Source organism: Laspinema sp. D2d (genome assembly GCF_025370755.1).
Lineage (GTDB): Bacteria > Cyanobacteriota > Cyanobacteriia > Cyanobacteriales > Laspinemataceae > Laspinema.
This window is the reverse complement of record NZ_JAMXFC010000014.1, coordinates 1-115,343: the sequence shown is the minus strand read 5'-3', so window position 1 is coordinate 115,343 and position 115,343 is coordinate 1. Positions and strand designations below refer to the sequence as shown.

The 115,343-nt window shown below is 47.9% G+C and carries 92 protein-coding genes, 1 tRNA gene and 1 pseudogene (1 of these 94 running past the window's edge); 60 read left to right on the top strand and 34 right to left on the bottom strand.

Annotation, left to right across the window (positions count from 1 at the left end; translation table 11 throughout):
* The 5 genes and pseudogenes from NG796_RS11925 to NG796_RS11910 form a co-directional block, all read left to right on the top strand.
* A protein-coding gene (locus tag NG796_RS11925; RefSeq protein ID WP_261206940.1) for a DnaJ C-terminal domain-containing protein crosses the window boundary here: on the top strand, positions 1–343 show its 3' portion. 665 nt of this gene lie to the left of the window's left edge; only the last 343 of its 1,008 coding nucleotides appear in the window; its start codon lies off the left edge, out of view; its stop codon occupies positions 341–343.
* A 474-nt stretch (positions 344–817) separates the two neighbouring features.
* A pseudogene (locus tag NG796_RS26570) lies at positions 818–2,521 on the top strand (PAS domain S-box protein); the annotation flags it as partial.
* A complete protein-coding gene (locus tag NG796_RS26565; protein ID WP_411268804.1) occupies positions 2,501–3,664 on the top strand; it encodes an ATP-binding protein in 1,164 nt (387 codons plus the stop codon). The pseudogene NG796_RS26570 and the gene NG796_RS26565, both read left to right, overlap by 21 nt.
* A 476-nt stretch (positions 3,665–4,140) precedes the next feature.
* Positions 4,141–6,282: a response regulator gene (locus NG796_RS11915; protein ID WP_261206935.1), complete on the top strand. Its 2,142-nt coding sequence runs from the start codon at positions 4,141–4,143 to the stop codon at positions 6,280–6,282.
* Positions 6,283–6,550: 268 nt separating this feature from the next.
* Positions 6,551–7,126: a Uma2 family endonuclease gene (locus tag NG796_RS11910; protein ID WP_261206933.1), complete on the top strand. Its 576-nt coding sequence runs from the start codon at positions 6,551–6,553 to the stop codon at positions 7,124–7,126.
* A gap of 126 nt (positions 7,127–7,252) precedes the next feature.
* On the opposite strand, the gene NG796_RS11905 is transcribed toward NG796_RS11910, so the two are convergent.
* From NG796_RS11905 to NG796_RS11885, 5 genes are all read right to left on the bottom strand, one after another.
* Positions 7,253–8,209 carry an RNA polymerase sigma factor, RpoD/SigA family gene (locus NG796_RS11905; protein WP_261206932.1) on the bottom strand — a complete coding sequence of 319 codons (957 nt, stop codon included), beginning with the start codon at positions 8,207–8,209 and terminating at the stop codon, positions 7,253–7,255.
* A 199-nt stretch (positions 8,210–8,408) separates the two neighbouring features.
* Positions 8,409–8,540 carry a hypothetical protein gene (locus NG796_RS11900; RefSeq protein WP_261206931.1) on the bottom strand — a complete coding sequence of 44 codons (132 nt, stop codon included), beginning with the start codon at positions 8,538–8,540 and terminating at the stop codon, positions 8,409–8,411.
* A 433-nt stretch (positions 8,541–8,973) separates the two neighbouring features.
* Positions 8,974–12,234, bottom strand: coding sequence for a carbamoyl-phosphate synthase large subunit (gene carB, locus NG796_RS11895; protein ID WP_261206930.1), 3,261 nt, complete (start codon positions 12,232–12,234; stop codon positions 8,974–8,976).
* A 373-nt stretch (positions 12,235–12,607) separates the two neighbouring features.
* On the bottom strand, positions 12,608–13,147 hold the full coding sequence (locus tag NG796_RS11890; RefSeq protein WP_261206929.1) for a Fur family transcriptional regulator: 540 nt from the start codon (positions 13,145–13,147) through the stop codon (positions 12,608–12,610).
* Positions 13,148–13,708: 561 nt separating this feature from the next.
* Positions 13,709–14,245, bottom strand: a complete 537-nt coding sequence (locus NG796_RS11885; protein ID WP_261206928.1) for a Dps family protein — start codon at positions 14,243–14,245, stop codon at positions 13,709–13,711.
* Between the two features lie 637 nt (positions 14,246–14,882).
* Between NG796_RS11885 and NG796_RS11880 the strand changes: the two genes are divergently transcribed.
* Both NG796_RS11880 and NG796_RS11875 read left to right on the top strand, forming a co-directional pair.
* Positions 14,883–15,128 carry an Asr1405/Asl0597 family protein gene (locus tag NG796_RS11880; protein WP_261206926.1) on the top strand — a complete coding sequence of 82 codons (246 nt, stop codon included), beginning with the start codon at positions 14,883–14,885 and terminating at the stop codon, positions 15,126–15,128.
* Between the two features lie 117 nt (positions 15,129–15,245).
* Positions 15,246–15,896 (top strand): (2Fe-2S) ferredoxin domain-containing protein, encoded by a 651-nt coding sequence (locus tag NG796_RS11875; protein WP_261206924.1) that lies wholly within the window; start codon positions 15,246–15,248, stop codon positions 15,894–15,896.
* Between the two features lie 102 nt (positions 15,897–15,998).
* Here NG796_RS11875 and NG796_RS11870 read toward each other — a convergent pair whose 3' ends face one another.
* Positions 15,999–17,675 (bottom strand): iron uptake porin, encoded by a 1,677-nt coding sequence (locus NG796_RS11870; protein WP_261206922.1) that lies wholly within the window; start codon positions 17,673–17,675, stop codon positions 15,999–16,001.
* 1,299 nt (positions 17,676–18,974) lie between these two features.
* Here NG796_RS11870 and NG796_RS11865 point away from each other — a divergent pair.
* The 18 genes from NG796_RS11865 to NG796_RS11780 all read left to right on the top strand — a co-directional run bounded on the left by NG796_RS11865 (position 18,975) and on the right by NG796_RS11780 (position 32,845).
* Positions 18,975–20,036, top strand: coding sequence for an iron ABC transporter substrate-binding protein (locus NG796_RS11865; protein WP_261206920.1), 1,062 nt, complete (start codon positions 18,975–18,977; stop codon positions 20,034–20,036).
* A 126-nt stretch (positions 20,037–20,162) separates the two neighbouring features.
* Positions 20,163–21,167 (top strand): iron ABC transporter substrate-binding protein, encoded by a 1,005-nt coding sequence (locus tag NG796_RS11860; protein WP_411268803.1) that lies wholly within the window; start codon positions 20,163–20,165, stop codon positions 21,165–21,167.
* 75 nt (positions 21,168–21,242) lie between these two features.
* Entirely contained in the window at positions 21,243–22,901 is a 1,659-nt protein-coding gene (locus tag NG796_RS11855; RefSeq protein ID WP_261206916.1) for an ABC transporter permease, read from the top strand.
* A gap of 123 nt (positions 22,902–23,024) precedes the next feature.
* Positions 23,025–24,101 carry an ABC transporter ATP-binding protein gene (locus tag NG796_RS11850; RefSeq protein WP_261206915.1) on the top strand — a complete coding sequence of 359 codons (1,077 nt, stop codon included), beginning with the start codon at positions 23,025–23,027 and terminating at the stop codon, positions 24,099–24,101.
* Positions 24,102–24,527: 426 nt separating this feature from the next.
* Positions 24,528–24,983, top strand: coding sequence for an ATP synthase subunit I (locus tag NG796_RS11845; protein ID WP_261206913.1), 456 nt, complete (start codon positions 24,528–24,530; stop codon positions 24,981–24,983).
* Between the two features lie 46 nt (positions 24,984–25,029).
* Positions 25,030–25,785 (top strand): F0F1 ATP synthase subunit A, encoded by a 756-nt coding sequence (gene atpB, locus NG796_RS11840; protein ID WP_261206911.1) that lies wholly within the window; start codon positions 25,030–25,032, stop codon positions 25,783–25,785.
* A gap of 103 nt (positions 25,786–25,888) precedes the next feature.
* Positions 25,889–26,134, top strand: a complete 246-nt coding sequence (gene atpE, locus NG796_RS11835) for an ATP synthase F0 subunit C (protein ID WP_015147562.1) — start codon at positions 25,889–25,891, stop codon at positions 26,132–26,134.
* A gap of 123 nt (positions 26,135–26,257) precedes the next feature.
* Positions 26,258–26,746 (top strand): F0F1 ATP synthase subunit B', encoded by a 489-nt coding sequence (locus NG796_RS11830; RefSeq protein WP_261206909.1) that lies wholly within the window; start codon positions 26,258–26,260, stop codon positions 26,744–26,746.
* A gap of 113 nt (positions 26,747–26,859) precedes the next feature.
* Positions 26,860–27,399, top strand: coding sequence for a F0F1 ATP synthase subunit B (locus tag NG796_RS11825; protein ID WP_044196552.1), 540 nt, complete (start codon positions 26,860–26,862; stop codon positions 27,397–27,399).
* The gene (atpH, locus tag NG796_RS11820; RefSeq protein WP_261206908.1) at positions 27,396–27,947 is read left to right on the top strand and encodes an ATP synthase F1 subunit delta; all 552 of its coding nucleotides are present in this window, start codon (positions 27,396–27,398) and stop codon (positions 27,945–27,947) included. Before NG796_RS11825 ends, atpH begins: the two co-directional genes overlap by 4 nt.
* 106 nt (positions 27,948–28,053) lie before the next feature.
* Positions 28,054–29,571, top strand: a complete 1,518-nt coding sequence (gene atpA / locus NG796_RS11815; protein ID WP_261206906.1) for a F0F1 ATP synthase subunit alpha — start codon at positions 28,054–28,056, stop codon at positions 29,569–29,571.
* Between the two features lie 114 nt (positions 29,572–29,685).
* A complete protein-coding gene (locus NG796_RS11810) occupies positions 29,686–30,642 on the top strand; it encodes a F0F1 ATP synthase subunit gamma (RefSeq protein WP_261206904.1) in 957 nt (318 codons plus the stop codon).
* Between the two features lie 131 nt (positions 30,643–30,773).
* Positions 30,774–30,980 carry a hypothetical protein gene (locus NG796_RS11805; protein WP_261206902.1) on the top strand — a complete coding sequence of 69 codons (207 nt, stop codon included), beginning with the start codon at positions 30,774–30,776 and terminating at the stop codon, positions 30,978–30,980.
* A gap of 5 nt (positions 30,981–30,985) precedes the next feature.
* A complete protein-coding gene (locus tag NG796_RS11800; RefSeq protein ID WP_261206900.1) occupies positions 30,986–31,252 on the top strand; it encodes a type II toxin-antitoxin system YafQ family toxin in 267 nt (88 codons plus the stop codon).
* A gap of 244 nt (positions 31,253–31,496) precedes the next feature.
* Complete coding sequence (locus NG796_RS11795) at positions 31,497–31,829, top strand: BrnT family toxin (RefSeq protein WP_261206898.1); 333 nt, start codon at positions 31,497–31,499, stop codon at positions 31,827–31,829.
* Between the two features lie 28 nt (positions 31,830–31,857).
* Entirely contained in the window at positions 31,858–32,133 is a 276-nt protein-coding gene (locus NG796_RS11790; protein WP_261206897.1) for a BrnA antitoxin family protein, read from the top strand.
* Between the two features lie 140 nt (positions 32,134–32,273).
* The gene (locus tag NG796_RS11785; protein WP_261198402.1) at positions 32,274–32,507 is read left to right on the top strand and encodes a DUF433 domain-containing protein; all 234 of its coding nucleotides are present in this window, start codon (positions 32,274–32,276) and stop codon (positions 32,505–32,507) included.
* A complete protein-coding gene (locus tag NG796_RS11780; RefSeq protein WP_261206896.1) occupies positions 32,504–32,845 on the top strand; it encodes a DUF5615 family PIN-like protein in 342 nt (113 codons plus the stop codon). The genes NG796_RS11785 and NG796_RS11780 overlap by 4 nt, the downstream gene beginning before the upstream one ends.
* Before the next feature lie 243 nt (positions 32,846–33,088).
* Here the strand turns inward: NG796_RS11780 and NG796_RS11775 are convergent, their stop codons facing one another.
* Positions 33,089–34,294 carry a class I SAM-dependent methyltransferase gene (locus NG796_RS11775; RefSeq protein ID WP_261206894.1) on the bottom strand — a complete coding sequence of 402 codons (1,206 nt, stop codon included), beginning with the start codon at positions 34,292–34,294 and terminating at the stop codon, positions 33,089–33,091.
* A gap of 439 nt (positions 34,295–34,733) precedes the next feature.
* Here NG796_RS11775 and NG796_RS11770 point away from each other — a divergent pair, with 439 nt between their 5' ends.
* The 3 genes from NG796_RS11770 (at position 34,734) to NG796_RS11760 (ending at position 39,023) form a co-directional block, all read left to right on the top strand.
* Positions 34,734–37,985, top strand: coding sequence for a phycobilisome rod-core linker polypeptide (locus tag NG796_RS11770; protein WP_261206892.1), 3,252 nt, complete (start codon positions 34,734–34,736; stop codon positions 37,983–37,985).
* Positions 37,986–38,469: 484 nt separating this feature from the next.
* On the top strand, positions 38,470–38,694 hold the full coding sequence (locus NG796_RS11765) for a DUF433 domain-containing protein (protein ID WP_261206890.1): 225 nt from the start codon (positions 38,470–38,472) through the stop codon (positions 38,692–38,694).
* A complete protein-coding gene (locus tag NG796_RS11760) occupies positions 38,691–39,023 on the top strand; it encodes a DUF5615 family PIN-like protein (protein WP_261206888.1) in 333 nt (110 codons plus the stop codon). The genes NG796_RS11765 and NG796_RS11760 overlap by 4 nt, the downstream gene beginning before the upstream one ends.
* A 185-nt stretch (positions 39,024–39,208) precedes the next feature.
* On the opposite strand, the gene NG796_RS11755 is transcribed toward NG796_RS11760, so the two are convergent.
* Together NG796_RS11755 and NG796_RS11750 are read right to left on the bottom strand one after the other, a co-directional pair.
* Complete coding sequence (locus NG796_RS11755) at positions 39,209–42,700, bottom strand: N-6 DNA methylase (protein WP_261206887.1); 3,492 nt, start codon at positions 42,698–42,700, stop codon at positions 39,209–39,211.
* Between the two features lie 351 nt (positions 42,701–43,051).
* A complete protein-coding gene (locus NG796_RS11750; RefSeq protein ID WP_261206885.1) occupies positions 43,052–43,603 on the bottom strand; it encodes a Uma2 family endonuclease in 552 nt (183 codons plus the stop codon).
* Between the two features lie 510 nt (positions 43,604–44,113).
* Between NG796_RS11750 and apcA the strand changes: the two genes are divergently transcribed.
* The 5 genes from apcA (at position 44,114) to NG796_RS11725 (ending at position 47,344) form a co-directional block, all read left to right on the top strand.
* The gene (gene apcA, locus NG796_RS11745) at positions 44,114–44,599 is read left to right on the top strand and encodes an allophycocyanin subunit alpha (protein ID WP_254568361.1); all 486 of its coding nucleotides are present in this window, start codon (positions 44,114–44,116) and stop codon (positions 44,597–44,599) included.
* Between the two features lie 68 nt (positions 44,600–44,667).
* Positions 44,668–45,153 (top strand): allophycocyanin subunit beta, encoded by a 486-nt coding sequence (gene apcB / locus NG796_RS11740; protein WP_261206883.1) that lies wholly within the window; start codon positions 44,668–44,670, stop codon positions 45,151–45,153.
* A gap of 243 nt (positions 45,154–45,396) precedes the next feature.
* Complete coding sequence (locus NG796_RS11735; protein WP_261206881.1) at positions 45,397–45,600, top strand: phycobilisome linker polypeptide; 204 nt, start codon at positions 45,397–45,399, stop codon at positions 45,598–45,600.
* A 194-nt stretch (positions 45,601–45,794) separates the two neighbouring features.
* Positions 45,795–46,019, top strand: coding sequence for a hypothetical protein (locus NG796_RS11730; RefSeq protein WP_261206879.1), 225 nt, complete (start codon positions 45,795–45,797; stop codon positions 46,017–46,019).
* Between the two features lie 137 nt (positions 46,020–46,156).
* Positions 46,157–47,344: an FtsW/RodA/SpoVE family cell cycle protein gene (locus NG796_RS11725; RefSeq protein ID WP_261206877.1), complete on the top strand. Its 1,188-nt coding sequence runs from the start codon at positions 46,157–46,159 to the stop codon at positions 47,342–47,344.
* 188 nt (positions 47,345–47,532) lie between these two features.
* Here the strand turns inward: NG796_RS11725 and NG796_RS11720 are convergent, their stop codons facing one another.
* Positions 47,533–48,288, bottom strand: a complete 756-nt coding sequence (locus NG796_RS11720; RefSeq protein ID WP_261206876.1) for a Uma2 family endonuclease — start codon at positions 48,286–48,288, stop codon at positions 47,533–47,535.
* 399 nt (positions 48,289–48,687) lie between these two features.
* On the opposite strand from NG796_RS11720, the gene NG796_RS11715 reads away from it, so the two are divergent.
* Positions 48,688–49,425, top strand: coding sequence for a cytochrome c biogenesis protein CcdA (locus NG796_RS11715; RefSeq protein ID WP_261206875.1), 738 nt, complete (start codon positions 48,688–48,690; stop codon positions 49,423–49,425).
* 116 nt (positions 49,426–49,541) lie between these two features.
* Entirely contained in the window at positions 49,542–50,942 is a 1,401-nt protein-coding gene (locus NG796_RS11710) for a cytochrome c biogenesis protein (protein WP_261206874.1), read from the top strand.
* A gap of 230 nt (positions 50,943–51,172) precedes the next feature.
* Here the strand turns inward: NG796_RS11710 and queF are convergent, their stop codons facing one another.
* Positions 51,173–51,598, bottom strand: coding sequence for a preQ(1) synthase (queF, locus tag NG796_RS11705; RefSeq protein WP_261207001.1), 426 nt, complete (start codon positions 51,596–51,598; stop codon positions 51,173–51,175).
* A gap of 348 nt (positions 51,599–51,946) precedes the next feature.
* On the opposite strand from queF, the gene NG796_RS11700 reads away from it, so the two are divergent.
* The 6 genes from NG796_RS11700 (at position 51,947) to NG796_RS11675 (ending at position 61,395) form a co-directional block, all read left to right on the top strand.
* Positions 51,947–52,540 carry a bZIP transcription factor gene (locus tag NG796_RS11700; protein WP_261206872.1) on the top strand — a complete coding sequence of 198 codons (594 nt, stop codon included), beginning with the start codon at positions 51,947–51,949 and terminating at the stop codon, positions 52,538–52,540.
* Positions 52,541–53,768: 1,228 nt separating this feature from the next.
* Positions 53,769–55,904 (top strand): ATP-binding protein, encoded by a 2,136-nt coding sequence (locus NG796_RS11695; protein WP_261206871.1) that lies wholly within the window; start codon positions 53,769–53,771, stop codon positions 55,902–55,904.
* 330 nt (positions 55,905–56,234) lie between these two features.
* Complete coding sequence (locus tag NG796_RS11690; RefSeq protein ID WP_261206870.1) at positions 56,235–58,430, top strand: EAL domain-containing protein; 2,196 nt, start codon at positions 56,235–56,237, stop codon at positions 58,428–58,430.
* Between the two features lie 267 nt (positions 58,431–58,697).
* Positions 58,698–59,495: a hypothetical protein gene (locus NG796_RS11685; protein ID WP_261206869.1), complete on the top strand. Its 798-nt coding sequence runs from the start codon at positions 58,698–58,700 to the stop codon at positions 59,493–59,495.
* Between the two features lie 107 nt (positions 59,496–59,602).
* On the top strand, positions 59,603–60,613 hold the full coding sequence (locus NG796_RS11680; protein WP_261206867.1) for a CHAD domain-containing protein: 1,011 nt from the start codon (positions 59,603–59,605) through the stop codon (positions 60,611–60,613).
* A 134-nt stretch (positions 60,614–60,747) separates the two neighbouring features.
* Positions 60,748–61,395: a Crp/Fnr family transcriptional regulator gene (locus NG796_RS11675; protein WP_261206866.1), complete on the top strand. Its 648-nt coding sequence runs from the start codon at positions 60,748–60,750 to the stop codon at positions 61,393–61,395.
* A gap of 36 nt (positions 61,396–61,431) precedes the next feature.
* Here NG796_RS11675 and NG796_RS11670 read toward each other — a convergent pair whose 3' ends face one another.
* The 4 genes from NG796_RS11670 to NG796_RS11655 all read right to left on the bottom strand — a co-directional run bounded on the left by NG796_RS11670 (position 61,432) and on the right by NG796_RS11655 (position 67,172).
* A complete protein-coding gene (locus NG796_RS11670; protein WP_261206864.1) occupies positions 61,432–62,307 on the bottom strand; it encodes a gamma-glutamylcyclotransferase in 876 nt (291 codons plus the stop codon).
* Positions 62,304–62,984, bottom strand: a complete 681-nt coding sequence (locus NG796_RS11665; protein WP_261206863.1) for an SOS response-associated peptidase — start codon at positions 62,982–62,984, stop codon at positions 62,304–62,306. Before NG796_RS11665 ends, NG796_RS11670 begins: the two co-directional genes overlap by 4 nt.
* Before the next feature lie 409 nt (positions 62,985–63,393).
* Positions 63,394–65,214: a WD40 repeat domain-containing serine/threonine-protein kinase gene (locus NG796_RS11660; protein WP_261206862.1), complete on the bottom strand. Its 1,821-nt coding sequence runs from the start codon at positions 65,212–65,214 to the stop codon at positions 63,394–63,396.
* A 32-nt stretch (positions 65,215–65,246) separates the two neighbouring features.
* Positions 65,247–67,172 carry a serine/threonine-protein kinase gene (locus NG796_RS11655; RefSeq protein WP_261206860.1) on the bottom strand — a complete coding sequence of 642 codons (1,926 nt, stop codon included), beginning with the start codon at positions 67,170–67,172 and terminating at the stop codon, positions 65,247–65,249.
* A gap of 939 nt (positions 67,173–68,111) precedes the next feature.
* Between NG796_RS11655 and NG796_RS11650 the strand changes: the two genes are divergently transcribed.
* The gene (locus tag NG796_RS11650; protein WP_261206858.1) at positions 68,112–68,828 is read left to right on the top strand and encodes a general stress protein; all 717 of its coding nucleotides are present in this window, start codon (positions 68,112–68,114) and stop codon (positions 68,826–68,828) included.
* Between the two features lie 230 nt (positions 68,829–69,058).
* Positions 69,059–69,532 carry a BON domain-containing protein gene (locus NG796_RS11645; protein WP_261206857.1) on the top strand — a complete coding sequence of 158 codons (474 nt, stop codon included), beginning with the start codon at positions 69,059–69,061 and terminating at the stop codon, positions 69,530–69,532.
* Positions 69,533–69,656: 124 nt separating this feature from the next.
* Here the strand turns inward: NG796_RS11645 and NG796_RS11640 are convergent, their stop codons facing one another.
* Positions 69,657–71,009 (bottom strand): hypothetical protein, encoded by a 1,353-nt coding sequence (locus NG796_RS11640; RefSeq protein ID WP_261206855.1) that lies wholly within the window; start codon positions 71,007–71,009, stop codon positions 69,657–69,659.
* A gap of 569 nt (positions 71,010–71,578) precedes the next feature.
* Here NG796_RS11640 and NG796_RS11635 point away from each other — a divergent pair.
* From NG796_RS11635 to ilvB, 12 genes are all read left to right on the top strand, one after another.
* Positions 71,579–73,021: an SLC13 family permease gene (locus tag NG796_RS11635; protein WP_261206853.1), complete on the top strand. Its 1,443-nt coding sequence runs from the start codon at positions 71,579–71,581 to the stop codon at positions 73,019–73,021.
* 1 nt (position 73,022) lies between these two features.
* On the top strand, positions 73,023–73,454 hold the full coding sequence (locus NG796_RS11630; RefSeq protein WP_261206851.1) for a hypothetical protein: 432 nt from the start codon (positions 73,023–73,025) through the stop codon (positions 73,452–73,454).
* Between the two features lie 142 nt (positions 73,455–73,596).
* A complete protein-coding gene (cysC, locus tag NG796_RS11625; protein ID WP_261206850.1) occupies positions 73,597–74,133 on the top strand; it encodes an adenylyl-sulfate kinase in 537 nt (178 codons plus the stop codon).
* Between the two features lie 349 nt (positions 74,134–74,482).
* On the top strand, positions 74,483–74,944 hold the full coding sequence (locus NG796_RS11620; RefSeq protein WP_261206849.1) for a chemotaxis protein CheW: 462 nt from the start codon (positions 74,483–74,485) through the stop codon (positions 74,942–74,944).
* 2 nt (positions 74,945–74,946) lie between these two features.
* Positions 74,947–76,275 (top strand): CheR family methyltransferase, encoded by a 1,329-nt coding sequence (locus tag NG796_RS11615; protein ID WP_261206848.1) that lies wholly within the window; start codon positions 74,947–74,949, stop codon positions 76,273–76,275.
* 459 nt (positions 76,276–76,734) lie between these two features.
* Positions 76,735–78,486: a methyl-accepting chemotaxis protein gene (locus tag NG796_RS11610; protein WP_261206847.1), complete on the top strand. Its 1,752-nt coding sequence runs from the start codon at positions 76,735–76,737 to the stop codon at positions 78,484–78,486.
* Positions 78,487–79,067: 581 nt separating this feature from the next.
* Positions 79,068–79,790, top strand: coding sequence for a chemotaxis protein CheW (locus tag NG796_RS11605; protein WP_261206844.1), 723 nt, complete (start codon positions 79,068–79,070; stop codon positions 79,788–79,790).
* A complete protein-coding gene (locus NG796_RS11600) occupies positions 79,787–82,144 on the top strand; it encodes a response regulator (protein WP_261206843.1) in 2,358 nt (785 codons plus the stop codon). Before NG796_RS11605 ends, NG796_RS11600 begins: the two co-directional genes overlap by 4 nt.
* Positions 82,145–82,470: 326 nt before the next feature.
* Positions 82,471–83,481, top strand: a complete 1,011-nt coding sequence (locus NG796_RS11595) for a chemotaxis response regulator protein-glutamate methylesterase (RefSeq protein WP_261206841.1) — start codon at positions 82,471–82,473, stop codon at positions 83,479–83,481.
* An 884-nt stretch (positions 83,482–84,365) separates the two neighbouring features.
* Complete coding sequence (locus tag NG796_RS11590; protein WP_261206840.1) at positions 84,366–84,566, top strand: hypothetical protein; 201 nt, start codon at positions 84,366–84,368, stop codon at positions 84,564–84,566.
* Between the two features lie 224 nt (positions 84,567–84,790).
* Entirely contained in the window at positions 84,791–86,347 is a 1,557-nt protein-coding gene (locus NG796_RS26440) for an ATP-binding protein (RefSeq protein WP_317619297.1), read from the top strand.
* A 493-nt stretch (positions 86,348–86,840) separates the two neighbouring features.
* Positions 86,841–88,703 carry a biosynthetic-type acetolactate synthase large subunit gene (gene ilvB / locus NG796_RS11575; RefSeq protein WP_261206839.1) on the top strand — a complete coding sequence of 621 codons (1,863 nt, stop codon included), beginning with the start codon at positions 86,841–86,843 and terminating at the stop codon, positions 88,701–88,703.
* A 181-nt stretch (positions 88,704–88,884) separates the two neighbouring features.
* On the opposite strand, the gene NG796_RS11570 is transcribed toward ilvB, so the two are convergent.
* The 8 genes from NG796_RS11570 to NG796_RS11535 all read right to left on the bottom strand — a co-directional run bounded on the left by NG796_RS11570 (position 88,885) and on the right by NG796_RS11535 (position 97,868).
* Complete coding sequence (locus NG796_RS11570; RefSeq protein WP_261206838.1) at positions 88,885–90,054, bottom strand: tetratricopeptide repeat protein; 1,170 nt, start codon at positions 90,052–90,054, stop codon at positions 88,885–88,887.
* A 140-nt stretch (positions 90,055–90,194) separates the two neighbouring features.
* Entirely contained in the window at positions 90,195–90,422 is a 228-nt protein-coding gene (locus NG796_RS11565) for an indolepyruvate ferredoxin oxidoreductase subunit alpha (RefSeq protein WP_207089244.1), read from the bottom strand.
* A gap of 106 nt (positions 90,423–90,528) precedes the next feature.
* Positions 90,529–93,666, bottom strand: coding sequence for a PAS domain S-box protein (locus NG796_RS11560; RefSeq protein WP_261206837.1), 3,138 nt, complete (start codon positions 93,664–93,666; stop codon positions 90,529–90,531).
* 79 nt (positions 93,667–93,745) lie between these two features.
* Complete coding sequence (locus tag NG796_RS11555; RefSeq protein WP_261206835.1) at positions 93,746–94,981, bottom strand: ATP phosphoribosyltransferase regulatory subunit; 1,236 nt, start codon at positions 94,979–94,981, stop codon at positions 93,746–93,748.
* Positions 94,978–95,931, bottom strand: coding sequence for a J domain-containing protein (locus NG796_RS11550; RefSeq protein WP_261206834.1), 954 nt, complete (start codon positions 95,929–95,931; stop codon positions 94,978–94,980). Before NG796_RS11550 ends, NG796_RS11555 begins: the two co-directional genes overlap by 4 nt.
* A 147-nt stretch (positions 95,932–96,078) precedes the next feature.
* Positions 96,079–96,906: an inositol monophosphatase family protein gene (locus NG796_RS11545; RefSeq protein WP_261206832.1), complete on the bottom strand. Its 828-nt coding sequence runs from the start codon at positions 96,904–96,906 to the stop codon at positions 96,079–96,081.
* Between the two features lie 53 nt (positions 96,907–96,959).
* Positions 96,960–97,478 (bottom strand): thermonuclease family protein, encoded by a 519-nt coding sequence (locus NG796_RS11540; RefSeq protein ID WP_261206830.1) that lies wholly within the window; start codon positions 97,476–97,478, stop codon positions 96,960–96,962.
* A gap of 21 nt (positions 97,479–97,499) precedes the next feature.
* Positions 97,500–97,868 (bottom strand): 2Fe-2S iron-sulfur cluster-binding protein, encoded by a 369-nt coding sequence (locus tag NG796_RS11535; RefSeq protein WP_261199638.1) that lies wholly within the window; start codon positions 97,866–97,868, stop codon positions 97,500–97,502.
* A gap of 266 nt (positions 97,869–98,134) precedes the next feature.
* On the opposite strand from NG796_RS11535, the gene NG796_RS11530 reads away from it, so the two are divergent.
* Positions 98,135–98,221, top strand: a tRNA-Ser gene (locus tag NG796_RS11530).
* A 105-nt stretch (positions 98,222–98,326) separates the two neighbouring features.
* On the opposite strand, the gene NG796_RS11525 is transcribed toward NG796_RS11530, so the two are convergent.
* From NG796_RS11525 to tig, 6 genes are all read right to left on the bottom strand, one after another.
* The gene (locus NG796_RS11525; protein WP_261206827.1) at positions 98,327–100,162 is read right to left on the bottom strand and encodes a DMT family transporter; all 1,836 of its coding nucleotides are present in this window, start codon (positions 100,160–100,162) and stop codon (positions 98,327–98,329) included.
* A gap of 575 nt (positions 100,163–100,737) precedes the next feature.
* A complete protein-coding gene (locus tag NG796_RS11520; protein ID WP_261206825.1) occupies positions 100,738–102,078 on the bottom strand; it encodes an inorganic phosphate transporter in 1,341 nt (446 codons plus the stop codon).
* 413 nt (positions 102,079–102,491) lie between these two features.
* Positions 102,492–103,352, bottom strand: a complete 861-nt coding sequence (locus NG796_RS11515) for an alpha/beta fold hydrolase (RefSeq protein WP_261206824.1) — start codon at positions 103,350–103,352, stop codon at positions 102,492–102,494.
* A 123-nt stretch (positions 103,353–103,475) separates the two neighbouring features.
* On the bottom strand, positions 103,476–104,816 hold the full coding sequence (clpX, locus tag NG796_RS11510) for an ATP-dependent protease ATP-binding subunit ClpX (protein WP_261206822.1): 1,341 nt from the start codon (positions 104,814–104,816) through the stop codon (positions 103,476–103,478).
* Between the two features lie 10 nt (positions 104,817–104,826).
* Positions 104,827–105,516 (bottom strand): ATP-dependent Clp endopeptidase proteolytic subunit ClpP, encoded by a 690-nt coding sequence (gene clpP, locus NG796_RS11505; protein WP_261206820.1) that lies wholly within the window; start codon positions 105,514–105,516, stop codon positions 104,827–104,829.
* Between the two features lie 267 nt (positions 105,517–105,783).
* Complete coding sequence (gene tig / locus NG796_RS11500) at positions 105,784–107,223, bottom strand: trigger factor (protein WP_261206819.1); 1,440 nt, start codon at positions 107,221–107,223, stop codon at positions 105,784–105,786.
* A 903-nt stretch (positions 107,224–108,126) separates the two neighbouring features.
* Between tig and NG796_RS11495 the strand changes: the two genes are divergently transcribed.
* The 3 genes from NG796_RS11495 to NG796_RS11485 all read left to right on the top strand — a co-directional run bounded on the left by NG796_RS11495 (position 108,127) and on the right by NG796_RS11485 (position 112,441).
* The gene (locus NG796_RS11495) at positions 108,127–109,167 is read left to right on the top strand and encodes an aspartate-semialdehyde dehydrogenase (RefSeq protein WP_261206817.1); all 1,041 of its coding nucleotides are present in this window, start codon (positions 108,127–108,129) and stop codon (positions 109,165–109,167) included.
* A gap of 431 nt (positions 109,168–109,598) precedes the next feature.
* Entirely contained in the window at positions 109,599–110,483 is an 885-nt protein-coding gene (gene dapA / locus NG796_RS11490; protein WP_261206816.1) for a 4-hydroxy-tetrahydrodipicolinate synthase, read from the top strand.
* Positions 110,484–110,602: 119 nt separating this feature from the next.
* The gene (locus NG796_RS11485) at positions 110,603–112,441 is read left to right on the top strand and encodes a ribonuclease J (RefSeq protein WP_261206814.1); all 1,839 of its coding nucleotides are present in this window, start codon (positions 110,603–110,605) and stop codon (positions 112,439–112,441) included.
* 155 nt (positions 112,442–112,596) lie between these two features.
* Here NG796_RS11485 and NG796_RS11480 read toward each other — a convergent pair whose 3' ends face one another.
* From NG796_RS11480 to NG796_RS11465, 4 genes are all read right to left on the bottom strand, one after another.
* Positions 112,597–112,809 carry a type II toxin-antitoxin system HicB family antitoxin gene (locus tag NG796_RS11480; RefSeq protein WP_261206812.1) on the bottom strand — a complete coding sequence of 71 codons (213 nt, stop codon included), beginning with the start codon at positions 112,807–112,809 and terminating at the stop codon, positions 112,597–112,599.
* A gap of 99 nt (positions 112,810–112,908) precedes the next feature.
* Positions 112,909–113,295, bottom strand: a complete 387-nt coding sequence (locus NG796_RS11475; RefSeq protein WP_261206810.1) for a hypothetical protein — start codon at positions 113,293–113,295, stop codon at positions 112,909–112,911.
* A 15-nt stretch (positions 113,296–113,310) separates the two neighbouring features.
* Entirely contained in the window at positions 113,311–113,970 is a 660-nt protein-coding gene (locus NG796_RS11470) for a hypothetical protein (RefSeq protein WP_261206809.1), read from the bottom strand.
* A gap of 56 nt (positions 113,971–114,026) precedes the next feature.
* Entirely contained in the window at positions 114,027–114,782 is a 756-nt protein-coding gene (locus NG796_RS11465; RefSeq protein ID WP_261206808.1) for an IS1 family transposase, read from the bottom strand.
* 237 nt (positions 114,783–115,019) lie between these two features.
* Here NG796_RS11465 and NG796_RS11460 point away from each other — a divergent pair.
* Positions 115,020–115,343, top strand: a 324-nt coding sequence (locus NG796_RS11460; protein WP_261206806.1) for a transposase, incomplete at its 3' end; no start/stop codon positions are given.

Genomic DNA, 115,343 nt, shown 5'->3' with positions numbered 1-115,343 from the left:
GTATTTAAAAATCACCGTTGCCCCCCACGGCTTTTTTAAGGTGGAAGGTACAGATATCTACTGTGTACTCCCCATTTCCCCCTGTGAGGCGGTTCTCGGTGGGCCGGTGGAAGTCCCCACCCTGGACGGGTTAGTGAAAATGACGCTCCCTCCAGGGGTTGGACCGGGTAAACGGTTGCGTCTTGCCAATAAAGGTTATCCCACTAGCGATGGCAAGCGGGGTGATCAACTCGTGGAAATTGTCATTGCCGTTCCCAAACAGGTCACGGATCAGGAACGAGAACTCTACGAAAAATTGCGTCAGATTGAAACGTTTAAACCGCGTCAGGATTTGCTTCTCTAGGGATAAGGGAAGTCCAAAACATAAAATCTTCTATAAAAGATCCCCCGAACCCCCCTTAACAAGGGGGGCTTTAGCAATTCTGCTCAACCTCTAATGCAGAACTTTGTTTAGGGAAATCCCTAAAACTAGATCAGTGCGGAGGTATTTCGATCCGTTGCTCCGCCCAAAATAGTAGCTTTAAATACAATATGAAACCGCTATAATTTTTTATAGCATCGTCGTGAGATTATTTCCCTCAAGTCGCTACAATCCGTTGGGGAAATAGGATAAGCTAATGGGAAGAAAATTTTCAAGCCGCAAACTTTTTGGGTTTGAAAAATGCCCAAGTCTACAATCTCCAGATCTATAGGGGCTAAGAATAGGCAGAAGAGGCACAGATCTGGCTCAGTTGTAGGGGCCTCAGATCCATCAGGTTTTGCGTTCCTGAACTATCTATCGCTGACTTCGGACTAATTGAATAAACATGAGAGTGTGATGCGATCGCCATTGTCACCTTACATTGCTGCTGTCTGTTCGGCGGGCCTGGTTATAACCGGAGTTTGGGCCCTGGGTCAGTCTGAAATGGAACGTAACCGTGAGCAAATTCGCACAGACGTCTTGCTCCAGCTCAGTACCAAGCGAGCTAAACTCGAAAGGGCCTTAAACTCCCGACTGTTTATTACTCGGGGTCTGGTTGCCTACGTTTCCAACCATCCCACCGTGACTCCGGATGAATTTAAGCGCCTTGCGGAGGTCATGGTCTCTGAGCAAAAGGGAATTCTGAATATTCAGTTGGCTAAAAATAATATTCTCACTCATCTTTATCCGTTAGAGGGTCATGAAACCGCCCTGGGTTTAAATCTCCTCGAATATTCCGCCTCGGCCCAAATCGTCCAGAAAACTATCCAGAGTAAAAGTACCATCGTTGCCGGTCCGACCCCCTTAGTTCAGGGGGGTAATGCGTTAATTAGTCGCACTCCGATTTTTATATCTTCCTCGAATAGTCCCGGGGATGGTGCTTACTGGGGTCTGGTGGCGATCGTCATTGACCCAGAGGTGCTGTTCACCGATGCGAAACTCCTCCCAGTCACCCAGGCGATCGCCCCTCCGACCGGACGCACACCTACCCTGCCTCGATCTCGCTTCACAACCCCCATTCCCGTTCAGTTCGCCATTCGTGGACAAGATGGCTTAGGGTCTAAAGGGGCTGTATTTTTTGGAGATCCAAACCTATTTAATCGCAACCCGATTCTCCAAGAGGTCTCGTTACCCAACGGGTCCTGGGAAATGGCCGCCGTCCCCTTGGGCGGATGGCGGGTCAATCAACCCCTGGGTTGGTTATACTCCCTAGGCGGCTTTTTAGCGTTTTCCTGTGGATTATCGACCTTTATTTGGGTCAGAAAACCTTGGGAAATGGAGTTAGCCGTGGAACGGGCGACCTTTGCCCTTCAGAAGAGTCAGGAACGGTATGCGATCGCCGTTGCCGGGGCCAATGATGGAATCTGGGACTGGGATTTGAAGACCCAAGAAATCTATTTTTCTCCCCGGTGGAAGTCGGCGATCGGATGTCATCCCCCGGAAATTGGGTCCAATCCTGATGAATGGTTCAGTCGTATTCACCCCGATGACTTAGAACGAGTCGAAGCCGATATCCAGGCCCACTTAAAAGGACGCAGCCCTCACTTACAAACGGAATATCGCATCTTGCATAAAAATGGGTCCTACCTCTGGATGCTGGTTCGGGGGATGGCGGTGCGGGATGCCAATGGTAACCCCTATCGGTTTGCGGGGTCCCAAACAGATATTACCGATCGCCGACGGGCGCGAGAGGCCCTACGCGTCTCTCAGGAAAAGTTTTCCAAAGCTTTTCGCGCGTCTCCCGATGCGATCGCCATTACCACCCTGGCGGAAGGGCGTTATATTGAAGTCAATGATCGCTTCCTTGAAATGTCCGGTTTTGAGTGGGCTGAAGTCATCGGCAACAACTCGATGGATCTGAATATTTGGGTCTATGAAGCGGAACAAAGGGCCTGTATTGAGGAATTACAAACCTGTGGTCGAGTCATTGATCGCGAAATCCATTTTAAAATGAAGTCTGGGGAAATTCGGGTGGGCTTATTCTGCGCTGAATCCATCGTCCTAGAGGGCGTTCCCTGTGTCGTTTCCATCACCCGGGATATCACCGATCGCAAACAGTATGAAGAGAAATTATATCATACGACTTCGGAACTGCAAGCCATTTTTAAAGCCCTGCCCGATTTATACTTTAAACTGGATAATGACGCTACAATTTTAGATTATCAAGCCGGAAAAATCTCAGACCTTTACCTACCTCCAGAACAATTCCTCGGGCGGAAAATTGATGAAGTTCTCCCCGCCAATATCTGTCAAACTTTTACAGAAGCTCTGAAGGAAGTGAAAGCCAATCGTGATTTGGTTTATCGAGAATACTCCTTACCGATGAACAATGGCGTCAAATACTTTGAAGCCCGACTTCTTCCCCTCCTGGAAAACCAAACTATCGTGATTGTTCGAGATATTACCAGTCGCAAACAAGCGGAAATCATGCTACACCAGGCCAAAGAAGCGGCGGAAACGGCCAATCAAGCCAAAAGTATGTTTTTGGCGAATATGAGCCATGAACTCCGAACTCCCTTGAATGCGATCGTGGGCTATAGTGAAATTCTCGAAGAAGAAGCCGAAGAAGCAGATATCCTCGATTTTATTCCAGACCTTAAAAAGATTCAGTTTGCGGGCAAGCATCTCTTAAGCCTAATTAATGATATTTTGGACCTTTCCAAAATTGAAGCAGGTAAAATGGATATTTACCTCGAAACTTTCGAGGTAGCCCAAGTGATCGAGGCAGCCGTGGCGACGATTCATCCTTTAGTGCAGAAAAACGGGAATCAACTGCAACTCAATGCTCCCTCCCATCTGGGTCAAATGTATTCCGATTTAAACAAAGTTCGGCAAGTGCTGCTAAACTTATTAAGCAACGCTGCTAAATTTACGGAAAATGGGACAATCACCTTAGAAGTGAGACTCATTCCCGACCGGGTATTTCCCCCCAATCCTCCCCCGGACTGGATTGAATTTCGGGTGATTGATACCGGAATTGGTATGACATCAGAGCAGATGGAGCAGATTTTTAATGCCTTTACTCAGGCTGACCCCAGTACCACCCGTAAGTATGGGGGAACCGGCTTGGGACTGGCGATCGGTCAGCGATTCTGTGAAATGATGGGAGGGGCGATCGCTGTTTCTAGCAAACTCGGATCCGGCTCAACTTTTACAGTCCGTCTCCCCTACCGCCTTCAGTTTCCGGCTAACCTAATGGAGTAACAAAACCACCGCAAACCACTCACGAGTTCAGGCATCGTTTTGAAAGGTATCCAGTTGAGGAAGTGAAGGATGATAGGGTTTAAAACTGAGTTCGGGTTACGAACAGAAAGTGGGCATATAGCACTTACCTTTGCTAGTCTTGGCAAGGGACAGCCTGACATGACCCGATCCCGCCTCAACCTTTCCCCTTCTGCCCCGGGTCATCAGGCCAATGCGTCCCCGAATTTACCTATTTTGGTACAGTCTCAGGGGTCTCAGTCGTTATCCGGAATCCGGTTTTCCCAGGTTGATAAAAACCCGCACCCCAAAGGGTCGAGCTATACGGACCAAGCCTGCCTGAACCCGCTCCAGAGTAAAGCAGGTCTTTTACCCGTGGATTGGGTATTAAAAGGTAACCTCGTCCCCCGAGGGGTGGGGTCCTGCTCAGTGGCTTCTGGATCAGTATTTTCTGGGTCAGTATAGGGAGGACCACAAGCGTGCTTTACCCAGAACAGAACCGGCTGACCCTTGATTCGACCTTGGCAGATTTACCTTCCCATAATTTTCAAGTTTCCGCCTCCACCCTCGGACAGGTTGTCAGCCAAGCCTTTCAAACTCACCCCGAATTACCTGGAGTGATGATTATCTCCGATGGACAACCCCTGGGGATTATTTCCCGCCGGAAATTTTTTGAATGGCTGAGTCGTCCCTATGGATTAGAAATTTATCTCAAACGTCCCATGTCCGTTCTGTGGAACACGATCCAAGCGGTAGAAACCCAATCGGGCATCTATTCTCCGCCCCTCCATCTCCCCGGGTCCTGTAAAATCCACGAAGCGGTTGATATTGCCCTAGCCCGTGACCCCCACCAAGCCTACGAACCGATCGCCCTGGTCCTCCCGGATGGACAAGTGCGATTTTTAGACTTGCATATCCTCTTAGTCGCTCACTCTCGCCTATTTCAACTGGCAAATCAAACGATTGAAGATAAAAAAGATGCGGCGATCGCTGCTAACCGCGCTAAAAGTCAATTTTTAGCCAATATGAGCCATGAACTGCGCACCCCGCTCAATGCCATCCTCGGTTACAGTGAAATGTTAAAAGAAGATGCCGAAGACACGGGTCAAGAAGACTTAAGCTTGGATCTGCAAAAAATCCACGGGGCTGGCAAGCATTTACTTGGCATTATCAATGATATCCTCGACCTGTCTAAAATTGAAGCGGGTCGCATGGAACTGTACTTAGAACCCTTCGACATTGAACCCACCCTACAGGAAGTGGTCAGCACCATCGAACCCTTGATCGAAAAAAATAGCAATAAAATGGCTGTCCGATATGCGCCGGAACTGGGTTCAATGTGGGCTGACTTAACCAAAGTTAGACAGAATTTATTTAATCTCCTCTCCAATGCGGCCAAATTTACAGAAAATGGCACAATTTCCCTGGAAGTCACCCGCATTCCCAACCCGCAACCCCAAGATTCTGCCCATGCGGTCCTTTGTGCCGTCCTCGCACAACCGCCGGAGTCTGGCTATTCAAAGCCAGGAGTTCCTCACTCTGAATCGGATTGGATTTGCTTTAAAATTAAGGATACGGGAATTGGAATGACTCCCGAGCAAATCAATCGGTTGTTTGAGGCATTTAATCAAGCGGATGCCTCCACCACTCGCAAGTATGGCGGGACGGGTCTCGGGTTGGCGATCGCCAAGCGGTTCTGTGAGATGATGGGGGGTGATATTACCGTCACGAGTCGCGAAGGAGAAGGGTCTACGTTTACGATGCTCCTTCCCGCACAAGTGAAAACTCTTCCCAACCTAGAACAGGACTCGTCCAAGGCAGACTTAGAGGTATTCCCAGAGACGGGAAAAACGGTTTTGGTGATTGATGATGACCCGACGGTGCATGATCTCATGCATCGGTTTTTGAGCAAAGAAGGTTGGGGAGTAGCTGTTGCCTCCACAGGCGATCGGGGATTAGAACTGGCGAAGGAACTCCACCCCGATGCAATTACCCTTGATGTGATGATGCCGCATCAAGATGGTTGGTCGGTTCTATGCGCCCTCAAAGCAGACCCCGAACTCGCCGATATCCCTACGATTGTCCTCACAATGATGGATAATAAGCCAATGGGGATGGCTCTGGGTGCTTCGGATTACATGACGAAACCCATCGATCGCCATCGATTGATCGCACTTCTACATAAATATCAGCAACGCCAAGAAGAATCCGCCCCAGACAAGGGTCCAGTAGAATCGATTTTGATTGTGGAGGATGATCCAGCCACTCGGGATCTCCTCCATCGGGTCCTGGAGAACCACGGCTGGAAAACCTTTGTGGCGGAAAATGGTCGTCGAGGTTTAGAGGCGATCGCTGCTCATCCCCCAGATTTGATATTACTGGATTTGATGATGCCAGAAATGGATGGATTTGAGTTTTTAAATGCTTTAAAACAATATCCCCTGTGGCGATCCATCCCCGTCGTTGTCATGACTGCTAAAGATATTACTCCGCAAGAGTATTTGCAACTCAAAGGCTCAGTCCAAACCATTCTCCAAAAACAAGGGTTAAGTTTCGAGCGCCTCTGCACCGAAATTCGCACCATGATTGCTGAAGCTTGTCGCCATCAAAAAGTTGGATGAAACTCTCACTTTTCAGGGTCTCTGCTTCCCCGTTGATGCGGCCAAAAAAGATAGGTGAGAAGCATTGCAATTCTTGACTTGATACCTTATTATATTCATAATGGGATGTTGACCCCAATAATATTTTAGCAAAGCCTCCCATTATAAAGATAAATTTATCAAAGTCAACCCCGCTTGTCAACAGATTTTCTCCCTTTTTTAGCAAAAAATCTAAAGCTGCGTGAAAATCTGTGAAATCAGTGGTTACCACATATCAGGATAAATTCAAATGATTTCAGAACCGATTATTTTAAACCTCAAAACTGTCAACCTCAGCGAAGACCAATTTTATCAACTCTGCCAAATCAATGAAAATTGGCGACTTGAAGAAACCGCCCAAGGAGAATTACTCATCATGCCCCCAGTTGGAGGAATCAGTGGCAATCGAGAATCAGATTTGAATGGCTATCTTTGGTTTTGGAACCGTCAAACTCAACTGGGAAAAGTCTTCAGTTCATCCACCCTCTTCATCTTACCCCAGGGAGGGAAAAGGTCACCAGATGCCGCTTGGGTGGAGAATGCTCGCTGGGAATCTCTTACCCAGGAACAACAGGAAAAATTTGTCCCGCTTTGTCCTGATTTTGTCATAGAACTGAGGTCTCAGACCGACTCAATCAAACAACTTCAAGACAAAATGCAGGAATATCTCAACAGTGGCTTAAAATTAGGTTGGCTGATTAATCCGCAAGCGCAACAAGTCTCAATTTATCGACCCACTCAACCCGTAGAAACCCTCCCACTTCCCACCCGCTTATCGGGAGAAAACATCTTACCAGGATTCACCTTAGACTTGCCGCTATTTTAATGGTATCTGTGACTCTGGGAAAATTTGTGAAATTCAGGGTTAAAACTCCATCCCGAAACCTCAAAAAAAAGATGCCTCCCATCAACAGGAGACATCTCAGCTCAATTTAAGGGAGCAGAAACCAGATTAGCTGGCAACATATTCATTCATATCCGCTTTGCGCTTGCGGAGTTTTGTAAGAGCTTCTCGTTCAATTTGGCGGACACGTTCACGACTAATATTGAGCCGATCGCCTATCTTAGAAAGCGTCATTGCTTGTCCATCTTCCAACCCAAACCGTAAAGCAATTACTTCCCGTTGCTGGGTGGTTAACTCCGCCATCAATTTTTCTAAATCTGCTCGCATTGCGGAATGAGTAGCAAAATCTTCCGGAGAGGGTCCGGTATCTTCCAACAACTCACTCAGTTCTGTATCATGATTATCCCCCACCCGCAAATCTAGGGAGAGGGGATGTCTAGCGCGTTCCATATACTCCCGAATTTGCTTGGGAGTGAGTTCTAACTCTGCCGCTAACTCGCCAATTGTGGCAGTGCGTCCGAGTTGTTGAGATAATTCCCGAGATGCTTTCTTGATTTTGTTAAGTTTTTCAGTAATGTGAATGGGGAGGCGAATCGTACGGCCCTTCTCGGCGATCGCCCGAGTAATCGCCTGACGGATCCACCAATAGGCGTATGTGGAAAATCGGTAACCTTTGGTGGGGTCAAATTTCTCTACCCCCCGCTGCATTCCGATCGTTCCTTCTTGGATTAAGTCCAGTAAATCGACATTGCGTTTAATATACTTTTTGGCAACAGACACCACCAGTCGCAGATTCGCTTCCACCATCTTGCGCTTGGCGGTTTCACCTTGTTCGATCGTATGTTGCAGCTCAACCAAGGATAATCCTGCCGCTTGTGACCATTCTACATCCGTTGGTTCATGACCGAACTGTTCGGTGAGGGTCTCTTTAATCTCATGCAACAGGCTCAATTGCTGAACCTGCTTACCCAATATAATCTCCTGCTCGTGGGTTAACAGGGGAACTCGGCCAATTTCTCGCAGGTAAGTGCGAACTAAGTCTGTAGAAGTTTGAGCAGTCTTCATGGCGCTTCTTCACTCAATGGGTAACGTTCGTTTTCGTGGCTGGTATCTTTGACTCTCAATCTGAAGAGGACCCGTTTCTGTAGCCTACCGGAGGCATCTCGCACTGGGGTAACCTCCGGGGGATCTTGATCGGGATAGCCACATTTGATGCAATCGGGGATGATTCGGGAGTGCCGGTTTACCCCTGATTGCTATTTGCTTACTTCTGACGGCTTGGAACCCGAACCGGAACCCGTTCTAGCTGGTATTGGCAAGACAAGGCGATCGCTGTTCTGTATGAATACAGGATGCCCAAAATCATGGCTGCAAGTACGAATTGCGGGGTTGTCATAAAATTTCTTAAATTTCTCAAGTCGTTATGTGAAAAATTGTAACATTTCTTAACGAAATGTCTAGTCCTGACGCCCAGATTCTGAAATTTAGTTCTGGAAGGTCCAGCCCTCGGTTATATAGAGATTACCCAGGAAATAATTTTCAGAATGCATCCTGGAAAACAAAATGAAGAAAATATGGAGAAAAATTCGGATTTTTATACCCGGGTTTTCAGGTAGGGTGTGGCTCAAGGCGTATCAGGTCCCTTCCCGGCTTTGAACCCCTGTCTGGGGGTAGCCCCTACAAAAAAACACACCCTTCAGGGTGTGGGGTTTAACCAAAAAAAGGGGCGATCGCTTCCTTGTTACCGAAGCGATCGCCCCCGTGAGACCCTCTCGAAGACTGCACCGCAGGTTACTGATTAACCCCGGTGCAATCGCCTGTTTCAAGGGTTAATTGAGATAATCCTGAATCGCCTTGACCCCCAAGGGTTCACCCTTGAGCGCGCGAATGGCGGCTACCGTGGCCCTTGCACCGGCGATCGTGGTAATAATTGGCAGTTGATAATCCAACGCCATGCGGCGAATCATCCGGGCATCGGTTTGGGACTCTTCTCCCGTCGGCGTGTTGATAATAAACTGGATCTGGTCATTCTTAATCCAGTCAATGACATGGGGACGACCTTCATGGACCTTGAACACCAGTTCCACATTCTCCAGGCCATGATCTTGGAGGACCTTGCGGGTGCCATCGGTGGCAATAATCTTAAAGCCCAAATCCATGAACTCCTTAATCACCGGCACTACCAAGGGTTTATCCCGACTGTTCATGGAGACAAACACGGTTCCCTGAAGCGCTAACCGCACCCCGGCCCCTAATTCAGCTTTGGCAAATGCCTTGCCGAAATCCGTATCAATTCCCATCACTTCCCCAGTTGATCGCATTTCTGGACCTAGGAGAGTATCGCTACCCGGGAACTTGTTGAACGGCAGAACCACTTCTTTCACCGCAATATGTTCGGGAATCTTCTCTTCGGTATAGTTGAGAGATTCTAAGGTTTTGCCAGACATAATCCAAGAAGCCATCTTCGCCAAGGGAATCCCGATCGCCTTGGAGACAAAAGGAACCGTCCGGGAGGCGCGGGGATTGGCTTCTAAGATGTACACCTGTTCCCCTTGCACGGCATACTGAATATTCATCAACCCAATCACCTTCAGTTTTTGGGCCAATTTAACGGTCCATTCCCGAATGGTGGCTAAGGCTTCTGGTTTCAAGGAAATATAGGGAATAGAACAGGCGGAGTCACCGGAGTGAATCCCGGCTTGTTCGATATGTTCCATGATGCCGCCTATCACCACTCGTCCCGTGGCATCGGCAAGCGCATCTACGTCCACCTCGACGGCGTTTTCTAGGAATTTATCAATCAAAATCGGGCGATCGGGTTCGACTTCGACGGCAAACTTCATATACCGTTCCAAGTCTGCATCAGAATAGACGATTTCCATCGCCCGTCCTCCGAGGACGTAGGAAGGACGCACCACCACGGGATACCCCACTTTCTGGGCGATCGCCAAGGCATCCTCATAACTACGCGCAATTCCATTTGCAGGCTGTTTGATATCCAATTCCCAGAGAATCTTCTCAAACCGTTCCCGATCTTCGGCAATGTCGATGGAGTCAGGGGAGGTTCCCCAAATTTTGGTTGTCACTTCTTGGGGTAGGAGGCGATCGGGTCCTTGCGCCATGAGTGCCTCATACAAGGGGATTGCCAATTTCAGCGGGGTTTGTCCCCCAAACTGAATGATCACCCCTTCCGGATTTTCCACCTCGATGATGTTGAGCACATCTTCTTTGGTGAGGGGTTCAAAATAGAGGCGATCGCTGGTGTCGTAATCGGTGGAAACCGTTTCAGGGTTGGAGTTGACCATAATAGTCTCGCATCCTTCTTCCCGCAATGCGTATGAGGCATGACAGCAGCAATAGTCAAATTCAATCCCCTGTCCAATCCGGTTCGGGCCACCCCCTAAAATCATCACTTTGCGTTTATTGGAAACGGTCTGTTCTGATTCTTCTTCGTAGGTCGAATAGTAATATGGGGTCAGCGCTTCAAATTCGGCGGCACAGGTATCGACCAATTTGTAAACGGGCTTGACCCCTAACCCGACACGGTAGGCCCGTACTTGGTCCTCGTGGGTTTTCGTCGCAAAAGCAATTTGCCGATCGCTGAAGCCTTGCTGCTTAACTGCATACATTTGCTCTTTTGTCAAGTCTTGAAGCTGCGATCGCTTGAGGAATTTTTCCGTTTCCAGGAGTTCTTGGAATTTATCCAGGAACCAGGGGTCAATGCAGGTGAGTTCGTAGATTTCCTCCACCGTCATCCCCATGAGCATCGCATGACGAACCGTAAAAATGCGATCGGGATTGGGGGTGCGTAATCCGGCGCGAATTTGCTCTAAACTCGGGAGCATTTCTTGGCGATCGCATCCCCAACCCGAACGCCCGGTTTCCATTGAGCGCATGGCTTTTTGGAACGATTCATTAAAAGTCCGCCCGATCGCCATTGCTTCACCCACAGACTTCATCTGAGTCGTCAGAGTCGGTTCCGATCCAGAGAATTTCTCAAAGGCAAAGCGCGGAATCTTCGTCACCACATAGTCAATGGTGGGTTCAAAACTCGCCGGAGTTTTCCGAGTAATATCGTTCGGAATTTCATCTAGGGTATAACCCACGGCTAATTTAGCAGCAAACTTGGCGATCGCAAATCCCGTTGCTTTCGATGCCAACGCCGAGGACCGAGAGACCCGAGGGTTCATCTCAATTACAATCAGGTCACCATTGACCGGATTAATCGCAAACTGAATATTTGAGCCGCCGGTTTCTACTCCAATCTCGCGGATAATGGCGATCGATGCATCCCGCAGGCGCTGATACTCTTTATCCGTCAAGGTTTGCGCCGGTGCGACGGTAATCGAGTCCCCGGTGTGAATCCCCATCGGGTCGATATTTTCAATCGAGCAGATAATCACCACGTTATCTGCTAAATCGCGCATGACTTCTAGTTCATACTCTTTCCAACCGAGCAGAGACTGCTCGATCAGAATCTGAGAGACGGGGGAGGCATCAATCCCGCCTGCTGCCATGATTTCAAATTCTTTTTGGTTGTAGGCAATCCCACCACCCGTTCCACCGAGGGTATAGGCAGGTCGAATAATTAAGGGATAACTGCCAATTTGGTGTCCTACAGCTTTGGCTTCATCCAAAGTCGTAGCAATCCCCGAGGGACAGGTGGCAACCCCAATCCGCGCCATTGCTTCTTTAAACAGCAAACGATCTTCAGCTTTTTCGATCGCCTCTAGTTTCGCGCCGATTAACTCAACGCCATACTTGTCTAAAACACCCGTTTTGGCTAAGGTAACCGCCAAGTTCAGAGCGGTTTGGCCGCCCATTGTGGGTAATAGGGCATCAGGTCGCTCTTTCGCGATCACCTTTTCCAGCACTTCCGGAATCAGTGGCTCGATATAGGTGCGATCGGCTGTTTCGGGGTCGGTCATGATCGTGGCGGGGTTCGAGTTCACCAGCACCACTTCATATCCTTCTTCTCGGAGCGCTTTACAAGCTTGCGTCCCTGAATAGTCAAATTCGCAAGCTTGCCCGATCACAATAGGACCAGAGCCGATGATCAGGATTTTCTGGATGTCGTTGCGACGGGGCATAGGCTTAAACTTTCGACTTATGGGTTCTGTGTTGTCATTGTCAAGGGTCTGTTGTCAATTGCCAGCTTTCAGTTACAACTGACCACTGACCTTTGACTACTGACCCCGGATCGCATTTTTGCTAAATCCAGTTTATTTTACGAGGTTTCACTCAATCCGTATCACTCGGTTTTGCTAATAACAAGATTTGATGACTTCCTCTACGGATCCTAGCCTGTGGTGACGCCCGCTTGAACCGAGGAAATCCCCTGATCATTTTTTTCCGGGGACTTGGATACAGTAACGGTTAAAAACCGGGTTTCTTTCCAACCTTTTTGCTCATTAGCAACAAATTAGGCTCAAAAACCCGGTTTCTGGTCCTATTGCTCTAATCTCATACCGCTCCAGTCCCGTTATCCTGGAGTGATTCTGATTGATTTACCGCCATGCCAGATTTTGGACAAATCCAATCATCAGGGAGTAAATAGGGCCATCCCTCCTCAAATGCTTCTAGGCAAACTGCATGAAGGGTCAGTTGTGCGTCTAACATTTGAAATTGAGCCGAATCAGCTTGCTTGCTGCAAATTTTAGCAATTGAATCACTGGTAAATTCAAGGGTCTGATGGCATTGAACGCAAACAAGATGATGGTGCGGTTGTGAGGGTTTGTTCAGTTCGTAGTGTTTATGCCCTTCGGCTAACTCTAGTTCCCGCAGAATTCCGATCCGCGCCATCAAATTTAGGGTTCGATACACTGTAGATAAGCTAATTTTCTCCCCCTGGCGCTGCAACAAACTGTAGAGTTCTTCAGCACTTAAATGGTTGCCTTGGGGGATGGTTTGAAATACGCCGAGGATGGCTTCCCGTTGGGGAGTCAGGCGACAGCCCAATTGTCGCAGTTCGCTTTTAAGTTGTGCCTGGGTATAAAATGGCATGACGACTTACCCGAATTTATGGTCAATGGTTGGTCAGAATTCGGCCCTTTGTCCGCTAGGGTCGCTATGGTAGGCGCGATCGCTTCGTTAGCTTGGATACTCCAGGCATCAGGCGTCAGGCATCCAGGCGCAAGATTCCCTAACTCATCGAACATGAGCGGTAAATCAAGTCACGGTTTCTCCCTAACTACAACTCCCCTCCATAACTTGACCGCCAACGGTCTTGACAAAATTATATTTGTCCGGTATTTTATCCTTCTTATTGAAATTTATCCTCAATAAGGGAATAAATCTAGTAATACAGAATTTAGACTTTATTGCAAGTTTTTTCAAATAAAATTTCATCCCCCCCATCCTCCCCATCTCCCCCATCCTCCCCATCCTCCCCATCTCCCCCATCTCCCCCATCCCCCCATCTCCCCAAAAAAAGATGCAGAGAGGGAAAACCCCCCTCTGCCTTAAGCGTTCTCTTCTGTTTAGAATCGATAGGTCGAGTCGGTCCGCTTTTAAAGCTGAACTTCCTTCTACAGTAACGCAGTTTTGAGAAACTCTCTCTGTTATTTAGCGGGAAACCACTAAACTATCAGCGGCGAGGAAATGAGCCAGATGATACGCCCGTTCTTCCGTCGCTAGGAGGATTTTCTCGTACAGATAGCGGGTGGCGCGATCGCCTAAACTCTCCGCCTGAGCCGCCTGCCGTCGCAACAATTGAATCATCCCTTGTTCCCCTACCAAGTCATGCTCTACCATTTGACGGCAGGTATAAACCCCATCCGGTTCTGGGGTCCAGCAGCACAACTCTGCTAATTTACTAAAACTCGCGGCGGGAATTCCCCCCAACCCATTCAATCGTTCCCCTAAATCGTGAACGTGTTCTTCTACGGCTTCGTAACTTTCTTGAAAAAACTCATGCAGGGAGTAAAATTCAGCCCCCTCTACCACAAAATGATGTTTCTGATATTGCAAATAAAGCGCTTGAAAGCTTGCTAGTGCTACATTTAAGCCCTCGCAAACCGGCGCAGTCACGGAGGTTTCTAATCCAATCGGATTGTCCGCAATATGCCCAAAGGATCGGACTGCATTCTGCATTTCAGCCATAATTAGTGTTCTCCTTTTGTATTGGCAACTTTGATTGCTCAATAGAGGGATTTTAACACAGGCAAATCAAGGGATTGAGTACATAGAATACAGCCTGAATCTTTTTTAAAAGCTCTTGAGGCTTGAGTCTTCAGTTGTAAATTGTCAATCTGTTAAAGCAGCACCCACACTACCTCCAAGAATCGACTATCCCTAGGCACCGTGGAAAATGCTATCTCTTATCAATAAGCTGATTGATTAAAATATTGCAGATTACCAATTTTTGCGAATGATTAGGGCTTCTTTTGGACTAAATGGCAGGATCCTAATTTTGATAGAGTTGCCAATCCGTCCAGGTCCTTTGGCAAGTTCCCCCTATCAATAGTGTTGTTGTTCTCCTCTACGCTAAATCTAGGATTTGATCGGGTTAGATGAAGATTTTCCTTTGTTTTAAGGGGCAAAGGCCGGGAATTGTAAAGTTTTGTTAAAGTCTGCCTGAAAGTAGATGAGAATATTTGTCAGTTGCAGTAATCTAAGGAGAGAGAAAGGCGATCGCCGGGTTCAAAACCCGATCGCGCTTGCTCAGAGGGAGGAGAAAAATCAAGGGGGCCCTCTACCCAGCTTACTGATAATATTTAGCAAGTATTAGGAAGATTGCATGGAATCATCGGAGTATAAGACCGATCTAGCACAGTTAGTAGAAGTGAATGGGGCCGAGCGATGGTCTGTATTTCAGCGGTTGCGCGAACTAGAGATTCCCTGTTGGTGTGAACCCAATCAGCCTTTGCGGGTGTACCTGAGCGATACGACAGCCACCGTGCAATTTTGGAGTGTATCCAGACAACAGAGTGCATCTCGTCAGGAGTTGGTGCAGTGGTTAGAACAGTGCTGGCAAATTAATTAATACAAGGCGATCGCAGGTGAGGGGAGTCTGCGATCCTCTCACCCCAGGGATTTAAAACGGCGATCGCCCCCTTTAAGCAAACTTTTGTACAAAAAACAACTACCAAACAGTAAGACAATGGGTAAATCATATAAACACACCTCAGAACTCAATCTCGAAGGTCGTTTCTTAGGGTTTGGCATCCCCGGGGGAACCAATCTCAAATACTTTCGATTGGCGACAGCGGAAGGGGAACGGTTGATTAAAGTCGATATGCCGAAAAAGCAGCGGGCTATTTTAGAAACTCAGTTGACACCGGGAGACTGGGTGAGGGCGATCGGTGAGAAACAACTGAACCTAAAAACCGGATTATGCAAGCTCAAAGCCTATCAGATTCTTCCGGTTTTCAAATCAGTCTCGTCCGAACCTGCACCGATCGCGAGTTCTGTAGCGGGTTGTGATCACTTTCGCGACTGTGCGATCGCCGAAACTTGTGCGAGTTCTCCACCCCCCATTCCCACCCTGGAAGCCGTAGTCCCCGAAAAAAAGAAAGCCACCATTTTGATTTGTCAAAAGTCTGACTGCCGCAAAAAAGGAGGAGCAGCCGTCTGTAAAGCCTTAGAAGAACAGTTACGTCAAAAAGGCTTAGAAGATAATGTTACCATCAAGGGAACCGGCTGTATGAGCCGCTGTAAAGCTGGTCCTAATGTGGTGGTTATGCCCGATAAAGCCCGTTATACCAAGATTCAACCCGAAGAAATTCCTGACTTGATTGCGAATCATTTTTAGGACAATCTCAGCCTTAAAAAATGCCTATAAATAATAGAAAAAATCGGTAAATTTTAGAATTTACCGATTTTTTAGATGTTGAGTCCAACAAATACAGTCAGGTTAGAAACTAAACTGAGTCCGCATCGTACCCACCCAAATGGTATTGTTGTCGGAATTATGATCAGGATTGGTAATCACGAAAAATCCCGGAGTAATGTTGATGTTCTTGGTGATGGGATACTTGAATAATGCCTCAAAATGGAAGGAAGTATCGGGGTCTTCCCGTCCAGAGACATCATTACTAATTACTTTCGGCGGTTGGCCGACAATAAAACCGAGTAGACTTCCTTCTTTGACTAAATCAGGAACCCCAACATTCAGCGTCCAGTTAAATAAGGTGGCAGTGTCGCCGCTGTTGACATCCCCATCACTAACTTGGGCTTCAGCTAAGGACCAACCGGCCCAACCCGATACGGTGACAGGCTCGAATGCAAAGCTGGCTTGTACCCCCAGGTTATTGGAAGAGGTGGCAACATCATTGGTAAAGGGTCGCCTTGCATTGCCAGAACCTGTAGTTCCAGAAACATTCACCTCACCCCCAGGAAAATAGGAGTTAGAGTAAGTCAAACTGACTTCTAAATTTTCAAGGGGAGTGGCGGTAAGCTGGGCTGTTGCACTATAGCTGCCATCAAATAACCCATTTTTAGAAGTTGGGGTATTGGCAGTGCCTGCCATATATAGGCCATACAGTCTAGCCACAGTGCCAAATTTGTATTCAAAGCCTGCACCGGCACCCGCTGGTTGCCGATGAACAGCAGGGTTGCGACGGGCAAATCGCGATAGCGCACCGCCACCACTACTTTCAAACAGGGGATTGGTGACGGGTAAAATGTGATCATGCTCCAATCCAGTAGCCGCGATCCACATTCTCATGTTATCGGTGATGGGAAACCGATACTCTAGGCGGTCCAGGGCCACTTCGTTATCGCTTTCTCCGTCAAATCCTAACCGCGACATAACAGTGCCCGTGGTGTTATCTAAACGGGCCACGTTTACGGCTTCTAGTCGGGTTCGGAGACGATCTTTGCCGGTCAAGCTAGAGTCCAAGGTCATACGCAGCCGATACCCGAAGGAGAGTTCGGTCTCTTCTCCTCCAGCAATCGTTTCCCCGCGATCGCCAAAAGCCTGAATCGGAGCCATGAGCACTTCCCCACTCATTTTTGTGGTGGGGGAGAACTGATTGGCTTCTAGTTCGGCGGTACGAACTTCTAAGGCATCCACTCGACCTCGTAGGGTGGCGAGTTCTGCGGCAAATTCTTCTTGTAATCGACGAATCGAGTTGATCTCGTCGGGGGATAAGGCGTTTAAACCTTCGATTCGTTGCTGAATTTGAATCAAACAGGCGTTTAAGCTGGCTGCAAATTCGTAGCGCGTCATGGCGCGGTTACCCCGATAGGTTCCGTCGCCATAGCCGAGGAGACATTGATGGCGTTCAGCAAGGGCGCTCACGGCCTGAAATGCCCAGTCTGTGGGGCTAACATCGCTGAGTTCCCGAACCGAATTGACCTGTTCTAAGGGGCCTAGTTCTAGCTCCGCCTGGGAGTAGAGATTGATTTGTTCCAGAATATCCAATGATTCTGGAGTGGCGGTATCTTGAGCGATCGCCTCCACCTGTGGTATCTGATCCGATGGGGCGATTTCTCCTAGAGGCATGGCCGCGATCCCCGTAGGACTTAATGCCTCGATCGCCAAAATAGCTGGTGATGCCAGCATGAGCTTCATCCAATTGTGACGCATTCCCTTCTTTCCGTTTTTCTCACACCTAAAAAGCAAGTCTCCAGCGTTTTTAATGCCAACTTTCTCAAACCGAGTGATCAACCCAGGGACTTATTAATAGTTTTTACTAATAAGCACTCCACAAAAATTACTCCCTTCCTGAAATCGGGTTTTCAGCCTGTCTCACCTGTTGACCATCATAGATAAGAGGACTAGGGCAGTTCACGACGGCCTTTTTTCCGAAAGAGAGCGAGGTCGTCATCCTTCAGGATTCAGGATGCCAGGGAGTCTGTGATCCTCCTTAACAGTCTTGACTTAAAAATCGCTGAGAATGCATATCAACTTAAGAAATACTTGATTTTTTTATCCCTGTCAAGTAAACAGGGATACATCATCTGGAGAAAAATTTTGAGGGATTAAAGGGGTTCAAGTCCTTGTTCCGTAGGGGTTTCAGAGTTTTATCCCTTCGTTTTTATTGGATTGCTGATCCGGTGATGGATTAAGGGGGAAAAGATTTCAGTCTCAGGATAGAGTTTCAGTCCAAACCTATCTAAATAGGCTAAATGGGGTGCGATCGGCCCGCCTCTTCAAACATCATGGATCCTGAATGTAGGGTCCTTTTCCCGAATCAGTTCTGTTCCCTGACCCTTAATCTGTCTCATCTCCAAACTGATCTCAAAGAGTTTAACCTTTAATTTTTTTATAAATTAAATTACTTTTTCCCTGTAATTTCACCTTATTTTTGAAATAAAAAAATTAAATGGCCGGTAGGGGCAAACCCATCATCCAGACGAGCATTCAACCCCTGAGTGCTAGTATCGGATTATACCTCCCCACTCTTAATTAATTGCTAGTGATTAGCAATTAATTAGGAGATCCACCCCAAACAGAGCACTGGGATGAGTGAGTCCCCGGACGACCGGGGACTGGGGCCAAACCTTGATGAGTTGTAAAGTTTTTTAAGAAACTGTAACAAATTGACGGGCAACTGCCGGATTTTTTCTCAGTTTTCTTAGGAAGATGAGTCATTAACCCGCATTTATCTGAATTTTCTTTACAGTTGGTAATGGACTGGAAAGAAGCTATAGCGGTTACAACGGTTATGCTTTTTGGCTTTAAGGCGGTTTAGCCTAGGGGTGGGTCCTGGAAAAATCAAAAACGAGAATTTATTTCATTAAGCTTGACGGAACTCATCCAATACCGTAAATTCAGATCTTGGATTAAAAAACAACTTCGGCTGGATTGTCTTTCTAAAGTTAGTTGAGAGTTTTTCTTGATTGAGTAGAAACAATCCTAGAGGTACTTTGGGAGGTGCAAGGAGTGAAACGCAGAAAACTATTAAGCTTATTAGGCTTGTTCCTGGCAAGTGGGGGACTGGTAGTCGCCTGTTCTAACGGAACAACACCCACCGCAACAACCGAACCCGAACCCGTCGCCACAACAGCGACGACTCCAACTACAGGAGAACAACTGGTTGTTTATTCCGGTCGCAACGAGAACCTTGTGGGTTCCCTGATCGAACAATTCAAGACGGAAACCGGCATTGATATTCAAGTCCGCTACGGAGACACGGCAGAACTCGCCGCCGCGATTCTCGAAGAAGGCGAAAATACACCGGCAGACGTGTTTTTTGCCCAAGATGCCGGTGCTCTCGGTGCAATGCAAAAAGCCGATCGCACCGCCAAACTGCCCGAAGATATCCTAAATAAAGTGGAGTCGCGGTATCGATCGCCTGAAGGTGAGTGGGTGGGGATTACAGGTCGGGTTCGCACGTTGGACTATAATACCAACTTGGTACAACCGGAAGAAGTACCCCAATCGATCCTGGAGTTGACCGATCCCAAATGGGACGGAAAAATTGGCTGGGCACCAAGCAATGGGTCATTTCAAGCCTTTGTTACCGCCTTGCGACTCTCTCTTGGAGAGGAACAAACCAAAGCCTGGTTAGAAGGGGTTCAAGCCAACAATCCGAAAGTATATCCCAAGAATACAGCGATCGTGGAAGCGCTTTCTCGGGGTGAAATTGCCGTTGGATTTGTCAATCACTACTATTTAGAAAAATTCAAAGCGGAAAACCCAGAAGCGCCAGTTGCTCACAGTTTCCCTAACGATGTGGGATCATTGGTGAATGTAGCGGGTGTGAGTATCTTGGAGAATACAGACAATCTGGCTGCATCACAACAGTTTGTTAATTTTATGTTAAGTCCCAAAGCTCAGGAATACTTTACTCAAGAGACTTACGAGTATCCTTTGACCACAGGGGTAGTGGCAGCTAAAACCCTAAAACCCTTATCGGATATTAAGTATCCCGATATGGATCTGAGCAACCTCGATGATTTAGAGGGAACGCTCAAGCTACTGGAGGAAACCGGAATTTTATAGGGTTTGCCGGAAAACTGTCGGGGAAATACTGCGGCGATCGCCCCTTTGGATGCTTTAGGGTATAGTATCACTTGTTGTAACCATTGGGGAGCAACATTAACCGAAACATTAGAGAGATTACAAACCATGAACTTTGGGAAAAAACTGGCGATCGCCGCGATCGCCCTACTCCTGAGCCTGGGCGGAATTCGCGTCGTGATGGCCCAGGGAAAAACCTTGATTATCTATTCTGGGCGCAATGAAAACTTAATTGCCCCTGTAATTGAGAAAGCCCGTCAAGAACTGGGACTTAATATAGAAGTTAGATACGGGGATACCGCCGAATTGGCGATCGCCCTGTTGGAAGAAGGCCGAAATAGCCGTGCAGACTTGTTTTTCGCCCAAGATGCTGGCGCATTAGGTGCAATGGCTCAAGCCCGACGTACCGTCGCGCTTCCTCAACCCCTGCTCAACCAAGTAGATGCGCGGTTTCGTTCTCGCAACGGGCAATGGGTGGGAATCAGCGGACGTGCTCGCGTTCTGGATTACAATACCCAACTGGTACAACGGAACGAACTCCCGAAGAATATCTGGGAATTGACCCAACCCAAGTGGCGCGGTAAAGTCGGCTGGTCACCGACAAACGGATCATTTCAGGCTTTTATCACCGCTATGCGCACTACTGCGGGAGATGATCGCACTTTAGAATGGTTGCGCGCCATGAAAGCCAATGGGGCTGTAGCCTATCGGAACAATACCACCATTGTGGAAGCGTTAGGTCGGGGAGAAGTCCACCTCGGGTTAGTGAATAACTATTACCTCTCCCGCTTTATTGCGGAAAATCCCAATTTTCCCGTCGCCCATCATTATATGTCTGGAGATATCGGGTCCATGATTAATGTGGCTGGGATTGCCATTATGGATACCAACGACCAAAAAGCAGATGCGGAAAAATTCATTGAGTATCTCCTCACATCTGAATCCCAAGAGTATTTCGCTCAACAAACTAGCGAGTATCCTTTAATCTCTGGGGTAGAACCTCCGGCTAAACAAATTCCCATCTCTCAAATCAATCCGCCTAATATTGATTTGAGCAACTTAGCCGATTTAGAGGGAACCCTTTCTTTACTAGAGGAAGCGGGAGTTTTATAAAAAAGTTGAGCGACTTGAGTCAAGATAGAACATAAGTCAAATGCAATCTCGGGTGCGAAAGGTGCTGAGTTAAGGATGAAATCAACAAAACAGGGAAAGGCGATCGCCCAGGTTGGCAAGCGATTAGAACATTGGGTTGGGGGCTATCAGCCGTCGGGACAAGGGTCTCGCCCTCCAGGGTTTTTGGTCGCCGCTGGAAGTATTACCGCCGTGGCGATCGCCCTTCCTCTCCTTTATCTCGTCATCCGGGCTGCCGGTGCAGGATTTGAGGAAGTCTGGACCTTGCTTTCCCGTCCACGCACCCTAGAAGTATTAGGGCGAAGTGCGGGTTTAGCCGCAGCCGTTACCCTATTTTCTGCCTTGATTTCCTTGCCCTTAGCCTTTTTGACCGAACGAACTAATTTGCCCGGGCGGCGGTTTTGGACCGTCGCTACCACCCTTCCCCTGGCGGTTCCGAGTTATGTGGGCAGCTTTGCCTTAATTGCCAGCTTTGGCACCCGAGGGAGTTGGCTACAACTGCTGCTGGAACCCTTTGGGGTGGAAGAATTGCCTTCTATTTATGGGTGGCCCGGTGCGATTTTGGCGCTAACCTTGTTTACCTATCCCTATCTGCTGATTGCCCTGCGATCGGGGTTGCAAGGCATTGATCCGGCGATCGAAGAAGCCTCCCGCACCCTGGGAAACAATGCCTGGTCTACCTTCTGGCAAGTCACCCTCCCCCAGCTACGCCCCTCGTTAGTCGCTGGGGGGTTATTAGTCGCCCTTTATTCCTTGCGGGATTTTGGGACACCCAGCTTGATGCGGTTTGACTCTTTTACTCGGGTAATTTTCATCCAGTACCGGAGTAGTTTTAACCGCAACTCGGCGGCAGTCTTGTCCTTAGTCTTAGTCGCCCTGTTGTTCCTAATCCTGGCGATCGAATACCGAGTGAGAACAGGTGCAGCCTATTACAGCAGCAGTTCTGGCGGCAGTCGCACCCCCACGCGCATTGCCTTGGGTCCGTGGAAATGGCCTGCGATCGCCTTTTGTAGCCTCATCACCGCCTTGGGATTAGTGCTCCCCCTTGCCGTAACCCTCTTCTGGTTAGGGCGCGGACTGAATGCGGGAAAAATTCCCCCCGATGTCCTCACCACCAGCTTTAATTCTATCCTCGCATCCGGTCTTTCTGCCCTCATTGCCACCCTATTTGCCCTTCCCGTCGCCATCCTTTCCGTGCGCTTTCCGGGACTAATCACAACGGTAATTGAGCGCTTAACTTACATTGGATTTGGGTTGCCGGGAATTGTAGTTGCCCTCTCTTTAGTCTCTATGGGTTCTAAGTATGTCTCGTTTTTGTATCAAACTCTACCCATGTTAGTGTTTGCCTATTTAGTATTATTTTTACCCCAATCCGTCGGCACCATTCGCAGTTCCCTCCTACAAGTCAATCCCCAATTAGAAGAATCGGCGCGAACCTTGGGCCGCACCCCTTGGCAAACCCTGGGGGAAATTACCTTACCCTTAGTCAGTCCGGGGGTTTTAGGCGGTGCAGTTCTAGTCTTTCTCACGGCCATTAAAGAACTGCCCGCCACCATGTTACTGGCACCGATTGGATTTAAAACCCTAGCAACTCAGATTTGGCAAGCGACAGAGGATGTGCAGTTTACCGATGCAGCAGCGGCTTCCTTGACCCTATTGTTAGTTTCTGCCGGTTCTACGTTAGTTTTATTATGGCGAAATCCAGCCAAAAATTAATTTAAAATTATGATAAACTTAAAACAATTATTGACAACCTAATCCATTAAAATTATTTTTAAATAAATTCAAAATTAAGTTTTTCGTCAATAAAAATAAAAACAAACTCCGATTGCCAAGCTAATGAACGAACCTGAAATCTTAAGATTAGAATCCGTAACCAAAACCTTCGATGCCAGTGGATATCCTGCGGTGAATCAAGTTTCACTGAATTTACAGAAAGGGGAAATCCTCACCTTGCTAGGTCCTTCCGGTTGTGGGAAAACGACCCTATTGCGGTTATTAGCTGGATTTGAAAAACCTGATGCCGGGGAAATTGAAATTGGGGGAAGACAGGTTGCCGGAGGTGGAGTCTGGATTCCCCCAGAACATCGACAAATCGGGATGGTGTTTCAAGAATATGCCTTGTTTCCTCATTTAACCGTGGCAGAAAATGTGGCCTTTGGGTTAAAAAGTCAGAAGAAACAACGGATCGAGCATGAGGTGACTGAGGCGATCGCCTTGGTGGGGTTGCAGGGATTGGAAAAACGCTATCCTCACCAACTGTCGGGGGGTCAACGGCAGCGAGTTGCCTTAGCGCGGGCGATCGCACCGGCACCGGCGATCGTCCTACTGGATGAACCGTTGAGCAATTTAGATGTCCAAGTGCGGCTGTATTTAAGGGAAGAAATCCGCAAGATTCTTAAAAGTACCAATACGACGGCGATTTTTGTCACCCATGATCAGGAGGAAGCGCTGGCAATTAGCGATCGCATTGCGGTGATGAAAAAAGGATGCATCGAACAATTTGGGACCCCAGAACAGATTTATGAAGAACCCGCCTCGCGCTTTGTGGCAGGATTTGTCACCCAGGCGAATTTTATTCCCGCGCGACGCATTGGCAAACTCTGGGAAACCGAGTGCGGGTCCTTTGCCGTAGAAGTGCCTGAAGCGGAGATGACAGAACCCGTGGATACTGCTGAAGGGGAGTTAATGATCCGAGAGGAAGATTTAATCCTGAAACCGGATGAGACGGGACAGGTGGTGATTCGCGATCGGCAGTTTTTAGGACGAGAGCACCGATATTGTTTGATGACCCCTTCGGGACGAGAATTTCATGCACGCAGTAGTGGGGGGTCGCTATTGGCGATCGGGACCCGAGTACAAGTAGCGGCGATCGAGGAACGGTTGCGGGTTTTTGCTCTCAAGGGAGTGGGGTGAGGATGAGGGGAGATTAGGGAGACTTACAATGATAGGTTTTTACATTTAACTACACCTCCGGTCCCCTCCCCTTGGCAAGGGGAGGGTTAGGGTGGGGTCCTCTTGAAGTGGCAGTCGCCACTTCAAGCACTCTTTACAGCTTAAGCGCCTGTATGGAGGATCGCGCCTGTACTAGGGTGTGTCATCAATTATTCCTCTTGAGGTGCGATCGCCACCCCAAGAGGACCCCACCCTAACCCTCCCCTTGGCAAGGGGAGGGGACCGGAAGTGCACTTAAATGTGAGTCAAATCCCACATCCTGGATCCATAAAAATTCCCGGTTCAGATAAATTTATTATTTTTTAAGTTATGTTACCGGCGCGTGATATTATTCATTTTGGCCTGTTAGCGTCCAGGTGTAACGATCTGGGCATAAGTTAACTAAGAGTGAACTTGTCAGACCCTTCTGAAGAACCCACTTCCCAAGAGCGAGAACTCGAACCCAACGAGACTCGTGAACCGCAGGAGAATTCCTCCAGGGATTCCTCTATGGATGAGTACCATCAGCTTAAACAAAAGTTGTTGGTCTCTACCCTTGTGATTACAGCCGTCGTGTTTGTCTCGGTTTGGTTCTATTATTCGCTCAATATTGCCCTGAATTATTTGATCGGGGCGTGCACGGGTGTGGTTTACTTGAGAATGTTGGCAAGGGATGTTGAGCGTCTCGGCAATCAAAAGCAGAGTCTGAGTAAAGGCAGGCTCGCGATGTTCATTGGGTTGATTATAGTAGCAACTCAGTGGGATCAGCTACAGGTGATGCCCATATTTCTGGGTTTCCTGACATATAAAGCCGCGCTCCTCGTCTACGTCCTTCAAACGACCCTTTTGCCGGACTCCAAATAGGATAAGGCATTTTGCAAACCATCCAGTCCCTCTGGAACCCCGCTTAATGGATATGCTAGAGGTTTTAAACGCCTTTAATTCGCTCCCGATCGCCGAATTGGAAGTAGGCAAGCACTTCTATTGGCAAGTTGGCGGTCTCAAACTTCACGGTCAGGTTGTCTTAACTTCCTGGTTTGTGATGGGATTGCTAGTTGTCACCTCCTTGGCAGCCACTCGGAACATCCAACGGATCCCCGGTGGTATTCAAAACTTTATGGAATATGCCCTGGAGTTTATTAGAGACTTAGCCAAAGGCCAAATCGGAGAGAAAGAATATCGGCCTTGGGTGCCCTTTGTTGGCACATTATTTCTGTTCATCTTTGTGAGCAACTGGTCTGGAGCGTTGGTGCCTTGGAAGCTGATTCACATTCCGGGCGGCGAATTAGCTGCACCGACCAGTGATATCAACACCACTGTAGCACTGGCCTTGCTGACATCTTTGGCTTATTTCTACGCCGGATTACGCAAGCGCGGGTTGGGGTATTTTTCTAAATACATTCAGCCAACGCCAATCCTATTGCCGATCAACATTCTGGAAGATTTTACCAAGCCTCTCTCCCTGAGTTTCCGTCTATTTGGAAACATCTTGGCAGATGAGTTAGTGGTGGGGGTTTTCGTGTTGTTGGTACCCTTATTTATCCCCCTTCCGGTGATGATTTTGGGACTATTCACCAGTGCGATCCAAGCCCTGATTTTCGCCACCTTAGCGGCGGTCTACATCGGTGAAGCGATGGAAGGCCACGGCGAAGAACATCACGACTAAAATTAGGATTTGATAGTTAGATTTTGAGCGCGATCGAACCGCCAAAATCTGAGTTCGTTCATTCTGTAAATCGTTCATTTTGTACTAAAGGAAACAACCAATCATGGATCCATTAATTGCTGCTGCTTCCGTTATCGCTGCTGCCCTTGCTGTTGGTTTGGCTGCGATCGGCCCTGGTATCGGTCAAGGTAATGCCGCAGGACAAGCAGTAGAAGGGATTGCCCGTCAACCAGAAGCAGAAGGAAAAATTCGGGGGACATTACTGTTGAGCTTGGCATTCATGGAAGCACTCACGATTTACGGCTTGGTGGTCGCACTCGTGTTGCTGTTTGCTAACCCCTTCGCCTAAGAAGATTAAAGCGGTGCTGCCAGGTGTAGAGAGGGGATAGGATAATCACCTCTCTACAACCGGGCGCTGTTATTTCAATTTCCATCCCGTTCAACCCCCGAAAGCAATAGCGGCTGATTTACTATGATTCAATGGACGATCTTACTAGCCGCTGAAACAGCGGCAAAGGAAGGTGGGCTATTTGATTTTGACGCCACCTTACCGATCATGGCGCTGCAATTCATAATTTTGGCGGTAGTTTTAAACGCGATCTTTTATAAGCCTCTCGGCAAGGCGATCGACGATCGCAACGAGTATGTTCGGACCAGCGAACTCAGCGCTAAAGAACGCCTGTCGAAAGCAGAAACCTTGGCACGGCAATACGAACAAGAACTAGCCCAAAGTCGGAAAAAAGCGCAAGAGATTATTGCTCAGGCGCAAGCAGAAGCCCAGAAAACCGCAGCGGACCAAATCGCCGAAGCCCAGCGAGAAAGTCAAGCTCAACGAGAGCAAGCTCAACGAGAAATCGAGCAGCAAAAGCAAGAAGCGATGAGCTCCTTAGAACAGCAAGTCGATGCCTTAAGTCGCCAGATTCTCGAAAAACTCGTCGGCACCAACTTAGTCAAGAGTTAGAGGGATATTAGAGGCAAAGCATTATATCAAACTTTTCCTCTAAACAGTAAAAACATTCTAACGAATCTAACGCACGACGGCATTAAGTAAAGGAAGTTATCCATCTTATGATTCTGGGAACTTTTTGGTTGCTCGCTTCTCATGCAGAAGGAGCAGCAGAAGGAGGTTTCGGTCTTAACTTAGACTTTTTTGAAACCAACGTTGTTAACTTGGCGATCGTCATTGGCGTGCTGTTCTACTTCGGTCGGAAAGTTTTAGGAAACATTCTAACCGAACGCCGCGCCAAAATCGAATCGGCCATTAAAGAAGCTGAAAAACGTCAGAAAGATGCAGCCGCAAAACTGTCTGACCAACAGCAGAAACTAGCCCAAGCTCAAGCTGAAGCTGAAAACATCAAAGCCCAAGCCCAAGAACGCGCCACCGTTGAAAGACAACAAATTGCCGCCCAAGCTCAAAAAGATTTAGAACGCTTGAGAGCAGAAGCCGGACAAGACCTCAACGCCGCTAAAGAACGGGCAATGGCTGAATTACGCCAACGAGTGGCAACAATGGCATTAGAACGAGTTGAAAGTCAACTCAAAAGCCAACTCGACGAAGGCAAACAGCAGCAACTCATTGATAACAGTATTGCGATGCTCGGAGGCAATCGATGAGTATCATCCAGTCAGAAGTTTTTGAACCTTACGCTCAAGCCCTGATGTCCTTGGCGCAAGAGCATAACCTCACCGAACAAATTGGCGAGGATATGCGAGGCATCCTGAACTTACTCAAAGAATCTCCCGATTTGGGTCAATTTATTGGCAGTCCGATTATCAAAGAATCGGACAAAAAAAATGCCCTCGGCCAAATTTTAGGCGATTCCGTTCAACCCTACACCCGCAACTTTTTAATGTTGCTGATTGACCGCAGACGCATTCCCTTCATCGAAGGAATTGCCAGCTATTACCTGATGCTCCTGCGCAAGCTCAATCAAACCGTACTCGCTGAGGTGACCTCCGCAGTACCGTTGAATGAAGCACAACAGGAAGGCGTTCGGAATAAGGTCAAAGAAATTACCTCCGCCCAACAAGTCGAACTTGAAACGAAAATCGATGCTGACTTAATTGGTGGTGTCGTGATTAAAGTCGGTTCGCAAGTCCTCGATGCCAGCTTACGCGGACAACTGCGGCGGATTGGTGTTCGGTTAGGCAGCAACAGCTAACCCACAGAAAATCATTAGGGACATAGAAACTCGGGAAAGATTCAAAAACTGAGACTCCCTAAACCCTACAGAAAAAACTACCCAGCAACCCCTAACAAAAACTGAGATGATCAGCATCAGACCCGACGAAATTAGCAATATTATTCGCCAGCAAATCGAGTCCTACGATACAGATGTTAAAGTCTCTAACGTGGGTACGGTTCTCCAAGTTGGAGACGGAATTGCACGGATTTATGGTTTGGAGAAAGCCATGTCCGGCGAACTTTTAGAATTCCAAGATGGCACCGTTGGTATCGCCCTCAACTTAGAAGAAGATAACGTGGGTGCGGTGTTAATGGGTGATGGTCACGATATCCAAGAAGGATCTTCTGTGACTTCCACCGGCAAAATTGCTCAGGTCCCCGTGGGAGAAGCGATGATTGGCCGGGTTGTGGATGCTTTGGGTCGTCCCATCGACGGCAAAGGCGACATCAACACCACGGAAAGCCGCTTGCTGGAATCTCAAGCCCCTGGTATCATTGAGCGTCGTTCCGTGTACGAACCGATGCAAACCGGGATTACGGCTATTGACTCCATGATTCCCATCGGACGGGGACAACGTGAGTTAATCATTGGTGACCGTCAAACCGGGAAAACCACGATCGCCGTTGACACGATCATCAACCAGAAGGGTGAAGACGTGATCTGCGTGTACGTCGCGATCGGTCAAAAAGCCTCCACGGTTTCTCAAGTCGTCGCCACCCTCCAAGAAAAAGGCGCGATGGATTATACCGTTGTCGTTACTTCTAACGCCAACGAACCGGCAACCCTGCAATACCTCGCCCCTTATACTGGTGCCAGCATTGCTGAATACTTCATGTATAAAGGCAAGCACACCCTGGTCATTTACGATGACTTGTCCAAACAAGCCCAAGCCTATCGTCAAATGTCCTTGCTGCTACGTCGTCCCCCCGGACGTGAAGCCTATCCTGGGGATGTGTTTTACCTCCACTCTCGCTTATTGGAACGCGCCGCTAAACTCAGCAGCGAAATGGGCGAAGGCAGCATGACGGCGTTACCGATCATCGAAACCCAAGCCGGTGACGTTTCCGCCTACATTCCGACCAACGTAATTTCGATTACCGATGGTCAGATCTTCTTATCTTCTGACTTGTTCAACTCCGGTTTACGTCCGGCAGTGAACGCCGGTATTTCCGTGTCCCGGGTGGGTTCGGCTGCACAAACCAAAGCCATGAAAAAAGTGGCCGGTAAAGTGAAGTTAGAATTAGCTCAGTTTGCTGAACTCGAAGCATTTGCTCAGTTCGCCTCGGACTTGGATGCCTCCACCCAGCAACAATTGGCCCGGGGTCAGCGCCTGCGTGAACTGTTAAAACAAAATCAATATTCGCCCTTGCCGGTGAGTGAGCAAGTTGCGATTATTTACGCTGGGATTAATGGCTATTTGGATAAAGTGCCGGTGGAAAAAATCACCGACTTTACCAAAGGTCTGCGTGAGTATATGCGGACCAGCAAGGCGAAGTATGGCGAAATCGTTCAAAGCAGCAAGCAATTGACCGATGAAGCTGAAACCTTGTTGAAAGAGGCGATCGCCGAATTCACTCAGTCTTTCATGGCTACTCTGTAGGACCGACACTTGAGAAGAATTGGGAATGAAGAATGGAAGGTTTCTTAGATTCTTCATTCTCAATTCTTCATGCATTAGGTTTAATTTTAAATTCTTGATTCTTGATTTGGGATTATGGCAAATCTAAAGGCGATTCGCGATCGCATCCAGTCAGTAAAAAACACGAAAAAAATCACCGAAGCCATGCGCCTCGTGGCAGCAGCTAAGGTGCGTCGCGCACAAGCACAAGTTCTCGGAACTCGCCCCTTTGCCGATCGCTTGGCCCAGGTCCTGTTCGGATTGCAAACTCGTTTGCGGTTTGAAGATGTGGACCTGCCCTTGTTGAAACAGCGCGAAGTGAGTACCGTAGGATTGCTCGTTGTCACAGGCGATCGGGGTTTGTGTGGCGGCTACAATAACAACATCATCAAACGTGCCGAAGCGCGGATTAAAGAAATCCAAGCCGAAGGGTTCGATTATAAATTGGTGATTGTCGGACGCAAAGCCAATCAATACTTCAGCCGACGCAACTGCCCCATCGACGCCTCCTACATCGGCTTAGAACAGATTCCGACGGCAACAGAAGCCTCAGAAATTGCAGATGAAGTGCTCTCGTTATTCCTCTCGGAAAGCGTCGATCGCGTGGAATTGATTTACACCAAATTTGTGTCTTTAATCAGTTCCAAACCCGTGGTGCAAACCCTGTTACCCCTCGATCGCCAAGGCTTAGAAGTGCCAGACGATGAAGTCTTCCGCCTTACCAGTAAAGGCGGTTCCTTCGACGTCCAGCGCGAAAAAGTCGCTACGACTGCTGCGCCGGAAGCCTTCCCTCGGGACATGATTTTCGAGCAAGACCCGGCTCAAATTTTGGAAGCCTTGTTACCGCTATATCTGAATAACCAGTTATTGCGTGCCTTGCAAGAAGCAGCCGCCAGCGAACTAGCCGCCAGAATGACTGCCATGAACAACGCCAGCGAAAACGCCAGCGAACTCATGGAGACATTAACCTTGACTTACAACAAAGCACGTCAAGCCGCCATCACCCAGGAAATCCTGGAAGTGGTCGGTGGTGCAGCCGGAATGCAACGTTAAATTCTGCTTGACAATTCATCCTTTTTATGCGTCTGAGTTCGCTCAGGCGTTTTTTTTGTGGGGGGGTGTGGGCTAGTTTATAGCAAAATGGGATATCATTAAAGGCGGTTCAGCATCATGAGGCTTAGTGAATGATGAGATTTAATGATGTAGTTGATGTCATCAAGAGTCTTTCTACAGATGAAAAAAGAGAAATTTCCCTGTTGTTACAGCAGTACCTTCGGGAGGAGTCGCGGGACCAGATTTATGAGAATTTTCAATTAGCCAAGCAGGAAGAAAAGCAAGGAAAACTTACATTTTCTAGCCAGATTAATCAATTGAAAGAATTGCTTGAATAATCATCATGGAAGTTAGTTTCAGTTCTGCCTTCAAACGCGCTTTTAAAAAGAAGATTAAAAGCACTCCAGATTTAGAGGCAAGGTTTTGGCAAAAATTAGAACTGTTCATTATTGATCCATTTGAGCCTAGTTTAAAAACGCACAAACTGTCGGTTAAGTTAAAAGAATTATGGAGTTTTAGTGTGGAGTATGATGAGAGGGTATTATTCTATTTTACCGAAGATGAAAGGGCGGTATTTGTTGATATTGGCAGCCATGATGAGGTGTATTAAGCGCTCAGAAACTGGGCTTATTAAATCTCGTTTAACCCGGTTGGAATGGCAGATAACAGATTAGCTTGATTGGGAGAGAGCCTTTGAGAGAGGTTTTGTCTCACAGGAGTTTGTTGCGATCGCGAAGCGTCTGGGAACGAGAATCGCCCCCTATCCTTTCAAATTGTGCAACCACAGTCAGGATAGTTGTCACCCAATCGCGAGCAGTTGCCAAAAATTGCGGTAGTCATCACTGAGTCAGGGTATGAGGGCGATCGCATATTCACCCTCAGTCATCTTCGCAGCAGGGGTGGAAACTTCGGCCTTTGATTCTGTTAATATGAATTTTTGGCAAAATTTAATTACAATATGTAGTAACAATCAAGGCATGGAATTTGAATGGGATGAAACTAAACGTCTTACGAACCTCCGTAAACATGGCATTGATTTTATTGATGTTTCCATTATTTTTGATGGAAATATCCTAACGGTTGAAGATGAACGATTCAATTATGGAGAGCAAAGGTTGGTGACTTTTGGTTTGTTGCAAGGGCGAGTGATCGCTGTTGTCCATACAGAACAAGAAGAATGTATTTGAATTATTTCTGCGAGAAAAGCTACTAAATATGAACAACAAATTTACTTCGAGCAACTCTCAAACTGACTGGAACCGGCTAGACCGGATGACTGATGAAGAAATTGATTTTTCTGACTGTCCAGAAATTACGCCCGAAATGGTTGCTAAGGCAGTAGTGAGGCGAAGTTCACCTAATTCTCAGACGAAAACTCAAGTCACTTTAAACATTGATAGTGATGTTTTGGAGTGGTTTAAATCTCAAGGTCACGGTTATCAGACGGAGATTAATCATTTATTGCGATCATATATGGAAGCCCAGCAATAGTCTCTTGGCTTGGATTCAGAAACCAAGTTTCTATCAAAATCTCTCAACCCGGGTTTTTTAAAGGTTCAAAGGTTGAGTGGGTGATGCTATGCTCTAATTAATCCCAGAACCTAATGACTGATTAAGCACAAAAACGGATTATGAACTTAACGAATGACTTGCTAAACCGGATTACTCAAACTCCGGGTCAATGTGGGGGTCGTCCCTGTATTAGAGGGATGCGAATTCGAGTTACCGATATTTTAGAAATGTTAGCGGAAAATGTTAGCATTACTGAAGTTTTAGAAGATTTTCCGGATTTGGAACTCGCAGATATTCAAGCGTGTCTGCTATTTGCTGCAAGACGCACTGATTTTCCTAGACTAACGGCATGAAGATTTGGATCGATGCTCAACTGCCGCCCACTCTGGCAAATTGGCTGACAAAAACCTTGGGTTTGGAAGCGAGTGCATTGCGGGATTTAGGGCTTCGGGATGCTCAAGATATGGAAATTTTTGAAGCCGCAAGAGCCGAAAATGTGGTAATTATGACAAAAGATAGTGATTTCATCGACTTGGTATGTCGTTTAGGATCGCCTCCTCAAATTTTGTGGCTAACTTGTGGCAATGTCACTAACCGCAACTTGCGGCAATTGTTGATGGCTACTTTGCCGGATGCGTTAGAGCAGTTACGCCAAGGAGAAATGATTGTAGAAATTACTAATACTCCTTAGAGGAACGAGCAATCATGCCCAAATTTAGCCTGCGCAGGCGGGCTTTGTTCGTATAGCCTCAGGCTTGACGCTGCGGGGACCGGGCGCAGGGAAGAACCCCACCCTAACCCTACCCTTGCCAAGGGGAGGGGACCGGAGTAGCGCGCGTTGTTTGTATAGCCCCAGGTTGGAGGCTGCGAGCACAGAGAAGAACCCCACCCTAACCCTCCCCTTGCCAAGGGGAGGGGACCGGAGTAGCCCGCTTTAATCTGCGGGACTCAGTAAAATCAGTTGCCGTTTTTGCAGACTTCTCACTCCCTCTAAATCCAATTGCCCTCCTACTAAAATCTCTTCAACGGTTTTCGTTCCCTCCCCTTCCTGGGAATTGGCATCACAGCCTTTCATAAACTCAAACTCATCTTCGGATAAAGTCACGAGTTGATAGTTGTAATCAAATAAATGTTGTGAGGGCCATCCTTGTAAACAGAGACTCACTTCGGGAATCGCTTTTAACAAGGCTTGCTCATTCTCCCAGTCCATTTTAACTAGGGGAGGACGGGCGAGGAAAAACTCGTAATGGGTGATTTCTGGATCTAGGAGTTCAATGAGTCGATATCGGGCCCGATCGCCTAACTTTTGCGCCTCTCCCATCAACTCCGAATCCTGACCTAACAACCGCTCGATATTCCAATAGTCCGGATTCGAGAACCCCAAAAACTCTAACCCCGACGCATCAATCAACTCAAACAACGTATCGATGTTATAGTCAATCTCTTGGGGATGCAGATACATATCCGCAAAATTGGCATCCCGGTGATTTTCCATCGCCCACCGTTCTTTTTCCCGCTTCACTAAACGGTTATTTTCCGGTAATGCCGCAAACACTTTCCGCCCAATTTTTACCCCTTCTTGATAGTCGCCGGATTTCTCCCCTTGCAATAGCCCGATCGCCTGTTGCATGAGTTGAATTTCCCAGCGTCCTAACTCCGCATATACAAAAATATGCATAATTCCCCCAGGGGCCAACTTCGTCGCTAATGCCTGAATCCCCCGAATTGGATCCGGGAGGTGATGCAACACCCCCACACAATTAATGTGGTCAAATTCCCCTTCCAGTTGCGCTACATCATAAATACTGAGATGATGGAACTCCACCCGAGAGGCCCCAGAACGCCGACAGCGATCGCGGGCTACCTCTAAAGCCCCCCCACTTAAATCAATCCCGGTAATCTGCGCCTCCGGGTTCAGATGCACCAAATATTCCGTTCCCACACCCGTCCCGCATCCCGCATCCAAAATCCGCACCGCCTGAGTTGCTGGTTTGCGCCCGGTACAGAATGCATAAGCCGCAGGCCAAGTCCAGCGCCAATTGTACCCCGGAGGCGGTTCATCTAGGAGGGCTTCTGGGGGAAACGGATAGGTATCATAAAGTTGTCTAACCGCAGCAGTAATCTCTTCAGAGTTTGGCATAATCGCAAGATGGTGGATGGATGATGGACAGAAACACAACAGGGGCAAAGGCGATCGCCAAGCCCCCTAACCTGTAACAAATCCCAGGTTTGAAATTACCAATTTATAGTTTACAATTCAGAACGTAACAAAACTTATCTTTTTTCTCAGTTAGGTGCCGCAATCCAATATGATGGCACGATAGCCACTGGGTCAAAGTTCTACATAATTCTTAACATAAGAGGGGGTGATACCGAATCGTTTTAAGCTAAAAACTATGTCAAAGTAAACCCCCGATAGTGGGTTAAAGGACATGGGAAAGCCTTCGGGAGGAAGTCAACATTAAGGACCCCCTTATCGATGTCAATCCTTCATCCTGACTCAGTGTGGCAGTTTAAACCGGCATCTAAACCCATTGATGCCACAAAATGATAATTCTATTGGGAGCTTTTGAAATCAGATGACTGTAAAGGCAAGTGGTGGAAGCTCAGTTGCACGTCCGCAACTCTATCAAACCGTCCCCGTTGCGACCATTTCCCAAGCGGAACAACAAGACCGCTTTCCGGGAAAAAGCGAACTGACTGAACTCCAGACATTTTTCCAATCTGGAACCAAACGGCTGGAGATTGCTGAAGTTCTGACCAAAAATTCAGAACTGATCGTATCCCGTGCCGCCAACCGGATTTTCACGGGTGGATCGCCGATGGCGTTCTTGGAAAGACCGAAAGAACCAATGGTGGTAAAAGCCCCCATCGGTGCGAATCAAGACGTCAAACAGGGCATGATGCTGGGAACCACCACCTATGTGGAAAGCAAAGGTGGGTTCTTAGAAGGCTTACGGAACATTTTCAGTTCCTCTAGCGGCCCAACCCCCGCCGGATTCCAACCGATTAATATTGCTCGGTACGGTCCAGGAAACATGACCAAATCCCTGCGAGATTTGAGCTGGTTCCTGCGTTACCTGACATACGCAATGGTCGCTGGAGACCCGAACATCATTTCGGTGAACGTGCGCGGTTTGCGGGAAATCATTGAACGTGCCTGTTCTTCTTCGGCAACCCTGGTTGCATTGCAAGAAATGAAGGCAGCCTCCTTGGGCTACTTCAAGCAGGATGAAGCCAGCCGGACCTTAATCAGCGAATATTTCGAGGTTTTGATTACCGAATTCAAAGCCCCGACGCCTTCGGATAAAGTCCGTCAAACCGGCAGCAGTGACAAACAAGGTTTGCAATTGCCGCAAATCTACTTCCTCGCTTCCGAACGTCGTCAGAAGTTCGTCATGAAGACGGGACTCTCGTCCTCGGAAAAAGAAGAGGTGATCAAAGCTGCCTATCGGCAAGTTTTTGAGCGGGATATTACTCGCGCCTACAGCTTGAGCGTCTCTTACCTGGAATCTCAGGTCAAGAACGGGACCATCTCGATGAAAGAGTTTATCCGGCGCTTGGGTCTGTCACCCCTGTATCGGCAGCAGTTTTATGAAAAGTTTGTCAACAGCCGTGTGGTGGAATTGGCGCACCGTCATTTCCTCGGACGTGCTCTGAGTTCTCGCGAGGAGTTTAACAAATACTTTGCGATCGTGTCCCAAGGGGGTTTAGCCGCTTTGGTGAACGCCCTAGTCGATTCTCAGGAATATTCTGATTATTTCGGCGAGGAAACTGTACCCTACCTGCGCGGTTTGGGCCAAGAAGCCCAAGAGTGCCGAAACTGGGGACCTCAGTTTGACCTGTTTAATTACAGTGCACCGTTCCGCAAGGTTCCTCAATTTATCACCCTGTTTGCGGACTACAATCGGCCTCTGCCGGATCAACACGCTTATGGTGTGGGGAATGACCCTCTGGAAATCCAGTTTGGGGCGATCTTCCCGAAAGAAACCCGCAATCCGAAAAACCGTCCGGCACCGTTTGGCAAAGACACTCGCCGGATCCTGATTCATCGCGGTCCTGGCATCAACAATCAACTCAGCAATCCAGCAGCGCGGGGTATGTCTCCGGGTTCTCTGGGTGCGAAGGCGATCAAACTGGATCAAATCCCCAGTGGACAGAAACGGTATGGTCAGCGCGGTGGGGTCAAACCCGTGCAAGGGGTGAGTGTTAAATACTCGGAGAGTTCGACTCAAGGGGTGATTACGGCAGCCTATCGCCAAGTGTTTGGCCGGGATGTCTATGATGCTCAACGGCTGAAGTTAGACGAAATCAAGCTGGAAAACGGGGATATTACTCTGCGCGAGTTTATCCGGGCTCTGGCGAAGTCTGATGTGTTCCGGAATCTGTATTGGAGTTCGCTTTATGTTTGTAAGGCGATCGAATACATTCACCGCCGTTTGTTAGGTCGCCCGACCTACGGACGCCAGGAAATGAATGCTTACTTTGATATTTGCTCCAAGAAAGGCTTCTATGCTTTGATTGATGCGCTTATCGATAGTAAGGAGTACGAGGAAGCCTTTGGGGAAGATACGATTCCTTATGAGCGCTATCTGACTCCGGGTGGTCAAGCGTTGCGATCGCTCCGAGTTGGCACGATTGGCGACAAGAACCTGAAAGTCGAGAAAGACGAAACCTCGCGCTTTATCGAACTCGGCACCGTTCCCGATCGCTCAATCCCGGAAATCGAAAACCGCATCGGCCAAGGGGTTGGCAAACGCCGCGAACAAACCAAAGTGTTCAAGCTTACCAACCGCACTCCGGTGGAAGCACAAGCGGTCATTCAAGCGGCTTACCGTCAAATTTTCGAGCGCGACTTGAATCCTTATGTGATCAAGAACGAGTTCAGCGTCATTGAAAGCAAACTGCGGAACGGCGAAATCACCGTGAAGGAGTTTATTGAAGGACTGGGGAATTCTAAGCTGTATGTCAAGGAATTCTATACTCCCTATCCAAACACCAAGGTGATCGAACTGGGAACCAAGCATTTCTTAGGTCGTGCACCGTTGAATCAGCCGGAAATTCGCAAGTATAACCAAATTCTGGCGACCCAAGGGATCCGAGGATTTATCTCGGCAATGGTCAACAGTATGGAGTATCTGCAAGCGTTTAACGAGGATACGGTTCCTTATCGTCGCTTCCCGACCCTGCCTGCGGCGAACTTCCCGAATACAGAGAAGCTGTATAACCAGTTAACGAAGCAGAATAAAGACTTGGTTGTACCAAGTTTTGATCCAGTGAACTCCACGATGGACCCGACCAAAGGCCCGCTAATGGCGAGTGCAATGGCATCCCAAGCAGCACATAAATTGGATGTGGTGCAAGTGGGACGGTCCGTGAGTGGTGTGATGCCGCAACGGTCTACGGCAAGCAAAGTGGCGCGGATTTATCGCGTGACTGAGCAGAAAGACCCGGCTGAAATGGAAAGTGCGATCGATGCGATCTATCGTCAGGTGATGGATATCTACAGTGAAGAAATTCCCGCAGAATTCCGCCTGAATCACGCCGAAGCACAACTGATTCGCGGTGAAATTTCGGTCCGTCAGTTTGTGGGTCAGTTGGCAAGTTCTGAAGCCTACGAAGCTCGGTTTGTCAAGCCTTATCCGAGTTTAAAAGCGGCTGAATTACTCTGCCGTCACCTCTTGGGGCGCACTCCTGCAACCCCTGAAGTGGCTGAGTCTGAGCAATTACTGAATGAAAGCGGTTTAGCCGCAGCGGTAACGGCATTGGTAGAAGGTGCGGAATATAATCGCTATTTTGGCGAGAATGTGGTGCCTTATCCTCGTGCCTAGTTTTGAGGAGATGCAATTTTTGAGGGGAGATAGGTTTGATTAGATTTATCTCTTCTTGACAAGAGTTAGATAACCCAGTCTGGATGACAGACTGGGTTTTTTGATGGGTTGGGCCGATCGCAGGTCGTTGCCGGGGGTGGGCGATAATGACGGTGGCTCCACTTCCCCCGGGCGGCTTTTTCCTCAGCGACTGATTATCTGCATGGCTTGGAAACCCCGCAGGTGGCGACTCTCCCAGTATGGCGGGATGCTCTCTATCTGGAATTTCATCGCGGCTATTAGACCACCGAGGCCGATCGCCCATAATCCCTGGTTCTATCCGCGCGGCGCTGGGTTTCATCGCCGCTGTTAGACCACCGAGGCCGATCGCAAACTGCCCATCGTCAGCCATAATGAGTACATTGGTTATTGCCTTGAGATGATGTCGTTACCGGCAAAATCAAAGTCACTAATTATTGAAAAAATTGAAAAAGAGGTCCAAACAATGAACTATAGCGATCGCATCACCCTAGAACCGGGCAAACGCAGTGGTAAACCCTGTATTCGTGGAATGCGAATCACCGTTTATGATGTGCTGTCTTATTTAGCCTCTGGCATGACCTACCAAGAAATCCTGGATGACTTTCCCTATCTTACCCAAGAAGATATCTTGGCTTGCCTGAGCTATGCCGCCGAGCGCGAACACCAAACCTTACAGGTGCAAGTATGAAACTGCTATTTGATCACAATCTCTCCCCTCGATTGGTACAGCGACTGGCGGATCTATTTCCTGAATCAACTCACGTTTCCACCATTGGCCTAGACCAGGCCGACGATCAAACGGTTTGGGATTATGCCCGATGCCATGATTTTATCATTGCCACCAAAGATAGCGATTATAACGAATTACTCATGCTGAAAGGATTTCCACCCAAAGTGATTTGGATACGTCGGGGGAACTGTTCTACATCAGAAATTGAATCAATTTTGCGATCTCACGAAGCGGACATCAAAACGTTAACAAACGACTCTTGCCTTGGAATATTGACCTTCTATTAACCAATAAAAATCAAAAATTAGCGCTTAATCATTATTCATTTCCCCCAAATATCAGCTATCTCCGAAATCCATATACGAGACAAATTCCTAGTTCTCTTGATTAAATCAGAACTACGAACCAAGCGTCCGACCCGCTGCCGTAGGGTGTTAAGGATAAACTTTTTTCTGTCTTGCTTTCGTGGTCCTCATGTCAATTCAACCCCCAAGATTTCAAGCTGCTGATTAATCCAAGCGGTTGCTGTTGCTTCATCCTGCTCTATCGCTTGTTCTACTCCTGTTTTAGCAATTTCTAGCAGTTGTTTGGATTGCTCCCGCGCTTTGCGAGATGCTCTGACCTTTTCTGTGATTTTCTGACGAGTAGATTCTTTCGGTAGAGTAATCGGAATATTCAACAGATCCTCAGTTGAAATTGACGGATACATACTAGCCGTAGTATGAAGATCCAGGATTTCACACACAATGGGCGATCGCAAATAAACCAGTAAAACTTCTGGCTCTATTTTGGTTGGTTTGAGAACAGCAAAACCAGAAGAACAAATGTAGTTATTTTGCTCTGGTTCAATCAGGGCTGAAAGTCTGCGAATCGGGCGAACGGTTGACGTAATTACATCGTTAGTTTTGACAATCCATTGCGCTCGACTGGGGGCTTCTTCTATTGGTACTACTTCACTACTAGCAAAACCTTCTCCGCTGAGATTGCCAATTTCAATGTAATTAAACGCGCCTTGTTGTTCGGGATGAAATTTGCGCTTTGCGAGTGAGACAACATCATCAATACAAAGACCGGACTGACGCATGATTGCCATGACTTTTTGCTGTTTTGGCTGGTAATACTCAGCATCGAGGCGACCGGAGGACAGAAACGACTCCGTAAAACTCTTGACCGCAACGGTTTCTTCAGTCGGTTGCCAGTCCTCCAAGCCAAGCTCCGCCAACAGTAAATCTTCAGCTTCAGAATAGATTCTTTTGGAACTCTCAAGTAAAGCTTTAGATCTAGTAACCCCACCTCTAATCTTTTTCTGGAAGTCAAAAGTTACAACAGGCAATTTTATAGAGCTAACTTCCACAAGATTCATGTTATATTGACCTGTTGGTCTAGCAATTCTCCTAACCTGCTGGTTTCCATAAAAACAGCTTAAGAATACAAATAAATAACACGGATCGACATATTTTCTATCCTTAATCCTTAAGAAACTCATTGCTTGAGTAATATTAGCCTTGGGAAAATTGCCAGATACAAAAGCTGCACGCCCAATAACATCGGTTGTAGCACCAACAATATTTATCAACACATCTTCTGTTTGAAGTTGTGTATTTTTCATACGGATGTTAATGGCTTCATCAATGAAAAAATAATTTTCTATATTGTTATTCGTTAAAACATTATTTCGGATGTCATTAGTTTTGAGGAGTATTATTCCTTCTTTTAGGTTTTCGTCTCTATCAGGTGGTGTTGTACCGCTTCTGATTTGACAGATTTCCCTGAGTTCCCAAGATTCTGTATCATTGAGAATAGATTTTAAGAACTCCTTATGAAAAAACGTGCTATCTATCCTAGAAGAATAGCTTTCTTGCATAACTTTCTGATATTTAACTTCTGCGATTTCAAGCCCATCTATTAACCGCTGATACTTGTCAGCATCAAACGGTTTAACAGATGGGCCGGGTTCAAAAAAACTGAGCTTCTCTTTTTTCGCAAACTCAATAAATGCCTCTGCAATCCCGTCTTCCGTCAGGCGGTCATGATTAAACAAATCATGATCCACAATCCGATGCTTATGGTGATCCCAGAGAAAATCACCCGATTCATCAGTTTTTTTCACATAGATCTTATCCCCCGAATTATCCTTCCCTAACTTTTGCATCGTCGCAAAAAAGATATTGTAATCATCCCGGCGCGGACACAGTGCCCCCGCCTTCCGGTCATCATTCCACTTCTGCACAAACAACACCGAAGTTTTCGTTCCGGTGTGCGGCTTAAACGTATTGCCATGTAGCCCCACCACCGCCAAAATCCGACAACGTTCCGCAATAAAATCACGAATATTCTTATCAGAAGAATTATTAAATCGCCCCTGGGGAAGCACGATCGCCATCCTGCCCCCCGGCTTCAAAAAGTCCAGATTTCGTTCAATAAACAAAATATCGCGCCCCACCTTAGTTTGCCACTTGCCATCCGGCTTTTTCGCCAGGTCATAGCGGGCAATCATGCGCGGTTCTTTGATATCTCCCGCAAAGGGCGGATTCGCCATCAACACATCAAACTGAAACTCTCGATAGTCTTTAAGACCCTTCGGTCTTAGTTTTTTCAGTCGCCTGAAACCCTCATGGTAAACATCATTCCACTCCTCCTGCCCCGTGACCTCATCCCACAATTCATAATCCAGCGTGTTCAGGTGCAACACATTCGTTTGCCCATCCCCCGCAATCAGATTCAGCGTCCGCGCCACCCGCACTGCCTTTTCATCAAAATCGATGGCAAACACCTTGTCTTCCACATACTCTTTGCATCGGGGCGGCTTATCTTCTAAGGAAAATAAATGACTCGCTTGTAACCCTTCATCCTCTAAAATCTGCCGCCACACATAGAAAATCGTATGCACCGGAAACCCCGATGACCCTGCCGCTGTGTCGATCATGTACTCATCCTCTTGGGGATTGAGCATTTTCACACACATATCAATCACATAGCGCGGCGTGAAATATTGCCCTTTGTCGCCCTTGCTGCTTTGGTTAATCAAATATTCAAAGGCTTCATCAATCACATCAAGGTTAGAGTTAAATAGCTTCACATTCTCCAACGACGACACACACACCGATAAATGCGACGGCGTGAGGCTAATCTTAGCATCGTCACTAAACACCCCTTCCCATTTTTTCTTAGCTTTATCGAACAGATCCTGAATCTTCGTTTTCAGCGCCCCTTCCGTTTGCCCCGTATTGCGAAACTCCAGCGAACGAGTGGATCGCCTGTTGCCTTGACCCGAATACCACTCATCATAAAGTTTCGTAAAAATCAGCTTAAACAACTCCTCAAATACATCCACCCCAGCATTCGCCAAAACCTCATCTTCCATTTCCTCAATCAAGGTTTTGAGTGATTTATTCTCCTTCACCAACTTGTCATTGTCGATCAGATCTTGTAGGGTGAACTTGATTTGTAGAATATCTGCCAAAGTTTGATTAACATTTGGCAAATCGGGAATATCTTCAAAATAGTTCGGGTCTTTGCGTTGGTAATAGGAAATTTGCTCGCCATTCGTCCAAACAGCGATCGGCGCACCCGTCGCGTTGCAATACGAGCGAAGTTGATCTTTCCCATCCTTCAGCTTCGGCTTCTTGACCTCCACCACCATATACGCCGTGTTAGGACGATCTTTGTCCATCACCACAAGATCTGCCCGCTTCACCTCCCGCCCAAAATTCACCCCATATTCCACCTGAATACGGCTAAGGGGATAATGCAGGCGATCAGTTAGCACCCGTAAATATAGCTGACGAATTGCTTCCTCTGGCGTGAGCTTGATTGATTTCTGTCGGACTAAGCAAATTGTGTAGGGAACCTCACCGCTTTTCGTTGTCTTGAGAGTAATACTTTGTTCCAATTGCTCAATTTCATCCGGCGTAAATTGTGACGGCTTGTAATTTGAGTCCTTAAGGATATCAGCGAGTTTCATGGGGTAAATTGAATGAGTCCATAGAAAACAGGTGTTGGCTGGGGGAGGTGGGAAAAAGCGGTGGGTGACACGGCGAACCCCAAATTTAAAGATTTGCAGTAGACGGACCAGTTTTTGTAGTCCAGGTTATCCGGGTGGTTGCTCGGGCAATCCCTCCATAATACATTCTTGGGTGAAGGCTTGAGCAAGAGATCGATCAAACTAGCCGTTGCCGGATCTGTCATCATTCCTCCAGAGGCATCGCTGTTCTTACCAACTTTGGCGCTATTGCGCTAGATTTACCCATCCTTTCACCAAACAGCGTATTTGAACCTGCATCTGTGCAAGTGAGTTAGCATCAGAGTTTGAGGGTTAATCCAGACCCCGATAGAGTCGTTCAAGGGAAAATTCAAGGTCAAGGCTGGTGAGGGTGATGCGATCGCCCGCCTCATAAATCGTAGTTTCCCAAGTATCGGCAGCGATGCGGCGACGGCATTCAACGCGCTGGCTGTCTTGGGAAATGAGAACATATTCTTCCAGACTATCAAGGTTTTGGTAGTCGGTGAATTTGAGGTCCTGGTCAAAGGCTTCGGTACTGCTTGAAAGGACTTCGGCGATGAATTTGGGATAGCGTTTAATATAGCGGTCTTGGCGATCGCGCGGGTCACAGGTTACGAAAGCATCGGGATAGTAATAAAACTCATCCTTGTAGTTGACTTTTACAGTGCTGCCGTAGAAGCGACTGGGTGAGTTACCAAGGTGTCGATCAATCTCACTCAGGAGGTTTATTGCAATCCGTGAATGGCGATCGGTCCCTCCGGTCATGGCGTAAACCAAACCCTGTCGGTATTCGTGGCGGATGGGGTTTTGACGATCGAGGGCCAGATAGTCGCTGGGGCTGATGTAGTGGGGAATGGCAATCATTAGGGGTCTATTGGGTAAGCTACAAGACACCCGTTTGGGTGGGTTGGAAACTCTACCACCATTTTAACCTTCTTCGGCGACCCATCACATTCTGGGAGGTCCTACCGCTTAAATTACAGATACGCAATTTTAGCGCCTAAATTACAATAATTTACCTAATTACCAATTATTAACTTGAGAGGGTGGGGCTACCGGGCGAAAAATAGGGGTCCCACCCCCTTTAACTGAGGAAAATTGTTACAAAATATTAAGTAAGGAGTGCGAATGTAAACGTGATGATGCAAAATATCCGTATTTGCAAAATCCAGTCGAAGTCAAAAGTTTTTTTGTGAACCACATTCCCCTAGAATACTGCTAGGGAGAAGTGGGGTAACTCAGGAGAAAGGGACTCAAACCCCATCACTGAGTAAAAAAACCTAAAGACACAAAATCCCGAGAAAGGTCTTGCAAAACCCAGATTAATATCTTATATATCTGGATACACACTCTCATTGTTGGAGGAAGTAGTTAATGAGTATCGTCACGAAGTCCATCGTGAATGCAGATGCTGAGGCTCGCTACCTTAGCCCCGGCGAATTAGATCGGATCAAGTCTTTCGTCACCACTGGTGAGCGCCGCGTTCGCATCGCCCAAATCATGAGCGAATCCCGCGAGCGTATCGTCAAGCAAGCTGGCGATCAACTGTTCCAAAAGCGTCCTGACGTTGTTTCTCCCGGTGGCAACGCCTACGGTGAAGAAATGACCGCCACCTGCCTGCGCGACTTGGACTACTACCTGCGTCTGATCAGCTACGGAATCGTTGCTGGCGACGTCACCCCGATCGAAGAAATCGGAATTGTCGGTGTTCGTGAAATGTACAAATCTCTCGGCACCCCGATTGAAGGCGTTGCAGAAGGCATCCGTGCCATGAAGAACGTAGCTGCTTCCTTACTGTCTGCTGAAGATGCAGCCGAAGCTGGCTCCTACTTCGACTACGTTATCGGTGCGATGCAGTAGAGCTGTTCTCTACTCCATTCGTTTAAGGTAAATAATCACAGATCGCGCAGTTTAAGGAAACATAAAAGATGCAAGACGCAATTACTGCTGTTATCAATTCCTCTGACGTCCAAGGTAAGTACCTAGACAACTCCGCTCTTGACAAACTCAAGGGCTACTTCCAAACCGGCGAACTCCGCGTTCGTGCTGCAACCGCTATCAGCGCCAATGCAGCCACCATCGTTAAGGAAGCCGTTGCCAAGTCCCTGCTGTACTCGGATGTAACCCGTCCCGGTGGTAATATGTACACCACCCGTCGCTATGCAGCCTGCATTCGTGACCTCGACTACTACCTCCGTTATGCCACCTATGCGATGCTGGCGGCTGACCCCTCCATCCTCGACGAGCGCGTGCTCAATGGCTTGAAAGAAACCTACAACTCCTTGGGTGTGCCGATCGGTGCAACCGTGCAAGCAATCCAAGCCATGAAAGAAGTGACCGCCGGTTTGGTAGGTCCTGATGCCGGTAAAGAAATGGGCGTCTACTTCGACTACATCTGCTCTGGCTTGAGCTAAATGGTGAGTGCAGAGCTTGTAGAGTAGCGATTGAAAAATCATCCCTAACTCGCACAACGCTCGATTAACTCAACCTAGTTTTGAGGACAGGGAAGTCAAGAGTGAGTGTTAGCTCGTCAAAGGCTTGAGAACAGATTTCGATGAGTTTTAACGAGCTAGTATTGACTCTGGACTCCCTGGCTTCAATTAAGATAGTTTTGTTCAGATACAAATTTTTTCCAACGAAACAGGAGCAAGAAGCCCATGAGAATGTTCAAAGTGACGGCTTGCGTGCCAAGCCAAAGCCGGATTCGCACCCAGCGGGAATTACAAAATACCTACTTCACCAAGCTGGTTCCTTATGACAACTGGTTTAAAGAACAGCAACGGATTATGAAAATGGGTGGCAAAATCATCAAAGTTCAGCTTGCTACTGGCAAACCCGGTATGAACACCGGCCTATCTTAATTCTTACTGACATCACTACAGAAAGCACTTACAGCTTTAATGATTATAAAAAGAGGTCTTTAGGGCCTCTTTTTTCATTTCTGGAAGATGGGGAGGATGGGGAGGATGGGGGAGATGAGGGAGATGGGGAGGATGGGGAGGATGGGGAGGATGGGGGAGATGGGGAGGATGGGGAGGATAGGTTTTTTACGTTCATGGTGATTCGCCTTTATATTAACTGCAGTTCCGGTCCCCTCCCCTTGCTAAGGGGAGGGTTAGGGTGGGGTTCCCTCTTGCCGATCGCCACGTCACGCACTCAAAAAAGGCGATCGCGCCTGTATGGAGGCGGGTCCAACCTATTTCTTCGTGACGTGCGATCGCACATCACTGAAAACCCCACCCTAACCCTCCCCTTAGCAAGGGGAGGGGACCGGAGGTAAAAAACCTACTCTTGTAAGGGATGGGGAGGATGGGGGGGATTGGGAAAGTTTGTAGTAATGAGTTTCCGCTTTCATTCCTTCGGGAAGGCATAAAATAGACTGAACTAAACTTAATGTAGTTATCGGACTTGCTTTGAATGCAACGCCTACTGATTCCCGTTTTCGATCCGGCTGTCAAAGAATGGGCCTTAGAAGCTCGATTATTGAGATGGTTAACCTTCCTCTGGCTGTTTGTGGGGTTGGCGGTGTTGTTTTCTGCCTCCTATCCCAGTGCAAATGCGGAGTTTGGGGATGGGCTTTACTATTTTAAACGGCAACTAATCTGGGTTGTGGTTGGCTTAATTGGCTTTAATGTCCTGGTTTATACCCCCCTGCGATACATTCAAGGCATTTCTGATTGGGCGGTGATTATCCTACTGGGGTTGATTTGGCTGACGATTGTTCCGGGATTGGGGACCACTGTTAACGGGGCGACGCGGTGGTTAAAGTTGGGTCCGGCTTTGATTCAACCTTCGGAGTTAATTAAACCGTTTCTGATTTTGCAAGCGGCGCGAATTTTTGGCAACTGGAACCGCTTGACTTGGCAAGTCCGGATTAATTGGTTGGGGATTTTCGTGGCGGTCCTGTTGGGAATCTTGGTACAGCCGAATTTGAGTACCACGGCCCTATGTGGGATGACGATTTGGTTAATTGCGTTGGGGTCGGGTTTACCGTTTTCTTATTTGGGGAGTACGGCATTCGCGGGTTTTCTCCTGGCGGTGTTGAGTATTAGCATTAAGGAATATCAACGACGAAGAGTGATGTCGTTTTTAAATCCTTGGGCCGATCGCTTTGGAGATGGATACCAGTTAATTCAAAGCTTGTTAGCGGTAGGGTCCGGGGGAACTTTGGGGACGGGGTATGGTTTGTCCCAACAAAAGTTGCTGTATTTGCCGATTCAATATACGGATTTTATTTTTGCCGTGTATGCTGAGGAGTTTGGATTTATAGGCAGTATGGTCCTGATGCTGCTGTTGGGGAGTTATGCCACAGTGGCATTGTTGGTGGCGTACAAGACTCGGGAAATTGTGCAGCAGTTGGTGGCGATCGGGGTGATGGTGGTGATGATTGGACAGTCCCTGCTGAATATTGGGGTGGCGACGGGTGCGCTGCCGACGACGGGTTTACCGCTGCCGCTGTTTAGTTATGGGGGGAGTTCGATGATTGCTAGTTTGATGTGTGCAGGGATTTTGATTCGGGTGGCAAGGGAAAGTAGTACCGGAGAGGTGGTGTCGTTGGCGGATAAGCGGCGATCGCGCTTTGGCAGAGGACGTAGAAAGCGTTAGGGTTGGGTGCAGTAAAGGTTAGAAACCGGGTTTCTTCACAAAATCTCTGGTACTTGGCAACAAATCTGGGCTAGAAACCCGGTTTCTTGTCTTAAGCACTTTCTGTACTGTTGCTTGAGGAGGGTTGAAAACAAAGGATGGGAAAAATAGGAGGGGCGATCGCTGATTCTTCACGCCCCTCCACTCCGTTAACTATCCGGATCTACTCCCAACTCACGCAACCGTTGCGCTAGTTTTTCAGCCCGTTGGCGTTCAGTTTCAGCCCGTTGGCTCTCGGTTTCCGCTCGTTGGCGTTCAGTTTCAGCCAGTTCCTCGGGCCATCGCAAGAGTTCACCGTTGGCATTCCACCAGCGCAACCAATTGCCTGTGCGGTTGTCACGGGTTCCCTGCCAGACTCCTAAAAATAGCTCTAGTCCGGGAATCCAATAGAAACCATTAGCATCGGGCATCTGCCTTTGATATCGGTTGGATTCTAAAGCGTATAGTTCTAAAAGAGCAGTCGTAGGATGAAATATTGCATAAATGGGTACTTTAATAATTTGTTCATAAAAGTACCATTTGCCGATGCGGTTTTGAACTTCCATTGAGTATTCTTCCCCATAAGTATCCGATAGGAATTCCATAACCATGAGGGGAATGGGTCCTTCGGTGTGGGGAGTGTAGCTGCGACGGGGTTCAGGACTGGACCAAGGTGCAACGGGACGAATGTACATCCAATCCGGGGCCTTGCAGATGGGGCGGTTATTAATGCCAGCACATAGTGCAAAGTTCGACGAAATTAAGGCATCTTGGCATAACTCCGGAGTCAAAGAGTGACGGAGGGCATTTGCTAATAAAGGATGTTCTAAATTTTCCACGGGGTCGTCTGGGAGTACAAAGTCTTCTGGGAGTTTAGGCCAGGTAATTTTTATCTCAAAAACTGAGGTTTGAGGTAGAACAGACATTATGCAACCTCGGATGATGGTTGATAGGGGATTTCGTTTTATTGTAGCGGATGGTATGAGGCGATCGCATCCTGCACCAACTCCATATCGACTCATGATGCAGGAGTATTTTATTTAATAAATTTGGATTTAAATAATAGATATAAAACTTTTTATCCTTTTAAAAAAGTAATTTTTCACACTAAATTATATGAATAAATACCAAGATTATTCGAGATAATTCGGATAGAAAACGTTTTTTGCCAAGTTAGTCCTATTATTCGGAAACGACTGAAGTCGTTACCACGAACAGGGGAAGGGACCGATCGCGGGTTTATGGGTTTGAGTGGGATGAGTGCGATCGTTGGGGTGCCCTCTACGTTACAATTGTTCATATTCGGCGTTTTCCCCGGCTAAAGCATGATTGATTCTGTGCAAACTTCTCTGTACCACCTGCAACAACTCGCTGATGGTCTCGTTTCTAGCCAATTGAGTCACCTTTCTTGGGTGAGTGTCTTGATTATTTTTTTAGCGGGGTTGCTGACTAGCTTGACCCCTTGTATGTTGTCGATGCTGCCGATTACGATTGGCTATATTGGCGGATATGAGGCCCAAAGTCGGATTCAGGCGGCGGCGCAGTCTACTTGGTTTGCTTTGGGTTTAGCTACTACCCTCGCTGCATTGGGTATTGTGGCGGCTTATGTGGGTCAGGTTTATGGTCAGGTGGGGATTGGTTTGCCGATTCTGGTGAGTGTGATTGCAATTTTGATGGGGCTCAATCTTCTGGAGGCGTTACCGTTGCGTTTGCCTTCTTTGGATGGGATGGATTTGATCCCGAAGGATGTGCCGGATGGGGTGCGTTCCTATTTGTTGGGACTGACATTTGGATTGGTGGCTTCTCCTTGTAGTACCCCGGTTTTAGCAACGTTATTGGCTTGGATTGCTAGTACCCAAGATGTCATGTTGGGAGGTGCTTTATTACTAGCTTATACGGCAGGTTATGTGGCTCCTTTGATTTTGGCGGGTACGTTTACGGCTACGATTAAAAAGCTGTTGGAAGTGCGTCGCTGGTCTGGTTGGATTACGCCGGTTAGTGGGGCGCTGTTGGTCGGGTTTGGGGTGTTTTCTCTGTTATTTCGACTGCTTCCGGTGGTCTAGGGATTGGGGAGATGGGGGAGATGGGGGAGATGGGGGAGATGGGGGAGATGGGGGAGATGGGGGAGATGGGGGAGATGGGGGAGATTTTACTAGCAATAAGAAGGGATGAATAACAAATGACAAATGATACGCAGAGTGTAGGCAGTTGGTTATCGGTTCCGAAACGGTTTTTTCGGCGGGAAATAGTGCCGTTTTTGGGGGATTTACGTTTGGCGATCGCCCTCTTATTAGCCATCGCAGTTTTTAGTATCTCTGGGACCGTGATTGAGCAGGGTCAATCTCCAGCATTCTATCAATCTAACTATCCCGAATCTCCCGCTCTTTTTGGCTTTTTGACTTGGAAAGTGATTCAAGTGGTGGGGTTGGATCATGTTTATCGAACTTGGTGGTTTTTAGCGTTATTAGTGTTGTTTGGGTCTAGTTTAACCGCTTGCACCTTTACGCATCAATTTCCAGCCTTAACCGCAGCACGGCGTTGGAAATTCTATAAAACTCCTCGGCAATTTGAAAAGCTGGCGTTAAGTGCTCAAGTGGATGAGGCGAATCTGAATCAGTTAGAAGCGTTATTACAAAAACGGCGTTATCTCGTATTTCGGGAAGGGAATACGCTGTATGGTCGTAAAGGGTTAATGGGGAAAATTGGACCGATTTTGGTTCATGCCAGTATGTTGATTATTCTGGCGGGGTCAATTTTGGGCGCGATGACGGGTTTTATGGCTCAGGAAATTATTCCGAGTGGGGAAACCTTTCAGGTTCAAAATATTATTGATGCCGGTCCGTTTTCTATGTCCCAAGTTCCTAAAGATTGGGCGGTTCATGTGAATCGGTTCTGGATTGATTATAAGCCGGATGGAACGATTGACCAGTTTTATTCTGATTTGTCGGTGATTGATAGTGAGGGTCAGGAACGCGATCGCCAGACGATTCATGTAAACAAACCCCTGCGGTATCGTGGGGTGACGATGTATCAAACCGATTGGGGTGTTTCAGCAGTCCAGGTTCAGTTGAATAATAGTCCAATTTTTCAACTGCCGATGGCGCTTTTAAATACCGGCGGGGGTGCGCGATTATGGGGGACTTGGATTCCCACTAAGCCGGATTTGAGTGAAGGGGTTTCGCTGTTAGCGAAGGATTTACAGGGAACGCTTTTACTCTACGATATGGAAGGGAAATTAATGACGAGTCTGCGTCCTGGGATGGAAACTCCGGTGAATGGAGTGACGCTGAAGATTAAAAATGTGATTGGGAGTACGGGGTTACAAATTAAAGCGGACCCGGGTATTCCGATGGTTTATTTGGGGTTTGGATTGTTAATGTTGGGGGTGATGATGAGTTATGTTTCTCATTCCCAGGTGTGGGCGTTAGAAGAAAATGGGGAATTATATGTGGGTGGAAAAACGAATCGTGCTCAAGTGACCTTTGAGCGAGAAGTGATTGATATTTTGGATAGTTTAGAAGAGAAACCGAGTACCGATGGGGTGGCGATCGCCTCGGGTTCTTTAGCGGGTCAAAATTAATAGACCTCTTGTAAACCATAAGGATTGATCCCCCCAACCCCCCTTAGATCCCCCTCCCGTCCCCCTTAGATCCCCCTCCCGTCCCCTGAGATCCCCCTCCCGTCCCCCTTAAGAAGGGGGAAGCCGGAGGAATAAATGTTTAGTTCCTGGGGGAAGCCAGAGGAATAAATGTTTATTTGCAGGGGGAGGCCAGAGGAATGAATGTTTAATGCCTGGGGGGCTTTTTGTGATTAAGTCTGAGGTTTGGTATGGTGAACTTCTATCACCGTGTGGACGTTGCCTCGGGGATGAAAATCACCTTTGATAGTGGCTTCTAGGGGGTCGCAGGCGGCTACGAAGTCATCGAGGATTTGATTGATGGATTCTTCGTGGGAAATGTAGCGATCGCGGTAACTGTTGATATAGAGTTTGATTGCTTTGAGTTCCACCACCCGTTCATTCGGAACGTAGGTGATATAAATGGTGGCAAAATCTGGATAGCCAGAAAACGGACATTTACAGGTAAATTCCGGTAAGGTGATGTGAATGTCATAGCGTCTACCGACTCGGGGATTGGGAAAGGTAATTAACTGTCCCTCTTCGATTTCCCGTTCCCCATACTTGATCTGCGGGGTGTCATCGGCAGGGGTGGCGGTTGGCGATACATCGGACTGCATGGAAGAATTACTCATTTTGACTGAATAGGGACTGAATGTCTCGTGATTAATTCTATCGTGACAGAATTTGCTCCGATTCGGATAGTCTTGGGGTCCTGGACCTTGAATGAAGGGGCTCCAGGATTTAAGATAGAGAGTAAAGATTGGTTCAGGGTCAGGGCGATCGCTCTCTAATTGGGAGTCTACGCTATCCTGTCTCGATTGCCGAGTGCCTCAATCGTAGAGATTTGTAGCAAATCCTTGACGAAGCCAGGTAATCGTTGTTGTAATCTGAGGCAGAGTTCTATCATCAACAGACTCCGAACGGTTGCGATCGCCTCCCGTCCTCCTACTACCCGAAAAGCCCTTATGCGAAATGCTACTGCCTCCGGCAATCTGCCGACAACCCCGCCAACTCCTTCTAATCAACCTTATTCTCCTTCGGTTCCCATCTCGCTGTATCGAGAAGTCGTCGCTGAGTTACAAACGGCACAGGAACGGTTGGATTCCTTAACGACTCAAAATCAGCAGTTAATTCAACAAAACCGACAACTGCGCCAGGAAATTGAAACGGTGGTTCAATCTGCGGTGCATTTACAGCAGGTGGTGGATGCTTGGGAACCCCAGAGTCCCCCACTGAACCGCAGTGGCGATCGCACCCAACGGGGTGAATCCGCATATTCCGCCATACCCCCTACAGAAACTGGTCATTCGCAGTTTAATGGAATTCCCGGTTCTGCAGTGGGTTCTCCCTTCGCCATGACGGATCTCGCTGCAACTGCGGGTATGGGAGAACCTTTATTTACAGAACAGCCGGAAACTCGTCCCCGTCGCACCACCCGTCCGGTTAAGCGATCGGACCTCGGGGGATTTGGATTGCTGATTATGATCCTGCTGATTGTGGTGAGTGCTTTTGGTGCCGGGTATTGGGTGGTGCGTCCTTTATTAATGCAGCAGCGTTAAAGGCAGTTGATCCGGTGTGGGATCTCTCTACCGCACCTCTTTCCTGAGTCAGGCGATCGCGATTTTCCTGACTCAGACTCTGTTTATCTTTGCACCTCAACTGCAAACCCCCATCCCCGACTGACTCGGTGCCAAACTGGACGTCTCTTCTCTCTATTCCACTAGGTCAACCGATGGATAAAAACAGAAGAATTATATCATTAATAATAATAGCTGGGGGTAGGGGTAATCCCCCCTATTTGAACCCATAGTTCCGGCGATCGCAGAGCGGTTTAATCCAGTTGTTAGGGATTCTTAACTGAATTCGGCAGTTCCCTTTAATTCTTCTGAATTCTCCCCAAACAATTGACAAATTTTCTTAGATTTAGTAATCTAGGTAACAGAAATTTTAACGCACTGGATAACGGTAAAACGAGACCTCAATATGCCTGAAGACCCTCGCATCCGGTTCATTGCCAATCTTCCACAACCAAAACCCAGTCAGGGAACGCCCCCTCCATTCGGAAGCGGGTAAATGGGTCAGTCTCATCCCTTTATCTAGGATTAATGTATTAGGGATAGAATTCAACTTGAATCCCGTACCCTGGGGTACGCCTGATTTCTATAACTATTCTGGGGTAGTCGGGCCAATTTTAAAACAAGTTCAGGTTTTCTAATTTTCTGGAATTTGAAAGGGTTACTCAAAGGGAGTTTAAAGTGGGTGCGGGATTACAAAGACCCCTTGCTTTCCTTCAAAGCGCAACCCCCCAACCCCCAATTCTCGTCGGAGTTGAGAGCAGGCGGCAAAACGTCTAAAATAGTACCAGGGGGTAACGGATTTAAACGAAATTAACCGGGATTAGAGTCTTGAAATTAAAAAACTATAAAGTATTTCTGAAAGGGGAAATAATTCAGATAAAGTCAGAAGACCTGGGTGTAAACCATCTAAATCAAAAAAGGGAGGGTGATGAGAAGGGCGGGCGGGACAGGAAATCCGGTGGGCTTTGAAGGAAAAAAGCTGATCCAGGGTGGGGGTCAAATTGTGATAACCGAATCATTCCGATTAATCCCTAGCAATTATAATTAAAAAATCCGTAGAAATATTAACAAGGGAGAGGAACTGGGTCCGATAAAAATTAATCTACCTCTCAGGTAATCCGGGGTTAAAGCGAGAGATAAAGTTGGCGTGGCAAATCCTGCCTCGGAAAGGGTAAACAGGGGAGCAAGTAAGCGGTCAGGGAGATGATAGATGAAAAGTGGCAATCTAGGGACAGAACACATGATTGAACAGGTCAAAGCAAGAGCGGTTACGTCAGAGATCGCTCCAGCGGAAATGCAGGTATTGTTAACTCTATCCCGAGAACTGTTCTGCATCCGAGACCGTGAAGGACAGTTCCTAAAGCTCAACTGCAATTGGCAAAGCGTTCTGGGATGGAGCCTAGAAGAATTGCGATCGCACTCCTGGCGTGACTTGATCCACCCCGAGGATCTCCACCGAACTTTCCTGGGTGAACGCGCCTGCAATATCGGCCAAGTTTGTCACATCAACAATCGATATCGTCACAAAACCGGCGAATACTGTTGGCTATCCTGGCGCATTCTCCCCCACAAAAACGGCTTAACCTACGCTGCTGCCCAACTAATTGAAAAACCCGCCAAAGAGGAGACTCCAAGGGGGATTCCCGACTTAGAGAATAAATTTCCAGGAATTTTTGGCCCTACTCTAGCCGATTTAGAGGTCGGTGAACCCACCGCTACAACCGGGGTTAATGAGGGTTTTAAAGAACAATTAAGTCGGAACGAAGCCACATTTTGGATGGAATCTACTTCCCTGAAAGCGGTTAAAAATTCCCTAAGTTTCTTTCGGGGGGAATGGATTGAGGAGAATGGCAAACCGGGAGATAACCTCCATCCCCCATCCCAGTTATTATCCCAATTCGATGAGGGAGTAGTGTTCTCCAGTCTGGATGAGCAGTCGCCCTCGCCTCTGGCGATCGCTCAATTAGAGGAACGATTTCTCAAAGTGAATGCCACTTTGTGCGAAATACTTGGGGATATAGACCCCCCCTTACTCAGAGCAACCCAGTCCGAGCTTGATCCGAGTGAGAGTTTGGATACATACTGGCAGAAGCTACAACAGATTTGTGGCTCAACCCTGCTCTGGAATGGACAAACCCAAGGCTCCAACCCTCAAACGAAGGAAGTACCGATGCAACAAACCCGGGGTGCGATCGCCACGATCGCCCTTGAAGAACCCAGGATCTTCAGTGATCCCACCCTGTTGGCTCTTTTAAAGGCCACTACGGAATCATTATACCTTGTCAATCCCCAAGGCATCCTATTAGCCAGTAACGGGATGGCAGCACAACGCCTGGGACTGCAACTGCCGGAAGCCGTGGGACAATGTATTTATGACCACCTCCCAAACTGGTTAGCTAAAGTGCGGCGAAACTATATAGAACAAGTTTTTCAGACCGGGAAGCCGGTGCGATTTAAAGAAACGCGCAACCAAGCTCACTTTGAGGTTTCTATCTATCCCGTGATGGATTCTCAAGGTCAGGTGACTCATTTGGCGGTGTTTGACTGTGATATTAGCGATCGCTGTCAACGGGAAGATGTCATGGGTCAACTCAACGCCCAACTCGAACGACGGGTCACGGAACGTACTGCCGAACTCCAATCCGCGAACCAAGAACTGGAAGCCTTTTGTTACTCCGTCTCTCACGATTTGCGGGCTCCCCTGCGGGCGATCGGGGGATTTACCCAAGCCGTTATCGAAGACTATCAAACGGTTTTAGATGAGACGGGGAAAGATTATCTACACCGAGTCTGTGCCGCCACTGAGCGCATGAATCACTTGATTAATGCCCTTTTGAATCTTTCCCGGGTGACTCGCACTCAGATGCAACGAAAGCCGGTGAATCTGAGTAAAATGGCCCGGGCGATCGCCACCGAACTGCAAGAGACTCAACGCGATCGCCCGGTCCGGTTTAAATTTGCCGAGGGTCTGATGGCAGAGGGTGATCCGCACCTATTGCAAGTGATGTTAGAAAATCTGCTAGGTAATGCTTGGAAATTTACCAGTAAAACGGCCAATGCCTGTATTGAATTCGGCATCAGCGATCGCCCGGTCCTTCCTCCGGGCAAGCGGGTCTCCGGTACTGCTAACAAAACCCTGTATTTTGTGCGAGATAACGGGGCCGGTTTTAATATGACCTACGCCGATAAACTCTTTGCCCCCTTTCAACGCCTGCACCAAACCACCGAATTTGAAGGGACCGGGATTGGTTTAGCAACCGTTTCTCGGATTGTGCAGCGTCATGGCGGCCAGGTTTGGGCAACCTCCGAAGTGAATCAGGGTGCGGCCTTTTATTTTACCCTGTAATGGGGCAGCAGTGGCTTCCCGGGGGGAGATTTTATATCTCTTAGCACAACCGACACCTCCTACATGGGTTGTCGGTTGTGACATTTTGTCACAGAAAATTGTATCCGGGATAACAGACAAAAGACCCCTAATGTCTTTTTAATTATTAATATAAAACCCATTCATAAAGCATAAAAAACTCTCTCGCTAAACTCCCTTGTTAAAATTGATAACGGATGGGTTCCAACACTTGTGTTTAAAACTAAATTAATATTAGCCAGTCGAGAAGTCCAATATAGTCCTAAATTTACCCAAGATTTTCCCAGGACAAAACCACGAAGGAGGATGAAAATGGGGCGACCGTTACGGGTGCTAATGGTAGAAGATTCCGAGGATGATGCCTTATTGCTACTGCGTGAGCTCAAACGAGGCGGTTATGATTTGACCGTAGAACGAGTAGACAATCCTGAGTCCATGAAAAACGCCCTCCAACGGGAAAATTGGGAACTCATTTTAGCCGATTATGCCTTACCCCAATTTAGCGCACCCCAGGCATTAGCGGTAATGCAACAAATGGGACTGGATTTACCCTTTATTATCGTGTCCGGGCAAATCGGAGAAGATGCTGCGATCGCCGCGATGAAAGCCGGTGCCCATGATTATGTAATGAAAGATTACCTAGCCCGATTGATTCCAGCCATTGATCGGGAATTGCGGGAATTTGCCGGACGGCGATCGCGCCTGTTGGCAGAAAAAGCCATGCAAGCCAACGAACGGCAACTCCGGGCCGTCTTTGATTGTGCCCTTGATGCGATGGCAATCTTCAACGACCTCGGCCAATTTACCAACGTCAATCCTGCCGCTTGTACCCTCTTAGGACTCGCCAAAGAAGACTTAATTGGACAGCCAATTTATAAGTATATGGAATCCACTTGTGATTTCAAAACCGCCTTCACCAAATTCCGTACTGTGGGTCGAGACACGGGAGAATTGAAAATTATTCGGTCTGACGGAACCATTCGAGAAGTGGAGTATTCCGCCAGTGCTAATTTTATTTCTGGCCTTCATTTAGCTGTCGTCCATGATGTGACCGATCGCAATAAAGACCGGGAACAACTGTTGTATAATGCCTTTTACGACCCCCTAACCGGACTGCCGAATGAGGCGTGGTTCCTCAACGGATTAGGGCGATCGCTTCGTCAGTCAAAACGCCGTCCCCATTATGGCTTTGCCGTCCTCTTTATCGACTTAGATCGGTTCAGCATCATTAAATATAGTTTCGGACATTTAGTCGGCGATCTCTTACTCAACGCCACCGCGCGCCGATTAGGAACCTGTATCAGGCCCAAAGATACCCTAGCCCGGGTGGGCACCGATGAATTTGCCATTCTGGTCGATGAAATTGACGACCCCGCTACCGCCCTCGCCATTGCCGATCGCATTCATAAAGAACTGACCCTCCCCTTTCAAATCAACGGTCATGATATGTTTAGCACGGCCAGTATTGGCATTGCCATTAACTTTCCCCAGACTCCGGAGTATAGTCAAACCCAACTCCCCTTAAATAATGGCAACGGCACCGAATCCTCCTCCAGCAGTTTAGAACGGCCCGAAGACTTTTTACGCGCCGCCGACACCGCCATGTATCATGCCAAAACAATGGGGGGAGGACGTACTGCTGTATTTGAACGACAGATGCATTCCGGGGCACTGGCGATGTTACAACTCGAAACAGACCTCAGACTCGCCCTCAAACGCCAGGAGTTGCTCCTGTATTACCAGCCGATCATCGACTTAAAAACCGGGCAGATTGCCGGATTTGAAGCCTTGGTCCGCTGGCAACACCCGCGACGGGGCTTTGTGCTACCCGGGGAGTTTATCCCCGTTGCCGAAGGAACTGGATCAATTGTGCCAATGGGCGCATGGGTTTTAGAAGAAGCCTGTCGGCAATTGCAACAGTGGTATGAACGATGGGAATCCCTGGGTTTAATCCTCCCGAATCGAGAACGAGGGGAGGGAGTCGGGGGTTCTGTTCCCTTTTTGACCATGAGTGTCAATGTTGCTGGGGTTCAGTTTGGGAATCCCGGACTGGTGGATTATATTGACCAGATTCTTCAGCAAACCGGGTTGACGGGTTCCTGCTTGAAGCTAGAAATTACAGAAACTGCCATTATGGCAGCAGCCGAGTCAGCCGCGAGTTTGCTCCATCAGCTCAAAAAACGGCAAATTCAGTTGTCTATTGATGATTTCGGGACGGGGTATTCCTCCCTGAGTCGGTTGCAACGGTTACCCATTGATACCTTAAAAATCGATCGCTCTTTTGTGAGTCGGATGAGCAGTGAGGCGGAAAGTTTAGAAATTGTTCGCACTTGTATTGATTTGGCTCACAATTTAGATATGGATGTGGTGGCCGAAGGAGTGGAAACTTTGGAACAATTGGCTCAACTCCGTGCGTTACAATGTGAATCGGGTCAGGGCTATTTGTTTTCTCGACCTGTGGATGCAACAACAGCGACAGCTTTATTAATGTCAATGCCGCAGTGGTGATGCCTGGGCGATCGCCGTTTAGCCCCGGGTTTCTCGTCCCTTTCCTGGAAGCCGTGATTTTACAAGTACAAATTATTTTGCTCCTCTGGGTAAAGGGAAGGAGTTGTATCTCAATCTGTCCTATAGCAGATTGATAATTTCTAATTGTAATCCGCCAGGTTCTAAAGAAAAGATTAAGACCCGCTCAGGAGAGAACCGCATGGATAGCCCGAGGAATTATCCTTAAAGAGAGGAATAATAGGGCAGAAGAAAAGAGGAAAATGAATCATGTTATACAGTAAGCTTTCAACTATCCAAAATCGAGCGGTGATGTCCCCAGAGGAAGCCAGCGCCCCTGAACATCCCCTGCAAGCTCATTTAAACTTACCGTTGCCATTACCCGAACAAGGGACGATCGCCGAGGTTCGCCGGATCCAATTACGCGATCGCATTCCCGGACTGGTTAAACGCCTCCTGCCTTTTGATGGCGAGTTAACTTGGGAATATTGGTGGGCGGTTCCAGGACGGATGTTATTACCGGAAGATGTGGAATTGTTAAAGCGCGATCGCCAACGGGTGGAAACCATCCTCGCCAAACTCATTTGGCTGTTTGGGGGATATTACTTTGAACAAACCAGCCCCAGGGAAGGTGAGTTACAACCCCTCAAGGAATGGCAGCAAATCGTCCAACGCGCCAACCATCTAGGGTTTAACCACTATCTGTTAGATATCGACTATCTCCCCATCGCTATCAAACCCTATAACAGCCCTCAGACAACCCTCAACGATTTACCCGTCGAGTGTATTGCCGAATCGGTTGCCGTGGAACCCGCCCATTGGCATATCGAATTCTTCCAAGTGCAGCCGATTTCTGGGGGCTATGATATTGAAGAACCCAAACCCCTCTGTAGTTGTCAAATCTGGACGGGGAAACCCTTCCTGCGGTCCTGCCAAACGGGAGATTCTACCATCCGATATGACTTATGGATCAGCCAACCCCTGGATATCACGATTCCACCCTGGCGATATCAACCCGAACCCCTGCCGGATGAATCTAGCTCACTCACCTCTGAAGTTTTTAAATAACCGTTCCCGGGAAAAGTGTGATACAATGACCCTAGGTTCCGGCTAATCAAACTCAACCTCAGTATTTTTTTTCTAATCAAACTCACGGTCAGGAGTTCTATTTCATCATGAAATCCGATAGCAAACAGTCCGCCAATACCCTCGGAGAGTGGGCTAAAATTGCCCTGGAAAAACATTTCCAAAAAACAATTCAATATGAAGAGGATGTCTTAAGCGATCGCGACCCCGAAGCTTTGCACCAAATGCGAGTTGGGATGCGCCGATTGCGATCTGCCGCCCAAGGATTTTCACCAGCATTAGATTTACCCAAAGCTGCCCGCCAAAGTCAAATTGGCAAAATTTCCCGTAGTCTGGGCAGTTTGCGGGATTTAGATGTCCTCCTAGAAACCCTAGAAACCGATTATCAAGATGCCTTACCCGATCAGGAAAACGAGGAATTCAAACGGGCCCTCATCCTCTTAAAATCTGAACGAAATCAAGTCTTTGATGCGGTTAGGGAAACCCTTAACAGCGAGATTTATCTGTCGTTTAAAAACAGTTTAGCCGAATGGTTAAACCGCCCCAATTATGGAGAAATGGCACTTCTTCCCATTCAAAATATTCTACCTGACTTATTATTACCTGAAGTCAGCGCCCTATTCTTACATCCTGGGTGGTTACTGGGAATTAAAACGAAAAAAGGTCAGGTAAAAATCAATAACCTCACTGAGACTGAGGTCGAAGAATTATTCAAAACCGAGGGAGAAACCCTCCATGATATGCGCAAACAAGTCAAGCGAGTGCGCTATCAAATGAGCTTGTTTACCAAGTTTTATGGAGACGCTTATTCCGAGTATGTTGCGGACCTCAAACAAATTCAAGAGGTTTTGGGTAAAATGCAAGATAGCGTCGTTTTAGCTGAAACGCTCTCCCGAGTTTTGGGTTGTGATCTTCAAGAAACCCTGCCAACTTTAACCCAAAAGTTGCTAGAAAAACGCTATTTGTCCTGGTTAGAATGGCAACCCCTGCATCAGAAATATTTAAAACCCGAAATTCGGGATCATTTGCGCTTAGAACTACTCTATCCTAACCCCTCTTTCAAATCCAAAAAAGCCTTTAAAAATAAGAAAAAAGGCTAAAATAAGGGGGCATAACCAAATGGGAACCCAATCTTAACCCAGATTTTCGCCAAAGATTACCTAATCTTTACCTTGAGCCGATAGACTAAACCTATAAGTTTGTAACCTGTGTTCTTAACGGGTAGGTTGTAGGTATGCTCCAAACGCTTAAGGCTGTTCCAGAAACCGATAGGCATCGCGCTAGAGAAGAACGCCGACTGCATTTTTACGCTAAAGGCGACAATATTCCGATCTTATCTCAAGGGATTTGGCAAGTTGCTCAAGGGTTGGTGCAACTGGGTACACTTTATCCCACTGGGGAAGAAGGACTATTAGGATGGGTAGGGCCGTCCATGTGTTTTAGTCTGTCTTTTAGCTGCCTACAAACCTATCACGCCAAAGCTCTATCGGATGTTTATTTGATGTGGTTTTCCCTGCGAGAAGTGGAAGCATCGCCACATTTAGCCCGGGAAATGTTCCCTCAACTAATCCGGCGAATGCGACAAGTAGAAGCTATTCTGGCAATTAGCAGTCAACGCAAGGTAGAAGATCGATTAATTCAGTTGTTATTGCTTCTCAAACAAGACATGGGAGAAGCCGTTTCAGAGGGTACTCGTTTACGAGTCAGACTCACTCATTATGATTTAGCAACAGCGATCGCCACCAGTCGCGTAACGATTACCAGAATGTTAGGAAAACTCCGCCGGGACGGGATGATTAGCATGGATTCCAAGCGTCATATTATTATCAAACCAGGAGCTTTTTTAAGTATGACTCATTGTCCCGTCCTCACCGAGTGGTAACATCCTCCTAAAAAATAGTCTCACTATTCGGGTTGATCAATCAGAGGGAGAATAGTGGTGGATTGAATGGCGATCGCGCCAGGACCCACTGACAATTTTAGGACAGCCTTTGATATGTGAGGTAAACCCTTGATAAACTAACCGGATTTGACCACTCAAACAGGATATCCACCGCCGTTGATAAAAGTGAGGATGGTCTTCCAATCGGTCGAGATTGGGGATAATCTGTAAAGGAATGTGATAGCATTCACCATACAGGGTTCCGGTTCCCGGTACGAACATCGGATAAAAACCTAAATTGAATAACTCAGCATCGGCGATCGCATCATCTCCGATGTATTCAGCATTGTCTAATAAATCATGATTGATTTCTCCCCGCATCAAACTACCATATACAAATAAATCCACAAACTCGGTCATAAACAAGCGATCGGCAGCCGCTAAAACCGCTTGTAGTAATCCAGTTGGGGTATCTTCCGCCTGAACAGTTCCGGAGATCCCCCGACTAGGAAGATTTTCGCGAAGTGAGTCAGAAAAGGTGGGAGAATCCAGATTTAATTCATGTTCCCATTGCAGGCGATCGCCTTCAGCAATCTCGTCTGAGTTACCGTCTTGTAAGCAATCGAACTGATAACGCCACACCGCTTTGACTAAATACCGATAGAAATAGTCAGGGTCGAGAAGTTCCGTCAAAAATGTCTGAGTTTTTAATTCCTGGAATAGCCAACTTAACGCGACTCCATACTGAGAGGCGATTGCCAGTTGACCCTCCCCAGACGTTTGCCAATCCAAAGTAATCCTGACTTGTGCTTCATCCCACAAAGGCGTTCCGGCAATCCGAGTTGAAAAGTGAGGTTCAGCGATGTGATCGGCAATATCCACTAGGGGTAGATAATGGAGAGACTGATTCATCCTTCTTCCTCGGCGATCGGTTGTACACAGTCCGGGGAGTCAGTTTTAGGCGTATTCACCATCCGACTCACGGGATAGGAGATGATCTCTTGTGAGTCGTAAGGCGTCAAGAGGGGGTGCAATTCCTCTGGGGGGGTTGCCGGATCTAACCAGCGATCGCGATTGGTGGGAGACAAAATCACCGGCATTCGCACATGGATCCGACTCATCAATTCATTCGCTTCCGTCGTTAAAATCGTGCAAGACTCAATCGCTTCCCCTTCCGGTGACTGCCATCGTTCCCACAACCCAGCAAATGCAAAGGGTTCTCCATGCTTCAGTTGAAAATAAAACGGTTGTTTTCCTGAATCCGTCGTTTCCCACTCATAGAATCCATCCGCCAGAATCCAACACCGACGACGGCGAAAAGGCGATCGAAACGAAGGTTTTTCCGCCACCGTTTCCGAACGAGCATTAATCAGTTTTGCACCCATTTTCATATCCTTAGCCCAAAAAGGAATCAATCCCCACCGCATCATCTGGAACTGACGTTCCTGGGTTTCCTCCTCCTGTAATACTGTAGGAACCGATTGAGTCGGTGCAATATTATACCGGGATTTTATCGCAGGAATTCCCGCCAATTTAAACAACTCAGCTACCGTTGCAGGGGCCTGATAAAAGCTAAATCTTCCACACATAATTTGACGACCTTAAGCACTATTTAAGTTGGATGGATTTGGGGTTGAGATCCCCTCTAACATTTTAGCAAATGCCAAAGCCTCAGTGCGATTGTAACAGGCGATTGTAACAGAGGATTATTTCTCAAAGTCTACTCATAAGCGGGATGAATTCAGTCATACCAAGTCAGTCACTCCTCTTGATGAAACCATCCGGGAAAAACTTAGGGAATGATTAGATAGAAGGTGATCGCTTTTTTAAGAGAAGAAGCGATCAAGATGCTTGCACTCGGTAATTAGATACGATGAATTGGGATTTTAAAACCCTGGTATCTTTATTTATAAACGGTGAATTGATCGGAAAACCCAGATTGATAAGTCTAAGTCCCAATGAGGCGATCGCACCCTAAAATTTAGGGCAATCGGGGCTTCAAAAGCCTGATGTTACTTGCCAGAGTTTAATACTGCCATCGGCGCTACCACTAATAATTACCTTATTATTCGGCATAAATACCAGGGAGGTTATTGAGGCTGAATGGGCTTGCACTCCCTGTAATTCCTCTGCGGTATAGGGATTCCAAAAGCCGATCGCACCGTTGCGAGTTCCCCCTATAACTAAGGGCGATTGCGGACTGAATGCTACTGTTTCAATCCAATCTGTATGGGTTAAACTTGCTAACAGTTCTCCGCTATTCACTTGCCATAATTTTATGGTATGATCTCGGCTGCCAGAGGCGAGAATTTGGCTGTCGGGACTGAAGGTAACCGATCGCACCATATCCTCATGTCCCGTGAAGGTTGTCACCGCTTTTCCTGTGGGTAATTCCCAGAGTTTGATGGTGCGATCGCCACTGCCACTGGCTAATAATTTGCCGTCGGGAGAAATGGCGATGGATTCTACTGTTCCTTGATGGTCCGTTAACGTAGTAATTTGTTTCCCAGTCCTGAGATTCCAGAGTTTAATTGTGGTATCGGTACTGCCACTGGCTAGAATGGTACCCGTAGGATTGAGGGCAATAGTATTAATCCAGCCGTTATGAGGTGCAAACCAATCTCCCAGCGATCGCAGCAGTTTTCCCGTGCCTAAATCCCACACTTTTAGACTGCGATCGCAACTGCCACTTATTAACAATCTTCCATCGGGACTAAAAGCCAGCGCCTGTACCCATCCGGAATGTCCCGATAGCCAGTTGCCTAATTGTTCCCCAGAGTTTACCCTTCCAGGATACCATAATTGGATGCGATTTTCTTCACTACCACTCGCAAGGATTTGACTATCGGGACTGACTGCCACGCAGCGAATGCGAGTACCCGAGGTAAAGGTTTCAAAACACTTCCATTCCCTAGGTTGTAAGGTTTCCAAGTCTTGTAATACTTCTTGGGCAGATTGATAGCGTTGACTAACTTTATCTTGCAGCAATTTATCTAGGATATTTCCTAAAGCGGTACTTACAGGACGGCTGAGATATTGTCGCCATTCCCACTGATTCCCATGTCGGAGATTGAAGGGACTGGTTTGAGTTAACAATTCAATACAAGTTACCCCTAAACTATATAAATCACTGGCAAAGGTGGGTTTCCCTATTAATTGTTCTGATGCCGTATATTCGGGACTGCCGATGATGGTGGCATTGCCGATTGGGGGGTGATTGGAGACGCTTTTTACGGCACTAAATCCCACAAGCAGCAAAGAATCAGAACGGGTTTGGGAAGAAATATCTCCTTCAGTAACGGGGGGACGGCGAATAATATTAGCCGGTTTAATATCCCGATGAATGACTTGATTGCTGTGAACGAAATGCAGCAGGGGTAAAATTTGTTTAAGGAAGGTGTAAATCTGGTTTTCTGAAAATGCACCGGATTGTTTGAGTTCTTCCCCGAGGGTTTTTCCCTCCATAAATTCTTGAATTAAATATTGATGTTTATCTTGTTCAAAATAAGCGAGGAGGCGGGGAATTTGGGGATGTTGTCCGAGTCGGTCTAATTGCACCGCTTCTCGTTGAAAAAGTTCCGCCGCTTTTTGGGCTTCACTGACGGTTTGGGGTGGAAAAAATTGCTTGATGACACAGAAGGGTTTGGAGGGAATATCTTCATCAACGGCTAAAAAAGTGCGGCTATAGGTGCTGCTGCCGATGGGTTTTAAGGCGCGGTAATGGTTTCGCAGCAGGAGTTTAGAACCACAGGTTTGACAGAATTTATTCCCGTCGGGGTTTTTCGGTTGTTTACAGGTTGGATTTAAACAATGGTTCATAGGGTTGATTAGTATTAAGTATAATTATAATTTTAAGGGTTTAAACTCTGCCAAATTTTTAGGGTTTTATCAAGACTGCCACTAATGATAGTCTGACCCTCTAAATTTAAGGCCAAGCAGGTTATACTATCACGATGGCCCGTGAGGGTGTGGAGGAGGTTGCCGGTTTCTTGATGCCAGATTTTCAGGGTTTTGTCTTCACTGCCACTGACTAAAATATGTCCATTTCCCGGATTCAGGGTGGGGGGTAAAGGGAGATAACCGATCGCCTGAAATCCGCTTAAATGTTCCTTGGGAGTGGCTAATCGAGTGCCGGTATCCAGTTGCCAGGTTTGGATGGTTTTATCCCGACTGCCAGAGGCGAGGGTTTGACTATCCGAGGCGATCGCCACTGCCTCAATCCGTTCTTGATGTCCTGTTAGGGTAGCTTTCACGGTCCCATTCCGCAGGTTCCAGAGTTTAATGGTGCGATCGTCACTGCCAGAGGCGATGGTTTTGCCATCAGGGGAACAGGTGAGACAAGAAACAGCTTGGGTATGTCCCTCCCAGGTTTGTTGCAGTTGTGCAGTCCGGAGATTCCACAGTTTCAGTGTCTTGTCAGCGCTACCACTGACTAAGCTTTTACCATCCGGGGTAATTGTGAGGGCGGTAATCGCTCCTGTATGCCCCGTGAGGGTGCGTAGTAAAAACCCTGTGGGTAATTGCCAGAATTTAATCGTTTTATCGGCACTTCCGGAAATTAGTAGTTTGCCATCGGGGGAAATGACAACTGTGGTTACTGCACTGGTATGTTGAGTGAGGGTATGCAGCACTTTCCCGGTATGACTGTCCCAAATAATAATGGTTTTATCCTCACTCCCCGAAGCAATGATGTTACCCTCTGTAGAGAGCGCAACGGTTTTGATGGCTGCGGTATGTCCCGTGAGCGTGGAGTGACACTCCCAGGTTTGGCGTTGGAACAATTCCAGGAGGGGATTCGTGGGAATTGTGGGTGGGGTGGGAACTGCGGGAACAAAGGGAGTGACTGCCCCGGGGAAACTCCGACTGCCTGGGGTATTCAAATCCTGGAGAACCGCTGCGGCAGAGGGATAGCGGGCTTTCATGGAATCTTGGATCATCTTGTTCAAAATGGCGGCAAGGCGATCGCTAATGGTGCGTCCAACTTGCTGTAAGTGCGACTGCCATAACCACCGCGACTCTACTGGATCATAGAGGCGATCGAGAGAAATTCCCGTTAACAACTGAATACAAGTCACCCCCAAACTATACAAATCACTCGCCGGAAATGCCCGACCCCCGCGCAGTTGTTCCATTGGCGCATATCCTTCCGTACCGGCCCTGGTGCCCGTTTTCCCCCCGCCCGAATTGAGTTGTTTGGCAATGCCAAAATCAATTAACACCAACTGACCCGAGGAAGACTGTCTCCCATCCTCTCGACGGATAATATTAGCCGGTTTGATATCCCGGTGAATCACCTGCCGTTCATGGACAAACTGTAATACCGGCAGTAAATCTAACAACACCTGACGAATTTGTTCCTCTTTGAACGCCCCAAACCGTTGCAGTTCTTGCCACAACGTTTGTCCTTCAATAAACTGCTGGACCAAATACAGACGTTTATCTTGTTCAAAATAGCCTAACAGCGCCGGAATTTGGGAATGTTGTTCCCCCAAGAGTAACAATTGTCGCGCCTCCTGTTCAAATAACTCCGTCACCTTTGCCATTGCTTGGGAATCGGACTGGATTTCTGGCGCTGGTAATAATTGCTTAATCGCACAGGGGGCGTTCAGGCGGTCCTGATCCAGGGCCAAAAAAGTGCGCCCCATCCCGCCTTCCCCGAGGGGGCGAATGGTGCGATAGCGATTTTTAAGCCCTAACGGAGAACGACAACTCAGACAAAACTTGGCGTTATCTGGATTGTAAGGCTTCTTGCAATGGGGATTGAGGCAATAGCTCATAGAACAGAAGCGCAAGGCGAGGGGACTTAGGATCTATTGTACCGACAGGTTCCCCCTGGCTTACCTTCGGCTGAGAAAAAAAGAATTAAGAATCTAGGGGAATAGGCGTCAATTCCCTATTAAAGTCCTGTAGGGTTGCGGAACAGAGGGGGTGCAGATTGCGCAGAGTTAGGATGCCTCTAATCTGATGGAGTTCCAGGCAACGGACCTAAAAGGTCCCGTGGATGTGGTATTTTTGTACGGTTCCGATCGCCGAGTTCAAAGGCCCCTCGTTAGCAGAATGTAGGGTCTTGGCGGGGATTTTGGGAATTTGGGTTTCCTGCTTCAGGGTGGAGAACTCTCATAACTCGGGCGATCGCCATTTTACTGCCTTTACAGACAGGGACTGGTGGGGCTTAAAATCAGGTCCAAGGACTTAGTAGCGGGGAATGGCTGGTTACTCGGTCCTCGTCGCTACTCCGAAGCAGGATCAGCACAACTAATATTCGATCCAGTGGTTAAAAGTCGATTTTCTGGATGACGCTTTCCTCCCCACCCTTTCTAAGCGGAACGCTCATAGAACAGGGTTCGGCGTTTTATAGACTTTCAAAACCAGATTCTGTAGGAAGTCGCTATTTTAGTCCGATTTTAACCGACTTGAGCTAGGAGGCGGGGTTTAAACCCCTGCTGGTTGTCGCTACTGCCCGATCGCCGCTTCATCTCTCAATAGGGGTAGAGGTAAACTCCCCAAAACCCCGAGAAAACTGTACGGATTGATCGCTCAATTCCGGAGTAGCGTTCGGGTTGGGACTCTTATCCGACCCACACAGAGCGATCGCCTGTTGCTTTATAAGTTCACCCTTTCGAGGGATGAATCTCCCGAGCCAACGTGGTGTAATTGAGATGTAAGACGGAAAGATATATAGTTTTTCCAAACTAATTTTTTAAGCCGGAGGAAACATGGCTATAACATACCAAAAACGAGCCGTTGGTACATTTCCCACTCGCAGTCAAGCTGAACGGGCATTGCGGGAACTCAAAGATAGTGGTTTCCCAATGGACCGCGTATCTGTCATTGCCAAGGATGAAAATCGTCCGATCTCCGATGACCTCCACGGTGATGACCGAGGCAACAAAGCCGATGAAGGTGCAGCGGTGGGTGCAGCAACCGGAGGGGCGATCGGAACCATTGCGGGTTTACTCGTCGGTTTGGGTGCACTTGCTATTCCCGGCATTGGTCCTATCATGTTAGCCGGTGCAACCGCAACGGCGTTGGCAACGACTGCCGGTGGTGCAGCGATCGGTGCAGCGGCTGGGAGCCTAATCGGTGCTTTAGTCGGCCTAGGTATTCCGGAAGAACGCGCCCGAGTGTATCAAGATCGCGTCTCCCGTGGTGATTATTTAGTGATTGTAGATGGTAGCGAAGCGGATATCGCCCGTGCCGATATGATTTTAAACCAGGGTGGTATTGAAGAATGGGGCGTGTATGACGCTCACCATACTGCGGGTGCCCATAATCAAGCCGATGTCGTTCGTCATCAAGAAACCGTGGTCGAACATCGGACCCCTGTCGTTGAACGGGAACGAGACGTAGTTCGCAACGATGGCGATGTTGTCTATGAGGATAACGTAGTGAAGGTCGTGGACCATACGACCGAACGGGATATCCGCCGTTAAACTTTAACTTTTTTCTAAGCCAAGAATGAGGCTGGAACCCTTGGCCTTGAATGAACTGATTTGACAGGGTTCCAGCAGTCGATCTCTTGTGTTCTCATAGAGAATTTTAAACAGATAGTTTCAATTGGGGCGATTCACAAGTACGGAGGACCCCTAAAAAACAGGGAGTTTAAGCCCTGAACACTGAATCGCACATCTACCCTAAACCTAAAAAAATTCAGGAAAAAACCATGAAAAAGATTACTCCTTTCTTAGTCGGACTTACTATTTTGTTAGGTGCTGGTGCTTGTCAGAACTTAGAACGGACCAGTGCTGATGCTCCCAGTAGTCCTGATGGAGCCGTTGAGGAACCGGCTCAAGTAGAAGAAACCAACGCAGATGCCCGGGATGAGACTCGCCGCGCTCAACTGGATAGCGATATTCGAGCGCGCGAAGAGCGAACCAATGCCGTGGGTAACGCCGAGGATCGATCGGACGATGACTTAGCGAGTGAAGTTCGCAGCAAACTCGAAGCGAATATCCCCCAAGGTAAGTTGGCGGTAACCTCGGAAGAGGGGGTTGTTAGCGTAACCGGAACGGTTCCGAACCAACAAGAATATGATTCGATCGCCACTTTAGCCCAAGAAATTCGCGGGGTAAAACAGGTGAAAGTAGATGCACAAATCGTTGCACCCGCTGAAACTCCCGCTCCAGCAGATCAATAGAACAAGTAAGGTATAATTATCGCGAGGATGATTATACCTGGCTTGAAATAATCCAGGTGCGTTAGGCGTTTGTCTAACGCACTTTTAGCGTAGCTGGGGGTTAAATGTCTTTCACCCGGCAATCCTAAAACCCCTGTAACTGTTTATTTTTGTCTCGCGCAAATTTCAGCAACTCCTGTGCTTCGGCTGAGGCAGTGGTTCCGGCGGGCACTTGTTCCAATTGGGTGATAATTTTCCGTAAGTCGCCCGAGACTCTCCCCCAGTCGAGACTATCTTCCTGGACTCTTACCAACTCCTGCCAATTGGCGATCGCCTCTTTTGCCCGGTTGAGGGTTTGCAATGCCTCCTGTTCCGCCTCTAAGCGCGTCACCACAATCCCGCGATTTACTTCATATTCCGCCAGTTTTTGCTGGACTTGCAAATAGTCCGGCGCATCCGCTTCCACCTGTTCCAAACGGGCGATCGCCATATCCCACAACCGCTGAACTTGCTCCCACTGTGCCGCAGAATGGGGGGGATTTTGGGAGGCGACTGCCGCTTGCATCGCAAATGCCTTTGCCGCATCCATCGTCGTCGCTGTTTGCAAACTTCCCTTTGCCGAACCCACCACCTGCTCAAAATCCCGCATTGCTGCTGTCAGCTTGGGTTGTGCCATCTCACTCGCCAAGGTTGCCGGGGGAATTTCCACTAACTGATCGATTGCCGACTGCCATGCCGCGATCGCCTGCTGTTTCTCCGTGAGGTTCGTTGCCTGTTGGTACTGCTGTTTCGCCGTATTCAGGGCCGTTTCCACGTCGGAAAGCTGAGTCTGCGCATTTTGTTGCTGAAACAGCGTCGCTTCCATCCGTCCGATCGCCTTACGCGCTGCCTCAAACTCATCTAACGTAAACTGCCAGCTACAGCCAAACAAGGTGCAGTAACGCTCCGGATAATAGCCCAAAAACCACACCGGCAGGCGATCGAGATGTTTTTGTGCCGCCTGAACTTTCTGGGTTCCCAACTCAAAATCCGCCCGACTCGTGGCATTGTTCACCAGTTGATCCGCTTGTTCCACCAGGGAAATGGCTTCCCGGTAATTATGGTCCATACTGATAAAACTCGGCAGCAACACCACCGGAAGCGTCTTGGAAACTGGACGGCGAATCATCGGATAGGGAAGATTCAGCACCCAAATCACGGCGGCGACTCCTGCCGCCCCGGCGATCGCTACGGGGATCCATTGGAGAACACTTAAAGGTCCTGGGGGACGATTCGCCTTCTCTGCCGCTTGCAAGATTTGTTCATCAAAGTTGGGATAAATATCTATCAGCGTTTCTCGGATTTCTGCCGCAGTGACGGGCTCTCCCGATTGGAGGCGAAGTTTTTCTAAGCGCTTCAAAGCCAGACTCTGCTGGAGTTTGCTGGCGGGATCGGACCCACTGGATTTTTGAATTTCCGCACGGAGGATATCAAACGAGCGATCGCTTAAACGAACCATAAACAGCACCTGGGTAATGGTTTTGGGTCACCTGGGATGGTCTGGGCGCAGCCTTTGCTCAGGAGTACAAGCATCTTGCTCCCTCTTCTCCTCGCCCGCAAGAGGCTCGCCCTCCTAAGACTTACTCATTATTCCTAAATGTAGGGGTGAAATTATCAATGATAGGCGTAAGTTTTGTATTTGATTATCTCATACCAAATCCGGTTATTAAAAGTAATTTTTCGCTCCACCCCCGCGCCCGCTGGCTTTGTCCCTGTAGCCCCACCGTTTCTAAGTGGAACGCTCATAGAACAGGGTGCAGGTGTTTGCAGACCTCTGACAACGGGATTTTGGATTATAACCCGATGGAGGCAAATCTAAAATCTATCCTAAAAACCACTGACCTCCAATCGGGGGGACTTGCGGTGGAAAAATGTTTAGAACGGAGAAGGCGATCGCCTATAATGACCTGAATCTGTCGGAAATTCCCCATTGATTCTTATCCAGCCTTCTGTCTTGTCCTCGTCGCTCGCAGAGGGCTTCTACCGACTGTTATCAACACTGCGCTTCACCCCTTTTAACACCAAAACATGGGCCTAAAACAGTATTTTGGGTTTGTCTCCCAGCGCATCAGTGCCTTATGGCAACGATCGCAACTCTTTCAGCAGCGCTGGATCGGTTATTTAATCGCGGTAGCGATTTATTTCATTCTTTTACTCATCCCGCTTCCCGGGTTTGAACCCAGTGCACAACGCGCCTTTGCCGTCTTTGGTTTAGCTGCGTTTTCCTGGGGGACAACCCTGCTTCCCCTGCCGGTTACCGCGATCGTCATCCTGTTCTTGCTGCCCTTTAGTGGGGCAATTTCCGCCCAGGAAACCTACGCCTATTTCGGCAACCGGGCGGTGTTTTTCATTCTCGGGGCCTTCATTCTTGCCAGTCCCATCATGCGATCGGGGCTAAGTACCCGGATTGCCTTAGCCGTAGTGACCCGATGTGGGAACAGCCAGCGCCAGATTCTGGCAGCCATTTTAGGACTCTCCGCCCTGATGTCCTGTTTTATTAGTGCTCATGCCGTGGCAGCCATGTTATTTCCCATTGTCCTGGAGGTGGTGCGGGCGGCTGGGGCGAAACCTGGGAAAGGCTTTGGGGTAGCGGCCTTTTTATCCCTCGCCTGGGGCGTCGTGATTGGCTCGAATACCACCCTACTCGGGGGGGCTAGGGGTGCTCTAGCCTTGGGGATTCTCCAAAATACTACAGGTCAAACCATTTCCTTTGCCCAGTGGACCCTATTTGTGGCCCCGGTCGTGCTGGTGCTGTTGCCGATCGCCTTTTTCGTCCTCCAGAGAGTGGGAAAAACCGAAGAAGTCTCCCTGCCAAGGGCGCGACGGTTCCTGGAAAAGCGGAATCAGCAACTTGGGAAGATTTCTCGCCGGGAAATGATGACCGCCGGAATCTTAATCGTGACCATTCTGTTATGGATCACCCTAGGCGATCGCTGGGGTTTAGATGTGATTGCCTTGTTGGGAGTCATCTTAACGTTTATTCTGGGAGTGGCAAATTGGGGTGAAGTTGAAGAAGATGTCAACTGGGGGATTTTTATCATGTATGGCAGTGCGATCGCCCTGTCTGCCGCACTCAATGATACGGGGGCCGCTTCTGCACTCACCCAACTCCTCTTGGGTTTTGGAGTAGAGTCCCCGCTCGTGATCTTTGCCGCCGTCACCATCATTGCATTGGCAATGACTGAATTTATGAGCAATTCTGCCGCCGTAGCGGTCATTCTACCCGTAGCCCTGGCCCTGGCTCAAAAATATGGGATTGAACCCCGTGCCATGACCCTGGGGGTGGTGATTCCCGCTGGTTTGGGGTTCATGTTGCCCGTGAGTACCCCCGCCTTGGCGATCGCGGTCAGTAGCGGCTATGTTCATCCTCTGGCAGTCCTGCGCTGGGGAGTCTGGCTTGATATTATCTCGATTGTGGTGTTCCTGGGCATTAGCCAATTCTATTGGCCCTTAGTCGGATTGAGGGGTTGACATGGCAGAAATTTTACTCGTATTAACCAACCCGTATGGGTATGAAAAAGGGCTTAATCTTGCCTTTGAGGAAGCCGAACAAACCCAGAGCCTTTTAACGGTCACCTTTGCCATTGATCCCGAGGCGATTGATGACCTGATGCGGGACTTGGGAGAAAATGGCTGGTTGGGAATTGGGTCCCGTCGGACCTTGCAGATCTCCATGATGGAAGGATATCGCGCCTTAGCCGACGATATTTTAGAAGAAGTCTCTCATCGGGCCGTTGCTAGGGGAATGGCGGTAAAAACTGAGGTTAACGAACAGGGAATCCGCAGTTATCTCAGTGGGTTGTCTACCCCAGGACCGGAGAAAATTTTCGTCACGGGGTCCCATGCCCTGACTCCCCTGATTCAAACCCTAGACGGCCCCTTAGAATGGATTCCCGAAGATTAAATCCTCCCAGGCTGTGGGGTTGCCATCCCGGACCCCCAAAACCAGCCATTTAACAGGGGGACAAATTTCTGTACAATCGAAAAGCCTTGAAGGGTGCTTGAGAAACAGTCGTTTATTGCACAATATCTGGAGTTAAGTCAAAATGCAACAGCGTGGTGTCACGGTCTGGTTTACAGGTTTGAGCGGTGCAGGCAAAACCACCATTAGCCAGGGAGTAGAACAAGAACTGCGATCGCTCGGATATCAACTCGAAATCCTCGATGGAGATATCGTTCGCCAAAACCTTACGAAAGGTCTGGGTTTTAGTAAAGAAGACCGCGACGAAAATATTCGCCGCATCGGTTTCGTCTCTCATTTATTAACCCGCAATGGGGTGATCGTTTTGGTATCGGCGATCGCCCCCTACCGTGAAATCCGCGAAGAAGTTCGTCATCGGATTGGTGACTTCGTTCAGGTTTACGTGAATGCTCCTCTGGAAGTCTGCGAAGAACGGGATGTCAAGGGCCTTTACAAAAAAGCTCGCGCAGGGGAAATTAAAAACTTTACCGGCATTGATGACCCTTATGAGGCTCCCCTGAACCCGGATATTGAATGCTCCACCAAAGACGAAAGCGAGGCAGAAAGTATCGCCAAGGTGCTGCAATATCTCAAGGACAAGGGTTATATCACCCAAGCTTAAACGCCGAAGACTCAAAAGCATCGGTATCAGAGGGCTAAGAAACTGGGGTTCTTCACAAAATCTCTCGCCATTCACCATCAATCTCAGGGGGAAATCCCGTTTTTGGTCCAGGGTAGGGGTTTAGAAACCCGGTTTCTTCACTCCCTCTCTCGCCATTCGCCATCAATCTAAGGGGAAACCCGGTTTCTGGTCCAAGGTAGGGGTTTAGAAACCGGGTTTCTTAACAAAATCTCGCGCTATTGCCCATCCATCGAGGAACCCGCTGGAATGGAAGGAACGCTACAATAAAAGATATACCTATCTTCTATCCTTCCTTCCTAATTGTGCCGGATTAGGCTCAAGTTAAACGATGTTAATGTTGCTGTTTTATGTCGGGCCTGATCGGTATGCCCTAAGCTGTTCCCCGGTGGTAGAGGTCATTCCCCTTGTTGAATTGAGAAAATTATACCACGCCCCGGAATATATGGCGGGATTCTTTAATTACCGAGGAACCATTGTTCCCGTTCTTGATTTATCTCATTTGATTCAAGGTAGTGACTCTCGCCATTGCTTAAGCACGCGCATTATTCTGGTCAATTATCAGCAACCCAATCAGAATTCGCGACTGATTGGGTTAATGGCAGAACGAGTAACGGATACGGTAGATGTCCTAGACTCTCAATTTAAGGATGGGGGGATTCACTTAGAGAATGCAGCCTATTTAGGGCAAATTATTATGGATGAACAAGGGACAATCCAGCAGTTGCGGTTGGAGTCTTTACTTTCCAAGCAAGCTCAAGCCTTCTTATTGCCAACGGAGGAGATTGAATAGCAATGGTTTGGGACGAAATTGAACGCAAACTTAGAAAGACTATCGGATTAGACCCTAAAACCCTGGGTTCTCATGCGATCGCCACAGCGGTTCGAGAGCGGATGCAGGTTTGTGGGGTTGAGAATGTAGCGACTTATCTCAATGTATGGCTCTGTTCCCCTCAAGAATTACAGGCGCTCATTGAGGAAACCGTCGTGCCCGAAACCTGGTTTTTTCGGGAACCTGAATCCTTTGCATTTCTCCGTCGTTACGTCCTGTTTGATTGGTTACCCACCCATCCGGAAGGGATTCTGCGCCTGTTAAGCGTTCCCTGTTCTACGGGAGAAGAACCTTATTCCCTCGCTATGATGCTCCTAGATGCGGGTTTACCCCCAAACAGTTTTGTGATTGATGCGGTTGATATTAGTCAAAAAGCTCAAGTAAAAGCCAAACAGGGTCTCTATCGAGAGCATTCATTCCGGGGTCACCATTTGGGCTTTCGCCACCGCTATTTTGAGGAAACCCCTCACGGATATCAACTTTCAACGGTTGTTAAAGAGACCGTAAATTTTATCCAAGGTAATCTTTTAGAGCCATTTTTTTTATATAAAAAACCGCTTTATGATATTATATTTTTTCGTCATTTATTAATTTATCTGGAATCGGTGGCTCGCGATCGCGCTATGCAAGTGTTAAATCGCTTATTATCTCCGACGGGACTGCTCTTTGTCGGGTCTGCCGAAGCGGGACCCCTCCTTGAAAAGCGTTTTATCTCCATCCGCCATTCCATGACTTTTGCCTACCGCAAGCGACAAAAAGGCGACGGTATCGATCGCTTCTGTGTCCCCCCCAATGAGCCGGACTACTCTACATTAAGACGTTTCCGGCGCAGCCCCCCTCCGGCCCTCTCGGGAGTGGAACCCGAATCCAAACCCCTCTATGGGGAACCGACCCCAGAAGCTACAAGAGAATATCCTCCAACGTCCTGGGCGATCGCCTCTACTATACCCCCCTCCCCGACGCGATTCCCTGAGTCTCCTCTGATTCAAGCTAGACATTTAGCTGATCTCGGACGATTGGATGAAGCGGCCCAGCTATGCGAAACTTACCTCAGTCAGCATCGCACCGATGCCAATGCTTATGTCTTGTTAGGGGAAATACTCCAAAGCGCGGGGCATCCTGAGCGTGCGGAAAAATCTTGGGAGAAAGCCATTTACCTCGAACCCCACCACTATGAAGCCTTGATGCATCTACTTTTACTCAAAGAATCTTATGGAGATCTTACCCATGCCTCGGCCCTTCGCCAGCGGATCCAAAGACTCCTAAAATCTCAGGGGAATACCACTCTATGATTCAGCAGTTTAGGATAACTAGACTTCTGGCTTGGATTCTCTGAAGCCCCCTGTGAGACTCACCTGGATTCCTCTAGCCTCCCCCAACAAATCAACATTGATTCCGCTGGCTTCCCCCGATCAATCAACATTAGATCTCTTGCAAAAATCCGGATTGATCCCCCCAACCCCCCTTTTTAAGGGGGGCTTTAAAGAATTTTGCAAGAAGCCTATTGATTCCTCCGGCTTCCCCCAGGAACTAAACATTTATTCCTCCGGCTTCCCCCAGGAACTAAACATTTATTCCTTCGGCTTCCCCCTTCTTAAGGGGGACGGGAGGGGGATCGACCGGAGACGGGACGGGACTCTCAGGGGGACGGGACGGGGCTCTCATAGGGGGAAAGGGGGAGTAATCCGGTATTGGACAAGAGGTCTAAATGAACCAATCCATACTATTTCAACACCAAAGGAAAAAAAAGAATGTTGCGGAATCTTTCCTTGCAAGCTCGAATGCTTGCAGCTTTTATATTTATGGGCTTAATTGTATTCAGCGTTGCGTTAGTCGGGTGGGGGGGAAATTATCGGTTAAGTAATCGCCTCAATGCCGTTACAGCTAACGCCATGCCCAGCGCGATCGCCTTATGGAAAATCAACGAAGGTCAGACCCAAATTCAATCCTCGGAACGATTGCTCGTTAATCCCCGCAGTTCCAATGACCGCCGACTGTTTGCTAAAGAAAGAATCAATGCAGCATGGCAACAAATTAATGAAGGATTTGCCCAATACAATAATATCAGCGGACTTGATCCGGAAGAACTCCGCCTTTATAATCAATTTTTGGAAGCTTGGAATGAGTGGAAACAAGTCCATGAAGACTACCTAAAACTGAATCAAGAATTTGAATCCGCCGGTATTTTACAACCCTGGGAAACTCAGGTTCGGTTATGGGAGGCCGGTCAAGGCAATAGTCCCGAAATGGCTAAGGCCCGAGCTGCGGCTGAACTTTTAGAACAAATGAATGACCAACGCAGTCAGAGTAGTATTCCCGCCTTTCAAGCTGCAGAAGAAACCCTGGAAAAGGTCTTAGCATACAATGAAAATATGGCGAATCAAGTGGTCAAAGAGGCCGAACAAGATGTGGCGAAAAGTAGTTTTTGGGTGTTTCTGGGGATGCTCCTCGGTCCTTTAACGGCTGTTGTTTTTGGCCTTTATTTTAGTACAACGATCGCCAAACCCCTAGGGGCCAAAATTGTGGGGGTGGTGCGAGTTGCTGAAAAGATTTCCTCGGGTGACCTCACCACCCCGGTGAGTGTGACGGACACTCAGGACGAAATCGGCAGATTAACAGTTGCTTTTGCTCAGATGACCCAAAAGTTAAATTCCTTAATTCGTCAAGTCCAACATTCGGGAATTCAAATCACCAGTTCCACTACGGAAATGGCGGCCTCGGGTAAACAATTAGAAGCGACGGTTACGGAACAAGTGGCTTCTACCAACCAAGTGGTTGCCACCGCCAAAGAAATTGCGGCCACTTCGAGCGAATTAGTGAAAACAATGGATCAAGTGGGGGAACTGGCGGGACAAACGGCGATCGCAGCGGGAACCGGCCAACAAGAAATCGTGCGGATGGAAAATACCATGCGCCAATTAGCCAATGCGACCGCCTCAATTTCGGCAAAATTGGGGGTGATTAGTGAAAAAGCCAATAATATTAATAGCGTGGTGACGACCATTACCAAAGTGGCAGATCAGACTAATTTACTCTCTCTCAATGCGGCGATCGAAGCGGAAAAAGCGGGGGAATATGGCACCGGATTTGCCGTGGTTGCCCGGGAAATTCGCCGTCTGGCAGACCAAACCGCGATCGCCACGTTGGATATTGAAAGTATGGTCAAAGATATGCAATCCGCCGTTTCCACTGGGGTGATGGAAATGGATAAATTCACCACAGAAGTCAGCCGAGGAGTCGAGGATGTTCGCACCATTAGCGGACAAATTGCCAAGATTATTGAGCGGGTTCAAAGTTTGACCCCCCGATTTGATGCCGTTACTAAAGGCATGGAGGATCAATCCGAAGGGGCTCAACAAATTAGTGATGCAATGGTTCAACTGAGTGAAGCATCCCGCCAAACCGCCCAATCTCTCCGAGATACCAATCGGGCGATGGAGCAATTAAATGAAGCGGCTCAAGGATTGCAACGAGAAATCTCGTTTTTTAAGGTGCAAGTCTAAGGGACCGTCAGTTTTCGAGACTTCGGGCCCCTCGGTGACCCGGGTCGGGGTTTTACGCCCAACCCCCATCCTCCCCAAGATAGAGGTTAGCGCCCGGGAATCCCAAAAACGGTCCCGTTTACCGAGTCAGGTTTCTTGATCCTCCGACTCGTCATCGCCGATATAGCAGTTTCTGGACTCATGAGGTAAAGATATTGACGGGAGTGGGTTCTATAAGTGTGCTGGATACATTTTATCTTCCTTACTCTTGACCCTAGCAAGCCAGATGCTCGCACTTCCAACTATCTATATATAGCGCTTGTGATGCGAGTGCAACAGCACCTTGACCCCAAACCCCTCTCCCGATTTGGGAGAAGGGCTTTATAGAATACGGGAGCATCTCAATGTAGAACAGTTCACCCCCCTCCCCTTGCTAAGGGGAGGGGGGCAGGGGGGTGAGGTCAGGTCTTCGTGCCAAAATGAGATGCTCCCTAGAATACCTCATGAGTCTACTGAACCGCTATAACTGTGGGAAGCGCTATATTACTGCTGATCTGGCTGTCCTGCTATGGACCATTCTCCCCTTTATTTAAGCTTGCTCTATGACTGAAAAGTGCTGGAATCAAATCGGAATAAAGGGCGATCGCTCTTGTCCCGAACTTAATACAGTCATCCATTGCCGAAACTGCCCCGTTTATACTACCGCAGGCCGCAATTTATTGGAACGGGAAGCCCCGGAAAACTACCGGGCTGAATGGACCAATTTACTGGCTCAAACCCCAACCGCTATAACGAGCGATCGCAATGCCCTTCCCCAACTCCAACGCGCAACGGCAGAATTCTTTGAGCCGCTTTCTCTGGTTATTTTTCGCCTGGGAGTAGAATGGTTAGCCCTGGCTGCCTCTACATTCCAAGAAATAACCCAGCCTTGTACCCTTCATACTTTACCCCACCGGACGAATGAAATTTTACTAGGCTTAGTGAATATTCGCGGGGAACTGTTGCCCTGCATTTCTCTGAGCAATCTCCTCGGCTTAGAACGGCAAGGCACTCATCCGAAACCCTTACACCTACAAGGAGATTCGACTCGGACGGTTTATTCGCGCATGGTTGTGGTGAATGTTAAAGGTGATATTTGGGTATTTTCTGTGGATGAAATTGAGGGGATTCACCGCTGCGATCGCCACTTGCTTGAAGAAGTCCCATCGGTGGTTTCAAAAGCCCCGGTCACTTATACAAAATGGATTGTAAATTGGCAAGACAAAAAAGTAAATTATCTCGACGAAGAATTTCTATTTTCTAGCCTGAAACGGAGGATTTTGTGAATAACGATGAACTGGATTTAAGCCATCTCTCCATGCTGGATTTATTCGGAATGGAAGTGGAAACTCAGGCGGCCCTGTTAAATGAAAATTTATTAAGGCTAGAAAATCATAGCCAGTCCGGTAAAGAACTAGAAGCCTTAATGCGCGGTGCTCATTCAATTAAAGGTGCAGCCCGGATCGTTCAACTGAATGAGGCGGTTCATATCGCTCATGTGATGGAAGATTATTTTGTAGCCGCCCGGGAAGGTCAGATTACAATTGCAGAAGACCATATTGATATTCTCCTGTCCGGTGTTGATCTGCTTTTGAGTATGGGGAAAGTCAAGGAACCCGAGTTAAAAAGCTGGATGCAGGAACATCAGCAGGAAATTGATTTAATCGCCCGTCAAATTCAGGCGATCGCCTCCCCGGGAACTCCGGAAGACTATCCCCAAGCTACCTCAGAACCTGAGATTTTAGGCGATCGCTCCCCTATCCCCCCACCCACCCGACAACCGAATCTCAACCCCGTTGAACCCCCGCCTCCCCCCCTCCTGGTTCCGATTCCTGAACCTGAACCTTTGCAACCCAAGGCGCAATCTCCCTCGTCCTCTCGATCCAGTGGCGATCGGGTCGTCCGATTAAGTGCAGACAACTTAAATCGATTGATGGGTCTCGCTGGGGAGTCCCTGATTGAAGCCAATTGGTTACAACCCTTTGCCGATTCCCTACTCAAACTCAAAAAACACCAGACGCAATTATCAAAAACCCTGGAACAACTAGAAAGCTCATTGAGCGAACATCAAACGACTATAACTACCCAAAATCATCTGGAAACTGCCCAACTTCAAGAAAAAGAATGCCTAGAAATCCTAAATAACCGCATCAACGATCTCGAATTATTTGCCCGTCGTTTTGCTAACCTTTCTGACCGTCTCTATCGGGAAGTGATTGATAGTCACATGAGACCTTTTGCGGAAGGGGTCGCGGGTTTTCCTCGCATGATGCGAGACTTATCTAAACAGTTAGGTAAATTGGTAAAATTTGAAATATTAGGGAAAGCGACCAAGGTTGATCGCGATATTTTAGATAAGCTAGAAGCTCCCTTGACTCAAATTTTGCGAAATGCGATCGCCCACGGGATAGAATCGCCGAGCGAACGGATTGAAAAAGGAAAACCTGCCGAAGGAACCGTACGACTCGAAGCCGTTCATCGCGGTGGAATGCTATTAATTACTATTTCTGATGATGGTCGCGGCATCAATTTAGCCGAGGTCCGGCAACAGGTAATTAAAAATCAATTGGTGAATCCGGAGTTCGCCCATCAGCTCACAGAAGCTGAATTGATGGAATTTTTATTCTTACCCAGCTTTTCCACGGTTACTGAGGTTACGGAAATTTCTGGACGGGGTGTGGGATTAGATATTGCCAAGGGCATGATGCAGGAGGTTGGCGGGTTATTGCGTGCTCAATCAGAATTGGGAATAGGGACTCGTTTTCATCTTCAATTGCCTTTAACCCTATCGGTTATTCGCACTTTGTTAGTCGATATTTCTTCTGAACCCTATGGGTTTCCCCTGACCCGAATCGATCGCATTGTTCAGATTCAACGTAGGGATATCTTTGTAGTAGAAAACCGGCAGTATTTTACCCTCAATGGTCAAAATATTAGTCTAGTGAGTGCTCATCAAGTTCTGGAATTGGAAAAGAGCGAACTGAATGATGAATTGTTATCCGTGATCGTACTGAGCGATCGCCTGAACTATTATGGCTTGGTCGTCGATCGCTTTCTCGGTGAGCGAGATTTGGTCATCCGACCCCTAGACCCCCGTCTCGGCAAGGTCCGGGATATTAGTGCTGCGGCATTAATGGAAGATGGATCGCCGGTATTAATTATTGATGTAGAAGATTTAGTGCGATCGCTCGATCTGCTTCTAAGTAGTGGCCGGTTAAGTCAAATCACCCAGGATGCCCAAGTCAAAGAGTCCAAACGTTATCAAAAAATTCTCGTGGTTGATGATTCCATTACCGTCCGGGAAATGGAACGTAAACTCTTACAAAATAAAGGCTACAACGTCGATGTTGCAGTCAATGGAATTGATGCTTGGAATGCTGCCCGAACGGGGGAATACGACCTAATTATTACCGATGTAGATATGCCCCGCATGAATGGGATTGAACTGGTTAACCACCTGAAAAGTAATGCCAAGCTAAAGTTTACTCCGGTGATTATTGTTTCTTACAAAGACCGCGAAGAAGACCGATTATTAGGATTAGAAGCGGGGGCAAATTATTACTTGACAAAAAGTAGTTTTCATGATGATACATTTTTAAATGCCGTCATGGATATGATTGGGAGCCCGGATGAAATTTGATCCCACCCAGGTTGGGGCAAGCTCTAAGAACACACCAGCAGATGCTTCTTTTGGAACCCTTGTGTGAAAATCCCTTTCTAGTCGGCCAGCCCAGATGCTTTCGGGAGGAGCGTAGCACAAAAAGAGTGACTTCCCACCGGGGAAAGTTTCGGCGATCAACAGGCTCTTTTTTTTGAATGGGTTACCTGATTGTTTGGTAATTCCCCCTAAAAATCGTCCGGGGAATCAGTTATTTGTTAAAAAAAATAATTTCATGAAAATTTTGAATTTTTCGATATAATAGGAGACATTTCTGAATTTGTTCACCACTATACCTTAACCTTTATATGAAAATTGCTATTGTTAATGATATGCTGTTGGCAATAGAAGCTTTACGGCGCGTCTTAACATCCGTACCGGAGTACGAACTGCTTTGGGTGGCTCGCAATGGCGCTGAAGCCCTCGATAAATGTGCCTCAGTACGCCCCGATCTAATTTTAATGGACGTATTCATGCCCGTGATGGATGGGGTAGAGGCAACTCGCCAAATTATGCGTCTTTGTCCTTGTGCGATTTTGCTGGTAACCTCTAGTATTAACACGCACTTACCCAAAGTATTTGAAGCCCTCGGATATGGGGCGCTTGATGTCGTGATTACGCCCATTCTGGGATATTACGGAAATGCCGAAGGGGGAGAAACTCTCCTGGAAAAAATTAGGACGGTTCATAAATTACTGGGTAAACCCCTGAGCAAAAAACCCAAAACTCTGATTCCAGTCAAGTCCTGTTATACGAATAAACCCTATCCTCCCCTGGTTGCGATCGGGGCTTCTACGGGAGGTCCCACCGCGATCGCCAAGATTTTGTCTCGGTTACCCCAGAATTTTAAACTATCCGTGGCGATCGTTCAACATATCGATGTGCAGTTTTCCGCCAGTTTTGTCCAGTGGTTATCCAACGAAACCCGGTTAAAAGTTGAATTAGCTCAAGTGGGAATGACACTGGAACCGGGTAAAATTTTGGTGGCTGGAACTAACGATCATCTTTTCCTGCGTCCCGATCGCACTCTGGACTATACTAAACATCCCATGAATAATCCCTATCGTCCCTCGGTGGATGTGTTTTTTACCAGTTTGGCTGAAAACTGGCCGGGACAAGGATTAGGGGTGTTGCTGACTGGCATGGGACGGGATGGCGCAGTGGGATTGAGTGTCTTGCGATCGGCAGGTTGGCAGACGATCGCCCAAGATGCTGATAGTTGTATTGTCTATGGAATGCCTAAAGCTGCGGTTGAATTAGGAGCCGTGCAAGAAAGTTTGACTCCCGAGGCGATCGGTCTAAAACTCCTCAATCTGTAATCAAAAACCCCGTTTCTGGCTTAAAATTGGGAGTGTTTTACCCCCAACAAAACCAAAGCTCTAGCTTTTGTATTGATAGTATTCTGCTCATCATTCAGAGCGATCGGGCTAAAATTTTGGGACTAGAATTTGTGCAAAATAAAAAAAAGCCCCCCAGGGATTCAATATTAAATCTCTTACCAACCTCTGGATTGATCCCCCCAACCCCCCTTTTTAAGGGGGGCTTAAGAGAACTGTGCAAGCAGTCTATTTATTGCTCTCGTTTTTCCCGTTAAATCAAAATTTATTGCTCTGGTTTTCCGCGTTAAATTAACATTTATTCCTCTAACCTCCCCCAGCAATTAAACATTTATTCCTCTAGCCTCCCCCAGCAATTAAACATTTATTCCTCTAGCCTCCCCCGTAACTAAACATTCATTCCTCTGGCTTCCCCCAGGAACTAAACATTTATTCCTCCGGCTTCCCCCTTCTTAAGGGGGACGGGAGGGGGATCTAAGGGGGACGGGAGGGGGATCTATTCAGTATTTTGCAAGCGGTCTATTGTTGCTACTTTTACAGTCCCTTACTTTAGGGCCTCAGTACAGTAGGGATGAGAAACCAATCGGGAAAATAACCAGGGTTCTTGACAAAAATGCAGATGATTAGCCACAAATTCCCCGAGAAACCTGAGTTTTTGTCTTACCTCTTTAATCCTGTACCGATGCCGTAGGGTTTGCCCCAAACCTTAGCCATTGTGTAGTTTATATTCTTATGATCCTAAACAGCGATCGCGCTAAAACTCAGGGACAGTATCTAGTTTTACAGTCACTTACGCCAGAGCATTGGTAAAGTAGGCGATGTCAGGGACAAAAACCAACGCTTTTTAGCTTGTATTGAGTGGGGTTATGCAGGAATGGTATAAGAAACCCCGGGTTCTCGGCGTTATTGTCCCAAAGTCCTTGATTAATCCCTATGAAAAGAAAATTGATAGCGTTGAACCTTTTTTAAGTCAAAACAGTCCCGAGAATAGAAGTACCCTAGAGACTCACTATTCCCAGATGTTTACAAATCTCAGTAGCGATCGCTACTTATGTTATGACCCGTGAGCCATAGTCAAAAACGCTGAATTCCTCCTGTATCAAGGTTTTTAGTTCAAGAAGCGCGGTGGAATTATCTTTCTACCCCTACTGATAGATGACAAAGTATGCAGGAGTATAAAAAACTCAAAGGGAGGGATAGAAAACCATCGACCTCTCCGCTTTAAATGTCCTCCGATTGAAATTTGACTCAATCCCTTACAAGGGTCGTAAATTATAGCTCAGGAGCGAAAATGCAGTCAAGGGTTATGGGTAAAAAATTAGTCACGATGAATCCAGCGATCGCTTTACATTCTATCCCTCCCAGTTTCAGTGCGAGTCGGGGAACAGCCATGATTAAAAAACTTTCAGCCCAACCTGTATCAATTTTATTGATAGATGATCAGCCGATTGTTGGGGAAGCTATTCGGCGAATGTTGGCAACTGAAAGCGATATTAAATTTTATTCTTGCACTGACCCAGACCAAGCCATTCAAATCGCCACGCAAATTCAGCCCACCGTTATTTTACAAGATTTAGTTATGGGGGAGATTGATGGATTGATGCTCCTGCGTTTTTTTAGAGCCAATCCAGCAACTCGCGATATTCCTATTGTCGTCCTGTCCACCAAAGAAGAACCCACAAAAAAAGCCGAAGCTTTTGCTTCCGGGGCCAATGATTACTTAATTAAAATCCCCGATAAAATTGAGTTGATTGCCCGACTGCGATATCACTCTAATGCCTATCATAACCTCTGTAAACGCTATGAAATAGAGCTAACCCAACTTTATAATAAAGAGTTGGAATTGCGGGTTCAAGAGCGTACTCAAGAACTGACAGAAGCCCTGGATCATCTCAAACAAACCCAATCGCAATTAGTCCAGAGTGAAAAAATGTCTGGTCTCGGGCAATTGGTGGCGGGAATTGCCCATGAAATCAACAATCCCATCAGTTTTATTTCGGGAAACTTGATTCATTTTATTGAATATGCCGAAGGATTATTAACCTTAGTGGAACTGTACGAGCAAGCTTTTCCGGATCTGCCGGTTACCCTTCAAGATTTTAAAGATTCCCTAGATTTAGAGTTTATTCGGGAAGACTTGCCTCGATTAATGTCTTCCATCCGAGGAGGGGCCGATCGCATTCGTGAAATTGTCATGAAATTAAGAAATTTTTCGCGGATGGATGAATCAGAGAGAAAAGAAGCCGATATCCATGAAGGAATTGATAGCACATTGGTGATGCTGCAACATCGCCTGGAGGAGAGTCAAATTGAACTCATCAAAGAGTATGGAGAATTACCCCCAGTCGAGTGTTATCCCGGACAACTCAATCAGGTATTTATTAATATTTTAACCAACGCGATCGATGCTCTAAGCGATCGGCCCGAAGTCTCTTCAGAGGAAGCCCTTTCCCCTAACAGTGAGACGGGTTCCCGAAAAATAATGATTAAAACTGAAGTTCAAGGTGAGGGCGTGACGATTCGGATTACCGATAATGGGAGAGGAATTCCCTCCGAACTTCAAAACCAGATTTTCAACCCATTTTTTACCACCAAGGAAGTGGGACAAGGAACAGGATTAGGATTGGCAATCAGCTATGAAATTATCGTCAAAAAACATCAGGGACGAATCCGATGTGAGTCGCACCCCAATCGCGGCACCGAATTTACGATTGAAATTCCCTTCGGGCATCACAAACGGGGGAATATTTCTGAAATGCCTTTAAACCAGAAAGTCTGTCCCCTTCCCTCAATTTCTCAAGCGCCTCTGACCGAAATCCCTGTGGTGCAGTGGTTTGAAGTGGGTTAATTTCATCAACTCACAACCTGACCCTTTCTTTAAAACCCTCGGTCCCTAGTTCTCTTCCCTCCTCAAGTGAGCTTTCCCTCGGGTCCCCTTCCCTCTGTCTTGAGGAGAGTGCCGGTTTGGATGGCGGGAGGGGGCCAGAGAGCGCTTCAATTTTATGATGGACTTCAGGGGTTTGGCAAAAAAACCTAGTCTAGTCGGAGGAAAAATGGGGATCAATCCGCCATGATGCCAGAGGGTCTATTTCGGAGGGGCTGGGATAAGGGCCAGAGTGGGTTGAAGTTGGCTAAATGAGAAACAATTGCCAAAATCTCAACAAAAAAACATCATATTTCATGAACTCTTAAGGCATGATGAAAATAGAAACTTTTATAGTAGCGTCCGTAACCCGTTCTTCACTAGGCCGGGAAATAGCTACTCCCTTGAGTTATTTTTCTTCCCCGGTCTCAAGAGCGGGGATTTACAACTATTGCCATAGAGTACATGAGGTTTGCCCATGCTTTCAGAAAGCAGATCAGACAGAAAAACTAAACCCGCCGTGGTTCCCACCCGTAGAACCGGCGCTTATGCGTTGATGGATAGTCTCAAGCGTCACGGAGTCAAACATATTTTTGGCTATCCTGGGGGCGCAATTTTACCGATTTATGATGAACTGTATCGGTTTGAAGCGACAGGGGATGTCCAGCATATTTTAGTTCGCCATGAGCAAGGAGCCTCTCATGCCGCCGATGGTTATGCCCGTGCTACAGGTAAGGTGGGGGTGTGCTTTGGGACATCGGGTCCGGGGGCCACTAATTTAGTCACGGGGATTGCCACCGCGCACATGGATTCGATTCCAATGGTGATTATTACCGGACAAGTGCCGCGTCCGGCGATCGGGACGGATGCCTTCCAAGAAACGGATATTTATGGGATTACCTTACCGATTGTTAAGCATTCTTATGTAGTGCGCGACCCTCGGGATATGGCACGGATTATAGCGGAAGGCTTTCATATTGCCAGTACCGGCAGACCCGGACCCGTGTTGATTGATATTCCCAAAGATGTGGGGTTGGAAGAGTTTGATTATGTGCCCGTGGAACCGGGGAGCATTAAATTACCGGGATATCGACCGACGGTGAAAGGGAATCCTCGGCAAATTAATCAGGCGATCGAGTTAATTCGCCAAGCCAAAAAACCCTTACTCTATGTCGGTGGCGGGGCGATCGCCGCTAGTGCTCATCACTCGATTAAAGAACTCGCCGAACATTTTCAGATTCCCGTGACAACTACCTTGATGGGCATTGGGGCCTTTGATGAACATCATCCCCTGTCCTTGGGAATGTTAGGAATGCATGGCACCGCCTACGCAAATTTTGCCGTCAGCGAATGCGATTTACTCATTGCCGTCGGTGCACGTTTTGACGATCGCGTGACAGGCAAGCTAGATGAGTTTGCCGCCCGCGCTAAAGTGATTCATATCGATATTGACCCCGCAGAAGTGGGTAAAAACCGGGGGCCTGAAGTTCCCATCGTCGGAGACGTGCAGCAAGTGCTCACGGATCTGCTGCGTCGCCTGCGGGAAACCGGGGATATTGCCGATGCCAATCAAACTAAAGAATGGTTAGGACGAATTGATCGCTGGCGGGAAGATTATCCCTTGGTGGTGCCCCATCCAGAAAACGCTCTTTCTCCCCAAGAGGCGATCGTCGAAGTGGGACGGCAAGCACCGGATGCCTACTACACCACCGATGTGGGACAGCATCAAATGTGGGCTGCCCAGTTCCTGAAAAATGGTCCTCGCCGATGGATTTCCAGCGCTGGATTAGGCACAATGGGGTTTGGAGTTCCTGCCGCGATGGGTTCCCAAGTGGCGCTACCGGATCAACAAACCATCTGTATCAGTGGCGATGCCAGCTTCCAGATGAACCTCCAAGAACTGGGAACGATCGCCCAGTACGGCATTAAAATCAAAATTGTCATTATCAATAATGGCTGGCAAGGGATGGTCCGTCAGTGGCAAGAAACCTTCTACGGGGAACGCTACTCCTCCTCCAATATGGAGATTGGAATGCCGGATATTCCTTTACTCTGTCAGGCTTATGGCATTAAAGGCAAGGTGATATCAACCCGGGATGAACTCCAGGGTGCGATCGCTGAAATGCTGGCACATGATGGACCCTTTATCCTCGATGTCCATGTCACCCGGAACGAAAACTGCTATCCAATGGTAGCCCCGGGTAAGAGTAATGCTCAAATGATTGGTTTACCCGAACTCAAACAAAAAGAGTTGCAGGTTGAGTTAGTTTATTGCAGTCATTGTGGGGCAAAAAATGCCTCAACAAATCACTTCTGCCCTGAATGCGGAACGAAGATTTAGGGTGAGAGAGGGGGATGGGGAGGATAGGGGGGATGGGGAGGATAGGGAGGATGGGGAGGATGGGGAGGATTAATAAGTTTGTAGTAACGACTTGCTTCCTTTCCGCATCATCTCCCCTATCTCCCCCATCTCCCCCATCTCCCCCATCTCCCGTCTCTCCCCCATCTCCCCCACCTCCCCGCTAGTGCGACAACAACCCGATCGCCTGATTATTCGCCTCGATCGCCTCGGAATAGCGGCCTAGTTTTTGTAAAACGACCCCTTTATTAATCCAAGCATCGCGAAAGTCGGGTTTAATTTCTAGCACTTTATCCCAACTGCTTAAGGCGTCTTCTAACTGATTTAAATTAGACAGAGCAATCCCGCGATAGAACCAAAATTGCACATCATTTGACTTGAGGGCGATCGCCTGGTCTAAATTGATTAAGGCTTCATCCCATTGCCCTAAATTAATCCCCAAGGCTAACCCTTTACTATACCAAATGTCGGGATTATCGGGTTTTAATTCTAAAGACTTATTCCAACTGATTAACGCCTCATCAATGCGTTCTAAATCATAAAGGGTATCTCCCCGTGCACCCCAAGAGAACCCATCATCTGGGCGAAGTTCAATGGCACGATCATACGCAGATAAAGCCTCTTCAGCTTGCTCTAAATTAAACAAGGCATTACCTCGATTCATCCAAGCGCTGGCATGATTGGGTTCAAGTTCAATCACGCGATTAAAAGCATTCAGGGCGGCGCGATCGTCCCCCGCATCCAAGCGTTCCACCCCTCGGGTCAACCATCCTTCCACATCCAAAGGTTCATCCAAGGGTTGAATCACCAGAGGTATTTCTTGCCCTTGAATCATGCCCAATTCATCCAGACTCACTGCTAATGCGGGAGCCGTTTCTAATTGAACTAATTCGGGTCTTAATTCCGGTGCCGCCTGGTCAAAACTCTCCACCGGATTGGATATTTCCCCGAGATTTAACGCCGTTGAAGCCGGTTGAGTCCCGAGTCCCTCTGAATTCTGCGCCGGTTCTTCGCTAGGAGTGGGGGTTTCCCTTGCTAATAACTGGGTCGCAATTTGACGAGCAGCGGTACTCACTTCTCCATATCCGAGTTCCCCGAGACGTTGCAATCGGATTGCCAACTCATAATTAGAGAGGGGAGATGCTAATAATTTGCGCCCAAATTGACGTAACCAATCACTCCAGCGCTCATCACTGACGCGATCGCCAAAGGCTTCAAAAAATCGCCGCACTTTAACTTGCTGCCAACCTTTATGAATGCCATCGAGCAACTGAAGAAAATAATGCTCTAATTCGGCATCACGTAGGGGGTGAAGGTCTCGTCTTGCTTCCAATTCAGACCGCTGGGATGAACCTTTGAACCCGCCCAAAACGGCCCGAAAAAACCTAACCAATTGTTGCCAAATCCGCCCAATCATCTGCCACCTCTGTGATCGAATGCGATCGCCATTTCACTCCTTCTGTATTGCGGACTTTATTGCGGAGTCTGCTGGAGTTCCGGTCGTTCTTCCGCGATGATCGCCCCTTCTACCGGGCAAACTTGGACACAGATGCCGCAGTCAATACAAGTGGCAAAATCAATCCAATACCAATCGGTCCCCTTAACATTTTTCCCGGGACCCTCATGAATGCAGGCAACGGGACAGGCATCGACACAATCGGCGACGCCTTCACAGGTGTTGGTTACTATGGTATGTGGCACGGCGTTCCCTCTCTTAACAGCTTAATTTCCAGTCCTGAACAGACTGATCTCTTCAATCTTGGATCTTAATCGAAAAGGGGACGGCATGAGCACACAGTCCTCAATACTAGGGATCCACCACTTCACAAGGGAGAATGACGGTAAAACGGGACCCGCACAAGGGTTGACTTTCTACGGAGATTTCGCCCCCCATCATTTCACAGAAGCGTTGACTAATGGCGAGTCCCAATCCGGTGCCCCCATACTCCCGCGTTGTGGAAGCATCCCCTTGCATAAAAGGTTTGAACAGATGTTGCCGTTGTTCAGGGGTAATGCCAATGCCTGTATCAGCGATCGCAAACTGAATCCAAGAGGAGTATGTCTCCGGTAGGGCACAGGGAATGGGTACTTTTGGCGGGGAAAATAAGACAACTGTTAGGGTAATCTGACCGTTTTTAGTAAATTTGGCGGCATTACTGAGAAGATTGAGCAGAATTTGACGGACTTTTGTCAAGTCAGCATACATAATTCCCAAGTTGCGATCGCACTCCACCTGGAGGGTATTATCATTTCGCTCTATCAAAGGTTGAGCGGTGATTATCACATTTTCAATTAACTCATTCACATCGAAATCCTCCAAATACAAATCCATTTTCCCGGCTTCGATTTTGGAGATATCCAGAATATCGTTAATTAACACGAGCAGATGATTTCCGGCGGTGCGAATTTTTTCTAAATCTGGAATCAAATCTGTATAGCCCACATCATCCGCTTCTTCTTGAAGCATTTCGCTATAGCCGATAATTGCATTCAGCGGCGTTCGCAATTCATGGCTCATATTCGCCAGGAACATACTTTTCGACCGATTAGCAGTTTCTGCGGCATAGGCAGCTTCTTGGAGGGCGAGTTGAGCTTCCTTGCGATCGCTGATATCCATCACGGTTCCAATGCTTCGGATCGCTTGTCCGGTGGCATCGCGAATCACTTCCCCTTGAGCGCTCAACCAGCGTAATTCTCCTGTCTCCAGGCGAATGCGTTGTTCAATTTCAAACCGTTCTGAGCTAGAGGAGAGAATCTCGGCGATCGCCTCCTCAACCCGGTTTCTATCATCCGGATCAATAGCTTGTAAATAGGTGTCATACTTCCCATCAAACGCACCGGGAACGAACCCATAAAGCGCTTCCATCTCAGCAGACCCGGTGAGTTTATGATTGAGAATATCCCAATCCCAGGTTCCCATTCGGGCGGCGATTAAGCATTGGCGGAGTTTATCTTGGCTGGCTTTTAAGGCAATTTGAACCTGTTCCCGATGGGCTATTTCAACTTGCAAGCGATCATTGGCTTCTTTTAAAAATGCAGTCCGTTCCTCTACCCGTCGTTCTAATTCATCTTTGGACTGTTGCAACGTAGTTTCTACAGTCTTGCGTTCCGTAATATCCCGACTAATCCCAATCATCCCCACAATTTCCCCATTGAGGTCAAAAAAAGGAGTTTGAATAGTTTCAAGCCAGGTTGTTTTTCCTTCAAGCTCGTTCAGTTTTTCCTCCTTTCGCACCAGTTGACCTTCGGCCAAAATCTGCCGGTCAATTTCCCCACAAATTTTTGCAGCTTCTGCCGGAAAGAGTTCATCATCGGTTTTGCCAATAATCTCGCTTTCCTCTCGGGCGGCAAAGACTTGAAAGGCTTTATTAACGCGCTGATAAATCCGTTGCTTATCTTTATAAAAAATTAAATCGGGAATCGAATCGATTAAGGAGCGCAATAAAGCCCGTTCTTGTCGGAGGGCTTGTTCGGTTTCCTTGAGGTCAGTGATATCAATTCCCACACAAACTGCTGAGTTTCCTTGATTATATTTTTCGACTCCTATCAGATAATGCCGAAGGTTTCCTTCAATATCCAGGCCAATTTCTGCCGTGGTTTTATGAATAGAACTTTCAAAAAAATGCTGTAAAAAGTTGGGAAATTCTTGGCGGGTTTGGAGAAATCCCACCGAGTGATTGACAAAATCTGAAGGCGATCGCCCAAAGAGATTTGCTAGATAGCGGTTGACGCCGATATAACGTAAATCTGACCTAATCCAAGAAACACATCCAGGGACAGTATCTAACACCGCTTGCAGGCGATCGAGGGCTTTTTCTAAGTTGAGTCTAGCTTGAGCGCGATCGCGGGCTTCTAACCCCAACGCAATACAATCCGCTACAGATGCGGCAAAGTTTTCCTCTTCTACCCGCCATTGGCGAGAGGGGCCAATATGTTCCAAACAGATCACCCCCACCATCTGTCCCCCCACCCGAATCGGTGCATCTAACATGGAGGTAATCCCCAAGGGAATCAGATAACCCTCTGTAAATTCCAGGGTTGTGGGGTCTTCCTGAGCCACATCCGCCGCTACAATGCGTTCCTGTTCGATGGTTTGAAAATACACCGGATAGTCAATGGCACGGAGTTCGATTCCGGCAGAATGTTTCTGGGGGGACCGTTCGTAAAGTTCAATACAGTGAATCGCCCTGCGGTCTTCTGTATATAACCAAATACTGGCCCGTTCTACATTTAAGGTTTGGGTGACGGCGACGGTGATTTGTTCCAGGGATGCTTGTAAATCCCCCTGGTTGAGGCTAGGACTTTTCGCCAACTCTCCCAGGACCCGACTATATTGACGCAGACGATTTTCCCGCCGCCGCAAAGAGGCTTCCGCGCGTTTTTGTTGGGTGATATTACTGAAGGTACAGAGGACCTGTTCGACGCGGCCATTAGGGGCGATTTGAGGATTGGCATGAACCAGCAACCATTTCTGGCAATCCAGTTCCAAGTCACAGAACAGATGGAAGTCTGGGATGCCACTGAGAGGAGGGGTGAGTGGAGAATGAGCCCCAACGCCGATGATCACTTGGGTGGGAGAGTGAGTGGCGATCGCCTCCATGACGGGACATTTTCCTGGTGCAAAGGGGGTACAGTCCTCTTGTAACAGATGAGGATGCTCATCGAATAAGGGCTTGCCGATGACTGTAGCTTGATCGAGACTCAGGAGGGTCAAGGCAACCGGGTTGGTGACGAGGACCTCGGATTCAGGTCCCGTCAACACCACTCCGACATCCATTTGGGCGATCAACTTCAAAAACTGCGCTTCAAAGGGCCCCGGGCTGTCTCCGGTTGGATTGGGGGGCGGGAATTTACGGGCGATCGCCAGGGAGAGTCCTGGAATCACCCGGGTCATCCCTAGCCCTATCCCGATCCCGATGGTGAGCGAAATCGCAACCCAAATCATGAATTAACTCCTACAGATTGATTCCATTTTGGGGGTTCCTCCCCCTTGGAACACACCCTGGATTCGTTTGATGCTTGGGTTATCCGACGATTTCGATTTCGGCTTTCCCATCCCCTTCAATCCAGGCAATTTGGGCAATCCGGCGATCGCTGGCATATTGGCGAACCGCTGACTGACTCGGACGGGGAGACAGATCCAGTTCGACGGGGAGATATTCCCCATTCTGACGCAAGGTTTGCGCGTGAGCAAAGGCAGCGGCGTAGGCACGAGGACTGGTGGGCACTACTAAGGTATGAGGGGCTGGGGTAGTCGTCGGCAGTTGACCCGTTTGCAGGAGGATTTGATGCAAGTTTTCTAGTTTGAGGGCAAAGCCAATCCCTGGAATCATTTCCCCTTGGGGATGATAGAGGCTTAAGAGGCGATCGTAACGCCCCCCCTGTCCGAGGGATTGCGGTCCGAACTCGGTTTCGCTGACGACTTCAAAGACAATCCCCGTGTAGTAATCCATCGGTTGAATCAGACTCAAATCCAGGATCGGGGCCGGTGTTGTGGCCCCGTTGCTGTGATTCGATTCTTCTAACAAGTCAATTAAGGATTTGAGATTTTCCAGGGTTTCCCGTTCTCCGGGGTCTAAATCCAATTGACCCACCCGCTGCAAAACATCCTCGGGACGACCCCGGAGATCTAGCAAAAATAAGGCCCGTTCCTGCTGTTCGGGGGTTAAGGGCAGGGCTTCCAGGGCGAGGCGATCCAGTTGGGCGATCGCCTGCCGGACTTTATGTTTTAGTGGATCCGGGAAGGTCCGCAGTAAAGAGCGAGTTAGCCCCGATTCCCCTATAACTAGCCGCCATTGACTCAATCCCAGACTCTGCAAACAGTCCTGCAAGAGCAATAAGATTTCTGCATCCGCCAGCAATCCGCCTACTCCCAGCAGTTCTACCCCCGCTTGATAAAATTCCTGCTGGCTGCCGTGGGAGTTGTTTTTGCTGCGCCGAAAAACGTTGGCATTATAATAAAGCCGTTGCGGAAAGGTGGTATCCGTCATCCGGGTAACAGCAGTACGGGCGATCGAAGCGGTTAGTTCAGGACGGAGGGCCAAGGGGCTATCCTCCTCCCGTTCCTGAAGTTGGATCACCGTTGACTGGGCGATCGCGCCTCCAGCCATGAGGGTATCTAACCGTTCCACGGTTGAGGTGATAATCCTGTGATACCCCCACCCTTCAAATACCGGGCGTAGCCGCTTTTCAATCCAGCGTTTTTGGGTCACGTCGAGGGGCAGTAAATCCCTGGCCCCGGCTGGAGGTTGATGAATCATTTTTTCTTTTTTCCACCCAACAAACTACCGAAGAAAGTCGCTAAGGGAGATTTTTTGTCTTTCTCTTTCGCGGCTTTTTGAATCTGCTTTTGCAGTTCCTTTTGTGCCTCTAAAGCTGATTCTTCTTGTGGATTCAACTTCAGGGCTTGATTAATATGCACTTTAGCCAATGTACTCTGTTTCTTTTTCAGATACGCTTGGCCTAGCAATCCATGAGCACGGCTGTTTTTAGGTTGAATTTTCAACCCTTCTTTTAACTCATTGACTGCCCCATCAAAATCGCCCCCGGCGATGAAATTTTCCGCCCGACGGCAATAATTATCGATTTTGGAGGGAGCGGATTTTTCCTCATCTGCTTTGGCTTCCGCTACTACAGGTTGTGGAGTTGGACTCTCTTCGGCTTTCTTTTTCCCGGAGGCGGCAGATTTGGCCGATTTTTTATCCGCAGCAGGCTTGCCTACGGTTTCCCCTTGGCTTTCTTTGCGTTGCAGATAGACCAAATTCAGTTCGCTGAGTTGTCCAATGGTTTCTAATGTTTGATTCAGGGTTTCATACGCCTGTTTCCCCAGTTTGGCGACGGATTCTTGATAATCCTTTTCCAGATTTTGGGACTTTAATAGCTGTTGAGCGGCTTCACTCTTGAGCTTAACTTTGTCTTTTTCCTGGACCAATCGTTTGCTCATCATCCCGAGCAAAACACCCTGTTCAGCACGCGTGCTTTCGGTGGTGAGTTTGCTGTAAGCAGGATTTGCCAATTTTGACAAAAGCTGAGTGGCGAGTTTTTTATCCGCCGGACTTTCGGCTTTAGAACTGTCTGGATGCAGTCGCCTTGCTATGAGCATATAGCGTTTGCGGATGGTATTAAAATCCGCATCAAGTGGTACCCCCAAGATGGCATGGTGGTCCTCGAAATCAAATTGAAATAAGCCTTGCTTGATGTTAAAAGACATAGTAAGTATGCCCATCCCCTGGCTGTAACCTTATCTTTAGTGTACTTCGCCCTTGTCATTGCAGGGCGATCGCTATCACCATTCGGCATGGATACCCTAGGTGTGCGTTGATTTTTGGCCCCCACAACTGAGACTGTTCCCCTAAAATCAGGAATTCGCCCACCGTTCTAAAGGGGTAACCTGGAGGAGTTCCTGACTCAGACTCTCGTGCAGTTTCCCATTGGTGGCTAAAATTCGTCCTGATTCAATTTCCCAGGGACTGCCATCGTAGGCGGTGATTTTTCCTCCCGCTTCCGATAAAATCACGACTCCCGCCGCCAAATCCCAGGGAGAGAGCCCCCGTTCCCAATATCCATCCAACCGCCCACAACTGACGTAACAGAGGTCAATGGAAGCCGATCCGCTGCGGCGAACCCCTTGGGTGAGATGAGTTAGATGACAAAATTCAGCATAGTTATTATCGGGGGTTTCCCGGCGATCGTAGGCAAACCCCGTCACTAATAAGCTATTGCGCAATTCGGCAGTTTCAGAAACGCGAATGGGTTGCCGATTCCGGGTGGCTCCTAGTCCCTTCGCTGCCCGAAATAATTCGTTATGGAAGGGGTCAAACACAACGCCCACTTCGGGGATGCCATCAATCAATAATCCGATCGAGACGCCAAAGGGGGGATATTGATGAGCAAAATTAGTGGTGCCATCCAAGGGGTCGATCGCCCACAAATACTGGCTGCTACTATCTCCCAGTTTGCCGCTTTCTTCCGCAAGGATGCCATGTTCAGGAACGTGCCTTCTGAGTACAGCTAAAATCGCTTTCTCAGAAGCTTTATCTGCGGCAGTGACGAGATCCCCGGGTCGTCCTTTTTCTTCGATCGCGTTTAAGTTCCCCCAGTAGGATTGAACGATCGCCCCGGCATCAAGGGCCGCTTCGGTGGCAATATCGAGAAAGATTTGGAGTTGTTCGGGGGTATGACTCATGAAATTTTAAAATTGACAGTTGAGCATTGAGCAGAAGAATTTGAACTCAGGATTTAGGGCCGGTTCTGACGAAAGTCACTGGGATGCACGCGCAAGGGGGTTTGAGAATCCCAAATTCCCTGTCCCATAATTCTGGCCTTTTCTTGCGCCTGAGCAAACCGGCGCTCATATTTAATGTTGGGCGATCGCACTGCCGCTAAAACATATCCTTCAGCAATGAGTTCTTCATTGACCAGTTTCCCATCGCGCCAGAGATAAGCCCATTGGTGAGCAGCACCGTCTTCCGTCTCTATATCCCATTCTAATAACAGGGTCTGCCCGTCAATCAGCCGTTCGAGTTGCTGTTTGGCTGCATTTCCCCAAGGAGTTTGCTGCAAATCCGGGGCCTCAATGCCAATTAACCGGACTTGCTTCCGGGTAGAGCCGGATTCGCTCAGGTCCCGCACTTCTAAGGTATTGCCATTGAGCACCCGCTCAACCCTGACTTCTACCTGTGCGGAAGGAACCGGGACCGAACAGCTAACCAGGAACAGAAGTCCGATCCAGGATACCGGACAACCGAAAATTTTCATAGATCCTGCTCCCCATCGAGTTTAGTCCTCGTCTAAGGGCAGTCCAAACCGGACCTTGCCTTTGCCAAAGTAGCGCCCAAATTGCAGGTAGTAGACTTCATCTTCATCTTGGGTTTCTACTTCTAAATCGGAACGGGGATAGCTGACACACAACAGGGCATATCCGCGATCGCGTAGGGCGGGCGAGAGTCCCATTGCCTCCGGTTGATGGAGTTCTCCGGATAGGACGCGCACGGCACAGGTGGTACAAGCCCCATTCCGACAGGAAAACGGCAGGTCAACCCCTTTGTTTTCACAATGTTGCAGGATATAGCGGTCTTCGGGGACTTCAACGGTTTGGCGGCTGCCATTCTGACGATTGTGGATGGTGATGCGATAAGAACGGGTCATGGTGTGGCTCGGTGATAAATTCCGGATTCGACCAAAGGATCTAACGCTTAGGTTACGCTATCTTTGACCTCGGGATCTACTGACTCATCGGCTTGGCGATCGCCACTGAATTTCCCAAACCGTTACCCCTTGGGTATTTTCCCCCCTCGAACCTGGGCTGAATTCCAGGATAAAAAATTTTTTTCCTAAAAGGGTTTGCAAAACCGAATGGGTTCTGCTAGGATATGATTCTTGTGGGTATAAATTTGCTCAAACCCCAGTTCTCTGGAGAGGTGGCCGAGCGGTTGAAGGCGCAGCACTGGAAATGCTGTTTAGGGGTAACTTTAACGAGGGTTCGAATCCCTCCCTCTCCGTTCTGATAGAACGGACATTCAAACAAAAAAGAAAACCAGCGATCAGGCGATCGCTGGTTTTCTTTTTTCCCCGTTTGAGAGTCTTTGAGTTCTTTTGAACCCGCTTTAGGCTCCTTGTTTGGCAGGAGCAGGGGCCGCAGGGGCCGGTTTCTTTTGCTTAGTCATGTTATCCACGCTAATTCCGAGCACCCACAGGGTCACAATGAACACCCCGAGCCACTCATTGAGCCCAAGTCCTTCCCCAATAAATAGCAGAGCCATTAAACTGGTCAACCCAGGACCTGTTGCCGCTACTACCGAGGCTAAAGGGGCACCAATCATCGGAATCGCAAAGTTATTCAAGGCGTAACCAATCAGGGTTGTAGCTGCTAGAGCCATACTGCCAATCCATAACTGGGTCCAATTTTCTTCTACAACATTCCAGGTAAAGAAGTTGCCTTGCCCTGAACCAAAGATGACGAAGGGAATCGCCAACATTAAAATCACGGAAAAGTTAATGACGCTAAAGGGTGCCGGATGCAATTTCAGCTTTCTGGCACTGAGTTGGGTCAAAATCACATAACCAGCAAAGGTTAACCCCGAGGCGATCGCCGTCCCAATTCCTAAACCCAAATTCCCATCTGGTGCACCTCCGGTAAGCCGACCAGAAACCGTCAGGAAGCATCCTAGGTAAATGGTTATGGTGGCTAAAACAAAGATAAAGCTCGGTTTGGCACCAAACATGATCCATGCCAACACTGCCGTGACGGGTGGGAAAATAAAGAACAACGTAATCGCCACCCCAGTTGGAATATTTCCCAGCGCAATATAGATAAAAAACTGGGACATAAACAGAAACAAGCCACTGCCAATGACGATCCAGAGGGAACCCCGTTTTTCAGGATTTCCTAGTTGTTTGATATCCCGCCAGGTATTGGGATACAAAATTGGAGCGAGAATAAAGCCCATGAGCGGCACCACGAATAGCATCCGCATCCCTAAAATTAATAGGGAATTTCCGGCTCCAGGAGAGAGGATTTGTCCTTGCCACATTCCAAAGAGGTCTTGAGGACTGAGAATCACCCGGGTGATGATGTTCTGGAAAGAAATGGTAATCGAGGACAGCAAGGCCAGGATTAACCCGGTTAAAAAGACATTACTTTCAACAGGAGGGCCGGGGACTGGGGTGGCTGGGGGAGCGGGCCGGGGTTCTGCGATCGCTGCTTTTTCTGCCGCAATTCGATCGCTTTGAGTTCCGGTCCCTTCTGGGCGATCGCCTCGGTTAGGAGGCGTCCCCACGGGCAGTCCTTGTCTACGGTTGGTGACAATCTCTGCGGTGGTCTGAACGTTGCTCGCTTCTTCCTGCAATTGGTCAATCAGGCGATCGACCAAGGTTTCTAAAATCACTTCCCCTTGTTGCTGCAACGAGTGCATCCGCCCCAGTTGCTGGGACAACGAGCTTTGATAGCTGCTCAGTTCCTGTTGCAGATTTTTAAAGGTGGTGTTCAGGGTCGTATCTAAAGATGCCAACAACCGATAGGCATTTTCATTCAAGTTTCCCGTCTGCTGCGGCGAGAGTCCAATATTGGGGTCGATCGCCGTTAAGGACTGGGACGGGGGCGGTGGAGCCACCATGATTTCCTTCAACCGCTCACTCAATTCTTGTTGCAGTTGGGACGCCATGACTTGCGCGAGTTGTTTTGTCCACTGCTGCTGGTTTTGCCGTCCCGGTCCCCCCTGCATTTGCCGCGATTGTATTTGCTGCTGTTGATTTTGCAGCTTTTGAATATCCGCAGTCAGGCGGGATTGTTCCGCTTGCAGTCGTGCCATGTCCCGAGCCAACTGAACGACTATATTTTGCTGAATATCTCGAAGCTCCTGGGTCATGGAACTCAGAAGGGTTTCGATTTCTTTAGTGTTACTGCTTGTCGAGTTTTCCGGTTGATTGTCCAGTTGCCCCATTATTCTGTTACCTCTAGCTTATCGATCGTAAACCAAACTAATCGCTGCTCGCTTGGCACTCCTGTATTTTTGCTGATGGGTTGGGTTGAAAATTAATTGATTCGCTTAAGCGAATCCTGCATCGTAGCCGTTGCTTGACTCAATCCAAATGTCAAACTGAAAAATTCCCTTCAGCTTGACATTCTAATCTAAATGAGTAGGCAGAGGCACAGGTTTTGAATGATTCTATCGAAGGTGGGTTAAATTTTCCATCAAATGCTCCAATTCTGTTAAAAAACTCAACAATTAATTTGTTATAAAAAGAAAATTATTCCGCAATTCTACGGGGGTTGCTTCTAGGGGGCGATCGCCACAAGTCTATCAAGCTCGGAAAATTCCGTTACGGAAGGGGTACGGTCAGTCCCGAGGGATGGGTTTTGCTGGGAGCGCTTAACCCATCAATTCTTGACTTTTCTCCCCAAATTTTTGGACCCAGATGGGTGCTGCCCTCGGGCGATCGCCTTATCCCAAAGCCGGTTTTCTCACCCTCTTAATTCAACGGGAGGCAGGATTTGTCCCGAGCACCAGATTGAGGCTTACTCCGCAATCAAGCGCACGATACTAAACAGACCGGCTCCTAAAAGAGCTGCGATGGGAACCGTAATAATCCAGGCGAGAAATATTCCGCGCAGGGTTTCCAAGCGAATGGATTTAGGATTTTGGATCAATCCAATACCAATGACACCCCCGACTAAGGAATGAGAGGTGGAAACGGGCAAACCAAAGCGGGAGGCAATTAATACCGTAGTTGCCGTGGCGAGTTCTGCACAGAATCCACCACTGGGTTTGAGGGCAATAATATTTTCGCCCACGGTGACTATTACTTTTTTACCCCATATTCCCAACCCTGTCACGATGCCTGCACCCCCCAATATCAAAATCCACAGAGGAACGCTGAAATCATCTAGGGGAACGGATCCGGTGCGGCGAATATAGGCGATCGCTGCTAAGGGAGCAACGGCATTCCCGACATCATTGGATCCGTGGGCAAACGCCACAAAACAGGCACTCAGCACTTGAAACCGCGCCAGTTGCTTTTCAATCGGGGAAGAGTACACTGTCGAGTTGATGGCTTTTTCCGTCTCTAAATCGGTCTCTTGCGCCAACTCTTCCTCTAAGTCTTGCTCTAAATTTTTCTCCAGTTCTTGCCAATTTTCCCCCTGCCCCTGTTTTAGGTGACGCCACTCAACCAGGGTGAGTCCAACTACCGCCATCCCCCCCACCAACAGGGGTAAATCCTGGGGAGGGAGGACAATCCCAAACTGAGTCCCAATCCACACATTGAGGGGATGCAGGACCTTGGGAAGCACGATAATTCCGAAGACGCCCAACAGCAGACTACTCAACCACGGAATCCATTGGTCTAACTGTTTTAACGGTTCTGGGTGTTCTAAAATCCACCGCTTGACGAAACTATAAACTGTAGCGGCAATTAGGGCGCTAATGGCGGGAGTGAGCAGCCAACTGATGGAAATTAGCCGAATGGTAGACCAATCCACCGCATCTAATCCCACCGCAACAATACTAAATCCAGCGATCGCCCCAATAATGGCATGAGACGAGGCCACGGGCCACCCCTGAGAGGTTGCCACCTGTAGCCAGATTCCACAGGTAACCATCACACAAATCATGCCCGTCAGGAGTAAGTGTGGGGCATGGGCAAACACACTGGGTTCCAAAACGCTGGTGGCTAGAGTTTGGGACACTTCTTGCCCAAACAGGACGGCCCCGGTAAATTCTAATATCCCTGCAATGATCAGTGCCTGTCGCAGGGTCAGCGCTTTGGACCCGACGGAGGTCCCCATCGAGTTCGCGACGTCGTTTGCCCCTAGGTTCGCCGCCACATAAAAGGCTAAAAGGGCTAGTAGTGCAGTCATGTAATAAGTTAAAAGCTTAATTTTGCACTTGTTAAATGGGTTTCAACCCGAAATATTAACAATTAATTTTGATTCTAGTCTAAGATAGAATGAATTGACAATTGATTGATTATTTTAAAAGTGAAATTATTTTTTATTTATAGCTTAATTAGATTAAATTTGGTTGTGGAGAAGGTAAATTTAGTCTGATTATTCATGGAATTGTAAAACCCATAAAGCCCAATTTTTCTACTTCCAGGTATCAGAAACTGGGTTGATGGGATGACTTTTGCCTCATCCTATAAATTAATAAAAAAACCCCGGTCTCTCTAGCTACGGGTACAAGAAACCGGATTTCTACGATAATTTTTGCCTCGTCCCATCCCCTCGATAAAAGAAACTGGGTTTCTTTAGCTACGGGGACAAGTAAACCCCTAAACTTCTGCTAAGGCAGGGCCGGTTTCCAAAAACTCTCTAACCAGTTCCAAATAGGTTGGCGCATCTTCTAACATGGGAAAATGGGCCGTATTTGCCATTTGGATAAACTGGACGAACTGCTGATTAAATGAGGCAGCCTGTCGTCCCATGTGAGCCGGAATAATTTTATCGTATTCTCCGGCAATCAATAGCACCGGCACTTGTAACTGAGCAAATTCAATCGGCATCACTTCTGAGGCTTTCTTGCTGACGGAGGTAAAAATTGTATTGAGGGCAGCCTCATAGTCAGCCATCAGATAATCTTCTAAAAATGCCCGTCTAGCAGCAGGGGAGATGGGACGATATAAAAATCTTGCCATGAACACCTGATCCATCAAGGGAATTTTTGCCAGCCAAGAGGGTCGATATTTGACCACTTGACCTCCCCAAGTATGGAAAGCGGTGAAGGCTTTTTCGTCATATTCAAAGACGCCGCTACAGGTGAGGATTGCTTTGATGACGCGATCGCCATAGCGGTTGAGAAACAGAGTCGCCACGGAAGCGCCCACTGAATGAGCATTCAGATAGACCCGTTGCAACCCTAAGGCATCTAACAATAACGCCAAATCATCGGCGTAAGTTTCTAACTCGTAGTCTAAGGCGAGGGGTTCTAGGGGTAAGCGCGATCGCCCGAAGCCACGCATATCGTACAGCAAACAATCGAAGCGATCGGCTAGGGCAGATGCGGTACTTTCCCAGTACCGAGCCGAACCCGCCCAGCCATGAAGAAACACCAAAACTGGCTTTTTTCCAGTAGGAACTGGGGTGCCGACCCACTCGTAATAGTGTTCGACCCCGCGAACTTCAATGTAGGGCATCCTGATAAAATTATTGATGATGAGATGAGCGCATCTGAAGGGTCAAGGGTAAAGTTTGAATGGCCCCATCCGAAAATTCACCATTGTTCATTCTTCACCCCCGATCTTCAATTGAGCCCGGTGTTAAGCAGATTCTGGTTTCGGTAAGGAGGAGGGATGAACAATCAGTTCCGCTGTTGAGCGTTTCTCGACCATCTCTCGGGTAATGGTGCAGCGAGTCACATCCTTACGGGATGGCAACTCGTACATCACATCGAGCATTAATTCCTCCACAATCCCGCGCAGTGCTCTGGCTCCAGTTTTCCGGCGGTACGCTTCCTGGGCGATCGCCCGAATGGCATCGGGTTTGAACTCCAGACTCACGTTATCCATCCGCAGTAATTTTTGATACTGCTTCACCAGCGCATTTTTGGGTTCCGTTAAGATTTCCGTGAGGGCATCTTCATCGAGGGGATCAACCACAGCCAGCACCGGAATCCGACCGATGAATTCAGGAATCATCCCAAATTTCACCAAATCATCGGGCTGTAAATTCTTGAGAATATCTGCCGTGCGTTTTTCCTTCGACTGCGCATCTCCGGGTTGAATAAAGCCCATTGACTTTTTACCCGTGCGCTGTTCCACCACCTTTTCCAGACCCACAAAGGCTCCACCACATATAAACAGAATATTGCTCGTGTCAATCTGGATGCAATCTTGATAGGGGTGTTTGCGTCCTCCTTGCGGGGGGACATTGGCGACGGTTCCTTCTAGCATCTTCAGCAGAGCTTGTTGGACCCCTTCACCGGACACATCTCGGGTAATCGATGGGTTTTCACTCTTGCGGGCGATTTTGTCGATTTCATCGATATAGATGATGCCGCGTTGGGCTTCTTCTACGTCGAGATCGGCGACTTGAAGCAATCGCAACAAGATATTTTCCACATCTTCGCCGACGTACCCAGCTTCCGTGAGGGTGGTCGCATCTGCAACCGCAAAGGGAACCTCCAGAACATCTGCTAAGGTTTGAGCCAATAAGGTCTTTCCGCAACCCGTAGGCCCAATGAGCAGAATGTTAGACTTTTGCAGTTCGACTGGATCCTCACTCCCAATTTTCCCGCTGGCCTTTGCTTGGGTGTAGCTCAGGCGCTTGTAATGGTTATAAACCGCGACAGAAAGCACTTTTTTGGCTTCATCTTGACCAATTACGTGCTCATCGAGATGTTTTTTGATCTCGCGCGGTTTAGGCATTTGATTCAGCGAGATATTTGCGGCTCTAGTGCGCCGCTTTTGGGGTTGTTCCGTGCGGGGTACGGGTTGAGGTGCTGCGGCATTGGAGTCAAATAGCTCCTCATCTAAAATTTCATTGCACAGGTCTACGCATTCATCGCAAATATAGACTCCCGGACCTGCGATTAATTTGCGTACTTGCTCCTGAGATTTGCCACAAAAGGAACATTTTAGATGGGAGTCGTACTTAGACATAGACGGCCTCTTACTTTTGTGCGGTAACAGCCTCTCCCGATTTCGGAAGACCCTGCTTGGTAATAACCTGGTCAATTAGACCATAAGCTCTGGACTCTTCTGCCGACATAAAGAAATCGCGATCGGTGTCGGCTTCAATTCGCTCTAGGGGTTGTCCGGTATGAAAAGCCAGCATTTCATTTAACTGACGTTTATGATAAAGAATTTCCTTGGCTTGGATCTCAATATCAACCGCTTGTCCCTGAGCACCACCGAGAGGTTGGTGAATCATAATCCGGGAAGAAGGCAGTGACATCCGTTTGCCTTTGGTGCCTGCGGTGAGCAAAAATGCTCCCATACTGGCAGCCAAGCCATAACAGATGGTCGCCACATCCGGGCGAATCTGTTGCATGGTATCGTAAATCGCCATTCCTGCGGTGACTGAGCCACCCGGGGAGTTGATATAGAGCTGAATATCCTTTTCCGGGTCTTCTGCATCTAAAAAGAGCATCTGCGCCACGATTAAGTCAGCAACGTTGTCATCAACTGGGGTCCCCAGAAACACGATTCTTTCCCGGAGTAAGCGCGAATAAAGGTCAAACCCGCGTTCCCCCATCCCGGATTGTTCCACCACCATTGGGATAACGTTCTGGCTGCTGGAGGCAATCTCTAGGCTCTTGGAGCCAGAGATTGGATAATAAGGAGTTTGAGATATAAGCATCCGATCTGAGTTCATGCCAGGGTCAGCTTTTCGAGGGAGTAGATATCAAGCAAATTTTTTTTTGGTTTTTACGCCATTATAGTCTTTGCTCTGTCTATATTATGCCGCAGCGCACCGAGGACGGGCAGAAATTTCGAGAAAAATGCACAAATTGGATTTTTCTTTAGAGCCACATCGGAAATTGATGGGGAGATTTCTTTGGGTTCCCGGTACTTGCGGCAGGCGATCGCCCTTGGGGTCTCTTCTCGAACCCTGGGTCAGATGGGTTTATTCGGGGGAGTCGGTTGCTTCAACTGGGACCACTTCCCCAGCACTTTCTTCCCCTTTTGCGAGTTCGGCTTCTGCTGCCTCTGCGGCGGCGGTTGCTGCGGTCGCTGCGGCTTCTGCTTCTAGGGTTCCGGCGGGTAATAGCTCAATATTAGCTCGTTCTTCCAGCCAGTCGAGGGCTTTTTCTTTGAGCATTTCCGATTCGAGGGCCGAGGTTAATCGATCGCGATCGACATCGGGGGGTAAGCGGTCCTTGAGTTCTTCAATCCGCGCATTGACTTCCTCTGGGGTAACGGAGAGGGACTCGCGAGCAGCCACTTCTTTCAAAGCAAAGGATTTCCGCAAGTTTTCGATCGCCTCGGGTTGAGATTGCTTCCGCAGGGCGGCTACGGTGTCCTTGGTGTACAATTTCTTGACATCAATTCCGTAATTAGCAAGCTGCATCATGGATTGTTGCAAGATATTATCCAATTCGCGATCAATTAAAGTTTCGGGAATTTCTACTTCCACAATTTTTTCGATCGCAGTAACTAAGGCTTCGTGTTTATTGGCTTTGGTTTCGCGATCGGCTTTCTCCTGATACTGCTTCTCCAATGACTCGCGCAGTTCCGCCAAGGTTTGATACTCGCTCACAGCTTGGGCGAAATCATCATCTAATTCCGGCAACTCTTTTTCTTTGAGTTCTTTCACCGTAATCGTAAAAATCGCTTCCTTTCCGGCTAAATCCTCGTTGGGATAATCTTCAGGAAAGGGAACGTTTAACTCTTTCGTTTCCCCCACTTTTAACCCAATAATTCCCTCAACGAAGCCCTTGATAAACCGGCCTTCACTGAGTTCAATTTGAAAGTTTTCCGCTTCTCCACCCGGGAGCGGTTGGGGTTCCCCACCCGCTTCGTTGATGATTTTTCCGACATAATCAACGATCGCAACATCCTCGGCTTGGGCGGCTCTTTCCTCTACGGGAATTAAGGTCGCTTGCTCTTTACGACGTTCCTCTAAAAACTGATCAACTTCTGCCGGATCATATTTAACTTCTTCGGCTCTAATTGATAGTCCCGTGTAATCGCTTAAGGAGACTTCCGGGGGGACATCCACGGAAACTGAAAAGACCAGGGGTTCTCCCGGTTCATACTGGGTGACTAATTCATCAAAAGAGGAGATTAATTGAAAATTCCCCAAGGCCGGAATCTCTTCATCCTTGACGACTTTTTCCAGACAATTTTGAATTAAATCCTCGACTGCTGCGGCTTTGATCCGGGAAGTTCCCATGCGCTGTACCAACACTGAGCGCGGTACTTTTCCTTTCCGAAACCCAGGAATGCTAGCCTGACGGCTAAATTGCTGAATCACCTGTTCGTAGGCTTTCTGAGACATATCGGGGGTCACTTCAATTTCCAGACCAAGTTTGCTGGCGGGAAGCTTTTCCTGGGTAACTTTCATCGGCGTTCTCTTCGACAAATTCTGTTAATTCTCGATTGATCTTTTGGGCGGTTTACTGTCCTGATTCCGTTGAGCAGAAGGGATTTCCTCCTGGTCTGATGACTGGACCTTGGCCCAAGGTAGGCCCACTGACCAGGGGGTAAGTCTTGCGGCCATCGCGCTCAGGATCGGGCAACTCGGTCAAGCCCAAGGCTATCTTTGCTGCAACTATAGATCCTAGCTGATCCAGGGCGTTAAGGGCGATCGCCTTGGCATAAAAAACCCCGGGTCTAGGGAATGTTCTCCCTTTCACAACGGTCTATGCAGCTATTTTAGGGAGAATCTAAAATTTTACCAAAAAAAGTGCCCGAGTAATTTTTTCTAGGCGATCGCTGTTTTGAAGCGTTACCCACCCTGGACCCAAACTCCAGATATCCAGTCCCCTAATCATGAAGAGGGCCGGTTGGATGGGATGAGTGGGACTTCCCTCCCTAGAATGAGGGTATGGGCTTGATCTGAAGCCGTCCCCAGGGTCTAGCCCCTACGCTCCTTAAAATCTGCTCGGGGGCGATCGCGCAGGAATTTCAAAAATTTTCAGCCAATCATGAGTATAATAAGATAACCGTTATTTCACTAAAGCCTATTCTTTATTGACTTTTGGTTTCCAATCTGCAATAAATACATTGTTATCCTTAAATAAACTATCCCATCTGTTCAGGATAAAGTAGGGGTTTGAGACCCGTTATCAATGCTAGGCCAGACTCTGGAGACAGAGACAGGGAAAGGAATTCCCCAGGGCGGCTCACTGCCTAGGCCCTTTAAAAACTGATCTAAGGAAAACACCTGATATCTATTTAAGACGTATTTGAATCGCCTCTATTATTACTCAAGACTTATATCTCAACCTGTTTGGAGGACTGTCATTTGTCGAAATCTTATAAAGTAGCCATTCTCGGCGCAACGGGTGCCGTGGGGACTGAGTTGTTAGAGTTATTGGACTCTCGCTCCTTTCCAATGTCCGATTTAAAGCTGTTGGCTTCCCCGCGATCGGCGGGAAAAACCTTGACCTTCCGAGGGGAAGAAATTCCTGTGGAAGTGGTCGAAGAAAGTTCGTTTAAGAACGTGGATGTGGTCTTAGCTTCAGCCGGTGGCTCCACTTCTAAGGCTTGGGCTTCCAAAGCGATCGCCGCTGGTGCCGTGGTGGTGGATAACTCCAGTGCCTTTCGTATGGATCCGAATGTCCCCCTGGTGGTTCCGGAAGTGAACCCAGAGGCCGCAGCGCACCATCAAGGCATTATTGCCAATCCCAATTGCACGACCATTTTGATGGCGGTGGCGGTATGGCCCCTGCATCAAGTTCAGCCCGTACAGCGGATTGTGGCAGCCACTTACCAATCGGCCAGCGGTGCCGGTGCCAGGGCAATGGAAGAAATGAAAGACCAAGCCCGGGCCATTTTGCAAGGTCAGACCCCGCAAACCGATATTTTCCCCTATCCTTTGGCGTTTAATTTGTTCCCCCACAATTCGGCCCTGAATGACCAAGGGTATTGCGAGGAAGAAATGAAAATGGTCAATGAAACCCGCAAAATATTTGGGGATCCTGACATTAGAATTAGTCCGACTTGTGTGCGAGTACCTGTGCTGCGAGCGCATTCGGAGGCTTTGAATTTAGAATTTGCCCAGCCTTTTAGCGTCGTGAAGGCTCGGGAAATTTTAGCTGCCGCTCCTGGAGTTAAGTTGGTGGAAGACTGGCAGGCGAATTATTTCCCGATGCCAATGGAGGCGACGGGGCGCGATGAAGTGTTGGTAGGTCGGATCCGCCAGGATATTTCGGGACCCAATGGGTTGGAACTCTGGCTGAGTGGCGATCAAATTCGCAAGGGGGCCGCGTTAAATGCGGTCCAAATTGCTGAATTGTTGGTGGCTCGAAATTGGATTCGACCGGCAGCGGCGGTCTCTGTTTAGAATACCCGGATGAATGTCATCGGGAAGCTGACTCGGAGTCACGGTTCGAGGTTAGCACTGATGTTGTATTGGATGGGGTAATCCTGGACTGGGGCGATCGCCCGAAGGGAGTTCGTTGCTTTAAAGTCGCAAATGAGGCTCAGTTGATACCCCTTGGTGAGTCTGGGCTTTTAACGGTTCGTCTTAAATGGCGATCGCCTCCCAGGACTTGCTTGATCTACGCTGCACCGATGGATAAGACGTAAGGCGGGTGGAACAGCATCCACAATGACAGATGGGAGATTGAGTTCCATCGGTTAGCGTTCACATTTTACCGTTTGACCGAGGGTCGGAGTGTCTACTCCTTGGGGGAAAGACTCCTCCAAACAGCGCGATCGCGACCCGATTGATCAATAACCTGAATACACAATCGATAAATAATTAAGGAGAGCGTGGTGAATTTCGGACGAGTTGTCACCGCAATGATTACACCGTTTCATGCAGACGGTAGCGTGAACTATGATGTTACAGAAAAGCTGGCCGCTCATTTAGTCGAACATGGGACTGATGCGGTGCTTGTTTGTGGCACAACGGGAGAATCACCGACCCTAACCTGGGAGGAAGAGTATGAACTATTCCAGGTGGTGAAAAAGGCTGTAGGGAGTCGAGGCAAAGTGATTGCGGGTACTGGATCGAATTCTACCCGGGAGGCGATCGCAGCGACTCAAAAAGCTGCTACCCTAGGGTTAGATGGCTCGCTGCAAGTTGTTCCTTATTACAACAAACCCCCCCAAGAAGGGTTATATCGGCACTTTAAGGCGATCGCGCAAAGCTGCCCAGATTTGCCCATCATGCTCTATAACATTCCCGGACGCACCGGCCAAAATCTACTCCCGGAAACCGTCGCCCGTCTAGCTGAGATTCCCAACATCACAGCGATTAAAGAAGCCAGCGGCAGCTTAGACCAAGCCAGCTTGGTTAGAAGCCTGACTCCCCCAGACTTTCAAATTTATTCTGGGGATGATTCTTTAACCTTACCCCTGCTGGCGATCGGGGCTGCCGGAGTGGTCAGCGTGGCCTCCCATCTGGTAGGAGAGACCCTCCAATCCATGATTCAGGCATACCAAACCGGGAAAACCCAAGAAGCCACCCAGCTTCACCTCAAGCTTTTACCCTTATTCAAAGCCCTATTTACTACCACCAATCCCATTCCCCTCAAGTGTGGCTTAAACCTTCAAGGGTGGGACGTCGGATCGACTCGGCCCCCGCTGTGCGAAGCATCAGAGGACGTCAAACAAGGCTTAGAGGTTGTGATGCAGCAACTTAATTTGCTGTAACTCTAGCTCAAAAAAATACCGTTGCACTTTTTGTCGTCGGTTATAAATTCCAATCTTTGTTTCCTGACAACCTGACCAACTCTCGATAACCAATCAACCATAAAAGAGAACACAGAAAAATGACTAACAGCCCCATTACACTAGCGAAGGAAAAGAAAACCGTGAGTAAAAATGGATCGACATCCAAGGGATCCACACCCACGTTGAAAATTATTCCCTTGGGTGGACTCCATGAAATCGGCAAAAATACTTGCGTCTTTGAGTTTGAGGACGAAATCATCCTCGTCGATGCCGGTTTAGCCTTCCCCACGGATGGGATGCATGGGGTGAACATCGTCCTCCCCGATATGACCTACCTCCGGGAAAATCGCGATAAAATCAAAGGCATGGTCGTTACTCATGGTCATGAAGACCACATTGGCGGGATTGCCTTTCATTTAAAACAGTTTGATATCCCGGTGATTTATGGTCCCCGGTTGGCAATGAGCTTGCTGGAAGGCAAGTTAGAAGAAGCTGGAGTCAGCGATCGCACCGAACTCAGAAGCGTTTCCCCTCGGGATGTGGTCCGCTTTGGTAAACATTTTGTCGTCGAATATATTCGCAATACCCACTCGATGGCGGATAGCTTCACCGTGGCGATTCATACCCCCGTCGGCATTGTGATCCACACCGGCGACTTCAAAATCGACCATACCCCCGTTGATGGCGAACATTTTGACTTGCAACGACTGGCGGAATATGGGGAGAAAGGGATCCTCTGCCTGATTAGTGATTCTACCAATGCCGAAGTCCCTGGCTATACTCCATCGGAGCGATCGGTATATCCAAATCTTGATCGCGTCTTTTCTCAGGCAGAGGGTCGCATCCTAGTCACCACCTTTGCCTCGTCGGTGCATCGACTGAATATTATTTTAGACTTGGCTAAGAAACAAGGACGTACCGTCGCAGTTGTAGGGCGATCGATGCTCAATGTCATCGCCCACGCCCGCAACCTGGGATATATTAAGTGCGAAGATAGTTTGTTCCAACCCTTGCACGCCATTCGCTCCCTACCCGATGAAAAGGTCCTGATTTTGACCACAGGCTCTCAAGGTGAGCCGATGTCAGCTCTCACAAGGATTGCCAACGGTGAACACCGGAAAATCAAAATCCGCAAGGGAGATACAGTTGTATTCTCAGCGAATCCGATTCCCGGCAATACAATCGCCGTGGTGAACACAATTGATAAATTAATGATACAAGGTGCAAACGTCATCTACGGACGGAATCAAGGAATTCATGTCTCGGGTCATGGTTGCCAAGAAGAGCATAAGCTGATGATTGCCTTAACTCGTCCGAAGTTCTTCCTACCGTTCCACGGCGAACATCGAATGCTTGTGCAGCACGCAAAGGTCGCACAAAGTATGGGAATTCCCGCCGAAAATATGGTGATTATCAATAATGGCGATATGGTTGGATTGACGACGGAGAGTATCGGCGTCATCGACCAAGTACCCTCGGGGATTGAACTGGTGGATGCTTCTCGTTCGGGAGTGGTTAAGGATGACGTGCTAAAAGAACGCCAACAGTTGGCAGCGGATGGAGTGGTTACCATTGCAGCGGCGATCGGTTGGGATGGCAAACTGGCGGCTGATACAGCGACTCACTTGCGCGGGGTGGTGTCATCCATTGAGCCAAATCTGCTGAAAAAATGGATTAGTCAAACCATTGAAGGGGTTCTGAGCGATCGCTGGTCTGAATTCTCTCGCACCCTTGAAGATGGTACCCCAGAAGTTGACTGGACGGGACTACAAAATCAGCTTGAGCGAGATATCCAGCGGATGTTACGCCGGGAACTGCAAAGTAATCCGTTGCTGGTGTTCTTGATGCAAAATCCCCAAGAACCGCCCACGGTACAAGAACAACCGGCTACCACCGGACGCCGACGCACGCGATCGACTGCGAAAGTGGCATCATAGACTAAGAAACAGACCCCAGGCTTGAGCCTGGGGCTATACAAACCAAGCCCGCCTGTGCGGGCTAATTTGTTGGATTCGTACACAGGGGTTTTGATATATAACTTTCCTTATACCAGTTACCCGTAGGGATATAGCATCGCCATGTCCTACCCCACTTAAGCCAACATAAAACGTCCTTTCGGTTCCGGAATCGGACGCCCTAATGCCTGCGCCGTCTCCATCCACTCCTGCATAACTACTTCTACATTGCTCAACGCTTCCTGATAGGTTGCACCATCAGCCGCACAACCCGGTAATTCCGGCACTTCCGCAATAAATGCCTTGTCCTCCTGACTCCAATACATGATAATTTCATACCGTAGCATCATGATTGACCTTTTGCGTTGCTTCTGAATCACTACCCCATAGAAAAGAGTCGATCGCCGGAGGTCATCCAGATGCGATCGCCCCTGCCACAATCCTTGTCCTTAAATCGGTTTAACCAAATCTCCAACTTCCGGTTGGTCAAAAGGTAGGGCTTCACCTTCAATTATATCTTCTTCTGGGAATCCCCAGGAATTTTTTATGATTCGTCTAGGAGCCTTTTTTTTATCCGATTCGATTGTACAAATTTTTTCTTGTACATGAATCACTTTTCCAGTTCCTTTCACCAGTTCTAGATATCCAAGGGACTCGCCACTCTCCGGATCCTTTATCTCTTGGTCGCCCGTCCGATAGATTAGCATCCTTTGCCCTACTTTTACACCATGGAGCGAGCCTCTATTGATGACAAGTTGTGAAGGATTAATGACTTGAGCAACCAACGCAGGAAATATCCGATTTTGGAGATTGAACACCTCTGGGTTTTTTTCCATTTTTGCTCCTGGTTATTATTCTAAGTTAAAGAAATACTCTAGCATCATATTTCGAGTAATATTCGGCTTAACGACTGTCCGGCTAATAAATTTTGGATCGTTGTTTCCTAATTTCTCTAAAATCTCCTGATACCCCAATATGGGAATATCCAATAAAGCCTGGACTTTACCATCATCTTGTACGGTGAGTACCACTCCCATTCCGATTAACCTTTCAAAGCCCTCATCATCGGTGTAGTAAAAAGAAATACAAGTATCATTAGAAAAAAGAGCGGAATTTCCGAGCAAGCATCTGAGTTGAAAAGGGGCTGGTGAACTTGTCTCTTTGCTAACATATAACATTTTAGGAATCACTGAATTATGAAGCTGGCTCAATTCTTGAGCAGTCTTAAAACTTTGATAACTGGCTTGAAGTTGGCTCAATTCTTGAGCCGTCTTAAAACTTTGATAACTCGCTTCTTGAGCAGTCTTAAAACTTTGATAACTGGCTCTACTCAGGGTGACGACCAACAATAGCATAAAAAAGGCGATCACAATCACCATATCAAGTGGAATCTGCGTTTTGAAGGGGAAGCGAGCGCTTATAAGCGTGAGAAAAATCCCTACAAAGCCAATCAGAACCCCCTGACTTTCTATAAAACTCGAATAGATTAACTCCCCAAAATTTTTCTTCATGTTTTAGCGGTTTAGTTCGGTCCAATCCATTGGCCAACCTTGAGATTCTGGTAGTCCTAAATATGTAATGATTCGTTATAATGATGAATAAAATACCATAAGGCTCCAATATGATTTTCTAATTTTTTAGAAAAAGATAAAGTTTTTCTAACTAGCCGAGAGATTCGCTGCCTCAACGTATTATTAAATCGTTCAATATGGCTAGTTTTTCCGCTACTTTTACTCACAGATTTATGCCGCTTTTTAGGCAATACACATTCGTCTGCTTGCCAAAAATCGGTATAGCAAACAGCACATTGGCGATAAACAGGCGGTAAAGAATCCCACAACTTTTGCGCTGAGTTTTTACTGCGATCTCCTACATAACATCCAACAATTTCTCGGGTATTTAAATCTAGAGCCAGCCAAACCCATTGTTGATTTTCTTTTTTTTGAACATAAGACCAAAGTTCATCACATTGAATGATGAGCTTTCCTGGGGCTTTAGCTGATACGTTAAGTTCTCTAGGAACCTTGACATACTTGGCGTTCACGTATTCTTGAAGCCAAGTTCCTGAAACTCCAAGGACTCTACATATACCAGCCAAAGGTATTTTTTCAAGTAAGAGTTTATCAACTAGATTTTGTAGGAAATTAGAAATATATTTTTTGGTGTTTCCTTCAACAAACTGTCGTCCACAATCTTTACATTGATGATTTTGCTTACCATTATGAATATGACCATTTTTACGAATATTATGAGAACCACACTTAGGACAGGCTGGTTTAGAGTTGTCAACATCAATAAATTTCTGGTTGGGTTGAGAATCCATTAAATTTTTCAGGTCTTAATTCCTCTAAAATTCCTGGCCCTAATTTAACATTTTACCTTCCCTGGAAATATTTTAATTTTAAATAACCCTAATAAAATTGGCTTATTAAAAGGTAATTAGGGCTTGCTGAAAAAAAGCGAAACGCTGACTATTCAAGGCTTTCAGAAGTTTTACCTGGGCCAAAACAACCGGAAAAAGAGGTAAAATTGGAAATTGTTGTGCATCGGTGAAGGGAAAATGTATCGAAAATCACAAAACGCCCTGGGGCCAGAAGAAGCCTTTGAACTTCCTTTTGAGGGCCAGCTGTGTGAAGAAAATCGGTGGATTGTTCTGTCGAAGCTAATTCCGTGGTCCGAATTTGAGTCAGAATATGCCGAGAATTTTTCTGAAGAAATGGGGGCACCAGCCAAATCTTTTCGGATGGCACTGGCTGCTTTAATCATCAAAGAAAAATTGGGCATCAGTGACCGAGAAACAGTTGAAAAAATCCAAGAAAATCCTTATTTACAGTATTTTATTGGACGAAATAGTTATCAGAATGAAGCGCCATTCGACCCCTCA

What these genes read in the sequence shown, in the direction of transcription:
- NG796_RS11910 (WP_261206933.1), top strand. Translation starts at nt 6,551, where the DNA reads ATGATTTCAGAACCGATTATTTTAAACCTCAAAACTGTCAACCTCAGC.
- NG796_RS11905 (WP_261206932.1), bottom strand. Translation starts at nt 8,209, where the DNA reads ATGAAGACTGCTCAAACTTCTACAGACTTAGTTCGCACTTACCTGCGA.
- NG796_RS11900 (WP_261206931.1), bottom strand. Translation starts at nt 8,540, where the DNA reads ATGACAACCCCGCAATTCGTACTTGCAGCCATGATTTTGGGCATCCTG.
- carB (WP_261206930.1), bottom strand. Translation starts at nt 12,234, where the DNA reads ATGCCCCGTCGCAACGACATCCAGAAAATCCTGATCATCGGCTCTGGT.
- NG796_RS11890 (WP_261206929.1), bottom strand. Translation starts at nt 13,147, where the DNA reads ATGCCATTTTATACCCAGGCACAACTTAAAAGCGAACTGCGACAATTG.
- NG796_RS11885 (WP_261206928.1), bottom strand. Translation starts at nt 14,245, where the DNA reads ATGGCTGAAATGCAGAATGCAGTCCGATCCTTTGGGCATATTGCGGAC.
- NG796_RS11880 (WP_261206926.1), top strand. Translation starts at nt 14,883, where the DNA reads ATGGAATCATCGGAGTATAAGACCGATCTAGCACAGTTAGTAGAAGTG.
- NG796_RS11875 (WP_261206924.1), top strand. Translation starts at nt 15,246, where the DNA reads ATGGGTAAATCATATAAACACACCTCAGAACTCAATCTCGAAGGTCGT.
- NG796_RS11870 (WP_261206922.1), bottom strand. Translation starts at nt 17,675, where the DNA reads ATGCGTCACAATTGGATGAAGCTCATGCTGGCATCACCAGCTATTTTG.
- NG796_RS11860 (WP_411268803.1), top strand. Translation starts at nt 20,163, where the DNA reads ATGAACTTTGGGAAAAAACTGGCGATCGCCGCGATCGCCCTACTCCTG.
- NG796_RS11855 (WP_261206916.1), top strand. Translation starts at nt 21,243, where the DNA reads ATGAAATCAACAAAACAGGGAAAGGCGATCGCCCAGGTTGGCAAGCGA.
- NG796_RS11850 (WP_261206915.1), top strand. Translation starts at nt 23,025, where the DNA reads ATGAACGAACCTGAAATCTTAAGATTAGAATCCGTAACCAAAACCTTC.
- atpB (WP_261206911.1), top strand. Translation starts at nt 25,030, where the DNA reads ATGGATATGCTAGAGGTTTTAAACGCCTTTAATTCGCTCCCGATCGCC.
- atpE (WP_015147562.1), top strand. Translation starts at nt 25,889, where the DNA reads ATGGATCCATTAATTGCTGCTGCTTCCGTTATCGCTGCTGCCCTTGCT.
- NG796_RS11830 (WP_261206909.1), top strand. Translation starts at nt 26,258, where the DNA reads ATGATTCAATGGACGATCTTACTAGCCGCTGAAACAGCGGCAAAGGAA.
- atpH (WP_261206908.1), top strand. Translation starts at nt 27,396, where the DNA reads ATGAGTATCATCCAGTCAGAAGTTTTTGAACCTTACGCTCAAGCCCTG.
- atpA (WP_261206906.1), top strand. Translation starts at nt 28,054, where the DNA reads ATGATCAGCATCAGACCCGACGAAATTAGCAATATTATTCGCCAGCAA.
- NG796_RS11810 (WP_261206904.1), top strand. Translation starts at nt 29,686, where the DNA reads ATGGCAAATCTAAAGGCGATTCGCGATCGCATCCAGTCAGTAAAAAAC.
- NG796_RS11805 (WP_261206902.1), top strand. Translation starts at nt 30,774, where the DNA reads ATGATGAGATTTAATGATGTAGTTGATGTCATCAAGAGTCTTTCTACA.
- NG796_RS11800 (WP_261206900.1), top strand. Translation starts at nt 30,986, where the DNA reads ATGGAAGTTAGTTTCAGTTCTGCCTTCAAACGCGCTTTTAAAAAGAAG.
- NG796_RS11795 (WP_261206898.1), top strand. Translation starts at nt 31,497, where the DNA reads ATGAGGGCGATCGCATATTCACCCTCAGTCATCTTCGCAGCAGGGGTG.
- NG796_RS11790 (WP_261206897.1), top strand. Translation starts at nt 31,858, where the DNA reads ATGAACAACAAATTTACTTCGAGCAACTCTCAAACTGACTGGAACCGG.
- NG796_RS11785 (WP_261198402.1), top strand. Translation starts at nt 32,274, where the DNA reads ATGAACTTAACGAATGACTTGCTAAACCGGATTACTCAAACTCCGGGT.
- NG796_RS11780 (WP_261206896.1), top strand. Translation starts at nt 32,504, where the DNA reads ATGAAGATTTGGATCGATGCTCAACTGCCGCCCACTCTGGCAAATTGG.
- NG796_RS11775 (WP_261206894.1), bottom strand. Translation starts at nt 34,294, where the DNA reads ATGCCAAACTCTGAAGAGATTACTGCTGCGGTTAGACAACTTTATGAT.
- NG796_RS11770 (WP_261206892.1), top strand. Translation starts at nt 34,734, where the DNA reads ATGACTGTAAAGGCAAGTGGTGGAAGCTCAGTTGCACGTCCGCAACTC.
- NG796_RS11765 (WP_261206890.1), top strand. Translation starts at nt 38,470, where the DNA reads ATGAACTATAGCGATCGCATCACCCTAGAACCGGGCAAACGCAGTGGT.
- NG796_RS11760 (WP_261206888.1), top strand. Translation starts at nt 38,691, where the DNA reads ATGAAACTGCTATTTGATCACAATCTCTCCCCTCGATTGGTACAGCGA.
- NG796_RS11755 (WP_261206887.1), bottom strand. Translation starts at nt 42,700, where the DNA reads ATGAAACTCGCTGATATCCTTAAGGACTCAAATTACAAGCCGTCACAA.
- NG796_RS11750 (WP_261206885.1), bottom strand. Translation starts at nt 43,603, where the DNA reads ATGATTGCCATTCCCCACTACATCAGCCCCAGCGACTATCTGGCCCTC.
- apcA (WP_254568361.1), top strand. Translation starts at nt 44,114, where the DNA reads ATGAGTATCGTCACGAAGTCCATCGTGAATGCAGATGCTGAGGCTCGC.
- apcB (WP_261206883.1), top strand. Translation starts at nt 44,668, where the DNA reads ATGCAAGACGCAATTACTGCTGTTATCAATTCCTCTGACGTCCAAGGT.
- NG796_RS11735 (WP_261206881.1), top strand. Translation starts at nt 45,397, where the DNA reads ATGAGAATGTTCAAAGTGACGGCTTGCGTGCCAAGCCAAAGCCGGATT.
- NG796_RS11730 (WP_261206879.1), top strand. Translation starts at nt 45,795, where the DNA reads ATGGTGATTCGCCTTTATATTAACTGCAGTTCCGGTCCCCTCCCCTTG.
- NG796_RS11725 (WP_261206877.1), top strand. Translation starts at nt 46,157, where the DNA reads ATGCAACGCCTACTGATTCCCGTTTTCGATCCGGCTGTCAAAGAATGG.
- NG796_RS11720 (WP_261206876.1), bottom strand. Translation starts at nt 48,288, where the DNA reads ATGTCTGTTCTACCTCAAACCTCAGTTTTTGAGATAAAAATTACCTGG.
- NG796_RS11715 (WP_261206875.1), top strand. Translation starts at nt 48,688, where the DNA reads ATGATTGATTCTGTGCAAACTTCTCTGTACCACCTGCAACAACTCGCT.
- NG796_RS11710 (WP_261206874.1), top strand. Translation starts at nt 49,542, where the DNA reads ATGACAAATGATACGCAGAGTGTAGGCAGTTGGTTATCGGTTCCGAAA.
- queF (WP_261207001.1), bottom strand. Translation starts at nt 51,598, where the DNA reads ATGCAGTCCGATGTATCGCCAACCGCCACCCCTGCCGATGACACCCCG.
- NG796_RS11700 (WP_261206872.1), top strand. Translation starts at nt 51,947, where the DNA reads ATGCGAAATGCTACTGCCTCCGGCAATCTGCCGACAACCCCGCCAACT.
- NG796_RS11695 (WP_261206871.1), top strand. Translation starts at nt 53,769, where the DNA reads ATGAAAAGTGGCAATCTAGGGACAGAACACATGATTGAACAGGTCAAA.
- NG796_RS11690 (WP_261206870.1), top strand. Translation starts at nt 56,235, where the DNA reads ATGGGGCGACCGTTACGGGTGCTAATGGTAGAAGATTCCGAGGATGAT.
- NG796_RS11685 (WP_261206869.1), top strand. Translation starts at nt 58,698, where the DNA reads ATGTTATACAGTAAGCTTTCAACTATCCAAAATCGAGCGGTGATGTCC.
- NG796_RS11680 (WP_261206867.1), top strand. Translation starts at nt 59,603, where the DNA reads ATGAAATCCGATAGCAAACAGTCCGCCAATACCCTCGGAGAGTGGGCT.
- NG796_RS11675 (WP_261206866.1), top strand. Translation starts at nt 60,748, where the DNA reads ATGCTCCAAACGCTTAAGGCTGTTCCAGAAACCGATAGGCATCGCGCT.
- NG796_RS11670 (WP_261206864.1), bottom strand. Translation starts at nt 62,307, where the DNA reads ATGAATCAGTCTCTCCATTATCTACCCCTAGTGGATATTGCCGATCAC.
- NG796_RS11665 (WP_261206863.1), bottom strand. Translation starts at nt 62,984, where the DNA reads ATGTGTGGAAGATTTAGCTTTTATCAGGCCCCTGCAACGGTAGCTGAG.
- NG796_RS11660 (WP_261206862.1), bottom strand. Translation starts at nt 65,214, where the DNA reads ATGAACCATTGTTTAAATCCAACCTGTAAACAACCGAAAAACCCCGAC.
- NG796_RS11655 (WP_261206860.1), bottom strand. Translation starts at nt 67,172, where the DNA reads ATGAGCTATTGCCTCAATCCCCATTGCAAGAAGCCTTACAATCCAGAT.
- NG796_RS11650 (WP_261206858.1), top strand. Translation starts at nt 68,112, where the DNA reads ATGGCTATAACATACCAAAAACGAGCCGTTGGTACATTTCCCACTCGC.
- NG796_RS11645 (WP_261206857.1), top strand. Translation starts at nt 69,059, where the DNA reads ATGAAAAAGATTACTCCTTTCTTAGTCGGACTTACTATTTTGTTAGGT.
- NG796_RS11640 (WP_261206855.1), bottom strand. Translation starts at nt 71,009, where the DNA reads ATGGTTCGTTTAAGCGATCGCTCGTTTGATATCCTCCGTGCGGAAATT.
- NG796_RS11635 (WP_261206853.1), top strand. Translation starts at nt 71,579, where the DNA reads ATGGGCCTAAAACAGTATTTTGGGTTTGTCTCCCAGCGCATCAGTGCC.
- NG796_RS11630 (WP_261206851.1), top strand. Translation starts at nt 73,023, where the DNA reads ATGGCAGAAATTTTACTCGTATTAACCAACCCGTATGGGTATGAAAAA.
- cysC (WP_261206850.1), top strand. Translation starts at nt 73,597, where the DNA reads ATGCAACAGCGTGGTGTCACGGTCTGGTTTACAGGTTTGAGCGGTGCA.
- NG796_RS11620 (WP_261206849.1), top strand. Translation starts at nt 74,483, where the DNA reads ATGTTAATGTTGCTGTTTTATGTCGGGCCTGATCGGTATGCCCTAAGC.
- NG796_RS11615 (WP_261206848.1), top strand. Translation starts at nt 74,947, where the DNA reads ATGGTTTGGGACGAAATTGAACGCAAACTTAGAAAGACTATCGGATTA.
- NG796_RS11610 (WP_261206847.1), top strand. Translation starts at nt 76,735, where the DNA reads ATGTTGCGGAATCTTTCCTTGCAAGCTCGAATGCTTGCAGCTTTTATA.
- NG796_RS11605 (WP_261206844.1), top strand. Translation starts at nt 79,068, where the DNA reads ATGACTGAAAAGTGCTGGAATCAAATCGGAATAAAGGGCGATCGCTCT.
- NG796_RS11595 (WP_261206841.1), top strand. Translation starts at nt 82,471, where the DNA reads ATGAAAATTGCTATTGTTAATGATATGCTGTTGGCAATAGAAGCTTTA.
- NG796_RS11590 (WP_261206840.1), top strand. Translation starts at nt 84,366, where the DNA reads ATGCAGGAATGGTATAAGAAACCCCGGGTTCTCGGCGTTATTGTCCCA.
- NG796_RS26440 (WP_317619297.1), top strand. Translation starts at nt 84,791, where the DNA reads ATGCAGTCAAGGGTTATGGGTAAAAAATTAGTCACGATGAATCCAGCG.
- ilvB (WP_261206839.1), top strand. Translation starts at nt 86,841, where the DNA reads ATGCTTTCAGAAAGCAGATCAGACAGAAAAACTAAACCCGCCGTGGTT.
- NG796_RS11560 (WP_261206837.1), bottom strand. Translation starts at nt 93,666, where the DNA reads ATGATTTGGGTTGCGATTTCGCTCACCATCGGGATCGGGATAGGGCTA.
- NG796_RS11555 (WP_261206835.1), bottom strand. Translation starts at nt 94,981, where the DNA reads ATGATTCATCAACCTCCAGCCGGGGCCAGGGATTTACTGCCCCTCGAC.
- NG796_RS11550 (WP_261206834.1), bottom strand. Translation starts at nt 95,931, where the DNA reads ATGTCTTTTAACATCAAGCAAGGCTTATTTCAATTTGATTTCGAGGAC.
- NG796_RS11545 (WP_261206832.1), bottom strand. Translation starts at nt 96,906, where the DNA reads ATGAGTCATACCCCCGAACAACTCCAAATCTTTCTCGATATTGCCACC.
- NG796_RS11540 (WP_261206830.1), bottom strand. Translation starts at nt 97,478, where the DNA reads ATGAAAATTTTCGGTTGTCCGGTATCCTGGATCGGACTTCTGTTCCTG.
- NG796_RS11535 (WP_261199638.1), bottom strand. Translation starts at nt 97,868, where the DNA reads ATGACCCGTTCTTATCGCATCACCATCCACAATCGTCAGAATGGCAGC.
- NG796_RS11525 (WP_261206827.1), bottom strand. Translation starts at nt 100,162, where the DNA reads ATGGGGCAACTGGACAATCAACCGGAAAACTCGACAAGCAGTAACACT.
- NG796_RS11520 (WP_261206825.1), bottom strand. Translation starts at nt 102,078, where the DNA reads ATGACTGCACTACTAGCCCTTTTAGCCTTTTATGTGGCGGCGAACCTA.
- NG796_RS11515 (WP_261206824.1), bottom strand. Translation starts at nt 103,352, where the DNA reads ATGCCCTACATTGAAGTTCGCGGGGTCGAACACTATTACGAGTGGGTC.
- clpX (WP_261206822.1), bottom strand. Translation starts at nt 104,816, where the DNA reads ATGTCTAAGTACGACTCCCATCTAAAATGTTCCTTTTGTGGCAAATCT.
- clpP (WP_261206820.1), bottom strand. Translation starts at nt 105,516, where the DNA reads ATGCTTATATCTCAAACTCCTTATTATCCAATCTCTGGCTCCAAGAGC.
- tig (WP_261206819.1), bottom strand. Translation starts at nt 107,223, where the DNA reads ATGAAAGTTACCCAGGAAAAGCTTCCCGCCAGCAAACTTGGTCTGGAA.
- NG796_RS11485 (WP_261206814.1), top strand. Translation starts at nt 110,603, where the DNA reads ATGACTAACAGCCCCATTACACTAGCGAAGGAAAAGAAAACCGTGAGT.
- NG796_RS11480 (WP_261206812.1), bottom strand. Translation starts at nt 112,809, where the DNA reads ATGATGCTACGGTATGAAATTATCATGTATTGGAGTCAGGAGGACAAG.
- NG796_RS11475 (WP_261206810.1), bottom strand. Translation starts at nt 113,295, where the DNA reads ATGGAAAAAAACCCAGAGGTGTTCAATCTCCAAAATCGGATATTTCCT.
- NG796_RS11470 (WP_261206809.1), bottom strand. Translation starts at nt 113,970, where the DNA reads ATGAAGAAAAATTTTGGGGAGTTAATCTATTCGAGTTTTATAGAAAGT.
- NG796_RS11465 (WP_261206808.1), bottom strand. Translation starts at nt 114,782, where the DNA reads ATGGATTCTCAACCCAACCAGAAATTTATTGATGTTGACAACTCTAAA.